This window comes from Paenibacillus arenilitoris (assembly GCF_014705655.1).
GTDB classification, from domain to species: domain Bacteria; phylum Bacillota; class Bacilli; order Paenibacillales; family Paenibacillaceae; genus Pristimantibacillus; species Pristimantibacillus arenilitoris.
On the sequence record NZ_JACXIY010000003.1, the window covers coordinates 113,970 to 201,376 of the forward strand.

74 protein-coding genes (1 of these 74 only partly in view) are annotated in these 87,407 nt (G+C 57.1%); 22 read left to right on the top strand and 52 right to left on the bottom strand.

Annotated features, from left to right (window positions below):
- Positions 1-412, bottom strand: the beginning of a protein-coding gene (locus IDH41_RS03590; protein ID WP_190858366.1) for an AGE family epimerase/isomerase. Its footprint begins 749 nt before the window's first position; only the first 412 of its 1,161 coding nucleotides appear in the window; it begins with the start codon at positions 410-412; its stop codon lies beyond the left edge, outside the window.
- Between the two features lie 1,219 nt (positions 413-1,631).
- Here IDH41_RS03590 and IDH41_RS03595 point away from each other — a divergent pair.
- Positions 1,632-2,846: an aspartate aminotransferase family protein gene (locus IDH41_RS03595; RefSeq protein WP_190858367.1), complete on the top strand. Its 1,215-nt coding sequence runs from the start codon at positions 1,632-1,634 to the stop codon at positions 2,844-2,846.
- Positions 2,847-2,991: 145 nt separating this feature from the next.
- Positions 2,992-3,246: a hypothetical protein gene (locus IDH41_RS03600; RefSeq protein ID WP_190858370.1), complete on the top strand. Its 255-nt coding sequence runs from the start codon at positions 2,992-2,994 to the stop codon at positions 3,244-3,246.
- Between the two features lie 32 nt (positions 3,247-3,278).
- Here the strand turns inward: IDH41_RS03600 and uxaC are convergent, their stop codons facing one another.
- Positions 3,279-4,685 (bottom strand): glucuronate isomerase, encoded by a 1,407-nt coding sequence (gene uxaC, locus IDH41_RS03605; RefSeq protein WP_190858373.1) that lies wholly within the window; start codon positions 4,683-4,685, stop codon positions 3,279-3,281.
- Positions 4,686-4,705: 20 nt separating this feature from the next.
- Positions 4,706-5,998 (bottom strand): Gfo/Idh/MocA family protein, encoded by a 1,293-nt coding sequence (locus tag IDH41_RS03610; protein WP_190858375.1) that lies wholly within the window; start codon positions 5,996-5,998, stop codon positions 4,706-4,708.
- A 131-nt stretch (positions 5,999-6,129) separates the two neighbouring features.
- Here IDH41_RS03610 and IDH41_RS03615 point away from each other — a divergent pair, with 131 nt between their 5' ends.
- The 4 genes from IDH41_RS03615 to IDH41_RS03630 all read left to right on the top strand — a co-directional run bounded on the left by IDH41_RS03615 (position 6,130) and on the right by IDH41_RS03630 (position 10,225).
- Positions 6,130-6,981, top strand: a complete 852-nt coding sequence (locus tag IDH41_RS03615; RefSeq protein ID WP_190858377.1) for an AraC family transcriptional regulator — start codon at positions 6,130-6,132, stop codon at positions 6,979-6,981.
- 150 nt (positions 6,982-7,131) lie between these two features.
- The gene (locus IDH41_RS03620; protein WP_190858379.1) at positions 7,132-8,136 is read left to right on the top strand and encodes a Gfo/Idh/MocA family protein; all 1,005 of its coding nucleotides are present in this window, start codon (positions 7,132-7,134) and stop codon (positions 8,134-8,136) included.
- A 38-nt stretch (positions 8,137-8,174) separates the two neighbouring features.
- Positions 8,175-9,125, top strand: coding sequence for an AraC family transcriptional regulator (locus IDH41_RS03625; RefSeq protein WP_190858381.1), 951 nt, complete (start codon positions 8,175-8,177; stop codon positions 9,123-9,125).
- Positions 9,126-9,145: 20 nt separating this feature from the next.
- Complete coding sequence (locus IDH41_RS03630; protein ID WP_190858383.1) at positions 9,146-10,225, top strand: Gfo/Idh/MocA family protein; 1,080 nt, start codon at positions 9,146-9,148, stop codon at positions 10,223-10,225.
- Positions 10,226-10,605: 380 nt separating this feature from the next.
- Here the strand turns inward: IDH41_RS03630 and IDH41_RS03635 are convergent, their stop codons facing one another.
- On the bottom strand, positions 10,606-11,442 hold the full coding sequence (locus IDH41_RS03635; RefSeq protein ID WP_190858384.1) for an AraC family transcriptional regulator: 837 nt from the start codon (positions 11,440-11,442) through the stop codon (positions 10,606-10,608).
- A 153-nt stretch (positions 11,443-11,595) separates the two neighbouring features.
- Here IDH41_RS03635 and IDH41_RS03640 point away from each other — a divergent pair, with 153 nt between their 5' ends.
- On the top strand, positions 11,596-12,729 hold the full coding sequence (locus IDH41_RS03640; protein WP_223829416.1) for a glycoside hydrolase family 88/105 protein: 1,134 nt from the start codon (positions 11,596-11,598) through the stop codon (positions 12,727-12,729).
- 55 nt (positions 12,730-12,784) lie between these two features.
- On the opposite strand, the gene IDH41_RS03645 is transcribed toward IDH41_RS03640, so the two are convergent.
- The 12 genes from IDH41_RS03645 to IDH41_RS03700 all read right to left on the bottom strand — a co-directional run bounded on the left by IDH41_RS03645 (position 12,785) and on the right by IDH41_RS03700 (position 31,028).
- Entirely contained in the window at positions 12,785-14,605 is a 1,821-nt protein-coding gene (locus tag IDH41_RS03645) for an SgrR family transcriptional regulator (protein ID WP_190858385.1), read from the bottom strand.
- Positions 14,606-14,696: 91 nt separating this feature from the next.
- Positions 14,697-20,702, bottom strand: a complete 6,006-nt coding sequence (locus IDH41_RS03650) for an RHS repeat-associated core domain-containing protein (protein WP_190858386.1) — start codon at positions 20,700-20,702, stop codon at positions 14,697-14,699.
- A 17-nt stretch (positions 20,703-20,719) separates the two neighbouring features.
- Entirely contained in the window at positions 20,720-22,219 is a 1,500-nt protein-coding gene (locus IDH41_RS03655) for a SurA N-terminal domain-containing protein (RefSeq protein WP_190858387.1), read from the bottom strand.
- Positions 22,220-22,418: 199 nt separating this feature from the next.
- Entirely contained in the window at positions 22,419-23,318 is a 900-nt protein-coding gene (locus IDH41_RS31175; protein ID WP_223829417.1) for a DUF4275 family protein, read from the bottom strand.
- Between the two features lie 138 nt (positions 23,319-23,456).
- Complete coding sequence (locus tag IDH41_RS03665; protein WP_190858388.1) at positions 23,457-24,416, bottom strand: NAD-dependent epimerase/dehydratase family protein; 960 nt, start codon at positions 24,414-24,416, stop codon at positions 23,457-23,459.
- Between the two features lie 67 nt (positions 24,417-24,483).
- Positions 24,484-25,005 (bottom strand): TetR/AcrR family transcriptional regulator, encoded by a 522-nt coding sequence (locus IDH41_RS03670; RefSeq protein ID WP_190858389.1) that lies wholly within the window; start codon positions 25,003-25,005, stop codon positions 24,484-24,486.
- A gap of 115 nt (positions 25,006-25,120) precedes the next feature.
- A complete protein-coding gene (locus tag IDH41_RS03675) occupies positions 25,121-25,621 on the bottom strand; it encodes an NUDIX domain-containing protein (RefSeq protein ID WP_190858391.1) in 501 nt (166 codons plus the stop codon).
- A gap of 442 nt (positions 25,622-26,063) precedes the next feature.
- Positions 26,064-26,765 (bottom strand): SDR family oxidoreductase, encoded by a 702-nt coding sequence (locus tag IDH41_RS03680; protein ID WP_190858392.1) that lies wholly within the window; start codon positions 26,763-26,765, stop codon positions 26,064-26,066.
- A gap of 68 nt (positions 26,766-26,833) precedes the next feature.
- The gene (locus IDH41_RS03685; RefSeq protein WP_190858393.1) at positions 26,834-27,292 is read right to left on the bottom strand and encodes a VOC family protein; all 459 of its coding nucleotides are present in this window, start codon (positions 27,290-27,292) and stop codon (positions 26,834-26,836) included.
- A gap of 135 nt (positions 27,293-27,427) precedes the next feature.
- Positions 27,428-28,474, bottom strand: a complete 1,047-nt coding sequence (locus tag IDH41_RS03690; protein WP_190858395.1) for a LacI family DNA-binding transcriptional regulator — start codon at positions 28,472-28,474, stop codon at positions 27,428-27,430.
- Between the two features lie 347 nt (positions 28,475-28,821).
- Complete coding sequence (locus tag IDH41_RS03695) at positions 28,822-29,895, bottom strand: Gfo/Idh/MocA family protein (protein ID WP_190858397.1); 1,074 nt, start codon at positions 29,893-29,895, stop codon at positions 28,822-28,824.
- Positions 29,892-31,028: a Gfo/Idh/MocA family protein gene (locus IDH41_RS03700; protein WP_190858398.1), complete on the bottom strand. Its 1,137-nt coding sequence runs from the start codon at positions 31,026-31,028 to the stop codon at positions 29,892-29,894. Before IDH41_RS03700 ends, IDH41_RS03695 begins: the two co-directional genes overlap by 4 nt.
- A 173-nt stretch (positions 31,029-31,201) precedes the next feature.
- On the opposite strand from IDH41_RS03700, the gene IDH41_RS03705 reads away from it, so the two are divergent.
- The 3 genes from IDH41_RS03705 to IDH41_RS03715 all read left to right on the top strand — a co-directional run bounded on the left by IDH41_RS03705 (position 31,202) and on the right by IDH41_RS03715 (position 33,861).
- Positions 31,202-32,059, top strand: coding sequence for a helix-turn-helix transcriptional regulator (locus tag IDH41_RS03705; RefSeq protein WP_190858399.1), 858 nt, complete (start codon positions 31,202-31,204; stop codon positions 32,057-32,059).
- Between the two features lie 98 nt (positions 32,060-32,157).
- Positions 32,158-32,586 carry a MarR family winged helix-turn-helix transcriptional regulator gene (locus IDH41_RS03710; RefSeq protein ID WP_190858401.1) on the top strand — a complete coding sequence of 143 codons (429 nt, stop codon included), beginning with the start codon at positions 32,158-32,160 and terminating at the stop codon, positions 32,584-32,586.
- Between the two features lie 48 nt (positions 32,587-32,634).
- Positions 32,635-33,861: an MFS transporter gene (locus IDH41_RS03715; protein WP_190858403.1), complete on the top strand. Its 1,227-nt coding sequence runs from the start codon at positions 32,635-32,637 to the stop codon at positions 33,859-33,861.
- Here IDH41_RS03715 and IDH41_RS03720 read toward each other — a convergent pair.
- The 4 genes from IDH41_RS03720 to IDH41_RS03735 form a co-directional block, all read right to left on the bottom strand.
- Positions 33,858-35,693, bottom strand: a complete 1,836-nt coding sequence (locus IDH41_RS03720) for a PAS domain-containing sensor histidine kinase (RefSeq protein ID WP_190858404.1) — start codon at positions 35,691-35,693, stop codon at positions 33,858-33,860. The two genes, IDH41_RS03715 and IDH41_RS03720, sit on opposite strands and share 4 nt — an antisense overlap.
- A 289-nt stretch (positions 35,694-35,982) precedes the next feature.
- Complete coding sequence (odhB, locus tag IDH41_RS03725) at positions 35,983-37,227, bottom strand: 2-oxoglutarate dehydrogenase complex dihydrolipoyllysine-residue succinyltransferase (RefSeq protein WP_190858406.1); 1,245 nt, start codon at positions 37,225-37,227, stop codon at positions 35,983-35,985.
- Between the two features lie 8 nt (positions 37,228-37,235).
- Positions 37,236-40,142 (bottom strand): 2-oxoglutarate dehydrogenase E1 component, encoded by a 2,907-nt coding sequence (locus tag IDH41_RS03730; protein ID WP_190858407.1) that lies wholly within the window; start codon positions 40,140-40,142, stop codon positions 37,236-37,238.
- A gap of 346 nt (positions 40,143-40,488) precedes the next feature.
- Entirely contained in the window at positions 40,489-41,454 is a 966-nt protein-coding gene (locus IDH41_RS03735; RefSeq protein ID WP_397327410.1) for an acetylxylan esterase, read from the bottom strand.
- A gap of 438 nt (positions 41,455-41,892) precedes the next feature.
- Between IDH41_RS03735 and IDH41_RS03740 the strand changes: the two genes are divergently transcribed.
- Complete coding sequence (locus tag IDH41_RS03740; RefSeq protein ID WP_190858410.1) at positions 41,893-42,759, top strand: methyltransferase domain-containing protein; 867 nt, start codon at positions 41,893-41,895, stop codon at positions 42,757-42,759.
- Positions 42,760-42,830: 71 nt separating this feature from the next.
- On the opposite strand, the gene IDH41_RS03745 is transcribed toward IDH41_RS03740, so the two are convergent.
- The 13 genes from IDH41_RS03745 to ilvB all read right to left on the bottom strand — a co-directional run bounded on the left by IDH41_RS03745 (position 42,831) and on the right by ilvB (position 57,972).
- Complete coding sequence (locus IDH41_RS03745; RefSeq protein WP_190858411.1) at positions 42,831-44,360, bottom strand: leucyl aminopeptidase; 1,530 nt, start codon at positions 44,358-44,360, stop codon at positions 42,831-42,833.
- A gap of 109 nt (positions 44,361-44,469) precedes the next feature.
- The gene (locus tag IDH41_RS03750; RefSeq protein ID WP_190858412.1) at positions 44,470-45,843 is read right to left on the bottom strand and encodes an ATP-binding protein; all 1,374 of its coding nucleotides are present in this window, start codon (positions 45,841-45,843) and stop codon (positions 44,470-44,472) included.
- A 222-nt stretch (positions 45,844-46,065) separates the two neighbouring features.
- Positions 46,066-47,439, bottom strand: coding sequence for an anti-sigma factor domain-containing protein (locus tag IDH41_RS03755; RefSeq protein WP_190858414.1), 1,374 nt, complete (start codon positions 47,437-47,439; stop codon positions 46,066-46,068).
- A complete protein-coding gene (gene sigI, locus IDH41_RS03760) occupies positions 47,436-48,251 on the bottom strand; it encodes an RNA polymerase sigma factor SigI (protein ID WP_190858415.1) in 816 nt (271 codons plus the stop codon). The genes IDH41_RS03755 and sigI overlap by 4 nt, the downstream gene beginning before the upstream one ends.
- Before the next feature lie 122 nt (positions 48,252-48,373).
- Positions 48,374-48,790 (bottom strand): hypothetical protein, encoded by a 417-nt coding sequence (locus IDH41_RS03765; protein WP_190858416.1) that lies wholly within the window; start codon positions 48,788-48,790, stop codon positions 48,374-48,376.
- Between the two features lie 215 nt (positions 48,791-49,005).
- Complete coding sequence (locus tag IDH41_RS03770; RefSeq protein WP_190858417.1) at positions 49,006-49,554, bottom strand: peroxiredoxin; 549 nt, start codon at positions 49,552-49,554, stop codon at positions 49,006-49,008.
- 146 nt (positions 49,555-49,700) lie between these two features.
- Positions 49,701-50,780 (bottom strand): 3-isopropylmalate dehydrogenase, encoded by a 1,080-nt coding sequence (leuB, locus tag IDH41_RS03775; protein WP_190858418.1) that lies wholly within the window; start codon positions 50,778-50,780, stop codon positions 49,701-49,703.
- Positions 50,781-51,046: 266 nt separating this feature from the next.
- Positions 51,047-51,259, bottom strand: a complete 213-nt coding sequence (locus IDH41_RS03780) for a hypothetical protein (RefSeq protein WP_190858419.1) — start codon at positions 51,257-51,259, stop codon at positions 51,047-51,049.
- A gap of 32 nt (positions 51,260-51,291) precedes the next feature.
- Positions 51,292-52,746 carry a multicopper oxidase family protein gene (locus IDH41_RS03785; protein ID WP_190858420.1) on the bottom strand — a complete coding sequence of 485 codons (1,455 nt, stop codon included), beginning with the start codon at positions 52,744-52,746 and terminating at the stop codon, positions 51,292-51,294.
- Positions 52,747-52,914: 168 nt separating this feature from the next.
- Positions 52,915-54,459, bottom strand: a complete 1,545-nt coding sequence (locus IDH41_RS03790) for a 2-isopropylmalate synthase (protein WP_190858421.1) — start codon at positions 54,457-54,459, stop codon at positions 52,915-52,917.
- 143 nt (positions 54,460-54,602) lie between these two features.
- Positions 54,603-55,595, bottom strand: coding sequence for a ketol-acid reductoisomerase (gene ilvC, locus IDH41_RS03795; RefSeq protein ID WP_190858423.1), 993 nt, complete (start codon positions 55,593-55,595; stop codon positions 54,603-54,605).
- A 149-nt stretch (positions 55,596-55,744) separates the two neighbouring features.
- Positions 55,745-56,230, bottom strand: a complete 486-nt coding sequence (ilvN, locus tag IDH41_RS03800) for an acetolactate synthase small subunit (protein ID WP_190858424.1) — start codon at positions 56,228-56,230, stop codon at positions 55,745-55,747.
- The gene (ilvB, locus tag IDH41_RS03805) at positions 56,227-57,972 is read right to left on the bottom strand and encodes a biosynthetic-type acetolactate synthase large subunit (RefSeq protein WP_190858426.1); all 1,746 of its coding nucleotides are present in this window, start codon (positions 57,970-57,972) and stop codon (positions 56,227-56,229) included. The genes ilvN and ilvB overlap by 4 nt, the downstream gene beginning before the upstream one ends.
- Positions 57,973-58,581: 609 nt before the next feature.
- Between ilvB and IDH41_RS03810 the strand changes: the two genes are divergently transcribed.
- Complete coding sequence (locus IDH41_RS03810) at positions 58,582-59,028, top strand: GNAT family N-acetyltransferase (RefSeq protein ID WP_190858427.1); 447 nt, start codon at positions 58,582-58,584, stop codon at positions 59,026-59,028.
- A gap of 21 nt (positions 59,029-59,049) precedes the next feature.
- On the opposite strand, the gene IDH41_RS03815 is transcribed toward IDH41_RS03810, so the two are convergent.
- The 5 genes from IDH41_RS03815 to IDH41_RS03835 form a co-directional block, all read right to left on the bottom strand.
- A complete protein-coding gene (locus tag IDH41_RS03815) occupies positions 59,050-59,382 on the bottom strand; it encodes a hypothetical protein (protein WP_190858429.1) in 333 nt (110 codons plus the stop codon).
- A gap of 157 nt (positions 59,383-59,539) precedes the next feature.
- Positions 59,540-59,899: a 50S ribosomal protein L20 gene (gene rplT, locus IDH41_RS03820; protein ID WP_190858430.1), complete on the bottom strand. Its 360-nt coding sequence runs from the start codon at positions 59,897-59,899 to the stop codon at positions 59,540-59,542.
- A 49-nt stretch (positions 59,900-59,948) separates the two neighbouring features.
- Complete coding sequence (gene rpmI, locus IDH41_RS03825) at positions 59,949-60,149, bottom strand: 50S ribosomal protein L35 (protein ID WP_068682086.1); 201 nt, start codon at positions 60,147-60,149, stop codon at positions 59,949-59,951.
- Positions 60,150-60,183: 34 nt separating this feature from the next.
- Entirely contained in the window at positions 60,184-60,681 is a 498-nt protein-coding gene (gene infC / locus IDH41_RS03830; RefSeq protein WP_190858494.1) for a translation initiation factor IF-3, read from the bottom strand.
- 325 nt (positions 60,682-61,006) lie between these two features.
- Positions 61,007-62,245, bottom strand: coding sequence for a glycosyltransferase family 2 protein (locus IDH41_RS03835; protein ID WP_190858432.1), 1,239 nt, complete (start codon positions 62,243-62,245; stop codon positions 61,007-61,009).
- A gap of 626 nt (positions 62,246-62,871) precedes the next feature.
- On the opposite strand from IDH41_RS03835, the gene IDH41_RS03840 reads away from it, so the two are divergent.
- Positions 62,872-63,444 (top strand): phosphatase PAP2 family protein, encoded by a 573-nt coding sequence (locus tag IDH41_RS03840; protein WP_190858434.1) that lies wholly within the window; start codon positions 62,872-62,874, stop codon positions 63,442-63,444.
- Here IDH41_RS03840 and trmB read toward each other — a convergent pair.
- On the bottom strand, positions 63,441-64,199 hold the full coding sequence (gene trmB / locus IDH41_RS03845) for a tRNA (guanosine(46)-N7)-methyltransferase TrmB (RefSeq protein ID WP_190858436.1): 759 nt from the start codon (positions 64,197-64,199) through the stop codon (positions 63,441-63,443). The two genes, IDH41_RS03840 and trmB, sit on opposite strands and share 4 nt — an antisense overlap.
- Before the next feature lie 140 nt (positions 64,200-64,339).
- Positions 64,340-64,546 (bottom strand): hypothetical protein, encoded by a 207-nt coding sequence (locus tag IDH41_RS03850; protein ID WP_190858438.1) that lies wholly within the window; start codon positions 64,544-64,546, stop codon positions 64,340-64,342.
- A 283-nt stretch (positions 64,547-64,829) separates the two neighbouring features.
- Here IDH41_RS03850 and IDH41_RS03855 point away from each other — a divergent pair, with 283 nt between their 5' ends.
- From IDH41_RS03855 to IDH41_RS03865, 3 genes are all read left to right on the top strand, one after another.
- Complete coding sequence (locus IDH41_RS03855; protein WP_190858440.1) at positions 64,830-65,792, top strand: TIGR01212 family radical SAM protein; 963 nt, start codon at positions 64,830-64,832, stop codon at positions 65,790-65,792.
- Positions 65,793-65,945: 153 nt separating this feature from the next.
- On the top strand, positions 65,946-66,545 hold the full coding sequence (locus tag IDH41_RS03860) for a class I SAM-dependent methyltransferase (protein ID WP_190858442.1): 600 nt from the start codon (positions 65,946-65,948) through the stop codon (positions 66,543-66,545).
- A 611-nt stretch (positions 66,546-67,156) separates the two neighbouring features.
- Entirely contained in the window at positions 67,157-68,131 is a 975-nt protein-coding gene (locus IDH41_RS03865) for a type I phosphomannose isomerase catalytic subunit (RefSeq protein WP_190858444.1), read from the top strand.
- A 76-nt stretch (positions 68,132-68,207) separates the two neighbouring features.
- Here the strand turns inward: IDH41_RS03865 and IDH41_RS03870 are convergent, their stop codons facing one another.
- From IDH41_RS03870 to IDH41_RS03880, 3 genes are all read right to left on the bottom strand, one after another.
- Complete coding sequence (locus tag IDH41_RS03870) at positions 68,208-68,423, bottom strand: hypothetical protein (protein ID WP_190858446.1); 216 nt, start codon at positions 68,421-68,423, stop codon at positions 68,208-68,210.
- A 193-nt stretch (positions 68,424-68,616) separates the two neighbouring features.
- Complete coding sequence (locus tag IDH41_RS03875) at positions 68,617-70,446, bottom strand: B12-binding domain-containing radical SAM protein (protein ID WP_190858448.1); 1,830 nt, start codon at positions 70,444-70,446, stop codon at positions 68,617-68,619.
- Positions 70,447-70,560: 114 nt separating this feature from the next.
- Positions 70,561-72,114, bottom strand: a complete 1,554-nt coding sequence (locus tag IDH41_RS03880; RefSeq protein ID WP_190858449.1) for a trypsin-like peptidase domain-containing protein — start codon at positions 72,112-72,114, stop codon at positions 70,561-70,563.
- 188 nt (positions 72,115-72,302) lie between these two features.
- On the opposite strand from IDH41_RS03880, the gene IDH41_RS03885 reads away from it, so the two are divergent.
- Together IDH41_RS03885 and IDH41_RS03890 are read left to right on the top strand one after the other, a co-directional pair.
- Positions 72,303-73,238 carry an RluA family pseudouridine synthase gene (locus tag IDH41_RS03885; protein WP_190858452.1) on the top strand — a complete coding sequence of 312 codons (936 nt, stop codon included), beginning with the start codon at positions 72,303-72,305 and terminating at the stop codon, positions 73,236-73,238.
- A 47-nt stretch (positions 73,239-73,285) separates the two neighbouring features.
- Entirely contained in the window at positions 73,286-73,615 is a 330-nt protein-coding gene (locus tag IDH41_RS03890; protein ID WP_190858454.1) for a DUF1904 family protein, read from the top strand.
- Between the two features lie 9 nt (positions 73,616-73,624).
- Here IDH41_RS03890 and IDH41_RS03895 read toward each other — a convergent pair whose 3' ends face one another.
- Positions 73,625-74,920, bottom strand: a complete 1,296-nt coding sequence (locus IDH41_RS03895; protein WP_223829419.1) for an MFS transporter — start codon at positions 74,918-74,920, stop codon at positions 73,625-73,627.
- A 239-nt stretch (positions 74,921-75,159) separates the two neighbouring features.
- Between IDH41_RS03895 and IDH41_RS03900 the strand changes: the two genes are divergently transcribed.
- From IDH41_RS03900 to murA, 3 genes are all read left to right on the top strand, one after another.
- On the top strand, positions 75,160-77,412 hold the full coding sequence (locus tag IDH41_RS03900; RefSeq protein WP_190858456.1) for a UvrD-helicase domain-containing protein: 2,253 nt from the start codon (positions 75,160-75,162) through the stop codon (positions 77,410-77,412).
- Positions 77,413-77,528: 116 nt separating this feature from the next.
- Positions 77,529-78,341, top strand: a complete 813-nt coding sequence (locus IDH41_RS03905) for a DeoR/GlpR family DNA-binding transcription regulator (protein WP_190858458.1) — start codon at positions 77,529-77,531, stop codon at positions 78,339-78,341.
- A complete protein-coding gene (murA, locus tag IDH41_RS03910) occupies positions 78,328-79,626 on the top strand; it encodes a UDP-N-acetylglucosamine 1-carboxyvinyltransferase (protein ID WP_190858461.1) in 1,299 nt (432 codons plus the stop codon). The genes IDH41_RS03905 and murA overlap by 14 nt, the downstream gene beginning before the upstream one ends.
- An 82-nt stretch (positions 79,627-79,708) precedes the next feature.
- Here the strand turns inward: murA and IDH41_RS03915 are convergent, their stop codons facing one another.
- The 3 genes from IDH41_RS03915 to IDH41_RS03925 form a co-directional block, all read right to left on the bottom strand.
- The gene (locus tag IDH41_RS03915; RefSeq protein WP_190858463.1) at positions 79,709-80,212 is read right to left on the bottom strand and encodes a ferritin; all 504 of its coding nucleotides are present in this window, start codon (positions 80,210-80,212) and stop codon (positions 79,709-79,711) included.
- Positions 80,213-80,309: 97 nt separating this feature from the next.
- Complete coding sequence (locus IDH41_RS03920; protein ID WP_190858465.1) at positions 80,310-80,531, bottom strand: DUF1450 domain-containing protein; 222 nt, start codon at positions 80,529-80,531, stop codon at positions 80,310-80,312.
- An 87-nt stretch (positions 80,532-80,618) separates the two neighbouring features.
- Positions 80,619-82,040: a S41 family peptidase gene (locus IDH41_RS03925; RefSeq protein ID WP_190858467.1), complete on the bottom strand. Its 1,422-nt coding sequence runs from the start codon at positions 82,038-82,040 to the stop codon at positions 80,619-80,621.
- Between the two features lie 122 nt (positions 82,041-82,162).
- Between IDH41_RS03925 and IDH41_RS03930 the strand changes: the two genes are divergently transcribed.
- Positions 82,163-82,972: a Cof-type HAD-IIB family hydrolase gene (locus IDH41_RS03930; RefSeq protein ID WP_190858469.1), complete on the top strand. Its 810-nt coding sequence runs from the start codon at positions 82,163-82,165 to the stop codon at positions 82,970-82,972.
- 74 nt (positions 82,973-83,046) lie between these two features.
- On the opposite strand, the gene IDH41_RS03935 is transcribed toward IDH41_RS03930, so the two are convergent.
- From IDH41_RS03935 to IDH41_RS03955, 5 genes are all read right to left on the bottom strand, one after another.
- Entirely contained in the window at positions 83,047-83,571 is a 525-nt protein-coding gene (locus IDH41_RS03935) for a phage tail protein (protein ID WP_190858471.1), read from the bottom strand.
- A 21-nt stretch (positions 83,572-83,592) separates the two neighbouring features.
- Entirely contained in the window at positions 83,593-84,096 is a 504-nt protein-coding gene (locus tag IDH41_RS03940) for a phage tail protein (RefSeq protein ID WP_190858473.1), read from the bottom strand.
- A gap of 13 nt (positions 84,097-84,109) precedes the next feature.
- A complete protein-coding gene (locus tag IDH41_RS03945; protein ID WP_223829420.1) occupies positions 84,110-84,628 on the bottom strand; it encodes a phage tail protein in 519 nt (172 codons plus the stop codon).
- A 109-nt stretch (positions 84,629-84,737) separates the two neighbouring features.
- Complete coding sequence (locus IDH41_RS03950; protein WP_190858475.1) at positions 84,738-85,211, bottom strand: GNAT family N-acetyltransferase; 474 nt, start codon at positions 85,209-85,211, stop codon at positions 84,738-84,740.
- Positions 85,212-85,223: 12 nt separating this feature from the next.
- The coding region (locus IDH41_RS03955) for an S-layer homology domain-containing protein (RefSeq protein WP_223829421.1) at positions 85,224-87,407 on the bottom strand (2,184 nt) is incomplete at its 5' end.

Here is an 87,407-nt window from a genome sequence, read left to right on the forward strand (position 1 = left end):
GATTCGCGGCATGCAGCGCCCGTTTGCGGGACTCGGCGTTCTTCGTTACTTTGTAGTTCGCCACGCTGGTCGGCAGCCACATGAATCCGACGTCGTGATGCAGCCCGTAAAATTGCTCGAAGCAGCGGTCCAGCAGCCCTTCGCTAATTTGGGCGATGTCCTTATATTTTTCGTTGCCGGTCTCGTGATGCATGAGCCACATCATGCCGCCCCAGAAGCCGTTCGTCCACCAGTTGATGCCGTCGGTATCCGTGCCGGTCGGGTTATCGGCGCCGCGGTCGTCGTGGGTCCCTTCCACCGTCGTGTACGGGATTTTGTTCCTTGATTTCTCGCTGACCCAATCCATCTTCGCCGTAATTTTCCCGATGACGCCGCTTAGCCATTCCTTGTCGTTCGCGTTCAAGCCGATCATTGTGCCATACCTTCTTTCTTTAAGACTTATTAAGACTTATCGGGCGATTCTGTGGTCATTATAGCGCTCATCCGTCCGGAAAAGTGTCGCATATCCATCGAAAAATGTTGTTTTGTTGCGCTCTTGCGTCCGGTCAATCGGTTAATGAGGCGCTGCTGACCGAATTCGTAGCGTTAGGGCGGGGGCTGGGCGGGGAATGGCGGGGCTGCAGGTTGATGGACTGATGGGGATGTGGGCTGATGGGTCTCTTGGGCTGGTTGGACTCGGGCTGGTGGGAAGGCGGGGGTGATGGGGTTGGTGGGTTGGTGGGTTGGTGGGTTGGTGGGTTGGTGGGTTGGTGGGTTGGTGGGTTGGTGGGTTGGTGGGTTGGTGGGTTGGTGGGGCTGGTTGGCTGATGGGCTGGCGGGGCTCGTGAACTAATCTCAATAAATAGTGAGGGAAGCTCACTATTTATTGAGCTAAAGCTCACTATTCCAGACATCTTCAGGCCTTCGCACCGAAATAGTGAGGGAAACCTCTTTCCCCATGAACCTGACCTCACAGCGAGTGAGCTTTGCCTCACTAATTCGATGAATCGCCCTCATGGAGGCGAGATTAGTGAGGCTAGCCTCACAAATTAATGAGGATACCTCATTAATCGGCGAAAAAAACGCCCGGACATGCCGGGCGATGCAAGATTTCGAGCAGGCCTGAAGAAGACGGCGACCTCCCCGATCACAGCGCTTCCGAGTGCTGCGGCCGGGACGCGAAAAATCAATTAGGAGCGGACGGCAGCCAAGCTCGGCTACAGCCCCTCGTAATGCAAGCGGGTAGTTTCATCACAGGTACGTACGCCGCCGAGCCACCGTATTTAACCGCCTCCACTTCCGCCAAGTGAAGCTGCTCCCGGTCGACTACGAGCTGACCGTCGAGCACATCTCCTTACGGCTTGGCTGCCGGGACGGCTCGCATTCCAGCATGCTGTTCATGCACAGGTTGCCTTTGTCCCTCTTCGATGCCTCGCCTCGTCGTCGACTACGAGCAAACGATACAAGGTACCCCCTCCTCCGTCTGAATTCATCCGATGTATGTCTAATGATAGTCGAATAGCCCGCTCACGGCTACATTCTAAAGTTTTACGCTTTGACCGTTCCTTTTTTCCAGGGACGATAAATAGGTTGAATTTTTATTCTTGAAGTTGTATATTTATACAAAACACTGAACAATCGGGAGGCTCGTCATGATTCAAACGGAAAATACGGTAACGAAGGATTTGCTTGCGAAGGCGGAGAAATCGGTGTTGTTCACGGCGCGCCGGCCCGAGGTCGTCATGGAGCGCGGCGAAGGCATGTATTTATGGGACACGGACGGCAAAGCCTACCTCGACTTCGTCGGCGGCTGGGCGGTCGCAAGCCTCGGGCACTCCCCCGCCGCGCTGCGGGAGGCGCTCGCGCGCCAGTCCTCGACGCTCGTCCACGCCAGCCCCGGCTACTACAATAAGCCGATGATCGAATTCGCCGAGCTGCTGACATCCGTCAGCGGCATGGATAAGGCGTTCTTCGCCAGCAGCGGCGCGGAAGCGAACGAGAGCGCGATCAAGCTGGCAAGAAAGCACGGCGCGGCGAACCTGAACGAGGCGTACAAAATCATTACGCTGACGAACGGCTTCCACGGCCGCACGCTCGCGACGATGTCCGCGACCGGCAAAGCGCACTGGGAGAAGCTGTTCGCGCCGAAGGTGGACGGCTTCGTACACGTGCCGCTCAACGATCTTGACGCCTGCTTCGCCGCGGTGACGAACGATACTTGCGCGATCATGCTGGAGCTCATACAAGGCGAAGGCGGCGTTCATGAGGTCGACGAAGCCTATTTGTACGGTCTTCGCAAAATTTGCGACATGTACGGCATGCTGCTTATTTTCGACGAAATTCAGACGGGACTCGGCAGAACGGGCAAGCTGTTCGCTTACGAGCATTACGGCATCAAGCCCGACGTGCTGACGATCGGCAAAGGGATCGGAGGCGGCTTCCCGCTGTCGGCGATGCTGACGATGGAGAAGTACGATCTGTTCGAGCCGGGGGATCAAGGCGGAACGTATTCCGGCGCGCCGCTCGCAATGGCGGCCGGACACGCGGTGCTGCAGGAGCTGCTGATGCTCGATTTGGCGGGCAACGCGATGCGGCAGGGCGGCTATCTGGCGGCAAAGCTCGCCGAGCTCGCCGGCAGCCATCCGATAACGAACATCCGCGGCAAAGGGCTGCTGCTGGCGTTCGACGTGCCGGAAGGCGCGGCCGCGGCGCTGTCGGCGATCTGCCTGCGCGAAGGGCTGCTCGTTAACGCGCCGGGACCTTCGACGATCCGGCTCGTGCCGCCCCTGATCGTCGCGCAGCGGCATATCGACGACATGGTGCGCATTTTGCAAGGCGCGTTCGAACAATTAAAGGCGGCCGCGTAAGGCAAGGCCGCTCCCTTCCCCTCCTGCCGATTCGGCGCGTTGCCCGCCGCGGTCGGCATACGGATTTTATGCGAATGTTGGATAAGCCGCTTCGCATACGTTAGTTACGGTTGTAATGCGCCGATACCGCGGGAGGGCTAACGAAGTGCGTTTGCGTGCTGCCAGAAATAATGCCAGAAACGGCCAATTTACCGTCTACGTCATTCCGGCCTGGAAATGGAAAGAATTCATCGCCTTCGAATTGATCGGCGGCACGGCCTTCTATTTGGTGTGCAGAACGATCGCCCATTCCGAGCTCTTCGGGATCGCCGCCAACATCGCGGGGCCCCAAATGCTCAAGTTTTTGACGAGCGCGTACCGGAACGACGCAAAAAACGTTCCGCGTCCCCCGTCAAGGTGACGGGCGCGCGGAACGTCTCGTGCAAGCGCCGCTTAGAAACCGAAATACGCTTTCGCGTTCCGGTAGGAAATGTTTTGAACCATGTCGCCGAGCAGCTCCATGTCGCTTGGAGCCTCGCCGTTCTCCACCCACTCGCCGAGCAGGTTGCATAGCAGCCTTCTGAAATATTCATGCCTCGTATACGAGAGGAAGCTGCGCGAGTCGGTCAGCATGCCGACGAAGCGGCTGAGCAGCCCGAGATTCGCGAGCGCGTTCATCTGGTCGAGCATGCCGTTCTTCGTATCGTTGAACCACCATGCCGAGCCGAGCTGGATTTTGCCAGGCACGCCGCCGCCCTGGAAGCTGCCGATGATCGAGCCGAGCACGTCGTTGTCCTTCGCGTTCAGCGAATACACGATCGTCTTCGGCAGCGAGTCGTCCAGATCGAGCGCGTCGAGCAGCCTGACGAGCGGATAAGCCACGGCGCTGTCGTTAATCGAGTCGAAGCCCGTATCGGGGCCGATCTTGCCGAACATGCGGGTGCTGTTGTTGCGCGCGGCGTTGATGTGGAACTGCATCGCCCAGCCATGCTTCGCGTACAGTCGTCCGAGGAACAGCAGCGTGTACGTCTTGTACTGCTTCTCTTCCTCCAGGCTGACGCGCTCGCCCTTCAGCGCTTTGGCGAAGATCGCCGCCGCTTCTTCCTTCGTCGACTCTGCGTAGGCCACGTAATCAAGCGCGTGATCGGACACCTTGCAGCCGACTTCGTTGAAGAAATCCACCCTCGCTTCAAGCGCCGCCAGAAGCGCGTCGTAGCTGCCGATCGGGCCGCCCGACGCTTCTTCGAGCTTGCCGAGCCATTCCAGGAACGTCGCGCGGTTAATTTCGAGCGCTTTATCCGGACGGAACGACGGCAGCACCTGTACGTTAAAGTCATCCAATTGCTTGATCGCGATATGGTATTCCAGCGAATCGGCCGGGTCGTCCGTCGTGCAGATGACTTCGACGTTCGACATCTTGATCAGGTCGCGCGCCTTGAAGCCGCCGCTTGCCAGCTTCGCGTTCACCTGCTCCCAGATCGCGGGCGCGTTCTTCTCGTTGATCAGCTCGTTCACGCCGAAGAAGCGGCGAAGCTCGAGATGCGACCATTGGTAGAGCGGATTGCCGATCGTCTGTGGCACCGTCCGCGCCCACGCCTCGAACCGCTCGTAATCGTCGACGCCTTCGCCTCCGGTGACGAACCGCTCCTCCTCGCCGTTCGCGCGCATCGCCCGCCACTTGTAGTGGTCGCCGTACAGCCACGCCTCGGTCAGGTTCGCGAAGCTCGTGTTCTCGTAAATTTGCTGCGGACTGAGGTGGCAGTGGTAATCGATAATCGGCATGCTCTTCGCAAAATCATGGTACAGCCGTACGGCCGTTTCGTTCGATAACAAAAAATTGTCGTCCATAAATGGCTTCATTCGCGCGTTCCTCCATCACCCTATTTGTAAAACTTCACCAGATCGTCGATGTTCACCGCCTGACCCGTTTGAATCGAGCGGTTCGCCGCGATGCCCGTCAGGATCGAGCGGGCGCCGTCGACATGGTTCGCCGCGCGGTTGAACGGGTCCTCCACCGGCGTTCCGAACAAATCGTTCAGCAGCACAGGGTCGCCCCCGCCGTGGCCGCCGACGCCTTCCTCGACCTCGACCGCGTAAGGCGCGCCGAACATCGGATACACGGTAATCGATTTCCCTTTCAGCGCGCCTTCCAGCGCCTTATCCCCGCCGGAATTGACGTACGACTGCTCGACGATGCTCATTTCGAGCCGTCCCTTCGTGCCGTTGAACGCGATTCGGTAGCCTTCCCATGGCAAGTAAGCGTTTAACGAGTACGTCAGGATCGCGTTGTTTTTGTAGCGGACGAGCACGCCCATCGTGTCCTCGATATTGATGCCGTCGCCGAACACGCTCTGGTCGCGGCGGTAGCCGTCCTCGTGCTCCGCGTCCAAATACATCGCTTTCAAATGCTCATTTTTATCCAAGTGTAGCGCAAAAGGGTCGTTCTCGGCAATCGGATTTCCCGTCGCGCGCTCGTAAAATTTCGTTTCGCCGCGCAGCTCCGCGTTCTCCCGGCCGTAGAACAGCAGGTCGCCGAACGCGAATACCGACTCCGGCTGCGAGCCGATCCAGAAGTTGACCAGATCGAAATGATGCGTCGATTTATGCACGAGCAGGCCGCCGCTGTTTTGCTTGTTCCGGTGCCATCTGCGGAAATAGTCCGCCCCGTGCTGCGTATTGAGCAGCCATTCGAAATGCACGGACGTAACCTTGCCGATGGCGCCGCCCGCGATCAGCTCCCTCGCCTTCGTATGATGCGGCGCGTAGCGGTAATTGAACGTCACGCGGACGTTTTTGCCGGTTCGCTCGACCGCGTCGAGAATTTGCTGGCACTTCTTCTCGTCCACCGTCATCGGCTTCTCCGTCACGACGTCGCAGCCCAGCTCGAGCGCGCGGATAATGTACGTATGGTGGGTCCGGTCCATGCTCGTCACGATGACCGCGTCCGGCTTCTCGGTCTCGATCATCCGGTCGAATTCGTTCGATTTGTACGTCCGAACCGGTTCATGCTTATATTTGCCCACGAGAATTTGGTTCGCGTAGTTCATTCTCGTCTGGTTAATGTCGCAGAAGGCAAGCAGCTCCGACGTTTCCTTGTAATCGGTTGCAAGCGCTTTGTAAAAAAATTCCGCCCTGCCGCCGCTTCCTACTAATACGTAACGTTTTTTCGACATTTCCGTTATTCCTCCTCAACGTTTAGCTTGCTTTTATCATAGCGCACCATAATGGTATAATTCTTGTCATATGATGCTCAATTTCGAAAATATCCCGCTTATCTTGCGTTAAAGGAAGGAGCATGCGACGGATGGACGAACAACCCGAAGCGTTCAGCTACGGCGAGGCGCCCGACCTGTACGTGGAATACCGCAGAAGATCGGAGCCGTTCACGATGGCCGAGGACCACTATCACGACTATTACGAAATTTACTATATGCTGTCCGGCCAGCGCGTTTATTTCATCCGTGACCGGTCGTACTCCGTGGAGCAGGGCGACCTGATCTTCATTAACAAGCACGAGCTGCACAAAACGATGCAAGCCGGCGATTCCGCCCACGAACGCGTCATCCTCCACTTCGACGACGCCGTGCTCGCCAGGCTGGCCGGGGACCGGGCCGACTTCCTGCTTGCGCCGTTCCGGCAGCAGAGCAACCTCATCCGCCTCCCGAGCCAAGCCTTGATGCCTGCCGAGCAGGCGATCAGGCGTCTCGTGTCGGAGATCGGCCAGCGGCAGGAGGGCTACGAGCTCGTACCCGGATGCGTCCTGATCGAGCTGCTGCTGACCGTCTCCAGGCATTTGATTCAGCACGGCCAGCCCCCTCTTCATATCGCGACGCCGATGCATGTCAAAATTTCCGAGGTGATCCGCTACATCAACGCGCACTATGAAGAGCCGCTTCGGCTCGGGACGCTCGCGGAACGATTTTTCATCAGTCCCTATTACCTCAGCCGCATGTTCAAGGAGATGAGCGGCTTCACCTTCTCCGATTACATCGTGCTTACCCGCGTGAAGGAAGCGCAGCGGCTGCTGCGGGAGACGGATCTCAGCATAACGGACGTCGCGGCGGCCGTCGGGTTCGACAACTTCTCCCATTTCGGCAAGACGTTCAAAAAAATCACCCATGTGTCCCCCCGCGAATATCGGAAGCAATACGGATAAGCACTTCGTAAGATGTCGCAATTTCATACAATAATCGTCCTTAAATTAAACTAACGAATAAGAAAACAAATATGTTAGATTATAAATAGTGTCATGAATTTATAGAACTTTGCGACTTTACTAAACGAAAGCGCTGGGAGAGATGGACCGATGATTCGAATTGGAAAAATCAGCTATTGGCACGTTCACGCATGGGATTATACGAAGCAGGCGCAGGAGCATCCGGGTACGGAAATCGTCGCGGTATGGGACGAGCTTCCGGAGCGCGGACAAGCTTCGGCGGAGAAGCTTGGCGCTGCGTTCCATGCGAATCTGGACGAAATGCTGCAGCGTAGCGATATCGACGCCGTTATCGTCGACGCCCCTACCAACATGCACCAAGAGGTTATGGTGGCCGCGGCGAGAGCAGGCAAACATATTTTCACCGAGAAGGTTGTTGCGGCGACGCTGAAGGAAGTTAACGTCATACTGGATGAAGTAGCCAAAAATAATGTAAAATTAACGGTATCGCTGCCTCGCTTGAACGACGGCTATACGCTTGCCGTCCGCGACATTCTGTCGCAGGGCCTGCTCGGCAAAGTAACGCTCGTCCGCGTTCGCCTGTCGCATAACGGCGCAACGGCGAACTGGCTGCCCGAACACTTCTACAGCCTGGAGCAATGCCTCGGCGGCGCGTTGATCGACCTTGGCTGCCATCCGATGTATTTGACCCGGCTGTTCCTCGGCGAAATGCCGACCGAAGTATCGGCGCATTTCGGCTACGTAACCGGTAAGGAAGTGGAAGACAACGCCGTTGCGGTATTGTCCACGGCGTCCGGCGCGATCGGCATCGTCGAAGCCGGCTTCGTCAACAATCATTCGCCTTTCACGATCGAGGTTCACGGCACGGAAGGCACGCTAATGTACGGCACGCCGGAAGGCAAGCTCCTTCTTCGTTCGTCCAAAGCCGGCGGGGAATGGACCGAGCAATGGGTGCCGCTGCCGATTCCGGGCGCGAGGGAAAGCGCGTTCCACCAGTGGGTCAGCCACATCGAGAACGGCACGAACGCCGACGAGAACGTCAGCCTGGCCGTCGATCTGACGAAGCTGATGGAAGCGTCGAACCTTTCCGCTCGCGAGCACCGCGCCGTGAGCATCGACGGGTTGAACGGGTAATCGCGCAGCTTCAAGCCATGCGCCCAGGAGGAAACGGCATGATCAACTTTCCTTATGAGGTGATGAGGGAACGTCAGGATGCGCTGGAGCGTCTGGAGCTTCGCGTCAGATGGGGGCAATACGACATTCACGTCCTTCGCTTCCATCTGACGCAATTTCCTCCGGGACGGGTCGTCGGCTTCCACAAGCATGCGGAGTACGAATTTCATTTCATTCCGCAGGGCAAGGGGAAGGTCATCCTCGCCGATCAGGAATATGCGCTCAGAGCCGGCATGTTTTATTTGACGGGACCGGAAGTGATGCACTACCAGGAGGCGGACGCCCATGAAGCGATGGACGAGCTCTGCCTTCACGTCGATATTATCGACCGGACGGAGAACGGGGACGAGGCGTCCGGCGACTCGGATCGCGACGATTGGGAAGCCGCCGAGGCGCGGGATTGCATGGAGAAGTTGAGAACGCTTCCTCAATTTCCCACGATGGACCTCCATCAGGCAATGCCCCGTTTCCTGGAGGCGTACGAGGCGTGCAGCGATAACTTCGTCGGCAGCTATACGACGATCAAGCAGGCGGTCGTGCAAATTTTGCTAAGAGCCGTTCGGGCTTACGACACGGCGAACGAACAGAAGCTTTTACCGACGAGAGACATGAAGGCGTACCGTTACCGGCTCGCGATGGAGTACATCCATGCGAATTACGACGGTCTCATCACGCTGGAGGATGTCGCGGACAAGCTGAATTTAAGCTCTCGCCATATCCAGCGGCTGTTCAAGGAGCTTCACGGCGGGCAAACCTTCAGCCGCATCCTGGAGGATATCCGGCTTGGCGTCGTCTGCCGGGAGCTTAAGAACAGCGAGCAATCGATCGAAAAGATCGCCAAGGTTGCGGGCTTTGCCGGTGGCAACTACCTGCATGCCGTATTCCGCAAGAAATTCGGCGTCACCCCTTCCGAATACCGGAGGAACGCGCGCCGCCAATTATCGAACTAACCTTTGGGGAGGAATTTTACATGTCCAAAATTTATCGCATCGCCGTCGTAGGCTGCGGCGGAATCGCAAATGGCAAGCATTTGCCGAGCTTATCCAAGCTGAAGAACGTATCGATCGTCGCCTTCTGCGATATCGTCGAAGAGCGCGCCGTGCAAGCTGCCGGCAAGTACGGCTCCGAAGACGCGAAAGTATATACGAACTACAAAGAGCTGCTGACGGACGCTTCCATCGACATCGTTCACGTCTGCACGCCGAACGACTCCCACGCGGACATCGCGATCGCTGCGCTCGAAGCCGGCAAGCACGTCATGAGCGAGAAGCCGATGGCCAAAACCGCAAGCGACGCTAAGCGCATGGTGGAAGCGGCGCGCCGCACCGGCAAGAAGCTTACGGTCGGCTACAACAACCGCTTCCGTCCGGACAGCCAGCAGTTGAAGAAAATTTGCGCGTCCGGCGAGCTCGGCGACATTTACTACGCGAAAGCGCATGCGATTCGCCGCCGCGCCGTACCGACTTGGGGCGTGTTCCTCGACGAGGAGAAGCAAGGCGGCGGCCCGCTTATCGATATCGGCACGCACGCGCTCGACTTGACGCTTTGGATGCTCGACAACTACAAGCCGAAGGTTGTTCTCGGCACGTCGTATCACAAGCTGTCGCAGCGCGAGAACGCGGCCAACGCTTGGGGCCCTTGGGACCCTGCGAAGTTCACGGTCGAAGATTCCGCGTTCGGCATGATCGTCATGGAGAACGGCGCGACGATCGTGCTGGAATCCAGCTGGGCGCTCAACACGCTTGAAGTCGACGAAGCGAAATGCACCCTGTCCGGCACCGAAGGCGGCGCGGACATGAAGGGCGGCCTGCGCATTAACGGCGAGCAGCACAGCCGCCTCTACACGAAAGAGGTTGACCTTAAGGCCGGCGGCGTAGCGTTCTACGACGGCAAGACGGAGAGCGACGCCGATCTCGAGATGAGAATGTGGCTGAAGGCAATCGACGAGGACACCGAGCCTGTCGTAACGCCGGAGCAAGCTTACGTCGTCTCGCAAATTCTCGAGGCGATCTACGAATCGTCCAAAACCGGCAAAGCGGTATATTTGTAAGCCGATGAAAGCAAGGCTGTCTCAAAGGTCATAGAGACCGGAGAGACAGCCTTGCTTTTTTGCGGCACCAATACGCATCACGCAGCAACGACGAGCCTATACTGGATTTCGTACAGTAACTTTCGTTCATGGCGTCCCATTTTTCGCCTATCCTGTATTTTCGCAGTAACTTTACGTGTTTGAAGCCTCATACCGGGATGCGTGGCCATCTCCGCTGGATGGAATCCACTATAGCCCCCCAATCAGACGAAAACCATCTCCTACAGTGGACGAAATCCAGCATAGAGACCTGCAGCAGCGAGCGACCTTTATCGGCTTAAACGGCGACCGTTGACTCAAGCTTAAAAAGGCGCGCAGGATCCCCCTGCACCGCCTAGAGCTTACTTTCTTTTCCTATAATGCAATGGCGCATGTCCGGTGATCGACTTGAACACCCGTCCGAAATGCGTCACGCTGCCGAAGCCGACCTTCCCGGCAATGAGGCTCGCCTTCATGGACGATTGCTCCAGAAGCTTCTTCGCCTCCTTGACCCTGACGCTGTTCAAATATTCGATGAACGTAAAGCCCGTCGCCTCTTTAAAAAAACGGCTCAGATAATAGGGACTGACGTAAAATTTCCGCGCCAGCAGCTGAAGCGACAGCTCCTGCATATAATGGCCGTTAATATAACGGACGACCTCCGATATTCGTTCATGCATCGGGCTTGGCGATTCCAACGGCTCCATGCTGCTTTGCCTCATATGCCGGCAGCAAATAAGGAGCAGCTGCTGGACCAACGTCTGCGCATACATCTCGAAGCCCGGCTTCTTCTCCCGCACCTCCTGCATAATCCGGCTCGAAAGCGCCTTGATCGAAAGGCGGTCGTCCGGAGCGCATTTGACGATGACGTACTCCTTCTTGATAAGCGGCTGCAAAATGTCCATATACGAATCGTTGGAGGCAGCCATGAAGGATTCATGAATGTTGACAACGAGCCGCTCATATTCGGGCCGCTCCGCGTTCGTTGTCCGATGCAATATATTCGGGGAGATAATGACGACGTCACCCTCGCCGATCGACATCGTCCGGTCTTTGATGAAAAACGCCCGTTTGCCGGACATCAAATAGAAAATTTCGTACGTTTCGTGAAAATGGCTGATCGGCATATGGTGGCTTAGCGCCCTCCGATAGGAGACCGAGAACGTCCCCGCGCCGTTATCGTATTGCAAATCGTCCATCCGGCTGCACGCCTCCCCATCGATTGGTCTCCTTATTTTATACGCCCCCGCCCGTTTCCGGCAAGATATAAGAAGAATTCGCGATTTGCCGCAAAAAATGTACATATTCGTGTGCTAATATGGGCTTAAGTACAAGTGGGAGGTAATTATGCGATGAATTATTCAGAGTCCGGTGCAAGGACGAAAATGCAAGAGGCATTGCCCCCTATCGGTTGGGCCGAGAAAGCGTGCGAGGCGTTGATGGCCAAATACGAGCCGGAGCAGCTTCCGCCTGACCGGTTCCACTATCATCAAGGCGTGTTTCTGTCCGGGATGGAGAAATGCTGGCGGGAAACCGGGAATCCTGCATACTTCGAGTACATCAAACGATGGGTGGACAGCCAGATTCTCGCCGACGGCAGCATCAAGAAGCACAAGCCCGACGAACTGGATGACATCCAGCCGGGCGTACTCCTCTTTAACCTCTATGAGCAAACGGGGGACGAGCGGTACAAGAAGGCGCTGTACAATCTGGTGCCTCTGTTAAAATCGTGGAAAACCAACCCGTCCGGCGGCTTCTGGCATAAGGAGCATTACCCGAATCAAATGTGGCTGGACGGGTTGTATATGGCCGGACCGATTGCGGTCCAGTTCGCGAAGACCTTCGGCGAAACCGAATATTATGACCTGCTGGCCTACCAGGCCATCTTGATGGAGAAGCACACCAAGGATCCTAGCACCGGCTTGCTGTACCACGGGTGGGACGAAACCAAAACCGCGGACTGGGCCGACCCCGTCACGGGCCTGGCGCCGGAGTTCTGGGGCCGCGCGATCGGCTGGTATCCCGTCGCCCTGCTGGAAATGTTCGAACACATGCCCGAGGAGCATAAGGATAAAGCGGCGCTGACCGCTATCCTTCAAGACCTGCTCGTCGCGCTGACGAAATACCAGGATGCCGCCTCCGGCTTATGGTATCAGGTCGTCGACAAGGCCGACCGTCCGGACAACTGGCCGGAAAATTCCTGTACCGCCCTATACGCGCATGCCATTGCCAAGGCCGTTCGGTTAGGCTATTTGGACGACGAGTATTTGCAGTATGCCTGGAAGGGCTATCAGGGCGTCATTGATACGCTGAGGTTCGATGACAACGGCCGCCTGGTCATCGGCCAAATCTGCATCGGCACGGGAATCGGCGACTATGCCCATTATATCGCCCGCCCGACGAGCGAGAACGACCTGCACGGCGCAGGCGCCTTTATTCTCATGTGCGTGGAAATGAGTCTGGCGAAGCGCAGCGGCCAACGATAAAACAAACAGGGGGAGGGCAGCCGAATGATTCGACTGCCCTCCCCTCGTTAATGAACTAACCGATCTGCTCGCGCGGCTTCTCCAGCCATACGTGCTGGAAGTCGATCCAACCGAGCGAGTTGATGCTAACCCCTTTGACATCCGGGTGAAAGTGCGTCGTCACCTTCTTATGGAGCAGAAACAGGACGCTGCACTCGTCCCGCAGCCGCTGCTCGATCCGAAGGAAGACCCGCCGGCGGTCATCCGGGTTTTCCGCCGCCATCGCCTCGTCGATCCGCCCCCTGACCCACTGCCGGAATTCGGGGTCCAGATGCTCCTTAATAAAGCTGCCTTCTTGCTCGTACAATTCGAGCTCGCATACTTCGTCTTCGGCGAATACGACCCCGTAGAGGATCCCGTCCACGGAAGCGACCAGCTCGGGGTCCCGAATCGTATGCCAATCCTCCAGTCTGAACTCGACGCTTATCCCGAATTCGGCGCAGCGATCCACGATCCACCGGGCATCCTGCTCATGAATCGAATAGGAGCTGATCGTGATCGGTTCGCCGGCGTAGCCCGCTTCCGCCAGCAGGCTGTTCACGCGCCGCTTATCCACGGCTTGTTCCGGCGGTTTAGAATTAGCCGCTTCATAACGGAAGCCCGAAGCGGCTAATTTCCGGTTCCCTCCCAGTACGCGGATCATTCCGCCGCGATCCGCAAGCAGATCGATCGCTTGCCGGAAGGAGCGATGCCGGTGCGGTCCCTCCTTCTTCATATTCCACGTCAGAAGCGTGCAGCCCTGATCCACTTCCTCGATCGTCTGCCATTCCAGCTCCGGCTTCTCCTCGGCGGATTCATGGTCGGTAACGAGCTGCTTCCAGTCTTTCGGCCGCGAGCCGGCGGGATGATCGTCCGGCATAAGAATGAGCTCGACCGTGTCCAGATGCGGTCTTCTCTCGAAATAATCCGTATACGCGGCCAAGACCACGTGATCCTCCGCCCATTTGACAAGCTTGAACGGTCCGGAGCCGACCGGGTGCCTGCCGAACGCTTCTGCGTCCTGCTGCACGAGATCCTTGGGCACGATCGACATCGAGCTCCCGCATAGGAAGCGGGGCAGCAAAGATTTCGGCTTGCTCAGCGTAAAGGTCACGATACGCGGCCCCTCGGCCGCGACGCTTTCGACGCCGTCGAGCATCCAGCTGTTCGGCAGCCCTCTCAGCTGGCGTTCGATCGTGAACACGACATCCTCCGCGTCAACCTCGCGGCCATGGTGAAACCGTACCCCTTTCCGCAAATGAAAGGTCCATACCAAACCGTCTTCGCTTCTCGTCCAATAATGGGCAATGCCGGGCACGATTCGTCCGGTTGCTTCGTCGAACCGCAGCAGGCGGTCGTACAGCTGCCGGATCATGTGCGAATCGAAACAATAATAGACCATCGCCGGATCGAGCGTCGTGATCGGTCGATACACCGGCAGGCGGAGCGTGTCCAAGCCGAAACCGTCGGTCTGCTCGTCCGCTTCCTGATGATAGCCGAATTGGTCGTTCAGCCATGCCATGAACCGCTCCCGCGCCGCCGTATTCCCTCCATAGCGCTCAAGCAGCTCGAACGCGTATTTGTACTCCCCGCTCCGCGCATGGCGGACCGCCAGCTCGAACAAGTACCGTTCCTTCTCTACGAGCAATGCAAGCCGGGAACGGTGGCCGCGCCCAAGACCCGCCTGCCAACCGATCAGCCCCTCGTCGACCAGCTTGCGGATAACGAATTTCACGTTGCGTCTCGTGCAATAGAATACTTCCATCAACTCGTCCAGCGTGACCTCGTATGCCTCGTCCGGCTGATGGCCTGCATGAAAGCGATCGTATAAAGCCAAATACCTTTCTTCGGCGGACATCCCCGCACCTCCCGCTTGTTTGCCGAGCAAACCTCGATTACTGGTCAGTATACCGCAGTTTGCCTAAAAGGGGAAAGAGAAAGAGGGATGCCTATAGTCCGAATTGCTTCTTGGCGATTCCGCTGACGGTCTGCGACATCAGCCGCTCTCCCGTTTCCGAAAGCCCATGCTGCGGCTTCGAGAAGTAAAACTTCGCCGAAGACGAGAACGCCGCGCCTTGCAGCGATTCGTTCGTCGAATCCTTCAGGCTCTTGCCTCCCGCCCATTTCGTGGACGTATAGGCGACGGTGTTAAAGCTGGCGCCGGCGACGTATTTGAATGCCGTACGAGCCGCGCCCGAACTATAGGCTTTCGTTGCAATGGTGGAGAATGCTCCGCCAACCCCGAAAGTAAAGGCGCCGAGCGCCCCGCCTGTTACGGTATCGTACGCGATTTGGCTCATGGACTTGCCCTGCATGATACCGAATGCGGCCGATGTGCCCGCACCGATCGCCATTCCCGCGAGCGCGCCCCACGACACGAGGGCGCCGACCCCGCCGGTGGCCACCGTGAACGCCGCCAGTCCGACGATCGCGACGGCCGTCAATATTTCTTTTTTATGATCCTTAGCCCAATTATAGGTTGCTTTGGCGGCGGTGGCTATCGCTTGTCCGGCCGCTTTGGCGGCGTTGCCGACCGCCTTCCGGGCATCGTCGATCGTTTTGCCGACATGCTGGACGGCTCGTTTTAGGATAGGTTTGACATCTTTCCATATCGCTCTGAAGTGAATGACCGGCACCCAGATCGAGAAGCTGATCGTTCGCTGGAATACGTACCATCCGGTTCGCACATGCCAAATCACTCTCACCGCGGGGATATAGAAGGTTGTCCGGATCGTTCGCCAGCCGAAAAACCAGATCGAGACGGACGTCGATACCTGCTTCCAATAAAACACGAAGGTCGGATAGATGATGATATACGGAATTTTGACCGTAATCCGTTTGTTAACGTTAATCTTCGACCAGGTCACATACCTCTTCATGCCCGCGAAAACCCGGATATGACCGGTAGGATCGGTATTGTTGACCGGATTGTTGGCCACGTAGCTATACGCGTTCAGGTCTTGCGGGCTCGTCTCCTCCTGGACCGCCGTATCGGCCGAGATGAACCGGGCCAATATCGGGTTGTAGTAGCGGGCGTTGTAATACATCAGTCCGGTCTCGGCGTCCTTGATTTGTCCGGTAAATCCGCGTTCGTTCGTCATCGTCCCGGAAGAGGAAGACACCTCGCCGAACGCGTAATAATCGTAATCTCTTACGTTCGCGCCGCTTTCGTTGGTCATCAGGCGGATGGAACCGAGCCGGTCGGCATGATACCAGGTCTTGGTTTCTGCCGCGTCCTTCTTGGCTACGAGAATGGACCCGGCATAGTAGTACTGGATGTCGCTCCCGTTCGCCTGTTCCGTCAATTTGCTGAAATACAGCGTTTCATTCGTTCCTTGCGTCTTGGTCAATCGTCTATCGCCGTCGGCGTAGGTAAAGGAGGTCGTCGACGTGCCGTCCGATACGGAGGTCAACCGGTTCATCGTATCCCAGGCGTACGTCTTGCCGTCCCCGGTTAGCATGTTGCCGCTCGCGTCATAGGTGTAAGTGGATTCCCCCGCCTCCGTTACCGCGTGCTTGTGCGCGCCGTCCTCATACTTATAAGCGCCTACCCGGGAATTGGTCATCATGTTGCCGATTGCGTCATAGGTAAAATATTGGCTCTGCGCGCCGGTAACCGAGGTCAGACGCCCAAGCTCGTCGTACGTGTAGTTGGTCGTCAGCGGATTCGGCGTTCCTTGCGTCATGCTGGTTACCAGCTGCAGGGCATTGTACGTATAAGATGCGGCGTAAAGCGTCGTATCGCCCATTTTAACGTTGGCCGTATTCAGCCAAAGCCGGTTAGGATCGTACGTATAGTCGGTCTCCGTTCCGTTGGCGTAAGCGATTTTGGTAAGCTCGCCGTTCGCTCCGTATTCCATGGCGTCTACATAGCCGCTTACGCTGTACAGGCTGCCGTCGGCCGAATAGCCGTACATTACGACCTCCCCGTCCGGGTAAGTTATGGCTTGCAGCCTGCCCAGGGAATCGTAGCTATTGCTTGTCGTTTTCGATACCGCGCCGATCGTCTGGGTTGCCGAGGATACCTGATCCGTATTGTTATAGGTGTAGGATTCGCTGCCGGCCGGGTATTCTACCCTGGTGACGTTGCCGATGCTCGCGCCATGCCCTTCTTCATCGTAATGCCATGTCGTCGTTTGGCCGTCGTAGGTCTTGGTCTTGATCCTCCCGAGCGCGTCGTATGAAGCCGTTACCGTTTGTCCGTTGGCGTCGGTTTGGCTTACCATCAGCCCGCCGTTGTCATACGCGTAAGTGACGGTCCCCAAATCCATGTCCGAGGTGGAGATCATCTGTTTAAGCGAATTATAACGGTGAGTCGTCACGTTGCCGCTCGCGTCTTCGAGCTCGGTTCGATTGCCCATGACGTCATACGAATAACGGGTGAAATAGAGGTCTGAACCGTGTTTTTCGGCGACCTGCGTCACTTTTTCGCTATGGTCCGCCCATACCGCCTTTTGATGCCCCATCTCGTCCGTCGTTAACGTATACGGCAAACTGTCGTCATCCACTTTGTAGGCAACCGTAGCAGAGGAACCGTCCGCATGGATCGTCTTGGTCAGGCGCCCGATGCCGTCATATTCAAACCTTTCCCATACCGGCGCTTCTCCCGTTGCATACCATAACGACGTTTTCTGCGGCGATTTGTCGGTGTCGTTATAGACGGTTTCCATCGTATAACGGACGCCGCCGACAGGTCCTTCCTTGACCTCCTTATACGTTCTGCCGATGCCGTCGGAATAGGTTTCCGTCCATAATCCGTCCGGGCTACCGTCCGACATCGTTTTGCGAACGCGCTGGCGGTTCGGATCCCCGGTGTCCAAATACTCGTACTTCATTACGTTTCCTTCGGCGTCGGTCTGGCTGATCTGGCGTCCCAAAGCGTCATACCCCATATGGGTCGTGTTGTTGTCGGCATCCGTTTTCGATACGGGCACGCCGAGCGTATAGTCCCACGCCGTCGTGGTCGTATGCCCCAGCGCATTGGTAACCGAAACCGGATACTTATGATAGACGGGATCGAATTCAGTCGTTTCCGTGGAGCCCCGGACATCGGTGCTTGACGTTTTGTTCCCGTAAGAATCGTACGTGCCGCTTGCGGATACATACGTCCCCGTTACGTTGTTCCAGCTATCCGAGCGGGTCAGATTGCCCCTCACCGGCGGCGTGCTTACGCTGGCCGCGTCATCGTAGTAATAAAGCGTCTCGTCTTCTTTATTCGCTTCGTCGACGCCGGTTCCGCTGTAGATCGCCTCGGACTGCACCGTTTCGACGATATAGGCATCGTCATTATAGTTGTAGGCAACCGCCTTGACGAACTCGTCGCCGGTTTGGCGCACGTCGCCTTCGTGCACGACCTGAACCTGGTTCCCGTAAGCATCGTAAGCGAAGGAAGAACGGGTCTCGCGGCATTTGGCGCTAAGGTTGCATTCGAATTCGCCAGTCTGCGATACCTGACTCGTGAACGGCGTTTTGACGCCGTCGCCTCCCTCTTCGTAGGCGTAGGTCATGTAGCCGAATATATTTCCCGCGCTGTCCTTCGTATAGATCGAGTCCGCTTGTCCGAACGATTGAACCGATTGCCGGTTATTCGTTTCGACGTATGTGCCTTGATCGTTGATGACGGCCTTCTGATAGGCGAAGCCCATAAACGCCCGATCCTCGATCGAAAATTTGGCGTCTTTGTAGCTATAGGAAGTAATCCCGGTATTTCCGCGGCCGTCGGATACCGTCACTTTGGATACGGTCTGGAACGTACCGCCGCGGGAAGTATGCTGGCTCGGCCAAGTCGTGGACGGGGTATAGGCGATCGTTGTCGTACCGCCCGTTCCGTTCGTCATGGACGTTAATAAATCCGGCATCGTCGAGCCGCCGTCAGCCATGTTGATTTGGGCATAGGCGTCGACATTGTTGCCGTTATAATTGTAGATTCGGATCAGGTCCGGCTTGCCGTCGCCGTTCACATCGGCAAAATAATCGCCGACGTTCGATTTCCAGCCGCCGATATGCTGATTGAAGGCTTGCGCCGGGTACCCGACTCCGTCGAATAAATTGATCTGGAGATAAGCGGCGCCGTTATTGTTCCAGATGACGACCAAATCGTCCTTGTTATCCCCGTTCACGTCCGTGAACACATACTTGTTGTCGGGATTGTAGCCGCCGATCGCCTTGTTCCAGCTTTGTTCCGGATAACCGAAACCGTTCGACAGGTTGATCTGGCAATAATAATCGGTGCCGTTGTTCCAAATCCGCGCAAAATCGACCTTGCCGTCGCCGTTCATGTCCGCGAAATTATCCTTATACTTGTCGCTCCAGGCGCCGACCTCTTGGCTGAAATGCCGGGTCGGGAAGCCTTTGCCGTCCGACAAGTTGACATCGATGGAGGAGTTGCCCTTCGCGTTTTTCCAGACCCTTACAAAATCGGCTTTGCCGTCGCCATTGACGTCGACAAAGTAATCGTGATGGGGAATCTTGGTGCCGTTGCCGCCGACGAACTGATTCCAGTTCTGGGTCGGAAAGCCGGTACCGTTCGATAGATTCACCTGGACGTAATCGCTGTTCGCGTCCTTCTGCCATACGCGCACGAAATCCGCTTTGCCGTCGCCGTTCACGTCGACGAAGTAATCCTCGGCGTGATCGCTCCAGCCGCCGACCTCTTGACTGAAGTGCCGGGTCGGAAATCCCGTGCCGTCCGACAGGTTCACGTCGATGGAGGAAGTGCCCTTGGCGTTTTTCCAGACGCGGATAAAATCGGACCTGCCGTCGCCGTTGACGTCGGCAAAGAAATCGCGGTGGGGAATTTTCACGCCGTTGCCGCCGACGAACTGATTCCAATGCTCGGTCGGATAGCCGGCGCCGTCCGATAATTTGACCTGGGCGAAATCGCTATTCGCGTCGCGTTGGTAGATTCGGATCAAATCTTCCTTGCCGTCACCGTTCACTTCGGCAAAATAATCGCGGAAATTGTCGTTCCAGCCGCCGATAAATTTGTTCCACTCGTTCGCGCGGGAATAGCCTATGCCAGTCGGGTTATAGTAGCTCATCGCGTTCGGAGGCAGGGAAGTCCCCCCCGTAATAGCGCCCGAATCGTCGATCGCGACGTCCGTTCCGTATTGCTGCACCGACTTCAAGATGGAGCGTTTGGAATTGTAGCTGACCGCATACGTGAGCTTATAGGCGCTTACGTGGCTGCCGCCGGCATTGATTTCAATCGACTTTAACCGGTAATTCGTGGCGCCGACGGACTTGCCGTTCGCGAAGCTGATCTTGTCGGGACGGCTCTCGCGCCAAAATTTAATCGTGTACCCATTGTAGGCGATGCTGTCCAAATAGCCGTTCTGGCCGGGATCCATCCAGTAGTTGTAAGTCGCTTTGTTGCCGTTCGGATCCTCGACGGTCGTAAGCGCCCAGCGGTAAATATTCGCGAAATCGCCGTCATTCGAATGAATGCTGTAAAGCGCGGTATAGGTTCGTTTCGTCCCGTCTTTTTCCCAGACGTACCATTTGTTGTTGGCGACATCCTGGGTAATCCGCAAATAGCTTTGGTTTTGCGAGACATGCGTTCCTCCGAGCGCCGCGCTCGGGATAAGCTTGGCCCCGTCCAGCACGAAGGTGTCGGAGGAATCGTACTTGGGCGAGCCGATTCCGCTTGAGGACACCCGTTCGAAGAACGAATCCGCTCCCGATAGGTTCCAGCCCACGCCGACGAAGCCGTTGCTGCCGCTTGAGCTGTAAGTCAGCTTCAATTCGGGCTCCAGATCGTAGTAATCCGGAACTTGAATCGGGATGGAGGCCCCGTACGAACCTAGAACCGGGCTTACGACCCCGTCCCCCGCGGCTCCCGGAATGGCGGCTTTCGCGAGATTCAAATCGGATAGGAAAAGCGACGCCGCCACGGCGATAAACGAAAATCCGATTAACCCTATTATTTTTCGCGACTTTCTGATAAAGTAAAGCACTTCGATTTCATCTCCTTTTACTTAAGCTTCTGCGCATGCGGCGCCTGTACCGATGTTGCGGGCGGCGTCGGCAGCAGTTCCATCCATACGGGGAACTGGGTAACGCGAGCTTGCTGATGATCCAGCCAATTTTGGAACGCATCCTCTCCTTTCTGTTTGCGCCTCTCCTCCGTTATCGTACGATTCTCATGTCCGAGCACCTCCGCGAGATACCAGCCGTTCGCAGCCTGCACCGGATTCGGAAAACACCCCCCCGTTGTCGTTTGAAAGGCCAGCGCGCTAAATGCCGGACTATAATCAACCGCCAGCTCCGACGCCGAACTCCAGTCCCGGGTCATTGCGGCGGCGGTCGCCACCTTCCCTTCGGAGGCTTGGTCGTATAACGCCGAGAAAGCGTTCGTCCCCCAATCGGACGAAACGGCCTCGCGGGCCTCCTCTTCCGATTCGAAGCGGATTAGCCTTAGCTTTACCTGCTCCTGCACGGCCGGGATATCCCCGATAAACGCTTCGCGCAGCTTCCGTCCCATAACTTCCAAGCGATGAACGTCCCGGAACTGTTCCTCGGTCAGCCCATGCCGCGGAACGGGCCGGGGCGTCTCCGACGGCTCCTTCAGCTCCTTCGGTTCCTTCGGCTCCTTCTGCGCCTTGCTGATCTGCCGGTCGATTTCCTCATCGCTTACCGTCAAATTCCGTTTGACGGCCTGCTCCCTGACGACGATCTCCTCCGTCATTCGTTCGAGAACGGTGCCGGCGAAGCCCAGCTTGTATTCCGATTTATCCGGGGAGGGGGCGATGTCGAGCTGCCTCTCCCGCTCGTAGCTCAATCGATGCAGAAATTCGCGGGCCGTAATCGTATGGGAACTCCCGTCTTCCAGCCGAACTTGGGCTACGGGCATCCGCGGCTCGAGCACCTGCGTATGGATCAAATAAATGCCTACGAAGACGTAAGGCGCGATCAGCAAGCAGGCAAACAGAATCCGTAAGCCCATTCGTTTGGCCGGCGACGTGATTTCATAGCGGTCGTATACGTATCGGATCATACGCTTCAATAAAACTGTAACGATAAAGTAACCGGCAATCAGTCCGAGGATCGCCAACAGGAAGAGCGATGGGGAAATCCGGGTGCTTTCGCTCGCCAGCACGATCTCCGCAGCATAGTTGGCGATGAAAGCCAACACCAAAAAGCCGCTAATCAGAGGATAAATCAGTCGTCTCGCCCGGTTTCCATTTTGGCGGCCATCGCTCTTGCCGTTCTGCGTTATTGCGGGAACTTCGCTGCTTGCCGGCGGTTCGGGCCGGAATCGATACCTTAGCGCTTCGGCCAAGTGCTGAGCGGCTGTAACGGTAAAGAAGAGTAGAAATATACCGAGAACAAGTCCGATGAGGATGGCGATCATTTTTTGCCCGGTTAAGTTCGTAATGACGGGAATGAGAAAATAGTTGGATGCGGTTGCTGCCATCAGGCCGGCAAGCCATCCGCTGATCCGAATGCCGGTTTTGAGAAATGCTTTATCCATCTCCGCTTCTCCTTAGGTTGAAATGTCGCGAGTCTGCAATCCATTGCACAATTTGTCGTTTCATCGGTTGCAAGGCTATTCTTCGATAAATTCTAGCATATCGCCCCCCCTTTACGGATCGATTTACTAATATTTAACATAGCCGCGCAAAAAGGCATTGCATCACCGCAGGTGATCCAATGCCTCGCTTCCGCCAGCCTTATCCCAAACAAAAATACGGGCCGCAATGCGATTCGTGCGTCTTCGCGTACGTCCATTTCCATTCGTGATCAACCACGTAGACGTCCTGCTCGTGCTCCAGATCGGCGGCCGTCAGCCCGGCCGCATTCGTAACGAACAGCGCAAATTCGGCATTTTGATAAAAAATATAGCATTTGTCCTTGGCCGCGCAGTCAAACGCCTTGACCGCTAGCTCGTTCTTCATGCAGGTTCTCTTGCCATAGCTGAATACATGCCATAAAAATTGGTCCAAATGGATCCGCTTCTTGTCCTCTTCGCTCAATTCCTTCGCAAAGCAGTACGCCCATCGCTCCCTGAGGCTGACGGCGCTCCCGGGCGCTTCGGCCGCTTCGATCTCCTTCGCCCGCAGCCGGCTTACCAACGCTTCATTCCTCCACTGCCGTACATCGGCGAATAAATACTGTTCGACTTCCCGCTTCGTCTCGCTGCTTGCATGCTCCAGCATCTGCTTCAGCACGCTCGCTTGGTAAGCGACGATCGAGGAATCGACCTGTGCGTTCTCCTCGAAGAAATGTTCGGGATAAAGCGTCTTGTCCTTCTCCGGAACGGAATCGAAATAATCGAAGACGAAGTCGAAGCCTTGGCCGTCCAGCAGTTCGTCAACGACTTCCTCGATGCGCCGGCGACTGATCCGGTCGACGAGAATCACCGGCTTGGAGGCGCACCAATAAGCTCCGTTCAGGCACGCTCCGGTCCTCCCGTAATCCCGGCGCATCGACTCCACGACCGCAAACGTGTAAAAATGGCAAATCCAACGCACGGCATCCGGGAAAGTAACGATTACCGTGACGTGACCGTCCTCTTCGTCCTCGTCCCAGCCTTCCGCATCGATGTGGATATGTCGCTTCTTAGCGTCCATCGTCAGCACCATCCTTTCGCCCTACGCACGATTCTTTCCAATTATTGTACGATTGCAAAGCGGTATTTGTTGCGCTGCGGCATGCGTAAATATTCATTTCATCTACTAAATTTACTTATTTTTGTAACTAATTGCTGATTACGCTTCGTTTTTGCTCATCAAGCTCCGGATCGTTGCCGCAATGGCTTCTTCATGCGGCGTCCACTCGATCGGTCCGATCTCGCGCTCGTACTTTTCTCCGCTAAGCACGAAGGGCTCCTCCGTTAGGTACAGCATCTCGACCACTTCCTTCATGACCGGATTGAACAAGCCTATCAGCGACAGACCGGCTCTTCCGAGCGGCACGACCGCCTTCCGCTTGCCGCTCGCCTCTCGGGCGATGCGCACGATATCCTTCCCCGCGATGACGCCGGAACCGGGAATATGCCAATTTTGTCCGTACGATTCGTCCCTCAGGGCGATATTCACGATCATCCTAACCGCATCGGGCAGGTAGACATACTCGCGCGGGACGGACATATTGCCGATGAAAGCGGTCGGTTTGCCGGCCGCGATCGCTTCCATCGTCACGTTCAAGTAAGAGGCTTGCGCGGACGGCCCATAGTAATCCGGAAGCCGAACGATCAGCGGCTTCGCCCCCGCCCATCGCTGGCTGAAGATCAGCTGCTCGTAGGCGAGCCGAACCTTCCCTTTCCGCGTATGCGGGTTCTTCGGATGCTCCTCGGTCGCCTTGTCCGTCGTCCTTCTGCCATACGGGTAAATGCCGTCCACGACGACGACCTTCGCTCCGATGCGGATGGCCGCTTCCATAACCGATTCCCCGAGCGGCAGCAGCTTCGCCTCCATTTCGTGATAAGGCATGTTTGCGCTGTGGAAGATAACGTCGGCCCCGGCAGCCGCCCTCACGATATCGTCCGGGTTAAAAGCATCGCCCGTAGCAAGCCGCAGCTGCGGCGGAGTGCCCAGCTCCTTCGTCAGGCTTCTCAGCTTGCCCTCCGACCGCCCGAAGGCGATCGTCTCGAACCCCCTTCCCGCCAATTCAGCCGTTAGCGGATTGCCTACTCCGCCCGTCGCGCCCAATACGATTGCCTTTTTCATATTCACCGTCTCCTCGTATTCTTATTATTTATTGATTGATCAATCACTAAATCTGAAAAAAAATAAGTTATCTCTTTATCATTAATTCCGGCATCTCCATCGCCATCGACACGTTGCATAGTTGGCCCCTGGCCAAAAAATCCGTTGTTTTCGCTTCCGCGTCCGGCATTCCGGCTTGGCGGAAAGCCTCCTCCACCAGCTGCTTCACCTGGCTCATCCCCTGCTGCATCGCGGCGCGGATCGGCTCCTCCCGGATCGTCTGCGCCTGCATTTGAAGCAGAATTTCGTTGCGGTGCGCATGCATGATCGCTTCATAAGCGCGGATTAGCCCGATCTCGAGCCCTTCGGGCTCCGTGGTGTCGATTACGCGGCGGAAAGCTTGAATGATGCGCTGCCAGGATACTTGCAAAGACTCCACCAGCAGCGACTCCTTGGTGAAGAATTTGTAGACGTAAGGCTGCGAGATGGCGGCGCGCTCCGCGACTTGGGCGGTCGTGGCCCGGTAGTAGCCGATTTCCGCGAATACGTCGATCGCGGCGGATACGATGTCGGTGCGGCGGTTGACCGAAGCCGAATTGCCTTTTGCCATTGCCTATACCACCTCCCTGATTAACGAATTCTATTATTGATTGACCAATCACTGATTTGAACACATTGTACGACAACCGGTTTTGATTTGCAACCTGCTTTTAACATTACACTTATCAAAAAACGCCAGGATCCGTCAAGACGGCCCACTGCATCATCGGCTTGCCGTCCGCCGTTCCGGTTATCGTCCCAACGAATGCATGCTCGGCGTCCGCGTGGTTCCTGTAGTGCATGTACATTTCCTTCACGATGGCCGAAGTCTTAAGCTCTCCGATTTTGTCTTCGTCGACCCAATGCAATTCGCCTTCGTCGGATTCGGTTAAAGCGGCCTTATCCGTGCTGCCGAAGAAGACGTATTGGATGCGGATTTCCCGATCCTTCCGCCTGATCAACACATACCGCAGAGCAAGCTCGTGAAGATCGGATTCTCGCAGCCCGCTCTCTTCGTAAATTTCCCTCAAGCAAGCTTCCCTCGGGTTTCCGATCTCATGCGGCTCCATATGTCCGCCAAGCGCGGCCCAGAACTCGAAATCCGCGAGCTTGCTCCGTTTCTTTTTTATCATGGCGTAGCAGCCGTCACGGCGTATCCAAGCGACGGCCATTTGTCTGAGCATCATCTTTTTCGCCCCTTCCATCACGCTAAAACTACTTTCGTCAATACTCCGCTTCCCTCCTCTTATCCTTATCGAACGGAGAAGAACCTGGCTAAGCTCGAGGCTTATTTGTATGACCTCTGAGAGAACCTCTCTTTTAATTTCAATAACTGAAACTAAATGCGAAAGAAGGAAGCCTCGCAGGCATATAGTTTCAAATTTTGAAACTACATTCGGCTACATCGGAAGGAGTAGTGCGGAAGATACCGTTTAATTTCAATTATTGAAACAAAATCTGGTGTGAGTGAGGTTTAGAGTGATTTAGTTTCATTTTTTGAAATTAGATCGCCATCTCGCAGCAAAAAATCATCGTCAAAGCCAAATAGAGCCGCCTCTCCGGTCGTTTCACGACCTTTAAGGCAGCCCCATTTAGTGCATGGCTTAACGCCATCGTACCCGCCGCCCCCTACAAGCTCATCGGATTGCCGTTATGATCGATGAATAAAGCCTGGTTCTTCGCTTCCGTCTTCCGCTCGATTAGATTCAGGATGCCTTCCGCGGATACGGCCGCATCGCCCGGCGCCTTCTCGCCGCCCATGTCCGTGCGGATCCAGCCCGGATGCAGCGCGTGCACGAGAATGCCCTGCGGCGCCAGCTCGCGGCGCAGCTGCGCCGAGAACATATTCAGCGCCGCCTTCGAGAGCGCATACGAATAATCGCCGCCGTACGCGCCGGCGAGACTGCCCGCTTCCGAGCTGATATTGATGACGGCCTGATTCTCTCCTCCGCGAAGCAGCGGCAAAAAATGCTTCATCACGATCATCGGGCCGAACAGGTTCGTCTGGAACGACTGCTCGACCTGTTCGAAGTCCAGCTGCTCCAGCTTCTGGTCGCGTCCGAGCAGGATCGCCGCGCTGTTAATGACGGCGTCGATGCCGCCCACGCGGGCGGATGCTTGCTCGCAGGCGTACCTTACCGAATTTTCGTCGGACACGTCGAGCGGCAGAATCGTAACCTGCTCCGGGAATGTTCGGGTCAGCTCCTGCAGCCCTTCCGCGGACGAGCCCGGCCCGCGCACCCCCGCCAGCACCTGATGGCCGCGCGCGCACGCTTCGGCGGCAAGCGCCAGTCCCAAGCCCCGGTTCGCGCCGGTAATTAATATTCGCATGAACGCTGCTCCTCCTGTCTCGCCATGCGCTTTGCCGCGCATTGGCCTATCCTTTTTTTTAGCGATCGCTATTTCTTGTCGTTCTCAAGCAGCTCCAGCATGACCTTTAACGTTGGGAACGTATCCATGTAGGCGTAGCGGCCGCCCGTGTACTCTCCTTTTTGCACGAGCGCCATGCCGTTCTTCTCCATGAGCGCGATTTTTTCCTTCATGCCGTCGATGACGAATGCGATGTGATGCGGACCCTCGCCGTATTGGTTCAGATGGTCCCTCCATGTGCTCGGATGCTCATCGGGCTCGATCAGCTCAAGCTGCAGCGAGCCCATGTCGAAGAACGCAAGCTTCGCCCGCGCGACGGATGCCTCGCCCTTGTATTCCGTTTGCGCCTTGTCCGCCGTATCCGTCCAGAACCAGTTCGGCTTCTCCACGCCGAAGAAATCGGCGTAAGCCTGCGATGTCGCCTCAATATCGTTTACGAGAAGTCCGACTTGCGTAATCGTCCTCGAATTAAGTATATTTTTGTCCATCGTACCTATCCCCTTAGTCGTTAATGGATGAATCCGATCGATTGACATTCCGATGCCAGAGCCTCGCAGTCCATCCTACATCCGCATTCCCCCCTTCAAGCTTCGACCGCCGATGACGGCATGAGCGCGCATCCGCTACTTCGCCTCCACCCTTCGGCAGGAAGCGCGAATGACGAGCTCCGTGCCGACCGCGACCGTGCCGATCGGCTCCGGGCCGTTCTCGATGCTTGAAATCAAGGCGTATGTCAGTTGATCCATCATAGCCGCGAAATCGACCCGGATCGTCGTTAATGCGGGGTTGTAATGGGCGCTGAGCGTATGATCGTCGAAGCCGACGACCGACAGGTCATCAGGTACGCGGATGCCGGCTTTCTGCAGGGCGCGAATCGCCCCGAACGCGACGCTGTCGTTCGCCGCGAAGATCGCCGTCGGCAGCTCCGTGCCCGAAGCGAGCAGCTCCTTCATCGCCTTGCAGCCGCTGGCCTCGTTGAAATCCCCGGGCAAAATCCATTTCGATACGACGGGGAGGCCGTTTCTTGCCATCGCCGCCTGGAACCCCTTCCACTTGGAGGGACCCGAATAGCGCTGCATATCCCCGTTGATCATGCCGATTTTCGTATGACCCAGCCTCGCCAAATAATCGATCGCCTGCCCGACGCCGGTTTCGTTGTCGAAATTGAACACGATCCGGTTCGGCTCGCGATGCCCGGGCCTATGCTGATCGACGATCGCTACGGTGAATCCTTCGGCAATGAGCTCCTCGATGATCGGCTCGTCATTGGCCGCCCCGATGAAGACGCCTCCGTCGATTCGGCGCTGATAGAAGCTTTCCTTCATCATTCGCGCCTCCTCCCCATCCCTCGGATCGCGCACGATATGGGTCAGCACGTAGTAGCCGCGTGAAGAAGCGCTTTCAATGATGCGCGCCAGAAGCATGCTCGAGATCATGTCGCCCGACACCCGGCCGGCATCGATCATGAACAAGCCGATCGTGCGGGCGCGCTTGCCCGCCAGCACCTGGGCGGACAAATTCGGATAGTAGTTGTGCCGCCGAATGACCGACATGACCTTTTCCTTCGTCTTCTCCGGGACATTGGCGTAATTGTTGATGACGCGGCTGACCGTGCTTCTCGACACGCCGGCAAGCCTCGCGATTTCCGTACTGTTGATCTCCTTGCCCAACCGGAGCCCCCTCTCCCGTGAACGCGCGTTTATGCGTAAATGTTACCAACGATCGAAGACCGTGTCAATTCACTTTCTTTCGGTCATGAAGACGATTTTCCATAAAAAAACCTCCTTGCCCCGCGCTCGCCATAAGGTTGGCGAAGCAGAGCAAGAAGGTTTGGCCCCCGGCGCGTCCGGGCGCCGCTCCGCCGCGGGCCGCCCGTCTCCGTGCATGCCAGCGTGACGGTTACTCTCACTTGCGATCACCTATAAAAGCAAAAGATGAATCGAAACTCGAGACGGAAATTTTGTATAATCTTGCATAAGTGATATAGCTTCTTCCGTTTCTCAAAACGTTGGACCGCCTATTCCACCTTCACGGCATGCTTCTGCGCGAGCAGCGACAGCTCGGCCGCCTTGAACGCATGCTCCTGCGTCATCGCGTTCTCGGTGCCGTTCAAGCAATCGAGAACGAGCTGGCCGAAATACGGGAATCCGACCTGGCCGCGCACCTTCAAATGCTGCTCCCCGTCGGCGTTCACCAGATAGAGCTGGTCGCCGTCCTTCTCCCTGGCGATATCGATGTATTTGCGCAGCTCGATATAGCCTTCCGTTCCGAGGATGAGCGTGCGCCCGTCTCCCCAAGTGCCGAGACCGCTCGGCGTAAGCCAGTCGACGCGGAAATAGCCGGTCGCCCCGTTCTCGCCCACGAATGTCATGTCGCCGAAGTCCTCGAGCTCGGGATAATCCTTATTCGCGTAGTTGGCGACCTTGCTGTTCGCGACGCTCGCGTTCCGGTTGCCGGTAAAGAACAGGAACTGCTCCACTTGATGCGAGCCGATGTCGCACAGGATGCCGCCGTACTTCTCCTTCTCGAAAAACCACGCCGGCCGCGAAGGGGCGTTCAGCCGGTGCGGCCCGAGTCCGATCACCTGCACGACCCGCCCGATGGCGCCCTGCTCGATCAGCTGACCGGCATACACGGCGCTCTCGACATGGAGGCGCTCGCTGTAATAGACGGCATACTTCTTGCCGGTTTCCGCATAAGCGGTCCGCGCTTCTTCCAGCTGCTCAAGCGTCGTGAACGGCGCTTTGTCCGTAAAATAATGCTTGCCGCTGCGCATCGCCCGCACGCCGAGCGGCCCGCGCTCGTTCGTGACGGCCGCGGCCGCCACGAGCTGCACCTCGGCATCCGCGAGCACCTGCTCCTCCGATTCCGCGGCGCGAGCCTGCGGATACGTCTTCAGGAACGCTTCGACCCGCTTCGGATCGGGGTCGTATACCCATTTCAACGTCGCGCCCGCTTCCACGAGCCCGTTGCACATGCCGTAAATATGGCCGTGATCCAGACGCATGGCCGCGAACACGAACTGCCCGTCCTCTACCACCTTGTTCGGCTTGCCTTTCGGCGCATATTTCATTCCGTCCGCTTTGCTCATTTCGTCTGCGCCTCCTTATTGTAAACCGAGCTTTCGATACGTTCCTGCAAATACTCGTAAAACAATTCTTCGTCAATCGGCAGGTCGACCCAGTTGTCCGTCCACGTGGACAGCAGCATCGCGTTGGACAGCATCAGCCCCTTGATGCCCTCCTCGCCCGGCGCGATAAGCGGCTCGTCATGCAGAATCGCGTTTACGAAATTTTGCGTAATGCCCTTATGGTCCGGATAGCTGCCTTTGACCGGAATTTCGCATTTCCAGCATTCCGGCTCGCCGAAGCCGCCTTTGAATTGCTTATTGAATTCGCGCTCGGACACGCGCAGGCGCCAGAACGTTAACGTATTGTTCTCGATGACGATTTTGCCGCGGTCGCCGCTGATCTCGAGCCGGTTCGTGCCCGGCGCCTCGCCCGTCGTCGTCACGAATACGCCGGTCGCGCCGTTCTCGTACTCCACGAACGCCGTCACGTCGTCCTCCACCTCGATGTCGCGGTGCTTGCCGAAGTAGCAGAACGCGCGAACCCGCTTCGGCATCATGCTGATCGTCCACTGCCACAGGTCCAGCTGATGCGGATCCTGATTCAGCAGCACGCCGCCGCCTTCGCCGGCCCACGTCGCGCGCCATGTGCCCGAATCATAGTAGCTTTGAGAACGGTACCAACTCGTAATGATCCAATTCGTCCTTCTTACTTCGCCAAGCTCGCCGGCGTCGATCAGCTCCTTCAGCTTCACGTACAGCGGATTCGTGCGCTGATTGTACATCATGCTGAACTTCACGTTCGCCTTGCCGCCCGCTTCGTTCATCTCGCGAACCTGCTTCGTATAGACGCCCGCCGGCTTCTCGCACAAGACGTGAAGTCCGCGCTCGAAGCATGCGATGGCCAGCTCCGGATGGGAGTAATGCGGCGTCGCGATCAGAACGGCGTCCACGAGTCCGGAATCCATCATTTGACGCGGATCCTCGAATACGCCGACCTGCCCGCCGAGCAGCTCCTTCGCCCATTGCAGGCGATCCGGCACGCTGTCGCTGACGGCGGTTACTTCCACGCCCTTCACTTCGCCTTTCGCTATATAGTTCAAATGACCTTTGCCCATGTTGCCGAGCCCGATGACGCCCAAACGAACAACCTTCATTTTTGCTTCGCTCCTTTAGATTGACAGGGATGGAATGGATTGATTTCGTTTCCCGCTTGCCTTAATGGTAGCACTTCATGATCGCGCCGGCTTCATCCGCGTTATCTTGTTTGCGCTTTTATTTGACTGTGATTGGTGTATAATGAGGGTATTTGAAGGGGGAATGACGGACCATGAGCACGCAGCACAAAATCAACTCGCCTTACACCATTACGTCAGCATCCGATTTCAACTTTAAGGTGCCGTACCATACCCACTCCCACTACGAAATTTATTACTTTCACAGCGGCAAAGCGAATTATCTCATTAACGACCGGATCTACGTGCTTGAGCCGGGCGATCTGCTCCTCATGCACGGTATGACGCTGCACCGCGCCCACATCGATCCGAACGTCGCCTACCATCGTACGACGCTTCACTTCGATCCCTACTACTTTCAACAATTCATTCAGTCTTCGTTCGCGGGCGACCTGCTTGCCCCCTTCCGTCAGCTGCAGAACGTTAGGCTCCGCCTCCGCGGCGAGGACCAAGCCGAGGCCGAAGCTTCGCTCGAGAAGCTCGTCCGGCTGTACGACCGCAAGGATTCTTTTTCGCAGCAGCGGTTCCAGGCGCATTTGCTCGACTTGCTTATCTTGATCAATCAGCTGTGCGAGCAGCCGCTTAAAGCGAAAATATCGTTTCCGACCTCCAAGGAACGCCATGTGCAGTCCGTCATTTCGTACTTGGAAGGTCATTACCAAGAGGACATAACGCTGGAGAGCCTTCAAGAGGAGCTTCATCTCAGCAAATATTATTTGGCCAAAACGTTTAAGGAAGTGACGGGCTCGACCATCTTCCAATTTCTGATGCAGCGGCGAATTTATCAGGCGAAGATCGCGCTGATCGGCGAAGACAAGCCGATTACCGACATCGGCTACGAGGTCGGCTTCAAGCATCCTTCCCATTTCAGCCGCGCCTTCAAGCTGCAAACGGCGCTTACCCCCGAGCAATACCGGAAGCAGAACCGGCTGCGTTCCCCGATCCCCCTCTAGCTGCCAATCGTTGCCGTTTCGATTCGGAACGGTTGACCCATTTAGTTGTCAAGCATATTATTGTTATAACAACTAAATTTGCAAAGCAGGTGTTCCCCGTGGAATTAAAGGATACCGTCGGCTATATGATCAGCAGCACGAGCCGAAGGCTGAACCAGCAGCTGCAGCAGCTTTTTCAGGACTACGACGTGTCGCCGGAGCAGTGGTCGCTTCTGATCAGCCTCGACGAGCAGGACGGCATTACCCACAAAGATTTGGCGCAGCGCACGGAGAAGGACCCCGCCAATCTTACCCGCCTCGTCGACCAATTGGAAGGCAAATCGCTCGTGAAGCGAGCGGCGAATCCGAACGACCGCCGTTCGCAGCTTGTTTGCATTACCGATCAAGGGAGGAAGACCGCCCGCACCCTTGCCCCGATCGAAGCCGCGTTCGTCGGACGTCTCCTGCAGGGCACGACGGACGAAGAGATCGAGTCGTTCAAAAGGTTTATGGCGAAAATCAATCATAACGCTAAGCAGCAAGCCTAATCGGCCTCTACCGCGAGCTCATGCATCCAAGAGAGGAAGGATTCACTCATGCAATCGGATAAATTATGGAGCGCCGGTTTCATTAGACTTTGTTTAAGCAGCTTCTTTTTGTTTTTTGGCTTCTATATGCTGGCGACCGCGCTATCGGACTTCGTCACGAACGGGCTCGGGGGCACATCCGCCGAGGCCGGCTTATCCATGACCGTCTTTATTATCGCCGCGGTGCTGCTCCGCCCTTTCGCCGGACGGCTGATGGGAAGATTCGGGGAAAATAAAGTCGTGACGGCTTCGCTGTTCCTGTTCCTCCTATGCTCCGTCGCCTACTTCGGCGTATTCGGCTTCGGCATGCTGCTGCTCGTCCGCTTCCTGCACGGCGGCGCCTTCGCCATTGCGACCACTTCCACAAATACGGCGGCGATCGACCTTATTCCCGAGCGACGCAAAGGGGAAGGCATCAGCTATTTCAGCTTGTTCATGAGCCTGGCGATGGTCATCGGGCCGTTCGTCGGCCTATCGATCACGGCTCATGGCGGCTTCGCGGCCATGTTCGCCACTTGCGCCGCATGCTCGCTTATCGCGTTCGCGCTCGGGGCGTCGTCGATGCGATCGCGCAAGCCGGAACGCGGCGATTCGGCTCCGCAGGAGCGGCGGACGGCGCCCGCCGGCAAGCTGACCTGGAGCGGCATTTTCGAGCGCAAGGCGATTCCGATCGGACTCAGCGGCTTCGTTATTGCCTTCGCCTACAGCGGCATCGTCACGTTCATGTCGGTCTACGCGCACGAGAGGGCGATCGACCAATACGCCAGCTATTTCTTCGTCTGCTTCGGCATCATGATCGTGCTGCCAAGGCCGCTAATCGGCAAGCTGCTCGACCGCGTCGGCGAGCATGTCATCGTATACCCGAGCATCGCGATCTTCGCCGCGGGCATGCTGCTTCTAAGTCTGGCAAGCACCCCGGCCATGCTGCTCGCCGCGGGCGCCGTTATCGGCCTCGGCTACGGCGCGCTGCTGCCCTGCTTCCAGACGATCGCGGTGCTCGCTTCGCCGGAGCACAGGCGCGGGCTTGCGATCGCGACGTTCTACGTGCTGTTCGACCTCGGCTACGGGATCGGCTCGTTCGCGCTCGGATCGATAGCTTCCGGCATCGGCTACAGCCGAATGTACATCGTATGCTCGGTCGTTATCGCCTTATCCGCCGTTCTCTACTTCGCGCTTCATCATAGACGGAAACGTGCGGCCGCGGCCGCGGGCGAGACGGCATACGCCTCCTCTTAAGGACGGCGCGACCGCTGTTCTTGAACGGGCAGCGTAATTTCGACGACCGTCCCTTCGCCGGCCTTGCTGCTAATGCCAAGCGTACCGCGATGCGCTTCGATAATGCGCGAGCTGATCATGAGGCCGAGTCCGGTTCCTTTCTCTTTCGTCGTGACGAACGGCTCTCCGATTTTTTTGATCAGCTCTTGCGAAATGCCGGGTCCCCCGTCCTTGATGCGAATCCGCACGCTGCCGTCCTTATGTACGCACGCGCTTATTTCGACGAGTCCTCCGCCCGGCATCGCCTCGATCGCGTTTTTGATCACGTTCAAGAACACCTGCTTCAGCTGATTCTCGCTGCAGTGCACCTGCGGCAGCGGCCGCTCCAGACTAACCGTGATTTCGACGTTCAGCAGAATGGCCTGCGTTTCCAATATCGCGATGACGCTTCTCAGGATCGGCTCGAGCTGTGCGGTCGTAAATTGCGTATAATGCGGCTTAGCCAGCGTCATGAACTCGTTCACGATCAGCGTAATCCGATCGATTTCATTGGCCATAATTTCGAAATAATGAGGCCGTTCCGGATATTTGGCGCTGAGCAGCTGCGTAAAGCCCTTAAGCGCGGTAAGCGGATTGCGGATTTCATGGGCAACGCCCGCCGCAAGCTGACCGATCGCCGACAGCTTCTCCGAGCGAACGAGCACTTCCTCCGATCGCTTGCGCTCGGTAAGATCTCGGATGACGCTGAGCATGACATCCTTGCCCATATAATCGCTAATGCGGATGCTGGACATCTCCACGTCGAGAAAGCGGCCGTTGGGGCATATGAGCACCAGCTCCTGATAAGGCGTCGGATCGTCCGACTGCATGACCTGCACCATCGCTTCGATCGTCTGCGCATGCTGGCTCGTATGGATAAAATCAAGCAGGCTCCGGCCGACGACCTGCGCTTCCTCGCACGCCCCGACCATCTGCATCGCCAGCTTGTTCGCGTAGACGATCAGCCCTTGATCGGTGACGATGATCGGCTCCGGCACGAACTTGATCATCTTCTGGTACAGCTTGGCGCTGTCGCGCAGCTTTCGTTCCTGCTCGTACTTGAACGTGACGTCCTGCAGCGTGCCGAGCAGCGACATCCGCCCGTCGAGCATAATTATGGAGCTGTTGCCCTCCATAAAAATCGTGCTTCCGTCCCTTTTTCTGCCACGGCATTTGATCGGGAACTGCTTCTGGCCGTGAACCAGTCCGTCTATAACTTTCGACTTGATCCGTTCGACGTCATCCGGCTCGATTAGATCTTGCGGCGTCAAAGCCAGTAATTCATCCACCGTATAGCCGTACATTTCCGCCAAATACGGATTGGCATAGACGATGTTGTCGTCCTGCCCGACGAATACGCCCGCCACGACGCTCTCCATCAAGCTTTTGTACAAATAATCCTTTTCATTCAGCGACTCCTCCATCCGCTTCCGATCGGATATGTCCCGGATAATAAGCTGTACAGCCGGCTTGCCGTCGTATTTGATTGCAACCGCTCTCAATTCAACATCGACGGCTGCATGATCGAGACGGAGCAGCTTCTTCTGCACGAAGTTCGTCGACCCGCCCTCCCGCACCAGATAGCGGATCTGAATCGGCAGCTCGTCCGAAAAATCCGGATGAATGAACCGTTGGATGCCGAGTCCGATCATATCCTCCGGCTTATCGGCATGTAGCAGCCTAAGCGCCGAAGCGTTGGCAAAAACGATACGGTCGTCTATGCATACGATTAGCGCGTCGGGCAGCACGTCGACGAGGTACTGATACCTCTCTTCGCTTTCTCTTAATTGGGCTTCGTTATACATGGTCGACATCCTGCTTCCCACCTCACCGTGATCAACACAACTCTTTTCTTATGTTCAACGTCCTAAGCGATCTTCCTGCAACAATTCAGCCTTTTTCGGCAAAAAACATGAAGTGTCATGGGCAATTCATCGTATATGCCTCATTATTTTGAATTAAATGTCAGAAATATCATAAACTGAGCGACGTAATTTCCCTTTGAAAGACCAAAGACCTGAGCCGATAAGGCCGGAAAATAAAAAAACTGCCCTTCCGGACCGATTGTCGGCGGAAGGACAGTGTAGGTATTTATGCGATTCGTTAGCCCTGCAGCAGCAGCTGCTCCGGATCTTCGAGAAGCTCTTTCACCGTAACGAGGAAGCGGACCGCTTCGCTGCCGTCTACGATACGATGGTCGTAAGACAGCGCAATGTACATCATTGGACGGTTCTCCATGCGCTCGTCGTCGATCGCGACCGGACGCACCTGGATTTTGTGCATGCCGAGGATGCCGACTTGAGGCGTGTTAAGAATCGGCGTCGATAGCAGGGAGCCGAATACGCCGCCGTTCGTGATCGTGAAGCTGCCGCCTTGAAGGTCGCCGATCGACAGCGTGTTCGCTCTCGCTTTGGTCGCGAGATCGACGATGCTTTTCTCGATTTCGGCGAAGCTGAGGCGGTCGGCGTCGCGGACGACCGGCACGACAAGCCCTTCCTTCGCGGATACGGCGATGCCGATATCGTAAAACTTTTTGACGATGATGTCTTCGCCTTCGATTTCCGCGTTAAGCAGAGGGAAAGCCTTCAACGCTCCGACGACCGCCTTCGTGAAGAAAGACATGAAGCCGAGGTTGACGTCGTTCTTCTCGAAGAACGACTGCTTGCGGCGCTTGCGAAGGTCCAGGATCGCGGTCATGTCGACTTCGTTGAACGTCGTCAGCATCGCTGCCGTACGCTGCGCCTCTACGAGGCGGTTCGCGATCGTTATGCGGCGGCGGGACATGCGCTTGCGCTCCGTCGGCTTCGCGTTAGGCGATGCGGCGGCCGGCTCGGCTTGCGTAAGCGGGGCCGAGGATACGGGCGTTGCGACCGCGGGCGCCGGTGCTGCGGCAGGCGCTTGTCCGGCTGCCTGCGCAAGATCGATGCCTTGCTCGCGGGCGCGCTTGCGCGCCGCGGGCGATGCGTTGATGACGGGCGCCGCAGCCGCGGCCGGCGCGGAAGGCGGCGCTGCGGGAGCAGCGGACGCAGGTGCAGGCGCCGGGTCTGCAGCCGGTGCGGGAGCTGCCGGCGCCGGGGATTCCGGCGCTGCAGGAGCGGACGCTCCGCCTGCCGGGGCGTCGCCGATCGAGCCGATCGCTTCGCCGACGAGCACGACCTCGCCGTCCTGCTTGGCAATGCGGGAGATTACGCCGCTGTTATCGGCGCTGATCTCGATATTGACTTTATCCGTTTCAAGCTCCAGCAGAACATCTCCTTGATTGACGGAGTCGCCTTCTTTTACAAACCATTTCGTAATCGTGCCTTCGGATATGGATTCGCCTAGTTCCGGTACGATAATTTCAGCCATGTTCGTCACTACCCCCTAATCAAAGTCGATTCGACCGGTTTGCCGTTCAAAGCGGTCGAAATAATCCATTTTTGTTCCGCGGCGTGCACTTCTTGATGGCCGCTCGCCGTACTCGAACGGTCGGGTCTGCCTACATAACGAACCGCCGCCTTCTTAGGCGCTAGCGCGCGAAGGCGCGGCTCCATGAAGAACCAGGAGCCCATGTTCTTCGGCTCTTCCTGTACCCATACGATCTCTTCCAGCTTGTCGAACTGCTTCACGATGCGCTCGACTTCGGCATGCGGGAACGGATACAGCTGCTCGACCCTCGCTACGCGGAGCCATTCGTAATCTTCCGCGTTCGAGGACGCCAGCGCCTCGTCGATATCGATCGCCATCTTGCCCGTAGCCAGGATCAGGCGCTTTACTTTATCCTTCCGCTCCTTCGGCTCGGTCAGGCTGAATTGCGGCAGCACGGGCTTGAAGGAGCCTTCGCTGAATTCTACGCCGTGCGAAGCGACGCGCGGATTGCGGATCAGGCTCTTAGGCGCCATCAGCACGAGCGGACGGGCATGCTCCGTGCCGAGGATCGACGCCTGCTTGCGGAGCAGGTGGAAATATTGCGCGGACGAGGTCAAGTTCGCGACCGTCCAGTTGTTGTCCGCCGATAGCTGCAGGAAGCGCTCCAATCTCGCGCTGGAATGCTCCGGCCCTTGGCCTTCGTACCCGTGCGGCAGCAGGATGACGATGCCCGACTTCTGCGACCACTTCGCGCGGCCGGCCGAAATGAACTGGTCGAAGATGACCTGCGCCACGTTGGCGAAATCGCCGTACTGCGCCTCCCAGATGACGAACGTCTCCGGCGCGAACACGTTGTAGCCGTATTCGAAGCCGAGAACGGCGGTCTCCGACAGCGGGCTGTTATGGACAGCGAAGGAGGCCTTCGCCTGCGGCAGCATGTGCAGCGGCGAAAATTTCTTGGCGTTGGCATAATCGTTCAGCATGATATGGCGATGCGCGAACGTGCCGCGCTCGGAATCCTGGCCGCTGAGCCTGATCGGGGTGCCGTCGGCCAGAATCGTCGCGAACGCCAGCGTCTCCGCATGCGCCCAGTCCACCTTCTCGCCGTCGCCAAGCGCCGTAGCCCTGCGCTGCAGAATGCGCTGCAGCTTGGAATATTCCGTGAAGCCTTCCGGACGGTTAAGCAGCTCGAGATTGATCTCGCGCAGCGTCTCGAGAGGAACCGCCGTGCGGGATTCCTCCGTCTCCGGAGCGATCTGCCCGTGCTCGGCGCGGACGTGCTGCTCGCCCTCCTTCGCTTTCATCGCGTCGTAAGCGGCTTGAAGCTTGCCGTTCGTGCGCTGGCGCAGCTCCTCGATCTGCTCGTCCGTAGCCGCCCTCGCTCCTTTAAGCTGCTCGGCGTAAAGCGTCGCCACCGTCGGATGATTGCGAACCTTCGCGTACATGAGCGGCTGCGTCACGTCCGGATCGTCCATTTCGTTGTGGCCGAAGCGGCGGTAGCCGATCAGGTCGATGACGAAGCCCTTGTTGAAGCGAAGCCGGTATTCGCAAGCGAGACGTACGGCCGCGAGACAAGCTTCCGGCTCGTCGGCGTTGACGTGGACGATCGGAAGGTCGAAGCCTTTGGCCAGGTCGCTCGCGTAGTGCGTCGAACGGGAATCGACGCTATTCGTCGTGAAGCCGAGACGGTTGTTGGCGATAATGTGAATCGTGCCGCCGTTGCGATAGCCCTGCAGCTTATTGAAGTTAAGCGTCTCGGCCACGATGCCTTCGCCGATGAACGCCGCGTCGCCGTGAATGCAGATCGTAACGGCTTTCGCCAAATCCTGCTCCGGCATGCCCGGCTTCGTCCGGTCCTCCTGCGCGGCGCGGGTGAAGCCCTCGACGACCGGATTGACGAATTCAAGATGGCTCGGGTTGTTCGCGAGCGTTAGGCGCGCGCGAACGGTTTCGCCTTCCTTCACGGCGCGGTCGGCGCCGAGGTGGTACTTCACGTCGCCCGTCCAGCCGTAGTTGATGCCCATGGAGCCTTCCGACGGGATCAGCTCTTTGTTCGGCGCGTGATGGAACTCGGAGAAAATTTTCTCGTACGGCTTGCCAAGAACATGCGTCAGCACGTTCAAACGGCCGCGATGCGCCATCCCCATGAGGATGTGGCTCGCCCCGTCATGCGCGACGGCGCGGACGATTTCGTCCAGTACCGGCACCAGCATGTCGACGCCTTCGATGGAGAAGCGCTTCTGCCCGACGAACGTGCGATGGAGGAAATTTTCGAAAAATTCGACTTCCATGAGCCGCTCAAGCAGCGCGGTGCGCTCCCTTGCCGACAGCGGCGCGGGGAAGGAGCCCGATTCCGCCTGCTTTTGCAGCCAGTTGCGTTCGTTCTCGTCATGGATATGGGTAAATTCATAAGCGGCGGAACGGGAATAAATTTCCCTCAGCCTTGCGATCGCGTCCCAGCCGTTGCTTACGGATGCAGGCGCGTTATCCCAAATAAGCGACGCCGGAATCGACGCCAGATCGGCCTGCGTAAGGCCGAAGGTTTCCGGTTCGAGCAGCTTCGTATCGGATGGCTGGCTTAAGCCGAGCGGATCGATATCCGCGGCTAAATGGCCGTATCTGCGAATGTTCAGCATAAGCTGATGCGCAGCCACGACCTTCTTCAACATATTCGAATCGATTGGACCCGGCGCGGCGGCTTCCGTCCTCCGCTCGCGCGATTGGACCGCCGTGCCTGCAGCCGCTCCAAGCTCCGCCGCAGGAGGTGCGCCGAACCGGACAAACAGTTCGCGCAGCGAAGTTTCGACCGATTCCGGCTCGGCCAGGAAACGTTCGTATTGCTCCTGCACATACCCAAGGTTGGGGCCGTAGTAGCTTTGCCAAGGCGAATAGTTTCGCTCATCATGGATGCTCATTGCAGAAAATTCCACCCTCTCTATTCATTGCAATCCTATTATTTTCTAAGGCGAACACGACCATACATGCCGCCGGCTTACATTTCCGCGATCGCAGGCGCTTCCGCTTGCTCCAGCCCGTGAAATATAAAAAATTATAATGAGAAACCGAATAATTTCTTATAGCGGAATGCAAAAAGAAGAAGCACAGCGCTGCGGAAATGGCACAGTTCTGTAACTTCTTCTTATTTTAGTACATCCAACGCTTGCCTTCCATAATCATCTTGGCATCGATTTCATCCATTTGAAGCATTGATTTCCGTTCTCGGGCGCAACTTCCGAGATCGATCGCGTTCCCTTCCTTCCTTTAAACAAGCCCGAACGCCTCCCGCAAAAACGCATACGCCTGAGACGTTTGGAATTCGCTAACCTCATGTCCCGAATACGGATAATCGTTGATCCGCTTCCCGGAACGAATCCGGTTATACACGGCGTACACGGTCTCTGGCAGGCAGACCGTATCCTTCCAGCCGACGGACATGAGGACGGGGGCCTCGATGCGCTCCGCCAGATTCAGCAGATCGAAATGCGCGATCGTTTCCATCACGGCGTTCAAGCGGTCCGGATAACGCTTGACGTAGGCTGCGATCTCGCTAAGCGAGCTGCCGGAATGAAGGACGCCGTGGTCCATGTGGCACATGTTCGGAATGTCGGCCACGACCGCGCCGACCTTCGGATTTAGCGCGGCCGCCAGCAAGGACAGCCCGCCTCCCTGGCTCGCGCCGACCGTCGCAATGCGCGAGGCGTCGATCTCCGGCTGCCGCGCCGCCGCATCGACGGCCCGCACGGCGTCCATCGTGATCGCCAGATAATAGCTGTTCTCGATGTCGGTAATGCCCCGCGATACCCAGCCCTTGACCGAGCCCGAAGACTCGGTCAGCAGGCTGCCGGTCTCGCCGCCTTGCCCGCGCGCGTCGACGGCGAGCACCGCGAAGCCTTGCAGCAGCCAGCCGGCATACCGCTCGGGATTTCCTCTGTCGCCGGTGTAGCCGGGGAACGTCACGACGCACGGCTTCTGACCCCCGTCCTCTCCGAAGAAATCGGGGATCAGCAGCCAGCAGCGGATCGGCGTATCGTCATGGCCGGCGAACGTCAGCCTCTCCGCGCGGACGGACTTGAACGGCGTCGCCGCGGGCTCCCTTCTCACGTCGAGCGGCTTGCGCCCGTGCTTCTCCAGCGCGCCGCTCCAAAACAGGTCCAGCTTGTCCTTGTCGATCGTCGCGGGCGGATTGCAGGCAAGCAATTCGTTTCTTCTTCGATCCGTTGCATACACGGTTTCCATTCCTCATTTCGTTTGGCTTCCTATTCCGATTTTCTTCGATAACGGCGTGACCGATTCCTGCTTGTCCGCGGCACGGGCGGAAGATTGTGTCAATCGTGCCCGTTCTTTCATTTGCGGACTGCCCGGTCCGAATGCTACAATAAGCAATGAATTTGCAAAGGTTTGGAGGATTAGAAAAAATGGTGTTTTTTATCAGACTTCGTTTCCCGGCTTTGAACAAGTAATTTCATACGTTCAAAGGCTCTGCTCGCGAATCGCGAAGTAAGGCAAACGGGATCGGTCTGCCCATTTTTCATCCTCTGGTTTTCGGCGATAGACGATTCTCGGCTTCATTCCGGCCCCTGAAGGGCCGCGGGATGGAGCTGTTTCCTTTTCCTTCGGATCGCGGGCAATCGGCCCGTGTTTTTTAAGTCCGAAGGGAGAAACGACATGTCCGATAAAAAAATGAACGAACGCCTTCCGCTGGAGCGCGCAACCTTCTACAAGTGCCCGCATTGCGGGGACGCGATGGAGGCGGCCGATGATTCCAGCCTGAAATGCGTCCGCAAACGCCATAGCTTCGACAAGGCGAAGCACGGCTACTACAACCTGATGCCTCGTCCTGCAAGCAGCCCCTACAAAAAACAATTGTTCGACGCCCGGCACCGCGCGATCGCCTGCGGCAGCCTGTACGCGCCCGTACACGCGGCGATCGCGGGCGCGATCGAGCGGCATGCCGGCTCCGATGCGGTTACGATCCTGGACGCCGGCTGCGGCGAAGGGTCGCATCTTCATCGAATCCGCGGCATGTGCAAGGGCAAGGAAATAACGGGAATCGGGCTCGATATCGCGAAGGATGGCATTGCCATGGCGGCCAAACGGTACAATAACGCGGCCTGGATCGTTGGCGATCTCGCCCAGGCGCCGTTGCAGGACAAGACGGCCGACGTCATCCTTACGATGCTGTCCCCTTCCAACTACGCGGAGTTCAAAAGGCTGTTAAAGGAGCGCGGCCTCGTCATTAAAGCAATACCCCGTCCCGGTTATTTGGTCGAGCTGCGGGAAGCGCTGTACGGCAATAGCGCGAACGAGCCCCCTGGAAACGATCGGGGGGCGGCGCTCTTCATGGAGCATTTCCGTTTGCTTGAGTCGTACCCGTTAACCTATGTTAACAAGCTAAGCGGGCAGATGCTTCGCGACGTTGCCGCGATGACGCCGCTGGCCTGGTCGGCGGACCGCGAGGCGATCGACGCGTTCGCGGACCGGGAATCCGCGGAGATCACGATCGACCTGGAAATCTTAGTCGGACGACAATAAGCGGACAGACGGCAGCTTCAAGATGCGTTTGCGTCCCGAAGCTGCCGATTTTCGCGTTTATACCGTTTTTCTCAGCCTTGCTTATCCCGTACGATCAGTTCGACCAGCGTCCGCACCATTACGCCGGTTGCCCCCTTCGGCTCCCAGCCTCTGCCCGACTCCAGCCAAGCCGTCCCTCCTATATCCAAATGCACCCAAGGCAGCCCCTCGGCAAAATGGCCGATAAACAGTCCGCCGGTAATCGCCCCGGCGTATCTCCCGCCTCCGTTCTTCAGATCGGCCGCGCCACTCCTCAGCTGCTTCTTGAACTCCGGATACGCCGGCAGCTGCCAGATCCGCTCGCCGGCCCGTTCCGAGGCGCTTAGCACCTGCCCGAGCAAGCCTTCGTCATTCGTAACCGCGCCCGTCGCCTCGGCACCGAGCGCCGCCATCACGTTGCCGGTCAGCGTGGCGACGTCGACCAGCTTCGTCGCGCCTCTCGTGATCGCCGTCGTCAATCCGTCCGCCAGGACAAGCCGGCCTTCCGCGTCCGTATTGACGATCTCGACCGTATGGCCGCTCATCATGCGGAGCACGTCGCCCGGCTTGAACGCACGGTCGGACGGCATATTTTCCGCGGTCGGCACGACCGCGATCACGTTGACGGACGGCTTCAGCTCGGCGATGACGCGGATCGCGCCAAGCACCGCCGCCGCGCCGCCCATATCCGAAATCATCTCCTCCATGCCGGCCGCCCGCTTCAGGGAGATGCCGCCGGTATCGAACGTTATCCCTTTGCCGATCAGTCCCCACGCTTCGTCGCTATTCTCGTCGCCTTTGTAATGGATGACGATCATCCGCGGCGGGTTAATGCTGCCTTGGCCAACGGCGAGCAGTCCCCCCATCCGCTGATCGGCGGCACTCCACTCGTCGATCACTTCGATCTCGAGATCGTGCTCGCGGGCAAGCTCCTCCGCGTGGAACGCGAGCCGCTCCGGCGTAAGGTCGTTGCCCGGCAGGTTCGTCAGATCGCGCGCGTAGCCCACGCCCTCCGCCCGCAGCTTGCCGGACGCGATTCCCCGCTCCCACAAGGCCGCGTCCGAAGCCGCTCCCGCAGCGCCCTGCGGAACGAACGCGACGTCCCGCAGCGCGAACCGCTCGCTCGGCTCGCGCTTCAGCGACTGACGCGTATGCAGCGCGAGCAGCATGCCTTCGGTCAGCGCAGCTGCTGCCCGCTCAACGCCGATCGCGGCGGCCGCCTCCAGCAGCGAATCGGGCAGCAGCACCTGGATGACGGCCGCCTTCAGCTTCTTCGCCGCATTCGCCGCCGATGCGGCCGCAAGGCGCAGCCCCGTCGCGCCGCCTTCCGCGTCGAAGCCGGCGAATACGATATGCGGCGCGGGGTAGAGACCGAGCGTCGGGATAATTTCGGTCTGCTCCGCCTCCGCCTTGAACAAGCCTTTGGCGTGCAACCCCCGGATCGCTTCGTCGATCTGGGGCTGCACGATCGGATTGGCTGCGCCTTCCCGCTTGGAGAGCTCCTCCTTGCCGATGAACCGGATAACCGCGTCGGCGGCCGCTTGATCGGCGCTTCTCGCGCCGTATGTGAATGTCGCACTCATAGGATTCAACCTCGCTTCCGATAGGGATGAACTTCAATTGGTGCGGATTGCTAATAAATAAAAGAGACTGCCAAAGCCGAATTGGCTTTGCAGTCTTAACGATGCGTATTCATTCGGCCAGAGGCAAATAAATGATAAACTCCGTCCCGATGCCCGCCTGGCTATCCACGCGAATCGTGCCGTTATGGTTGCGGACGATCCGGTAGCTGACGGACAAGCCGAGCCCCGTTCCCTCCTGCTTCGTCGTGAAGAACGGATCGAACAGCCGGTTCATCGTCGCCTTGTCCATGCCCTTGCCGTTATCCCGAATGACGATCTCGGCGAACAAGCCGTCGCTGCGCGTAATGATTTCGATCAGCCCTCTTCGGTCGCCCTGCACTTCCTCGATCGCGTCGAGCGAGTTCTTGACGATGTTCAGGATGACCTGCTTGACCTGCTTCACATCGATCGAGACGACGTTGTCCGAGCTGTAAAACTCCGCCTTGATCTCGCAATTGCGCATGAGCGCTTCACTCTCGGTAAGCAGAACGACTTCCTTGATCAGGTGGTCGATCGGGATCAACTGCTTCATCGGCGCCGACGGCTTCGACGAATTCAGAAATTCGTAGATGATATCGTTGGCCCGGTCGATCTCCGTCAAGATGATCCGCGCGTATTCCTCCTTGCCGACCTCGAGCAAATAAGGCCTGAGCAATTGAATAAAACCGCGAATGCTCGTGAGCGGATTGCGGATCTCGTGAGCAATGGCGGCAGCTATTTTGCCGAGCATCGCCAGCTTGTCGTTCTGCAGGGCGGTTTGCTCGATTTGTTTGTATTCCGATACGTCCTTCACGCTGAATAAAAAATCGCCGTCCAATTGATCGCCGTATGTAACCGTTACCAGAAGATGCTTGCCGTCTTTGTGCTGGAACTCATAGTACCGGCTGTGTCTTAAAAACATTTCCTTATAGAGGCGAAGAACGGTCCGTTTCGTGCTGCTTGCCAGCTGCGGATGTCTCAAAATTTCCCGAATGTTGCAGCCGATCAACGTTTTGCGGGGGATGTCCAGCAGCTTGGCCATCTGCACGTTAATAAACGATAATATTCCGTCGCTGTCAAACAAAGCGATACCGCTGTCCATGTGCTGCAATACATTTTCGTACTTATTTTTGACCATTTCGAAGGAGCGGTTGGAACGAAACAGCATTTCTCGCATTTCGGTGAACTTCTGCTCGGAGGACTGCTCGGGCTGCAGCCTGAACCTGCAGGCTACCATGATTTCCATCAGAAAAACGAAGGAGCGGTTATACAGCCGCAGCGCTTCGTCGGAATCGACATTCGCCACCAGGGACTGGATGCACTCCTCGTGTACCGCGATTATTTCTTCCGGATTAATACCGTAAAACTCCTTTCCCAGCTCGTTGGCATGGAACAAGGACGCTTCCTTTCCACTTCGAATATACTCGGCAAGCGCCGGGAAATAGCGCTTTCGAATGGCATGCATCATGTACTCCTCCCCGGCAACATCTATGAACATCGGTAACAGCTAATACTAATGATAGGGGGAGTTTACAATCGCTGTCAATCGGAAATACTGTCGAAATTTGTGCCGCGGATAGGCTTATAGACACCCCGGCGTCCAATCAGGACTACAGGCCCCCCGTTCAAAGATCGATTAGAATCCGCTTCTCTCTCCTATAGGCTAGAGTCCATCGGCCCTAATTTGTTAATCTCTCCAATCGTTCCGGCTGTCACGGTCGCGGTTGCGGACGGTATTCCTGTCATTATCTCTCTTATCGTCCCGATCGTCGTCGTTATCGTCGTCATCCCGGTCGTTGCTGCGACTATCGTTGCCCCGGCCTTCGCCGTCGTCGTCGTTCCGGTCTTTCCCGTTATCGCGATTGTCGTCGTCCTTCCGGTCGTTCCACTTATCGCGGCGATCGTCATCGTCATTGTTATCATCGTTATCGTCATTGTCGTCGTTGTCGTCGTCTTTCCTGCCATTCTTCTTATCGTCGTTCTTCTTATCGTCGTTCTTCTTATCGTCGTTCTTCTTATCGTCGTTCTTCTTATCGTCGTCCTTGTCGTCGTCCCACTTATCCCACTTGTTCCACCACGACGTTTTGCCGCCCTGGTTGCTCGGCTTCCCGGTCTTGTCCGGCTTCTCAGCGGGCTTGTCGGTCTTCTCCGGCTTCGAGACGCTCGCCGGCTTATTGCTCGGCTTCGGCGTCGCCGTCGGCTTTGCCTTGGCGGGTGCCTCCTGCGCTTTCGCCTCTTGCTCGATCGCAACGAGCTCCTTCAGCTTTTTCTTGCTCGTATCCTCGGCATTGGCAATGATGGCCCCGACTCCGCCGATCGGCTCGGTTACTTTGTCGATCGATTGATTTTTCATTTGCTCGAGCTCAAGCGCATAGCCTTCTTCCTTTGCCATAAGGTACAGCGCCATCTTTCCGGAGGAAATGCCATTCGCCGCCGCCGCGTCGCGAACCTCGTTCGGCACGGCAAGCGTCGTGACGCTCGCGCCGACCGCCTCCGCGATCATCGCGTCCAGCAGCTCGCGAAGCGCTTGATCGACTTTATCCGTCAACAACGACTCGAAATCGAGCTTAAGCTTCGACCGGTCTCCGACCAGCACGCTCGTCAAGATGATGTCCTTATTCGGGGTATCCAAATAATGAGAGCCGCGGGCCCGCTCCAATATCGCAGCGGCGATCGTTTCCGCGCCGACTCCTTTGAAGACTAAGCCTTCGATAATTTTTTTGCCGTCCTCGTTCAATGCGCGCAGCTCGCGCGTCTTCCCTTCGCCGTCCACGCCGATTTCGACGCTCGGGTTAATATCCATGCTCAAATAAGCGACGACGGGATGGACGTCGCGTACGGCAAACAGAAGCGCCGGAAGCAGCACAATGAGCAGCGCGGCGGCGGCAGCATAGCCGTATAGCGGCTTAAAGGCTCGCCTAGGAAGCTTATACTCCTCTTCAAAAACAATCTCTTCGCCAACTTTCGGCATATCGGAAATAGGAGCGCGCAAAAATTGGCCGTCCGCTGTCATGACGACAGCATGCTGCTTATGTATGCTCATAACGACTCCACTCTTCATTTGCTTGCCTCCCGGTTCATTTCAAATTGATCGGCGGATATGCTTAAATAATCGTGCATGAACGGGTAACTCCCCGATATGACCAGCGACATCGCGATAATGTATTTCCGGTTGCGCTCGATCGTCTTGCGGGATACGCCGCATAATTCGGTCAGCTCCTTCACCGACAGCTTCCCCGACAGCCTTAACGCTTCGAGCATGCCGGGATGGCAGACGAGCGTCCGCGCGATTCCGATCAGCAGCTTCCGGGAATCGGTATGCTTCGGCGAAAGCTCCACAAGCTCCGCGAACGTGATGCCGAACTTCTCAAGCTCCCGATTCAGCTCGCCGATCTCGCCCCGCCTCTCGTCCTCCGTCCGCCTGACGTCGTAAGCCGACATGGCCTGCTTCGTCTCTACGGAATTATACTGCGGCTGCTCCTCGTCCTCGGAGTCGAACATGCTGTAGGGCACGACCTGCGCATGCCTTTGCTCTTTTCGGACATGGTCAATAAGCCGACGGCGTATGACGGTTTCCGCAAATCCGAGGAAAGATTTGCCGGCGTGGCTGGCGAATTGGTTGATCGCCTCGTTAAAGGCCAGCAGCGCCACGCTGAATTCATCGTCCCTGGTCGGATCGATGTACCGTTTGCAAAATCGACTTGTTACTTTTAATATATAAGGCTTGTAGTCCGCTATGAATCGCTCTCGCAGCAATTCGTCGCCTTGACGTATTCGGGCAACCCATTGTTCGGGAGCAAGCGTCTGCCCGCTCTCCTCGGCTTCTGCGCTAACCGGTTTCCGCAGCAAGCGTTTGAACAATACAAGTAACAACCGCTCCACCTCACTACTAGTAGGATTCGTTATTGTCTAATCGGTTTAGGGGGTAGTCGAAAATAAAGATTAAAAAAATTAAAAGCCTCCGAAGAGGAGGCTCGCATTATCGTTTCCATGAATTAAACGGAAGTCCGGCGCTGCCGCAGCTTATTCCTTCTGCCGTTGAGCATGCCGAGACGTTTCTTCAATACCAGCTGCCATTCCGTATCCTCGATCCGCTTCGCGAAGCTGAGCAAATCAAGCGCCATGTCGATCTGACTGTGAACGACGTCCACAGGATCCTCACTCTCATGATTGACGCAATTTTCAAGCAGCGATTTTTCGTCGACCTCCACGAACTCCCGGAAATCCACCTCCGAGGCTCCGTCCCCATGCGCATATTCGGCTAATATTTCATATTCGTTCTCGATCTGATAATGAATGTCCACGCGATGGCATACCGGGCAAAATAAAATCGGCACGTTATGGATGTGCGTACGGAAATGCTTCAGCGTGCCGCTCGTTCCGATCATGCTAGCTCCACAGCAAAAACTCATTGGCGGACCCTCCTTAAAGTTTGCGAATGCAAACTTAACTTCGAAAGCATACGCTTGATGTTTGCAAATGCAAACTTGGCTTCGAAAGCAGGCTAAGTACACCTTATTCGACTCGAACGGCTAAAATTCCTGCTTGCGCGCCCGAATTCGGAAAGGTAAAAAAACCCGTGCCGCTGACCGGCACGGGTTTGTTATCGGATCGATCCGATAATGGCTTATTTCGCAACCAGGTGCTGTTGACCCGGTTTCCAGTTAATCGGGCAAAGTCCGCCGGATTGCAGAGCTTGCAATACGCGAAGCGTTTCTTCGACGCTGCGGCCGACGTTGTTGTGGTTAACGACTTGGTATTGGATTTCGCCTTCCGGATTGATGATGAACAGGCCGCGAAGCGCGATGCCTTCTTCTTCGATCAGGACGCCGTAGTCGCGCGCAACGCTCTTCGTGATGTCCGCGGCAAGAGGGAATTCCAGTTGGCCGAGGCCGTTGTCGTTCACAGGCGTGTTGATCCATGCGCGGTGGCTGTGCTTGCTGTCTACGCTGACGCCGAGAATTTCGGTATCCAGCTTCTTGAACTCCGCCGCAGCGGCGCTAAGTGCCGTAATTTCCGTAGGACATACGAAAGTGAAATCAAGCGGGTAGAAGAACAATACGAGCCATTTGCCTTTGTAATCGGAAAGGGAAGCCGTTCCGAAATCTTGACCGTTTCCTGTTGCTGTTTCCATTGTGAAATCCGGGGCCGGGCGGCCTACCAAACGTTCTGCCATAATCGAAAACCTCCTTGACCTATCCGTCAGATTTATTGTTTATGCCACTTCAATTATGTGTGACTTACCTAGTAAATAGTATCACTAGTCTATAATGAAGTCAATATTATAATCGATATTTTTTTGTAATTATTATAATCTGGAACTTATTTGCGGATAGCGGCCACGATCAGGTCGCCCATCGCCGTCGTTCCGATCGCCTTGCTCTTATCGACGGCGATGTCGCCTGTCCGGTGACCCGCGTCAAGCACTTCCTTGACCGCGGTCTCGATGGCGGCGGCTGCGTCGTGATAACCGAACGTAAGGCGGAACATGAGCGCGACCGACAAAATCGTCGCGATCGGGTTCGAGATGCCTTGGCCGGCGATGTCTGGCGCGGAGCCATGCACCGGCTCGTACAGGCCGAAGCTGCCTTCGCCCAGCGATGCGGAGGAGAGCATGCCGATCGATCCCGTGAGCATCGCGGCCTCGTCGCTCAGAATATCGCCGAACATATTCTCCGTCACGATGACGTCGAAGCTCGACGGACGGCGCAGCAATTGCATCGCGCAGTTGTCGACGAGCACGTGCTCCAGCTCGACCTCGGGGTATTCCGGCGCGATCCGGTTGACCACTTCTCGCCATAGGCGGGACGTTTCCAGCACGTTCGCTTTGTCGACGGAAGCGAGGCGCTTGCCGCGCGTCATCGCGATATCGAACGCTTGACGGACGATACGCTCCACTTCCTTGACGTTGTATACGCAAGTATCGACCGCTTCTTGTCCGTCCGCGCCTTCGCGGCGGAACTTCTCGCCGAAGTAGATGCCGCCCGTCAGCTCGCGGACGACGATCAGGTCGGTGCCTTCAAGCACTTCCGGCTTCAGCGTGGAAGCGTCCTTCAAGCAATCGAACACGGTAGCCGGACGGATGTTCGAGAACAGGCCGAGCTCCTTGCGAATGCCGAGCAAGCCCGTCTCCGGACGAAGCTCCTTCGGATTGTTGTCCCATTTCGGTCCGCCGACCGCTCCGAGCAGCACCGCGTCGGCGCGCTTGCACAGCTCGAGCGTCTCCTGCGGCAGCGGCGTTCCCTTCTCGTCGATGGCGATGCCGCCGAACAGGCCGTGCTCCGTTTCAAAGCGGTAGCCGAACACTTCTTCGGTTTTTTTAAGTACTTTAAGCGCTTCGCCTACAACTTCCGGACCGATTCCGTCGCCGGCGATTACTGCGATTTTTTTCACGTCTGACATAATAAACGTCACAACTCCTCTTCATTCTCAATCTATTATCATTTGTACCATAAAACCGCCTTGATTACAAAGATATAAAATCTATTGGCTCTATAGACGGCGTCTATAGAGCCGATAGATTTCAGCCAGGCTTTATTTATGCGAGGCGGCGATCAAGAAGCATATGAAGTCGATGCGTGCGAAGCTGGAAGCGTCGAACCGGACGCGTCTGCTGAAGAAGCTGCTAGCGTGAGCGCTGCTCGAGTAAGCCCGCAGGCGGCAGAGGTCTACGGACGGCGCTGCACGGGCCTGCGCTTCCGGGCGAGCAGCCCGCCGGCAATCGCGCCCCCGATCGGCAGCACGTTGGCCAAAATCGCGATAAAGGCGATCGGGACCTGATCGACAAGCTGCAAGGTGATTCTTACGATCAATTCGTATAGAACGAAGCCTCCGATCAAGCCTCCGATAATAGACAAAAGCATAACAAACGCTCTTTTCACTTTGGCATCCTCCCTGTCATTCGTTTCCCTTGCTAATCCGGCAAATTGCCCGACTTGGTGCCGACCCGGTACGGCGTCGTTACGCCTTCGTAATTGACCATCATCGTCATGCCGACGAAAGCATGGCCGAGGTTGTGACAGTGCTCCATCCATAGTCCCGGATTATCCGCCTTGAACGCGATCTCGTAGACGTCGCCTTCGAACAGCATGACGCTGTCCGCGTAGATCGGGCTGCCGGTCAGCGGCTTGTCGTTTTTGGACAAAATTTTGAACAGGTGACCGTGGAGATGCATCGGATGCTCATCCCCTCCCACCAGATGCTCGAACCGGACTTTGATCCATTCCCCTTCCTTGACGATGAGCGGCGGAACTTGATGGCCGCTATTTCCGTTAATGTTGACGGGGCCGAGCTTCAGCGTATAGGTACGGTCAAAGTTCATGTCGGGCGTGATTCCGTCGTCCTTCGGCTTGCCGTACGCAGTGAAATCGAAGACGGGGGCGTCCTTGGCAAGCTTCTCCGGCTCCACGCCTTCCCCGAGCGTCACGCTCCACTTCTCTTCTTGCTTGCTGTAAATCCGCACTTTGCCGGACGCCGGCATCGTGAAGAGCAGATCGTACCGCTGACCGCCCCCAATGCCGACCCACTGGCCTTCGAGCAGGCCTGGACGGTTCAAGTCCTGACCGTCCATCGAGACGACCCGGAACGGGGCGCCCGCAACGCCCATCCACTGCACGCGATTGTACGCGTTGATCAGCCTCAGCCGCACCGTCTCGCCCGGCTCGGCGTCAAGCGCAAGCCCCCCGGCCCTGCCGTTCGTCAGCACGTGCCTGTCTTCGAGCTTCTGAAGCGTAACCGCGTAATCGCGGTCATACGAGAAGGCGGAAGCTTTCGGCTCCACGATCAAGCGGCCCATCAGCCCCTTCTGCGCCTGCTGGGAGCTCCGCTGATGCGAATGGTACCAATACGTACCCGAATGCTTCGCGATGAATTCGTACGTAAACGATTCGCCCGGCCATACCGCATCCTGCGTCACGCCCGCAACGCCGTCCTGCGAGCAGGGAAGAACGACGCCGTGCCAATGGATCGTGACCCCTCGCAATACGTCCCGGTTCGTCAGCTTGACGACGACGCGGTCGCCTTCCTGCACGCGCAGCTCGGGTCCCGGCGTCAAGCCGTTGTACGTCCAAGCCTCCACCTTCTTGCCGTTGTTTAATTCGATCTCCGTGACGGCCGCCGTCAGCTCGAACCGCTTGACCGGCGCGTTCGAAGGCGCTTCGGTCATTTCCGCGCAGGACGCTGCGACCGCCGGCGAACCAGCGCCTGCCCCCTGCACATGCCCGGCATGGCCGCTCATGTCGGCCATATTTATTTCTTCCGGCTGCTTCATGCTGATCGTCGAGCCGCAAGCCGCGGCGACCGTCACAAGCAGCACGATGATGATAAGCACGGTTATGCTGTTGAACGCTTTGTTCGGATGATGAATCATCTCTCTCTTCCTTCCCTTGCCTCTCAGCTTCCGAAAGCTTACCATGCTCATGTTGCGAACTTGTGACGATCGTTTGCGGTTCGGATGAAGTTTCGGACGCACAAAAAAAAGGGCTGCTCCGCAAGTAGAATCAACTACTTTCGGAACAACCCTTATCGTGAGCCGTCGCTAGATCAAGCTCATTTTGTCGCGCCTGCTCGGCGACTTCCGCTTGTCGATCAAACGGTTAAGCGCGTCGATATAAGCGCGGGCGCTTGCTTCCAGGATATCCGTGCTTAGGCCGCGGCCTTGCGCGGACACTTCACCCTGCTTCAGCACCACGTGAACCTCGCCTTGCGCGTCCTTGCCCTGCGACACGGATTTGATCGAATAATCCTCGAGCTCCACGTTCTCCTGCGTCACCTTATCGACGGCGTTGTAGATCGCGTCGACGGAACCGTTGCCGATTGCCGCTTCCTGCGCGGTTCCGCCGTCCGCTTTGCGGATCCGGACAGACGCGCTCGGCGTCGACTGGTTGCCGTAATTCACCTGGATCGCCTCGAGCGTGAATACTTCCGGCGTATCGACCAGCTTCTCTTCGAGCATCGCGCGGAGATCCTCGTCGCTGACGTTTTTCTTGCGGTCCGCCAAATCCTTGAACTTCGCGAACGCTTCGTTCAGCGCTTCGTCCTCGAGCTCGTAGCCCAGATCGATCAGCTTCTCGCGGAAGGCGTGGCGGCCGGAATGCTTGCCGAGCACCAGCTTCGATTCCTTCAGGCCGATAACATCCGGCGAGATGATCTCGTACGTCGTCTTCTCCTTCAGCATGCCGTCCTGGTGAATGCCGGACTCGTGCGCGAACGCGTTCGCGCCGACGATCGCCTTGTTGCCCGGCACGACCATGCCCGTCAGCTTGCTGACGAGGCGGCTCGTCTTCGCGATTTCCTTCAGGTTCAGCGTCGTTTGAGCGCCGAAGTAGTCAGGGCGGGTCGCAAGCGCCATCGCCACTTCCTCGATCGCCGTGTTGCCCGCGCGCTCGCCGATTCCGTTGATCGTGCCTTCGACCTGATCGGCCCCGTTCAAAATCGCGGCCAGCGCGTTGGCCGTCGCCATGCCGAGATCGTCATGGCAATGCGCGCTCAGCTGAATCGTCTCGATGTTCGGCACGTTCTCCTTCAACGTCTTGAAGATATTGCCGAATTCCTGCGGATTCATATAGCCGACCGTGTCCGGAATATTGACGACCGTCGCGCCCGCTTTGATCGCCATGTCCGTTACCTGGCACAGGAAGTCCAGCTCCGTGCGTCCTGCGTCCTCGGGCGAAAATTCGATTTTGTCAAAATATTGCTTCGCGTATCGAATCGCGCGCTCCGCCGTCTCGAGCACCTGCTCCTTCTCCATCCGCAGCTTATGCTTGCGGTGGATCGGGCTCGTCGCCAGGAACAAATGAATGCACGGATCCTGCGCGCCTTGCAGCGCCTCGCGAACTGCGTCGATGTCCTGCTCGCGCGAGCGGGACAAGCCGATGATCGTCGCGTTCTTCACCGCGCGGGCCACCGCGTTGACCGCCGCTAAGTCGCCGGGCGACGCAGCCGGGAAGCCTGCCTCGATGCGGTCCACGCCAAGCTTCTCCAGCTGAAGGGCGATTTCCACCTTTTCCTTCGTGTTCAGGTTCACGCCCGGTGATTGCTCGCCGTCACGAAGCGTCGTGTCGAAAATGTAAATTTTCCGCATTTGTGCCATCCACCTCCGTGAACACAATCATCCCGGCACGCCATGGAGCGCAGCTTGCGGGCATTGCCGCCCTTAAGTCCTGCGTCCCCCGCGAACCGGGATCATCGTTCTTTTAGAAAACTATTACGCTGTCGGGATCTTTATTACTTCTTGATCCAGTGCATCAATTCGCGCAGCTGCGCGCCCGTTTGCTCGATCGGATGAGCGGCCTCGTTGCGGCGCGTTGCCGTCAGCATCGCGCGGTTCGATTGGTTCTCCAAGATGAAGTCGCGGGCAAAACGGCCGGATTGGATGTCTTCCAGAACGCGCTTCATCTCTTTCTTCGTTTCTTCGGTCACGATGCGCGGACCCGTTACGTAGTCGCCGTATTCCGCCGTGTTGGAAATGGAATCGCGCATCGTCGCAAGTCCGCCCTCGTACATCAGGTCGACGATCAGCTTCAGCTCGTGCAAGCACTCGAAGTAAGCCATTTCCGGGGCGTAGCCGGCTTCCACGAGCGTCTCGAAGCCCGCTTTGACCAGGGCGGAAGTACCGCCGCAAAGTACGGCTTGCTCGCCGAACAGGTCGGTTTCCGTTTCTTCCTTGAAGGACGTTTCGATGACGCCAGCGCGCGTGCAGCCGATTCCTTTGGCATAAGCAAGTCCGATTGCTTTCGCGTTGCCGGTAGCGTCTTGGTGAATCGCGATCAGGCCCGGTACGCCGAAGCCCTCTTGGTACGTACGGCGAACCATGTGGCCCGGGGACTTCGGAGCGACCAGGAATACGTCCATGTCGGCGCTAGGCACGATTTGACCGTAGTGAATGTTGAAGCCGTGGGAGAACATGAGCGCTGCGCCTTTTTTCAGGTTCGGCGCGATTTCTTCCGCGTATACTCTTGCTTGCGTTTCGTCGGGAAGCAAAATTTGAACGACGTCCGCCACTTTCGTCGCTTCCGCAACCGTAAGCACTTCGAAGCCGTCTTTTTTCGCTACGTCCGCGGATTTGCCGGGACGAAGGCCGATAACGACTTTCAGGCCGCTGTCGCGAAGGTTTTGCGCTTGCGCGTGACCTTGGCTGCCGTAACCGATAACCGCGATTGTTTTTCCTTGAAGCACGCTTTGGTCAGCGTCTTTTTCATAATACAGTGTAACTGCCATGATAATGATTGCCTCCTTTAATTTAACCCTTTTGAACGGGTGTTTAAGCAGAGAACGGCGCATAGGCTTGCGTTCGGTTCTCCCCTTAAACTCCCGCTCAAAGCGGGACGATATTAGGTATTGCCGGACAAAACGAAACCGGGCCGGCGTTACTTCGCGTTGCCTCGGATCATCGCGGTTACGCCGGTACGGGAAAGCTCGCGAATGCCGTACGGCTTCAGCAGCTCGACCATCGCGTCGATCTTCTCCGTGTCCCCGACGACTTGTACCATAAGCGAATGAGTGCCGATGTCGACGACGGCCGCGCGGAACGTCTCGACGACGCCGAGAATTTCCGGACGCGCGGAAGGCTCCGCGCTGACTTTGATCAGCGCGAGCTCGCGCGCGACCATCGGATTCGAGCTGAGATCGATGACTTTGATAACGTCGATCAGCTTGTACAGCTGCTTCGTGACCTGCTCGAGCGTATGGTCGTCGCCCGACGTAACGATGACCATACGCGACAAGCCGGCTTCCTCGCTCGTTCCAACGGTAATGCTCTCGATATTGAAGCCGCGGCGTCCGAACAAGCCGGATACGCGCTGCAGAACGCCGGGCTGATCGTTCACGATTACTGCGATCGTATGCTTTTTCATTCCGCATCCCCCATGATCATTTGGTCGATCGTGCTGCCCTGCGCTACCATCGGATACACGTTCTCGTCCCTGCGGACGACGAATTCGACGACGGCCGGACCCGGGTGGCGGAGCGCTTCTTCCCATACGGCGCGCGCGTCCTGCTTGTTCTCCGCGCGGAAGCCCTTCACGCCGTACGCTTCGGCGAGCTTGACGAAATCCGGGCTGCCGGCCAGGTCGATGTGGCTGAAACGGTTCTCATGGATGAGCTCCTGCCACTGGCGGACCATGCCGAGCACCTGGTTGTTCAGGATCACGACCTTGACCGGAATGTTGTTGATCGCGCAAATCGCAAGCTCCTGCGCGCACATTTGCATGCCGCCGTCGCCATTGATGGAGACGACCGTGCGGTCCGGGTTCGCCATCTGGGCGCCGATTGCCGACGGGAATCCGAAGCCCATCGTGCCGAGGCCGCCGGATGTAACCCAGGAGCGCGGCTTGTTGAATTTGTAATACTGCGCCGCCCACATCTGGTGCTGGCCGACGTCCGTCGTCACGATCGCGTCTCCGTTCGTCGTTTCGTGGATCATTTCCACAACCCACTGCGGCTTCAGCTCGACATCCGAATCGATGTAGCTGAACGGATATTGCGCCTTCGACGATTGAATGTGAGCTCTCCACGCATCGGCTTTGTCCGCGCGCTTCGCTTGCTTGTTCGCAAGCTGCAGCACCGTCTTGACGTCGCCCACGATCGGGATGTCCGTCGGGACGTTCTTGCCGATTTCCGCCGGATCGATGTCGATATGAACGATCTTCGCTAGCGGCGCGAAGCCGGACAGCTTGCCGGTTACGCGGTCGTCGAACCGGGCGCCGATGTTGATCAGAAGGTCGGCGGTTTGGATCGACCGGTTCGCCGTCACCGTACCGTGCATGCCCGGCATGCCGAGCCACAGGTCGTTGCCGCTCGGGAAGCCGCCGAGGCCCAGCAGCGTCGTCGTGATCGGAATCTCCGTCTTCGTAACGAATTCCAGCAGCTCTTCGTGGGCGCCGGAGTAGACAACGCCTCCGCCGGCCAGGATGATCGGACGCTCCGCTTCCTGGATCGCTTTGATCATCTTGTCGACCTGCAGCTTGTTAGGCGTCACGGTCGGGTTGTATCCGCGGAGGTTGACCTCGCTCACCGGCTTGAACAGCGTTTTGGCGGCGGATACGTCCTTCGGAATGTCGATCAGCACGGGTCCTTTCCGTCCGGAATTCGCGATGTGGAAAGCTTCGTGAATAATGCGCGGCAGATCCGCAACATCGCGCACCAAGTAGCTGTGCTTCGTGATCGGCATCGTAATGCCCGTAATGTCGGCCTCCTGGAAAGCGTCCGTTCCGATCAGGGACGACATGACGTTGCCCGTAATGACGACCAGCGGCACCGAATCCATATAGGCCGTCGCGATGCCCGTTACGAGATTGGTCGCACCGGGACCCGAAGTCGCGATGCATACCCCCACTTTGCCGCTGGCGCGCGCGTAGCCGTCGGCCGCGTGAATGGCGCCCTGCTCGTGGCGCGTAAGCAGGTGATTGAAATCGGGATTGCCGTGCATCGCGTCGTAAATGTACAATACCGCGCCGCCCGGATACCCGAATACGCAATCCACATCCTCAAGGAGCAGGCTGCGGAGCAAAATTTCCGAACCGGAGATCACTTCCGGCTTCGAGAGCTTTTCTTTTAATTCCTCTTTTGACTTTAACAGTGAACCTTGCGTTACCATCAGTCATCCTCCTCTCAAGCGTAAACGGCTGCCGCTTCGCGCGAACGTTCTTGAAATGCCGATATAAAACAAAAAACCTTCCGCCCCTCATGCTTCTGCCGAAGCTACGAGGGACGAAAGGTTGATCTTCCGTGGTACCACCCAAATTCGTTACGCATCTCTCGATGCATAACCTCCACAGGTAAGAACGCGTGCACAAGACGTTCTACCATTGGCACTGTAACGCTTGCCCTGCGATTCCCCCTAATACGCGGCGGCTTGCCGCTTTTCAAGGGAACAGCTCCGAGGTGAGCTCGTAGAAAAGGGATTTTGGCGACAGTTGCAGCTAATCTGTCCGCTCTCTGAGCAAAAGAGCCCTTAGCACTTCGTCCTCATCATTGCCGATTGTATATTTACCACATGCTACAATTACCGGTACGTGGTAGATAAGACTTTCTTTATTATATGCCGATAATCCACGTACGTCAAGAAGCATATCCGCCCCCAATTGCATTTTGTATTCCGGCGCATTTCGGCCCCGCGGCACATATACTAGTTTAGCCCCTGCCGGGGAATATCATGCGGCGCCGCGTCATTCGCGTGCGGGGCCGCCGGAACGGATGGATGCGCATGATTCGAACCTACGACCCCCGCCGGGACGAAGCCGAGCTTGTCCGCCTTATACGCACCGAGCTCATCCCCTTGTCGCACAGCGTTCATCAGCTCGATGCCCAAGTCGTCCGCGAGCTGCCGAGACGCTTCAGAAGCGGCGTTACTTATGTAGCCAGCTTGTCCTCAAAGAGCCCTCCGGTCGGCTTTATCCATTTTGAGATCATGGGCGACGTGTTGTATCTCGACATGATGGTCACGCATCCCGATCACCGCAATCGCGGCTGGGGAAAAAAGTTGATGGCTTGCAGCGAAGCCTACGGCAAAGCGCGGCTCTGCAGCGTCGCCCGGTTGTTCGTCGATCAAATAAATACCAAAGCTCATCACCTCTACGCTAAGCTTGGTTATGAAACCGTCCGCTATCATCCCGGGCTTCGCTGCTATGAGCTGCTTAAGCCGCTAACCTAACCGCCATGCGCCATGGCGCGGTCAATAAAAACCGTTATACCCTTTACCGTAGCCGTACGGTTGGCATCCGCAGCCGCCATAGCCCGGTCCCGGACCATAACCGCCGCCGAATCCCCCTCCGTAGCCGCCGCCCCAGAGCGGCAGCGTGCCGATCGCGAGAAGATCGAATAAAACAAGCGGCAGTATGGCTCTCGTTTGCACGAGCTTGCCATTGTCCTCTACAAGAGGAGCAACGATCAGTTTATCATCATGAACCCGTACAAGCTTGCCGGTTACGATCGATCCGTCCTCGCGTACCGCGTAAATGGATTTGCCGATTAGTTTCCTTACCTCCTGTTTGGAAACGTTACGCATGCGAAATCCCTCCTTTTCCCGTTGTTCTTCAGCATATTCGGGAAGAGCCGCGGCAGCCTGTTTGTTTGTCCTCTTCATGGCCGAAATGTGCGCAAAAAAAGGCTGCCGTCCGTCTTCATGGGAAGACGGAGCGGACAGCCCTTTATCGTCGTAACGCCTAGGCGTTAATTTTTTGTTTGGCGATGCCGGCCAGCGAGTTGAACGATGCGATATCGTTAACGGCCAGGTCGGCGAGCATCTTGCGGTTCACTTGCACGCCCGCAAGCTTGAGGCCGTGCATGAATTTGTTGTACGAAAGGCCGTTCGTGCGCGCGGCTGCGTTAATACGAACGATCCACAGTCTGCGGATGTCGCGTTTTTTGTTGCGGCGGTCGCGGTACGCATACATCAGGGACTTGCCTACTTGCTCCTTCGCCGTTTTAAATAAACGGTGTTTCGAACCGAAATAACCTTTTGCGAGTTTTAGAATTCTTTTGCGACGACGAGTGCGGACAAATCCGCCTTTGACTCTTGCCATGAGTGGAAACCTCCTGTAGGTTGAATTTGCTTATTTCAAATCGGGCTAATTATTTCAGGTTGGACAGACCTTGCTGCAAGCGGCGAACGTCGCCTGCCGCCATAAGCGGCTGTCCCGCGAGAACGCGTTTTTGACGGCCGGATTTGTGCGAAAGCAGGTGGTTGCGGTAAGCTTTGTAACGTTTTACTTTACCCGTTCCGGTAATTTTGAAGCGGTCTTTCAGACTGCTGTGAGTTTTCATCTTAGGCATAGCTGTTATCCTCCTTAGTAGTCGTTGTCAGCTTCTAGCTGCTCGATTTGGGTGCCAAAATCATAATCATGCTCCGGCCTTCCAGCTTCGGAGCGCGTTCTACGCTGCATATTTCGGCAACCTCGTTCGCAAGGCGCTCCAATATCTTCTGACCGATCGAAGCGTGCGTGATTTCGCGGCCGCGGAAGCGGACGGAAGCTTTCACCTTGTCGCCTTCGTTCAAGAACTTCACGACGTTGCGGAATTTCACCTGATAATCGTGCTCCTCGATGTTGGCGCGGAACCACACTTCCTTGAGATCGACGATCTTCTGGTTCTTGCGGGCTTCCTTCTCTTTCTTCTGCTGCTCGTAACGGAACTTTCCATAGTCCATGATGCGGCAAACCGGCGGCTTGGCCGTCGGAGCGACGTTCACCAGATCCAGATTAAGCTCTACCGCCAGCTGCAGCGCTTCGCGAATCGGCTTGATCCCGATCTGCTCGCCGTCCGCGCCGACGAGTCGTACTTCCCTGGCCCGGATTTCATCATTGATTTGATGTTCTCTGCTAATAACGTGCCACCTCCAAAATGGTCTGTATCATGTTCACACAATAAAAAAATGCGGGTTCTCGCGAACCCGCATCTCGTAACCGTACATGTATGCCAAAACATTATTTCAGCCGAAACAATGGAATGACCGATCGATTATCGCGAACCAGCCGGCACTAGCCGAAAGGTGAGAAGCGGGCGCTTCTTCTTGTGCGTCATGAAATTAAGTAAAAATGTTACCGTGCTACTATACCATAGCCCGCGAATCGGTGTCAACAGCCCGGGTCAATATTTTGCGGGCTGCGCGCAGGGCGCAGCCGCATCGTCCGCTACAGCTGTTTGCTCTGCACTTCCTCGAGCCGAATGACCCGCGTATGCTGGGTATGGCTCCACTTTTTGTTGTTTTGCGTAAAGAAAGCGTGGACAGTGATCGGCCACCAGGACAGCGTGAAGAGCAGGAACGTCGGAATGCGCAGGTACAGCTTCCACGATACTTTCGCCAGGAACATCGAAAGCGGGATTTGCACGAAGACGTATGCCATGTACGGGATGCTCAGCCATAGCGGCAGCAGGTTGTACACGGAAGTCACGTTCTCGCCGCCCGACAGGAAGATATCGCCCCAGATGATCGCCGCGATGAAGAAACCGGCGAGGTAGTTATAGGCGTTGAAAACGTATAGCGCGGCGTCGATCTTCGTCCAGCTGGCTTCCTTGATGCCCTGCCACAGCAGCGGCAGCATGTACTTGCGGGTCACGTCGAAATGCCCCTGCATCCAGCGCAGCCGCTGGCGCGCCGAAGCCTGGAACGTGATCGGCTTCTCGTCGAACACCTTCGCCTCGAAGTTGAATTTCGGATAGATGCCCTTCTGGATGCAGCGTACGGTAAACTCCAAATCCTCGACCAGGCTCGTCGCGCCCCAGCCCATGTCCTTCAGCAGCTTGGCGTCGAAGCACATGCCGGTGCCGCCGAGGAAGTTGGCCAGGCCGAGATTCGTGCGCGGTAGCTGCCACAGGCGGTTACAGAACCAGTAATTGATCGCATTGGCGGAGCTGACCCAAGAGTCGTTCGGATTTTTCGTATCCAAATAACCTTGAATGACCTGATGACCATTGCACAAATCGTTGTTCATGTACTGCAGGAAGTCGGTCGCCACGAGGTTGTCCGCGTCGAAGATCGCGACGCCGTCGTAGCTTTTCGGCATTTTCCACAGCTCTTTGAGCATCCATTCGACCGCGTAGCCTTTGCCGCGCTGGTTCGGATTCTCGCGTACGCAGGCGTACACGCCCTCGTAGCTTCTTACGACGTCAACGGTGCCGTCGGTGCAGTTGTCGCAGATGACGAAAATATCGTACAGCTCCCGAGGGTATTTCATTTTTTGCAGGTTTTCAATAAGCGCCCCGACGACCTGTTCCTCGTTGTGGGCCGCCACCAGTAAAGCGAATTTTTTCTTCGGTTTATGCGATAGATCTTCTTTTTTGCGGTGCCATCCGTAAAACGTCAAAAACAATTGATATACGCCCAGCAAGGCAAACACGATTTGAAACACGAACATAATTGAATTGAACATGCGGTACTGCCCCCTTAAGACCCCATTTTTTGCTTGCTCGAACGATGCCTTCAGGACAGGCCGGCAAGCTTTTTATTATATATTTCTCTCTGTTTGTATGGGCGCCGTTTGTAAACGCCTCGTGACCATAACTGATTCTCCACGGAAACAACTTCTTTGTCAAAAGGAATTTAAGACGCGAATGAGCGTAATCCCGTCAGAAAAACGCTTGCATATCGCACGAATGGATGCATTCCCTCCTTTTACGGCTACTTAGCCTTATTTTCAACCATTTTCTGAATTTTTAGCACTAACGTCCTTATTTACGAGCTGGGCTTCGACAATGTTTCTTAGAAATTTCTTAACATTTTGGATTAGAAATTTCTTATTATTATCGGGCGCGTCAGGGCTGATGGCTTGCGGATGCGGGCTTGTCCTTCTCCGCCGGTTCGATTCGACAAATATTCCGCCTGATTGTCCCTATCAGTTTTGCCATACGACCCGCCTCGTTAAACCAAACCGGCGACCGATATTTATAATGAAACCTTAATATCGGTACAAGAAATAGTTTACGCCGCGCGAACAAAAACATGTTAAACTTGATAAGCGAATAAAAGAAGCAAGCCACCGTGGGGGAGGAGACAGCGATGGATAGAATGATTGGCTGGCTGAAAACCAATGAGCAGAGAATGCTCATTTGGGCAAATCGGAGACCGTCGGGGGGAAGAAGTCACAGGCTGCTCGGCAGATGGTTCAGCACCATCACGCATATGGGCGGCGCAACCTTCACGCTCGCGACCGCCCTCTTGTACGCGCTGCTGGCGCCCGCGCCTTGGAACGTAACCGGGTGGCAATGCTTGACTGCCGTCATCATCAGCCATATACCCGTATTTATAGTAAAAAGAAAATTCAAAAGGCTGCGCCCTTACCAAGCGCTGCCCGAAGTTCATACTTGTCCGAAGCCGCTGGTCGACTCGTCGTTTCCGTCCGGCCACACGACCGCGATCTTCGCTTGGCTCGTGCCGATTCTGCTGACCGGCGGCATCTGGCTGTTCGCTCTTCTGCCAGCCGCGCTCGTTATCGGCTTGTCTGTCGGCTGGTCGAGGATGTACCTCGGTCTTCATTACCCGTCGGACGTGGCGGCCGGGGCGCTAATCGGGACCGCGACGGCCTTCGCGGTCCATTACTGGTGGGCCGCGTCGGCAGCGGGCTTACACTAATCGTCGTCCCCGTCGTCCGCATCCGCGGCGGCATCCGCATCCTCTTTCTTCGACTTCTCCAGCTTCGCGGCGCGATGGTTCCGGAGCGCTTCGTCGCCGAGCACGACCTCGACGCGGTAAATATTTTGGCCTTTCTCCATAAACTTCATTTCGTATTCGGTGAACACGAGGTCCTCGCGGGGACCTTCTTTGTGCAGGTGAAGCGATATATCGCGCATGACAAGCTCCATCTCCGCGAAGCTGTTCAGCGAAAACTCGAACAGCGACTGCGAATCGGTCTTGAAATGGATTTCGCCGCGTTCGTTCAGCAGCTCGATATATTTGGACACGAAGCGGGGATGCGTAAGCCTGCGCCGCGCGTGCTTGCTCTTCGGCCACGGATCGCTGAAGTTGAGATGGATGCGCTCGATCTCGCCCGGTGCGAACATGTTCTCGATGCCCTCGATGTTCGCCCGCAGCAGCGCAAGGTTCGGCGGGCTCTCCTCGCCCTTCTGCTCCCAAATCGCGCGCGCCTTCTCGCTGGCGCGGCGGATCAGCTCGTCGTACATGTCGACGCCGATAAAATTAATATGAGGGTAACGGGCGCTCATCTGGCTGATGAAGCGTCCTTTGCCCATGCCGAGCTCGACGTAGATCGGCCGATCGTTGCCGAAAAATTCGCGCCACTTTCCTTTGTGCGGCGCCGCATCGAGCACGACCAGCTCCGGCTGTCCCTCCAGACTCTCGCGGATCCCTTTTCTTCCTCTCAAACGCATATGCAGCAATTCCTCCAATTAATAAACTAGTCCTTATTGTGCCCAAGAATCGCGGCAAAGTAAAGGGGAGAGACGCAAAAAAAAGCCGCGGCCTGTCGGCTCGGCGGCTTGCTTGTCGCTTCATATGGAATCACGAAGGCTTAGGAAAGCAGGTGGTAGGAAATCGGTCCTTCCTCGCGCGATTCGCGCTCGTACGTTTCGACAAGCACCTCGTTCAGCTTCTTGCGGGCGGAGATTTCCACGCTGTGATTATTATGGAAACGGACGCCAGACAATGCCATCAATTCCTTAACCGTAAGCTCAACCGTCACTTTGTCGTCGCCATGCGGGATTTTTGTCGTACTCATCACTTATCACCTCATCGATTTTTTTATAACAGTATTTCCATTCAATCGACGTTTCATGAATACAAGCGCAAATGGTCTATGTCAGGTTTTTTCGTTGATCTGTCGCACTTTTAATATAACACTTCATGTAAGGTTACGCAAGCCTAAATTATCGGAATCCAAACATTTCTTCCAATTTAAGCGGTTTCCGAACATTCGAGGGCCGAGCGGACAACAAACATGGCTTTTCGCTTCGATTTTCGTTAGAATAAAGGGTGTATGTTCGGAAAGAAGGGGAAATAAAATGATCGAAACGCAAGCATCGCCGCGGCAGCCGCTGCTCTGGGGCGATAAAAGATTTCATACATGGAATTACGAAATGCGAGAGCAATTCGGCGGCAAGGTATTCAAGGTCATGCTCGACGCCGGCTTCACCTGCCCGAACCGGGACGGCTCCATCGCCAAGGGCGGCTGCACGTTCTGCAGCGCGCGCGGATCGGGCGACTTTGCCGGAAGCCGGCGCGACGACCTCGTCACCCAATTCAACGTCATTCGCGACCGCCAGCATCTGAAGTGGCCGGATGCGAAGTACATCGGCTACTTCCAGGCTTATACGAACACGTACGCGCCGGTCGAGGAACTGCGGGAATATTACGAGGTCATCCTGCAGCAGCCCGGAGTCGTCGGCCTGTCGATCGCAACGCGCCCGGACTGCTTGCCGGACGACGTCGTCGATTATTTGGCCGAGCTGAACGAGCGGACGTACCTGTGGGTGGAGATGGGTCTGCAGACGGTGCACGAATCGACGTCCGAGCTCATTAACCGGGCCCACGATACGGCGTGCTACCTGGACGCGGTCCGCCGGCTTAGGGAGCGCGGCATCCGCGTCTGCGCGCACATCATCTATGGGCTTCCGCAGGAGACGCACGAAATGATGCTGGATACCGCCCGCGCCGTCGCGAAGATGGACGTGCAGGGCATTAAGATCCACCTCCTCCACCTGATGCGCAAGACGCCGATGGTCCGCCAATACGAGGCCGGCCTCCTCCGGTTCCTGGAGCAGGACGAATACGTGAAGCTCGTCGTCGACACGCTCGAGTTTTTGCCGCCGGAGATGATCGTTCACCGCCTGACCGGCGACGCGCCGCGCGAGCTGCTGATCGGTCCGATGTGGAGCTTGAAGAAGTGGGAAGTGCTTAACGCCTTCGATGCCGAGCTGCGCCGCCGCGACACGTGGCAGGGCAAGCTTTGGCGGCCGGAGGTCTAGCATGGCGGGACGCGTTATGCGCGAATTCGGCGCAACCTGCGGCTCAGCATGCCGCGGCGGCCGATGGTTCAGGATAGCGGGACGCGTTATGTACGAAGTCGGAGCGGATCCGGCAGCGGGCTTAGTCGCGCGGGATTTGATTGGAGGTGCGCCATGGGCTTCCTCTCCGTTCTGAGCATGGCGCACAAGTGGATCGCCGAACACGCCTTCCCCGGCGATACGGTCATCGACGCGACGGCCGGCGGCGGCGTCGATACGCTGCTGCTCGCGAAGCTCGTCGGGCCTAAGGGGACGGTGTACGCCTTCGACATCCAGCAGGAAGCGCTCGATCGGACGAGCGAGCGGCTTACTGCTGCCGCGGAGGACGCCGCGCTGTCCGAGGTGAAGCTGATGCTGGAGAGCCACGCCAACATGGCAGAGGCGGTCGACCCCGGCGTCGCCGGCCGTGCGGCCGCGGTTACGTTCAACCTCGGCTACTTGCCCGGCGGCGGCGACCAGTCCGTCATCACCGAGCCCGCTTCCACGCTCGCCGCGCTGGATGCGGCGCTTGCGCTTCTTCGTCCCGGCGGAATCGTCACGTGCGTGCTGTACCCCGGCCATCCCGGCGGCGCGGAGGAAGCGTCCGCCGTCGAAGCCTGGGCGGCGGGACTGCCGCAGGGGCTCGGACAGGCGGTCGTCTACCGCCAGCCGCAGCGGCCCGAGGCGCCGTATTTGGTCGCGGTCGAGAAACGGCGGGAGAACGGCCGTGAATGAAATGAATTTATGTCGATGAAGCTTGGCGCGGTAATTGGATTCAGGGTTGTTTTTTAGGAAAGAAGTTTGCTGCGCAATGACATGTCCGCTTCATTGGGACGGACATTGACGCGCACGGTCACGAGGCTGCCTATTACGGACAATGCGACACACGGTCATGCAGCTGCCTTTTAGCGGACAAACGGCACACGATCATGCGCCTGCCTTTTAGCGGACAAAACGGCAATGAACAAGTCGGCGAATTTTGAATGGATTCTATCCAATCAAATGGCTCATTTTCATCTTGTGATCGAGTTTGACTGTAGTAAATCCAATTAAATTACTCAATAAGAGCCCGTTGCATAGGGCTGCAGCTCATTTGATTTGGAAAAACTCCACTCAAACGTGAAGCTGACCGAATGGAGCATCGATTTGACTGTATATAATACAATCAAGCCATGCCACATCTTGCCAAGCCCAAGCACTCCATCCGTATGATCTGCAACCTATTCAACCTATCTGCAACCTGTCTTTGCAGGCCTCTGCGTGCCTTCCGCTAAATTCGCGGCGACGACCAAGAGGCCGGCTTGGATAGATTACATATAAACTATAAAAGCATGGGAGAGAGACTAATGACTGTAAAACCGTACCCGCTTCAATTCAAACCGGAAATGAAGGAACGCATTTGGGGAGGACGCGCGCTCGAAGGCTTCGGCCTGGAGCTGCCGGAGGGCTCGATCGGGGAAGGCTGGATGATCGGCGACCACCCGAACGGAACGACGAAGGTCATGAACGGCGAGCTTGCGGGCAAAGGGCTCGACGAGATCCGCGAAGGCTACGGCCGCGAGTGGTTCGGCACGAAGGGCTTCTCCGAGATAAACGGACGCTTCCCGCTCCTGATCAAGCTGCTCGACTGCAATGACGACTTGTCCGTTCAGGTGCATCCGACCGATGCCTATGAAGGACTTCCCGCGGGCGAGCTCGGCAAAACGGAAATGTGGTACATCCTCGACGCGAAGCCGGGCGCCAAAATCATCTACGGCTTGAAGGACGGCGTCGACCGCGCGGCAATGGAAGCGGCGATCGCCGAAGGCCGCATCATGGATACGCTGCAGGAAGTGCCGGTCGAAGCCGGCGACGCTTTCTATATTCCGGCGGGAACCGTCCACGCGCTGTGCTCGGGCGTCGTCGTCGCCGAAATCCAGCAAAACTCCGATACCACCTACCGCCTGTACGATTACGACCGTCCGGGTCTCGACGGCAAGCTGCGCGAGCTTCACGTGGAGGACTCGCTGAACGTCATCGCGTACGAAGGCGCGGGCGCGCAGCGCATGAAGACCGACGGTGCGGTTGCCGGACAATGGCTGAACATCGCCACCTCCCCTTATTTCGTCGTGGAGAAGGGAATCGTAGCCGCTCCTTGGCAGCTGGCAACCTCGGCGGAAAGCTTCGTTATTCTCGTCGTTGCCGACGGCGAAGGCCGCTTGAAATGGGCGGACGGCGAGCAGCCGGTCAAAGCCGGCGAATGCTTCCTGCTCCCCGCGACGCTCGGCGATTACGAGCTGTCGGGCGGCATGACCGTGCTTCGCAGCGTCGTTCCGGCCTAATCGAAGGGCGGCAACGGCATACGCAAGAGGGGTGTCCCTTAAAGGTCGGTCGACCTTGGGACACCCCTTTTCTTTTTTATTTCGACGCGAACGGATTATGATGGCTGGCCGTCGAGCTCGAGCCGCCGGTCTTGTTCAGCTTCAGCTTGTCGTCGATCAGCTCGTCTGCGTCCGAACCCAGCAAATATTGCCCCTGCTCATGAAGCCGCTTGCGCACTTCGTCCGTGTCGACCTGGCGAGTCGTAACGCCTCTGGCCGCGGCGAGCGAGGCGGCCGTGCCCGCCCGCGGCAAAACAAGAGCTTCTCGATAAGCGGGATTTCGCGATTATTCGCCCAACACGCCCGTCGCATTCGCGAAACAAGAGCGATCCCGCGCTTATTCCAACGTCTCCCGCAGCTCCGACTAACAAAAAAACTGTTCTAACGCAGCGGCATCCGGCTTGCCACGCGTGAGAACAGTTTTCTATTGCCGTATTCCCGGCTCTCTACAATGAAAAAGCTTCGCTTTCCGCTTCGGCGGACAGCATGAACGGTCGCGGCTTCGGCTTGCCGCCGGTTGCTTCGACGGCATACAACACCGCCAGCAGCGTGTGCCGCTCCTTCCTCACGGCGCCGGTCGACAGATACGCGGCCAAATCGAACGGAAGCTTCTCGAGCACGGCATGCTTCTGCAGCTCCCGCTCGCCGAGACCAAGCGCGGCGAACTCCTCGGACACCTCGCCCGGGCGCTCGGCCAACCGCCGCATATGACCGCTCCACTCCGCCTTATCCATCGTGAAGTCCCACCACGTCTTGCGCGGCTTGTAATTGTGATTCAGGAAATAATCGTATTTCATGAGCCCGAACGCGACTTCCTTGTCGAGTCGGGCAGCCGTCCCGCCATCCGTTTCGGTCCGCTCGTCCGACAACTCGACGAGGAACATCCACAGCCGAGAGAACAGATCCTCCAGCTGATGGCCGATCTTCTGCCATCCCTTGCGCTCCCAGAAATCGCCGAATAATTGGAAGAAGTCGAACGGCGACGGAAAGACGCGGTCCACGAGGTAAAGCAGCGTATGATCCATCCGGTGAGCGTTCCAATATTTCTCCAGCACGTCCTCCACCCGCTTGATGCGGACGATGTCGGCGAACGGCATCAGGTCGTTCCCGAGCATTTCGTACGGCGACCGGTCCATGTAGATGTATCCCCATTTGGCGGCGTCGCGGCGCAGGCCGGTACCGCGCAGCATCTTAAGAAAGCCGAGCTGCAGCTCCTCGGGGCGAAGCGCGAACACGTCGTTGAACGTGCCGCGGAACGTTTCGTAATTTTCGAGCGGCAGGCCGGCGATCAAATCGAGATGCTGATCGATCTTGCCGGATTCCTTCACCTTCGTCACGGTGCGGACCAGCTTCGACCAGTTCTGCCTGCGCTGAACCGCCTCGTTCGTCGGATCGTTCGTCGACTGCACCCCGATCTCGAACCGGAAGATGCCCGGCGGCGCATGCTCCGCCAAGTAATCCAGCACCTCGGGACGCATGATGTCGGCCGTAATTTCGAACTGGAAGACGCAGCCCCGATGATTTTCGATCAAAAACCGGAAAATTTCAAGCGCGTAGTCGCGCTTAATATTGAACGTGCGGTCGACGAATTTGATCAGTTTGGCTCCCGAATCGATCAAATACAAAATATCCGCCTTCGTCCGCTCCATATCGAAATACCGAACGCCGACCTCGATGCTGGACAGGCAGAACTGGCAGCTGAACGGGCATCCGCGGCTCGTCTCGAAATATACGACGCGGCTCGCCAAATGCGGCAGATCTTCCTTGAACCGATGCGGCGAAGGCAGCTCGTTCAAATTCAGCTTCGGCCGGGGCGGCGTGATGACGACCTCCGGGAGCTCCTCGCGGAGCTTCCGGTACGCGATCCCGAACACCATATGATACTTGCCGTCTCCTTCGATTTCCGTGAGCAGGTGATGGAACGTCTCCTCCCCTTCGCCCACGACGATGAAATCGACCTCCTGCACGCGGTCCATCCAGTAGTCCGTATCGTAGCTGACTTCTGGGCCGCCGAGCACGATCTTCACTTCGGGCATGATTTTGCGAAGCATGTTAATGACAGTAATCGTCTCTTCGATGTTCCATATATAGCAGGAGAAGCCCACGACGTCCGGCCGGCGCGAGAAAATATCCGATACGATGTTCATTGCCGGATCCTTGATCGTATATTCCGCGATATCGATATCGAACCGCTCGCCGCTGTAGGCCTTCAGGCACCGAAGGGCGAGCGAGGTGTGAATGAACTTCGCGTTTAACGTGGATAGCACCACTTTCATCTTATAACCTCACTGTTCTGACGCAAGATGCCTTCTATTGTACCGAAAATCGGCGCAAAAAAGAAGAGGCGCCCCCTTCCGCGGCAAAGCGGAAGCGGATGCCTCTTGCTTAAGCTAGTCTCTTACTTCGATATGAAGCTGATCCTTCAGCTGCATGTCGATGACCGGATAGCGGACGCGCCACTTGCCCCCGCCGAGCGAGGTTACCTGGCCGGGCTCGAAGCCGCGCGGCTCGAAGCCGAAGTCCCGCTCGTACGAAACGACGACTTGAATTTTGTCGTCCGGCAGCATGTCATGCAGATCGTACCCCATGTTGATCGCCCACATGCGCAGCTCCTGCGCGGTCGCAGGACCGTAATACATGTAGAACAGCGGGTCGATGTCCGCCGTCAGGACGAGCCAGCCCGCCGCGTCGCGCTTCGCTTCCCACTTCGTGAACGCCGCCACCCCTTCGGTCGTCGAAAGCGAGGCGAATTGGTCGGCCATCACCTTCTGTATATCGGCCAACGGGGCTCCAGCGAGAGTAGATGGCAGCTTGGACGGCAGAAACTTCGCGTTCTCCACCATCTCCTCCGTCATTTCGTCGACGAGGACCGCCGCGTGGAATACCGATACGGCGAAATTCAAATCCGCGTTCGAGCCGGAATAGCCGAGCGTCGTAATGCCGATCAGCTCGCCGTGCTCGTTAAACAGGGCGCCGCCGGAGCTTCCGTGATCGATCGGCGCGCTCGTCTGGACGTAGCGGACGCCGCCTTCGAACGTAATATTGCTGATCAGGCCGTCGGATATCGTATTCTGCAAGCCTAGCGGGCTTCCGATCGCGACGACCTTGTCTCCTTTGCGGGAATCGAGCGCGTATGTAACCTCGACGGCAGGCAGATCGAGCGGCTCCTCCGTCTTGATGATAGCAAGGTCGGACTCGGCGTCGTAAGCGACGACGCCCGACACGGGCGCTTCGTCGCCGTACAGCGTCTGCACGGTAGCCGAAGCTGCGTCCGCGATGACATGATGGTTGGTCAAAATCAGGTTGTCCCCGATGACGACGCCGCTGCCCTGGGCACGGTTCGTCATGATGAGAACGACGCTTTCGTCATAGGTATCGACGATTTCCCCCGATGTCAGCACCGGCTTGTTCTGCTGCTCGTTCAGCCAATCCTCGTATTCTTCTTCGGCGGCCGCATCCCGGGTCGTGATCGTGATCGCCCCCGTGTTGCTATCCAAGCCGAGCGACGCCTGTAGCGCGCCAGCCACGAACCGCACGGGCACGAACGTAATGCCCTTCTTCACGACCGGCGCGGCCTCCAGCTTGACCGGCTTGCCGCTGACGATGCCGTCCTTCTTGCCGACCGTGACCGAGATTGTAATATTGCCCTTGCGGCCGATAATCGTCTGCGTCTTGCTCTCCCAGGTGAAGGACGCGCCCAGCGCTTTGAAAATATCGCGCGCAGGCACGAACGTCACGCCTTTCTCCACGTAGGCCGGCGCCGCCAGCGTCAGCTTCGCGCCGTCGACGATGACCTGCGGCTGCTGCGATGCCGCCGCGGCCGCGGCCTTCGCCTGGCCGGCAGCGGCCGAGACCGAATCGCCGCCCGGCGCGGGCAGCGGTGCCAGCAGCAGTCCCGCTACGAGCAGCGGACTGAGCAGCGACTGAATGAGTTTCGTTTTCACGCTAATGTTTCCCCCAAATTCTCCCATTTTCCCCATAAGGAATCTATCAGGAATATCGTACCATTCCGGGCGCCGCTTTGTCTATGAAAACAGGTTTCATAGAGCGCCGGATCGATCCGCGAGAAAGATTAGAACTGCAGCCTCGAGCATGGTATAGTAGGAGCATTGAAGCAAGGAGGATTAACCGCATGCCTAAAGGAAAAAAACGCCCGGCTCGCCGCGAGCCGGCGGTCAAAAACGATAAAAGTAAGTCCTATCCCGTAACGGAGGCGGCCGAGCTGCTGCCGTTTCTGATCCGAAACGTCGCCGGCGCGGGACGCAACGCCGTCAAATCGATGCTCGCCCGCGGACAGGTGGCGGTGGACGGCAAAGGAACGATCGCGTATAACCTGCAGCTAAGACCCGGTCAGACGGTGACGGTCAGCAAGGAAGGCCCGAAGGAGAAGCTTCCGTTCCAAGGCTTGTCCATTCTGTTCGAGGACGAGCATCTGCTCGTCGTGCGGAAGGATGCCGGCCTGCTGTCCATAGCCTCGGCCGCCGGCAAGGACGACGAGCTGACGGCATACCGCCAACTGATGGCCCACGTCAAGCTGGACAATCCGAACAACCGGGTCTTTATCGTGCACCGTCTTGACCGCGACACGTCGGGCGTCATGCTGTTCGCGAAGAGCGAAGCCGTGCAGCAGCTGCTGCAGAACAACTGGCGGGAAAGCATGCGGGAAAGAAGCTACGTGGCCCTCGTCGAAGGAACGGTCAAAAAAGAGCAGGGAACGATCGCGTCCTGGCTGAAGGAAAGCAAGACGCTCAAAATGTACTCGAGCCCCTACCCGAACGACGGCCAGCACGCCGTTACGCATTACAAGGTGCTACGCGCAAGCAAGAGCTTCTCGCTGCTTGAGGTCCGGCTCGAGACGGGGCGCAAAAACCAGATCCGCGTCCATATGGAGGATATCGGCCATCCGATCGTCGGCGACAAGAAGTACGGCGCCCGCACGAGATCCATCGGCCGGCTCGGCCTGCACGCCCGCGTGCTGGCGTTCGAGCACCCGATTACGGGCGAGCCGATGCGCTTCGAGACGGACGTTCCGAAGCCCTTCCTGCGTCCGTTCCAAGCGGAGGAATAAGGCCGCGCAAATCGAAATCAAACGAAGCATAGAAGGAGGAATCAGGAATGCCCCATTTATTGTTACGAGGCGTCCCGGCGGAGAAACTGCAGGCCGTCAGCGGGCCGCTCGCCGAGGAGTTGGCCGTCGTCTGCGGCTGCGGAGCCGATAATTTCACGATGTCGTGCATGCAGGCGGACAACGTATACGGATACGAGGGAGACGCGTCGTTCGCGTTCATCGAGGTCGGCTGGTTCGAGCGCGGGCAAGAGGCGCGCGGCCAGTTCGCCGAGACCGTGACGAACTGCGTTCGCCGGCTCGGCGTACGGGAAGTCGAAATCGTCTTCCACGCATACCGCGAGGACAGCTACTATATAAACGGGAAACCCGCCGGATAGGCTGCGCGGCTAGCCGCCGTGCCCCCTGCGGGATTCGCCGGCCTGTCGTATCGGATACAAATAAAAGAAAAGAAGCGCGATCAGCAGCGCCGCAATCGGGATGACGCTCAGCATCGAACGGATGCCCCATACCGCCGCTTCGGTCTGGACCGCATCCTTCACGTAGCCGCTCGCCTCCAAAATAACGCCGAGCACGAGCGCCTGCAGCGATACGCCCCATCGGACGACGAACCCGTTCATCCCGAAATACATCCCTTCCCGCCGCACGCCCGTTCTTCGTTCATCCTCGTCGATGATTTCCGACAGCAGCATGTCGAGCAGGACGAGCAAGCCGGCAAGGCCGATGCCGATCCCCGCGGCCGCGATCGCCGCTGCGGCAACCTTCGTCACGACCAGGAAGGGCAGCATGGCGAGCGCATACAGGCTGACCGCCGCCATAACCGTCGTCCTCGGCCCCCACTTCTGCACGAGCCTGCCCCAAATATAAACGCAAGGAATCGCGGCGATAAAGATCGCCCCCAACAATATCGAGTTGCTGTCCTCCGCGGCGCGAAGCACATATTTCGTGAAAAAAGGAATCGCGGCCGGCAGCACGGCGAACGTGAACTGCACGAATAAGCTGCCCAGCACGAAAAACACGAACGCTTTATTGGAAAACGTTAATTTGAGCGATTGCAGCAGGCCGGTCTCATCGCGCTTCACGGCGATGTTTTCTTTGCTGGCCATGACCATGACGACGAAGAAGACGAGCGCGACGCCCGCAAATATCGCCCCCATGGGCCCCCAGCCCAAATTGCCATACACGAGCGGAGGCAGCGCGACGCCGACGATCATGCCGACGATGCCGAACATTTGGCGCCATGACGATACGGAAGCCCGCTCCTTGATCGTCGTGAACATTTCCGGGAACAATGCCGAGTAATTGAGCACGACCATGACGAACAGCACGTCGTACAGCAGCACGATCGTCAGGAAGTACCAGAACAGCGCGGTCCCTTCGCCAACGGGAAACCAGATGGCCGTGAACAACGCCGCAAGCGGTACCATGCCAAAGAGCATGTACGGAATGCGTCTTCCCCAGCGCGAGCGGGTCCGGTCGGACAAATAGCCGAAGAACGGGTTCAGCACCGCGTTCACGATGCCGTGGACGATCATCGCGGCGCTGATCAGGCCTGGCCTGACGCCGAGCACGTCGACGTAGTAGAAGACGATGTACGAAGCAAAGGCCTGGGCGATCAAATTAACGGATAAATTGCCCGAGCTGTAAGCGATTTTCGATTTCAAGCTGGCAGTTGGCATGGACATGGACAACACGCTCCCGGTTTCGATAGACATCGACAACTTAAACGCTTGCAACAAGTTCATCTTACCTCACATATCCTTTTTATTCCATAAAAATGTATGCGGGAAGCGGCGGTCCGTGTGTGCCGGCTTATGAGGCGCGGACGGCGAAAATCGGAGCGGTATCCGACAACCCCGCCTCTCATTCCGCCGGATCTGCTATAATGGATGAACATTCGTTTCTGTAGGTGATTCCTTTGACAATGCAATATCATCCCTATCCGATCGGCGTCCGTCAAAATGAGGCGCCCGTCGCTCCCCCGGCGGAAGCGAAGACAAGCCGGCAGCTGGTCGGCGATCACGAACCGGACGCCGGCTTTTTTCGCGCGTTGGAGAAGCACGGCATCGCGCTTAACCGTCCGCAAATCGAAGCGGTGCGCCACGATACGGGCCCCGCGCTGACGCTGGCGGGCGCAGGCTCGGGCAAAACCTCGATGCTCGTCTGCCGGACCGCCTACTTGCTGACGGTGAGACAAGCGCAGCCTCAGCATATTTTGCTCATGACCTTCTCCAAGAAGGCGGCCGACGAGATGCAGAGCCGCATCCGCTCGCTTCCCGTGCTTGATGCCCGGGCGTCGAGCGGCGTTGAAGCGCGCACGTTCCATTCCTTCTGCCTGCAGCTGCTTCGTGGGCGCGGCTATCGCCAGTCCATCCTCGGCGAAACCGGGCAGAAGCATGTATTTTTCAAGCGGCTGACGCGCGAACTGATGCTTCAACACGACTACGAGCCCGAGACGCTGCTGGCCCGGCTCTCGGCGCTTAAGCTGAGGATGGCCGAGATCGAGAAGCTCCCGGAGACGACGACGGAGGAGAAGGAGCTCAAGCTTCTGTTCACGCGGTACGAGCAGTGGAAGAAAGATACCGGCAAGCTCGACTATGACGACCTGCTGCTTGAGGCTTACCGGCTGCTGCGCGACGATGCCGGCTTGCTCTCGTCGCTGCAACGGCGCTTCCAATATATAATGATCGACGAGTTTCAGGATACGAACCAGGTTCAGTACGTGCTCGTGCAAATGCTTGCCGACCGGCACCGCAACCTGATGGTCGTCGGGGACGACGATCAGACGATCTATTCGTTCAACGGCGCGCGGAACGATTACATTTTAAATTTCGAGCATCAGTACCCCGGCGCGGCAACCATCGTGCTGGATATCAATTACCGGTCGACGGCCTCGATCGTCGGGCTTGGCAATGCCATTATTCAACCTAACAAGCAGCGCAAGCCGAAAACGCTCCTGGCCGTTAAGCCGAAAGGCATTCAGCCTTTCTACTCGCGCCTCAAGTCGACGCAGGAGGAGGCCCAGCTGGTCGCGGATACGATACTTGCCCAGACCGGCGAAGGCCGGCGGGGCTTCGGCGACTTTGCCGTGCTGTACCGCACCGCGAGCAGCGGCAGGGCGCTTGTCGAGCTTCTGCTGACCAAGGAGCTTCCGTTCCATGATTACGGCGACGGCCAGCTGTTCTACGACCAGTGGGCGATCAAGCCGCTGCTCGCCCATTTGAGGCTTGCTCTCGACCGCCGAAATTTCGACGCGATGGAGTCGCTGCTGCCGACGCTGTACGTCAACCGCGAGCAAGCGATGGCGTTCATCTGGCATCAGGACAAGCAGCGGGCGAAGAAATGGCCGCTCATCCATCTGCTGGAGTATCCCCAGCTCAAGGACTTTCAGAAGGATAAGCTGAAAGAGCGGATCAAGCTGATCAAATCGCTGACCGAATGCAAGCCGGCCGACGCGATCCGGCAGCTCCGCCTCTCTTTCTACGATCAATACCTCGAGACGGGTAAGCGGACCGAGATGACCGAATACAAGGAAGGCCTCAAGGAAATGCTCGACGAGCTGCAAGCCGCCGCCGGCGCCTATGACACGATTGAAGCTTTCGTCGCCTACGTCGATGAAATTACCGAGAAGCATGCCGCCCTGCGGCTCCGAAACCATGGGGACGGCCGCGGCGTGATTAAGCTCATGTCGATTCACCGTTCGAAAGGCCTCGAATTCCCGGTCGTATTCGTTATCGGGGCGTCGGAAGGCATCCTGCCCCACAGCTCCGTGCTTGCCGCCGACAAGCACGGCGACCGCAGCTCCTTACAGGCCGGAAGCGACGCTTCCGCGGATGCATTGGAGGAAGAACGGCGGCTCGTTTACGTCGCCGTGACGAGGGCGAAGGAGGAGCTGTACGTCAGCTCGCCCGCCCTTTACCGCGGCAAGCCGGCCGAGCTGTCCCGGTTCATCCGCTCCGCGTTCGGAGCGGATGAGCAGGAGCAAGGCGGCGACGCGGAAACGGCGCTCGCCTGGCTTTGCACGGGCGATTCCTGTCAAGTGTGGCAGCGCATCGTCTCTTACGAGGAATCGCAGCTGGCAGAGCGGACATGCCCGCTCTGCGGCCGCCCCATGAAGCAGGGAGCGAAGGTGCTGCCGAAGAGAAAGCAGGCTGCCGGACGAATCCAACCGAAATAAGCCGGAGGAAAATGAAAGAAAATTAATAAACCTGAATAATTCGTTGACAACCATGAACAATACGGAATAGGATAGAAATAGTTTTGCGGGGATATCAAATGTGGAGGAATCGTTGCATGCTCGCAGAAGAACGCCGTCAGCGCATATTGGAGCTGCTCGCCAAGGATCGCAGAGTCGTCGCGAAGGATTTGGCCCATCTCTTTCGGCTTTCCATCGATTCGATTCGCCGGGACCTTACGATCATGGAAGATCAAGGACTGCTGCAGAAAACATACGGCGGAGCCATTCCGCTGACGCCGCCGCCCAAGGTGCGCACGCTCGCCCAACCCCGTTCCATACGGTACGGAGACGGAGCCCTGCACCAGAACGCCATATCGCAATTGGCGGCTTCTTACATTCATAAGAACGACACCGTCTTCATCGGCGGCGCCGGCATTCAATACGGAATGCTGAAGTATTTGCCGGAAGATATCCCGTTCACGGTCGTGACGAATTCGCTCGCCATCGCCGAGTCGATTCGAAACCTGCCGCATATCGACGCCTACCTTGTCGGCGGCAAGCTTCGCTCCGGCGGCGACAGCATCATCGATACGATCGCCTTCGAAATGGTCGGCAAATTCAACTTCGATATCGGCTTCGTTACCGGGGGCGGCATAGCCCTGAACGGCATCAGCACCGCCACGCCGGAGGGCGCGGCCTTGACCCGCGCCGTCGCCGAAGTTTCGCGGCAATGTATATGCCTCGCGCCGCACGAGAAGATCGGCGTGAAGATGTTCGCGACGTCGATCCCGCTGCAGCAAATCGATCTGCTGATTACCGACCAGGGCGCTCCGGAGAAGGCGATCCGCGAATTCGAGAGCCTTAGCGTCAACGTTATTTTTGCCGATGAAGAGTATCCAAGCGGAGGAATTTACGATGAAAGCAATTAAAGTGGAACAATCCGCGCCGCTGCACGGCTCCGTCAAAATTCCGGGGTCCAAGAACAGCTCGCTGGCGCTCATAGCGGCCGTATGCTTGGCGGACGAGGCGGTAACGCTTCAGGGCATTCCGAATATAGCCGACTTACGAGTCATTTACGAACTGGGCGGCGAGATCGGCCTGAAGGTTGAACGCGACTTGGCGGGTTCGATGACCGTCGACCCGAGAAATATACAAAGCACCAGCTTCGACCCTGCCAAATCGTCGGCGTTTCGAACGGCCTATTACTTCGTCGGTTCTTTATTGGCCAAGTTCGGAAAAGTCACGGTCGGGTATCCGGGCGGGGACGATTTCGTCAGTCGGCCGATGGACCAGCATATCAAAGCGCTCAAGATGATGGGCGCGACGTTTACGTTTTTCGACCGTCACTATACGGTAGAAGCCAAGGAGCTGCGCGGTGCGACCGTATATTTCGATACGATCACGAGCGGCGCTACGATCAATGCCATGATGGCAGCGGTTCGGGCCAAAGGCAGCACGTTGCTGCTCAATGCCGCGCGCGATCCCGAAGTGACGGACACGGCGAATCTGCTGAACCATTTGGGAGCCAAAATAACCGGGGCCGGCACGGATACGATCCGCATCGAAGGGGTTGCCACGCTTCATGGCGGCACGTATGCCGTTATTCCGGACAGGCTGATCGCCGGGGCCTTCCTGATGGCGGCGGGCGTTGCGGGAGGCTCGATTACCGTGCAGGACGTCATCCCCGAGCATCTGTCTTCCTGCGTGGCGAAGCTGAGGGAAATCGGCCTGGAGATCGAAGGCGACGATCATTCCCTGACCGCCCATTCGACAGGCATCCTGCGCGCGACGAGGGTCAGGACTGCGATGTACCCCGGCTTTGCGACCGATCTGCAGCAGCCGCTGACGGCGCTGCTGACGCAAGCGCAGGGCAAAAGCATCGTCGCCGACCGCATCTACCCGTCCCGGTTCAATCATGCGCACCAGCTCGTCCGGATGGGGGCGGATATTAAGCTGCGTTCGGGCGTCGCCTTCATCAAAGGCGGCAAGCCGCTGCACGGCGCCTTGGTGCACGCATCGGACGTACGCGCGGGCATCTGCCTCATCCTGGCCGGACTTCGCGCGGAAGGGACGACGACGATCGCCGGGGTGCAGCATATCGAGAGAGGCTACGAGGACGTCGTCGCCTCGTTCCGGTCGCTTGGCGCGAGCATCGGGATGTTCCATTCCGATTCCGATCGGATCGACAATAGGCGGAGGAGCTCGATAACGTAACCTTGCCGTCCAAAACAAGAAGACCGCCCTCGGCCGCAGAATGATCTGCGTGCCGGGGCGGTCTTCTTCGCTTGCGGGGGTCTTACAGCGCCGGCGGCGTGAAGGAGCGCGTCGCGAATTCTGCATCCAGCATATAGAAAGCGTTGCTGTCCTTATCGATCCGCTTCAGCTTCTGAATGATGCTGTCGAACAGCGCTTCCTCCTCGACCTGCTCGTCGATGAACCATTTCAGGAAATTGATCGTCGCGTGCTCGCGGTCGTTCATCGCAAGGTCGGACAGATGGTAGAACCGTCTCGTATTCTCCTGCTCGTGCTTGTAGCCGTGCTCGAAAGCATCCAAGATCGACGTGTACTCGTTGTTCGGCTCTCCGAGGGCGGACAGCGTCGCGCGGCGTCCCCGGTCGTTCAAGAACTTGTATATTTTCATCGCGTGAAAACGTTCTTCCTCGGCTTGTACGATAAAGAAATTCGCGAAGCCGTCGAGGCTCTCGCCCGAGCAATACGCTGCCATCGCCAAGTATACGTGGGCGGAATAAAATTCAAAATTCATCTGCTCGTTTAACGCTACTGCCAATCCGTCATTCATCGCTCAAGCACCTCAGCTTTCGTAGTATGTTGTTAATTTTACCATAAAAATAAGGAACGGCAAATGCCGCTCCTTACAGATATACCCATCTTGGTCGTTATCCAATCATTTTTTTCAACCGTTTGTACAGCTGGTCGGGGGACGGCGCGCTTACCGTCTTCGACTTGACCACGACGAAGCATTCAAGCTTGCAAGTCTTGCAATTGCCGAGACAGTCGGTCTTCTTCTGCTTAATGTCCGGGTAACGATCCTTCATCGCCTTGTATACCGGCTTAAGCCCGTTCTTCATATTCCGCTTGCAATATTTGATCTTCTTCATCCGGTCCACCCCGCAGCGCAACGAAGGATTTGCTTTCAAGTAAATGATAATGATTATCACCCTCGTTGTCAACCGCGAATTTTGCCGTTATCGCTGTTTGAGCACCTCAAGCCCTTTGAGCAGCTGGCTGTCCTCCTTCTTCAGCTTCTCGCGAAGCCGCTCAAGCAATTGGTAGCCCGTCTTATCGTTGAATGCGCCGGTCGCCTCCAGCTTCTCCGCCGTCTGGAAGCCGCGGATCGCCTCGGCCGTCTGCTCGTCGAACAAGCCGTCTCGCCCCGCGGGGCCGTAGCCGAGCTCCTCCAGCATCGTCTGCAGCGTCTTCACGTCCTCGCCGTAGCTGCCGACCTTAAGCTCCGTGCCGATCGCTAGCGGCCTCAGCTTCGTATAGGCCGGAAGCTCGACAGCATAATCCGGCGCAACGCCCTGCTTGTTGATCCAGGTGCCCGCCGGCGTCTTCCACTGCGCTTCGGTCAAGCTCAGCACCGAGCCGTCCTTGAATTGGTTGAACGCCTGCACGACGCCTTTGCCGTACGTCTTCTCCCCGATGACGGACGCCCCCGCCGATTCCTTCAGCGCGGCCGTCAGCACCTCGCTCGCGCTTGCCGACTGCCCGTTCACGAGCACCGCGACCGGAATCGTCCACTCCTTCGTCTGCTGCGATTTATACGTAACGGTTCTGCGCTCGTTTTTGTAGACGACGTTCAGGATCACTTTGCCCTTCGGAATCAACGTGTTCGCGATATGGATCGTCGGCTGCAGCAGCCCGCCAGGATTGGAGCGCATGTCGAGCAGCAAGCCCTTCAGCGGCTCCTTCGCCTGAAGCTCCTTAAGCGCGGCCTCGAATTCCTCGGCCGTCTTCTCGGCGAAGCGGGTTATCGTGACATGCCCGATCCCGCCTTCGAGCAGCTCGGAGGTCACCGTATGAATCGGGATGGCTTCCCGCTTCAAGGTCAGCTCGATCGGCTCCGCCTGACCCGGCCTATGAATCTGCAGCGATACGCTCGTTCCTTCCTCGCCCCTGACGAGCCCGAGCAAATTCTGGAACGTCTTGCCGCTCAGACTTTGTCCGTCCACCTTGACGATCGCGTCGCCTGGCAGCAGGCCTCCCCGTTCCGCCGGCGCGCCTTTCGTCAAGCCGGAAATGACGAACTGCCCTTCCTCTTCCCGCAGCTCGGCGCCGATGCCGTAAATTTGTCCTTCATACGATTCCGTGTACGCATTGCCCTTCTCCTCGGCCAAGTACCTCGAATAAGGATCTCCGAGCGAAGCAACCATCCCTTCTGCCGCGCCGTTGAGCAGCTTTTTCGGATCGGCCCCTTCCAGGTAATCGTTCATGATCTTGTTATAAGACACCGTAAATTGTTGAAACGTCGGTTCTCCCACCATCGGATAGCGGTACCCCATCCAAAGCATTCCTAACCCGATGCCGATTGCCGTAAATAAGACCGCGCCCAGCAGGCAGAGCATCAGAAAGCGCTGCTTGGCGGCCGGCGACGCGAATGTTTTCATCCAGTCATCCCCTTCGAAAGTTTGCGGAGCAACCATGCGCCGCATCTTGTATGTACCCACGATTTTCGCTACAATCAACCTAGCCATATGTAAAGAGAGAGACGGAGAGGAGCTTTAACGAAATGAATTACAAATTGATCGCCATCGACGTAGACGATACGTTGCTGACCGACGACCTGACGATGACGGAGGGCACGAAGCGCGCGATGGAAGCCGCGATCGCCAGAGGCGTGACGGTCACGCTCGCAACCGGCCGCATGTTCGCGTCCGCCCGGAAGATCGCCAAACAAATCGAGCTTAATGTTCCTATTATTACGTATCAGGGCGCGCTCGTCAAAACGCTGCTCGACGGGCAGGTGTTATACGAGCGGAGCGTGCCCATCGACGCGGCCAAGGAAATCCACGCTTTCGCGGAAGCGAACGGGCTTCATCTCCAGCTATACGTGGACGACGAGCTTTACGGGACCGAGGACAACAACAAGATCAAAGCCTATTCCAAGCTTTCCAATATCCCGTACAAAATAGAACCCGACTTTCACAAATTGCTCGATTACCCGATGAACAAAATGCTCATGATCGACGAGCCTGCCCGTCTCGACGAAATCGCGGAGCAGCTGCGGCCGCTCGTCGGCGACCGGGTGCACATTACGAAGTCGAAGGCGCATTACTTGGAGTTTATGCACAAGGAAGGAACGAAAGGACATGCGCTGCGCTTTATGGCCGAGCATCTCGGCTGCACGATGGAGCAGACGATCGCGCTCGGCGACGCGTGGAACGACAACGAGATGATCCGCGAGGCCGGCCTCGGCGTAGCTATGGGCAACGCGATTCAATCGCTGAAGGATATCGCGGATTACGTCACGTTGACGAACAACGAGGAAGGCGTCCGGCACGTCATCGAGAAGTTCGTGCTGAATGCCGCAACCGTTTAAGTGAATAAGATGCGAGAACAGCCCCTTCGCTTCGAGCGAAGGGGCTGCTTATTGGGATGGGACTGATTAAATAACTAGGGCCTTGGAGGGAAAATTCCTTCAAGGGCGATAATGAAATTGACCCCGAGGTACGGCTGCCTATTGTTATGCGGCTGACTGCCTCCGGTTACGCCTACAGCATTCGGGCTCATAGGCGTCGTCGGATTCGAAGCATATACGGTTGGAATGCCGCGGCCCTGCACAAGTCCTGCCCAAGTCGCGTTTGTCGGAGATAACGTGCTTCCGGCATTTACGGCTTGAGGGGCATGGGTATGCGCCGGTATTTCATTCGTTGTTAACGTAACCGATGGGCTTCCGCCAATTTCCCCGAGCGTCCTTGGCGTAAGACCGACGCCGGCACCTTGTTGCAGAGGCGCCTTGCCCATCAAGTCCGGGAGGGCGAAGTTGGTTTTGCCGTCGCCGCCGTAGGTAACGCCTAGAATGGAAAATAAGGCCGTATTGTGGCTAATGGGTAATAATTGCCCGTTGCACAACGCCCATCCTTTCGGAGCAAAGTTCCCAGCAAACGCGCGGATTTCGCCAATATAAGGTTCTGACATGCTAGTTCCTCCTCTTGTTCTCTATTCGCGGGTGGGGAAATATCCGTTAACGCAAATGCAATAATTCATCGCCAAGTACGGCTGCATATTCGAATGCGGCGCGCTGCCGCCGGCCTGCGCTATCGCGCCGGGGCTCATTGCCGAATCCGGCGATTGCGAATAGGAGTTCGTGCTGTTCCCCGGCGGTGCCCATGTGTTGCCGACAGGCGTATAGGACGTTGCGGATTGTTCGCTTGCCATCGCGGTATGCGTATGCGTCGGCATTTCATTTACGGTAAGCGTATGCTTCTCTTCACCGGCACTCTGGCCGAGCGTAACGCCGTTTCCGGTATGTACGGGAGCCCTTCCTCTCAGATCGGGCAATTTAAAGGTTGTAGCTCCGTCTCCTCCGTATGTGGCACCTATAATCGCGAATAAAGCCTGATTTTGCTGAATCGACAGCGTCTGTCCTTGACAAGGCGCCCACCCCCGCGGCGTGAAGCCAAAGCCGAATAAACGAATGTCTCCAATAAACGTTTCTGACATCTCTTAAGCCTCCTTAGTCTCGTGACGGATATGTGCCTTCGGTCGCGATAATGAAATTAATCGCCAGAAACGGCATCATGTTATCATGCGGCTGGTTGCCTCCGAAGGGCGAGAGCGATTGCGGGCTCATCTGGACGGTCGGCGGCTGCTGCGAGTATACGTTTTGCATCGTTTGTGCCGCCCATACGGCACCTGCAGGCGAAATCTGCGTTCCGGCCTGCGAAGATGCGACCGCGACGTGGGTATGAGCAGGCAGCTCGGTCTGCGTCAACGTAACGTTCTCCGTACCGCCCCGCTGGCCAATGACATAATTCGTCCCCGTCTGCGGGTTCGTTCCTTGGCCGACCGGGATGCGGCTTGCCAGATTCGGCACGGCGAAGGTCGTCTGGCCGTCGCCTCCGTACGTCGTACCAAGGAGGCTGAACAACAATTCATTTTCGGAAATCGACAGAAGTCTTCCGTCGCACAGCTCCCAGCCCAGCGGAGCGAAGGTGCCTCCGAACATCCGAATTTCTCCAACATATTGATCCAATTTCCAATCCCCTTTCAATTGGCGTCCCCTTCATCTATAAGCAATCGGCAGCCTAAAGTAGATAGTTACCGAGAACTTCGTCCTAATGATCTTGCAATCAATCGAGTACTCATCTATCAATTAGGCTCGTCCAGCGCATTCGCGCATGAAGCTCGTCCGTGCTTACGGTCCCGAAGCCTAGCCTTTCGTATAATCGCCGTGCTGGATTGTCGGTGCGAACCGACAGCCTGAGAGGCAGGCCCGCCGAGCGGGCCTCCTCTTGCAGCTGCCGGATAAGCGTCGTTCCGATTCCCATGCTGCGGAAATCCGGCAGAAGCGCGATATCGACTAAAATCTTCTCGTTTCCGTGAACCGCCGTATGCCATTTTCCCACTCGCCGCCCGTCCGCGATGACGATTTGCACGCGATGCTCGGGATACTGCATCCGGTACGATTGCTGCTGGAACCGAAACTGCATGGCAAGAAAGGCTTCCAGCTCCTCCGCGCCCCATCCCCAAGCCGCTACTTCGTCGGCTCTCGTTAGCGCGTAAAGCTCGAACAAAAACGGATTTTCAGGCTGCGCGTCCTCCAAGCGAATATCCATCGGTTTGCTCCTCTAGATGAATTGTCCCGTCTCAAGCAGCTTCACGATGACGGCCGCCAATTGCGCTCTTGTCATCGGCTCGCCCGGATTAAGCCGGTTGTCGCTGCCGTTCACAATGCCAAGCTTCACCGTCAGACCGACTGACGCTTCCGACCAGCCCTTCAGTTCGCCGTTATCCTCGAACGCGTTAAGCCCTTCCTCAAGCTCGGCATCCGTGAAGCCGGTCTCCACCTCCATGAGGCGAAGCGCGCGGGCGAGAATGACCATCGCTTCCTCCCGGGTAATTTGACCGCCCGGACGGAACGAGCCGTCCGCATATCCGCTGATTAGGCCGAAATCGGAAGCCGACGTTAGCGAAGCCGCGAACCATTGCTCCCCGTCGACGTCCGTAAACCCACTGCCGGAGGCTTCGTCGTAAAGGCCGAGCGCTCCGGTAATAATGGCTGCAAACTCGGCGCGCGTAACGCTCCGGTTCGGCTCGAATTGGTCCTCTCCGGTTCCCTGCACGATAAGGCGGGAAGCTAATTCGTCGACGTAAGCCTTGGACCAGCCGCTGACGTCGGAGAACGTTTTCTCGTAATCGATAAGCGTGAACACGCCGTTCGCGAAGCTGTGGACTTTAATTTCGAATTGTCCGTCCTTCTTCGCGATCTTGGTCGGAACGTGGACCAGCTTGCCGTCCGGCAGCAAGAGCACGGCCGTCTTCGGCTCCTTCCCTTTCAGCTCCTCGTCGCCGTAAGCGATCGTAATGTAACCTTTAATCTTGGTCAGATCGATTCTCGAATCGCCTTTTTGGAAATACAATTGGTAGCTCATCGGCGTAACGAGCAATTGGTAGCCTTTGTCTTCGGCAAGCTCTTCGAGCTGTCCCGTTGAAGTCTCGTCGGCTTTCTTGATCTCGATCTTTAAGGACATGCCGGCATCATCCCAGCTGCTCAATGCTTCGCGAATGGCCGAAAAGGACAGACCGTAGCCCGTTCCGTTCACGACGAGGCTGATCGTTTTGTTCCCGCTCTTCAGCTGGGTCAGTAGCTCGCGGTCCATGACCACTTCCGCGTTGCCCACCGCCGTGCCGACATCGATCGTAATTTCCTTGTCGTCCGAACCGTTAATGAGGTCCGTCAGTTGACCGCCGTCGATCGACACGACCACGACCTTTTGCCCATCTTTGGTGACGACTTCGGCCTTAATGCCGGAATGGTTGCCGATGCCTTCAATCGTCACCGGAGGGATCGTCGGAGGGACCCCGCCGCCGCTTGACGGTCTATTGTTCTTGATCGTCACCGTCGCAACATTTGAGTCTGTCAGTCCGTCATTGGTTTTATAAGTAAACGTCACATCCGTATAGTATCCGGACTCCGGCTCGAAGCTGAATTCGCCCGTCGCGGGATCCAGCGTGACGATCCCTTTGACCGGTTGATCGACGATGGTGTAGGTCAGCGCGTCCTGCTCGACATCGGCGGCGGCGAGTTCACCATCGATTTTGGCGCTTGCGGTCGTGCTGAACTGCAAATCCTCCGCCGTCGGAGCGTCATTCACGGCAGCTATCGAGATCGTCATGTCGGCGGATGCGGACGGCGCAATGCCGTCGGCTGCGGCGTTCCACTTGAAGGACGTCGTTCCATGCCAATTCGCCGCGGGTATGAATTGAAGCTTACTTATTTCATCAAAACCGATAGCCTGGTTTACGCCAGCGTCATTCCCGTCAAATTGCAGCGTGCCGTTCTCAGGCAAGGATACGATCGTCAACACATCCAGCGCTTCGGAATCCGCGTTGCTATACCCAAAGTCTGTTTCCGCAAACGTTAATGCCGTATCCTCCGTCCCTGCCGCGCTGCTATCCGTAATAACCGGCACCGAACGGTAATCGATCGAATCCGAGAAGGTCGCTGCATTGCCCGCTTCGTCGGTCACTTTTAAATAAACGGTTTTGGAACCGTAGCCGCTCGATAGTAGCCAGCTTTCGTCAGCCGGCTTCCAATCCGCGCCGTCGTTGGAAAGCTGCAATACAACATCATGAAGATCTGCACCGGTATAGGCTAGCGTTACGTTCTCGGACGTCGTAAAGTCTGCGTCGTTATTGATCGCTATGCTGCCGGTAGGTATTGTTTTATCGATCGTGAACGTTTTTGTCGTCGTATGACCGAGGTCGTCCGTTACAATAAGCACGTATACGCCATCTTCGGTCACGGTCGT

Coding starts and splice junctions, on each gene's coding strand:
- IDH41_RS03595 (WP_190858367.1), top strand. CDS start 1,632: ATGATTCAAACGGAAAATACGGTAACGAAGGATTTGCTTGCGAAGGCG.
- uxaC (WP_190858373.1), bottom strand. CDS start 4,685: ATGAAGCCATTTATGGACGACAATTTTTTGTTATCGAACGAAACGGCC.
- IDH41_RS03610 (WP_190858375.1), bottom strand. CDS start 5,998: ATGTCGAAAAAACGTTACGTATTAGTAGGAAGCGGCGGCAGGGCGGAA.
- IDH41_RS03615 (WP_190858377.1), top strand. CDS start 6,130: ATGGACGAACAACCCGAAGCGTTCAGCTACGGCGAGGCGCCCGACCTG.
- IDH41_RS03620 (WP_190858379.1), top strand. CDS start 7,132: ATGATTCGAATTGGAAAAATCAGCTATTGGCACGTTCACGCATGGGAT.
- IDH41_RS03625 (WP_190858381.1), top strand. CDS start 8,175: ATGATCAACTTTCCTTATGAGGTGATGAGGGAACGTCAGGATGCGCTG.
- IDH41_RS03630 (WP_190858383.1), top strand. CDS start 9,146: ATGTCCAAAATTTATCGCATCGCCGTCGTAGGCTGCGGCGGAATCGCA.
- IDH41_RS03635 (WP_190858384.1), bottom strand. CDS start 11,442: ATGGACGATTTGCAATACGATAACGGCGCGGGGACGTTCTCGGTCTCC.
- IDH41_RS03640 (WP_223829416.1), top strand. CDS start 11,596: ATGAATTATTCAGAGTCCGGTGCAAGGACGAAAATGCAAGAGGCATTG.
- IDH41_RS03645 (WP_190858385.1), bottom strand. CDS start 14,605: ATGTCCGCCGAAGAAAGGTATTTGGCTTTATACGATCGCTTTCATGCA.
- IDH41_RS03655 (WP_190858387.1), bottom strand. CDS start 22,219: ATGGATAAAGCATTTCTCAAAACCGGCATTCGGATCAGCGGATGGCTT.
- IDH41_RS31175 (WP_223829417.1), bottom strand. CDS start 23,318: ATGGACGCTAAGAAGCGACATATCCACATCGATGCGGAAGGCTGGGAC.
- IDH41_RS03665 (WP_190858388.1), bottom strand. CDS start 24,416: ATGAAAAAGGCAATCGTATTGGGCGCGACGGGCGGAGTAGGCAATCCG.
- IDH41_RS03670 (WP_190858389.1), bottom strand. CDS start 25,005: ATGGCAAAAGGCAATTCGGCTTCGGTCAACCGCCGCACCGACATCGTA.
- IDH41_RS03675 (WP_190858391.1), bottom strand. CDS start 25,621: ATGATGCTCAGACAAATGGCCGTCGCTTGGATACGCCGTGACGGCTGC.
- IDH41_RS03680 (WP_190858392.1), bottom strand. CDS start 26,765: ATGCGAATATTAATTACCGGCGCGAACCGGGGCTTGGGACTGGCGCTT.
- IDH41_RS03685 (WP_190858393.1), bottom strand. CDS start 27,292: ATGGACAAAAATATACTTAATTCGAGGACGATTACGCAAGTCGGACTT.
- IDH41_RS03695 (WP_190858397.1), bottom strand. CDS start 29,895: ATGAGCAAAGCGGACGGAATGAAATATGCGCCGAAAGGCAAGCCGAAC.
- IDH41_RS03700 (WP_190858398.1), bottom strand. CDS start 31,028: ATGAAGGTTGTTCGTTTGGGCGTCATCGGGCTCGGCAACATGGGCAAA.
- IDH41_RS03705 (WP_190858399.1), top strand. CDS start 31,202: ATGAGCACGCAGCACAAAATCAACTCGCCTTACACCATTACGTCAGCA.
- IDH41_RS03715 (WP_190858403.1), top strand. CDS start 32,635: ATGCAATCGGATAAATTATGGAGCGCCGGTTTCATTAGACTTTGTTTA.
- IDH41_RS03720 (WP_190858404.1), bottom strand. CDS start 35,693: ATGTCGACCATGTATAACGAAGCCCAATTAAGAGAAAGCGAAGAGAGG.
- odhB (WP_190858406.1), bottom strand. CDS start 37,227: ATGGCTGAAATTATCGTACCGGAACTAGGCGAATCCATATCCGAAGGC.
- IDH41_RS03730 (WP_190858407.1), bottom strand. CDS start 40,142: ATGAGCATCCATGATGAGCGAAACTATTCGCCTTGGCAAAGCTACTAC.
- IDH41_RS03740 (WP_190858410.1), top strand. CDS start 41,893: ATGTCCGATAAAAAAATGAACGAACGCCTTCCGCTGGAGCGCGCAACC.
- IDH41_RS03745 (WP_190858411.1), bottom strand. CDS start 44,360: ATGAGTGCGACATTCACATACGGCGCGAGAAGCGCCGATCAAGCGGCC.
- IDH41_RS03750 (WP_190858412.1), bottom strand. CDS start 45,843: ATGCATGCCATTCGAAAGCGCTATTTCCCGGCGCTTGCCGAGTATATT.
- IDH41_RS03755 (WP_190858414.1), bottom strand. CDS start 47,439: ATGAAGAGTGGAGTCGTTATGAGCATACATAAGCAGCATGCTGTCGTC.
- IDH41_RS03765 (WP_190858416.1), bottom strand. CDS start 48,790: ATGAGTTTTTGCTGTGGAGCTAGCATGATCGGAACGAGCGGCACGCTG.
- IDH41_RS03770 (WP_190858417.1), bottom strand. CDS start 49,554: ATGGCAGAACGTTTGGTAGGCCGCCCGGCCCCGGATTTCACAATGGAA.
- leuB (WP_190858418.1), bottom strand. CDS start 50,780: ATGTCAGACGTGAAAAAAATCGCAGTAATCGCCGGCGACGGAATCGGT.
- IDH41_RS03785 (WP_190858420.1), bottom strand. CDS start 52,746: ATGATTCATCATCCGAACAAAGCGTTCAACAGCATAACCGTGCTTATC.
- IDH41_RS03790 (WP_190858421.1), bottom strand. CDS start 54,459: ATGCGGAAAATTTACATTTTCGACACGACGCTTCGTGACGGCGAGCAA.
- ilvC (WP_190858423.1), bottom strand. CDS start 55,595: ATGGCAGTTACACTGTATTATGAAAAAGACGCTGACCAAAGCGTGCTT.
- ilvN (WP_190858424.1), bottom strand. CDS start 56,230: ATGAAAAAGCATACGATCGCAGTAATCGTGAACGATCAGCCCGGCGTT.
- ilvB (WP_190858426.1), bottom strand. CDS start 57,972: ATGGTAACGCAAGGTTCACTGTTAAAGTCAAAAGAGGAATTAAAAGAA.
- IDH41_RS03810 (WP_190858427.1), top strand. CDS start 58,582: ATGATTCGAACCTACGACCCCCGCCGGGACGAAGCCGAGCTTGTCCGC.
- IDH41_RS03815 (WP_190858429.1), bottom strand. CDS start 59,382: ATGCGTAACGTTTCCAAACAGGAGGTAAGGAAACTAATCGGCAAATCC.
- rplT (WP_190858430.1), bottom strand. CDS start 59,899: ATGGCAAGAGTCAAAGGCGGATTTGTCCGCACTCGTCGTCGCAAAAGA.
- rpmI (WP_068682086.1), bottom strand. CDS start 60,149: ATGCCTAAGATGAAAACTCACAGCAGTCTGAAAGACCGCTTCAAAATT.
- IDH41_RS03835 (WP_190858432.1), bottom strand. CDS start 62,245: ATGTTCAATTCAATTATGTTCGTGTTTCAAATCGTGTTTGCCTTGCTG.
- IDH41_RS03840 (WP_190858434.1), top strand. CDS start 62,872: ATGGATAGAATGATTGGCTGGCTGAAAACCAATGAGCAGAGAATGCTC.
- trmB (WP_190858436.1), bottom strand. CDS start 64,199: ATGCGTTTGAGAGGAAGAAAAGGGATCCGCGAGAGTCTGGAGGGACAG.
- IDH41_RS03850 (WP_190858438.1), bottom strand. CDS start 64,546: ATGAGTACGACAAAAATCCCGCATGGCGACGACAAAGTGACGGTTGAG.
- IDH41_RS03855 (WP_190858440.1), top strand. CDS start 64,830: ATGATCGAAACGCAAGCATCGCCGCGGCAGCCGCTGCTCTGGGGCGAT.
- IDH41_RS03860 (WP_190858442.1), top strand. CDS start 65,946: ATGGGCTTCCTCTCCGTTCTGAGCATGGCGCACAAGTGGATCGCCGAA.
- IDH41_RS03865 (WP_190858444.1), top strand. CDS start 67,157: ATGACTGTAAAACCGTACCCGCTTCAATTCAAACCGGAAATGAAGGAA.
- IDH41_RS03875 (WP_190858448.1), bottom strand. CDS start 70,446: ATGAAAGTGGTGCTATCCACGTTAAACGCGAAGTTCATTCACACCTCG.
- IDH41_RS03885 (WP_190858452.1), top strand. CDS start 72,303: ATGCCTAAAGGAAAAAAACGCCCGGCTCGCCGCGAGCCGGCGGTCAAA.
- IDH41_RS03890 (WP_190858454.1), top strand. CDS start 73,286: ATGCCCCATTTATTGTTACGAGGCGTCCCGGCGGAGAAACTGCAGGCC.
- IDH41_RS03895 (WP_223829419.1), bottom strand. CDS start 74,920: ATGTCCATGCCAACTGCCAGCTTGAAATCGAAAATCGCTTACAGCTCG.
- IDH41_RS03900 (WP_190858456.1), top strand. CDS start 75,160: ATGCAATATCATCCCTATCCGATCGGCGTCCGTCAAAATGAGGCGCCC.
- IDH41_RS03905 (WP_190858458.1), top strand. CDS start 77,529: ATGCTCGCAGAAGAACGCCGTCAGCGCATATTGGAGCTGCTCGCCAAG.
- murA (WP_190858461.1), top strand. CDS start 78,328: ATGAAAGCAATTAAAGTGGAACAATCCGCGCCGCTGCACGGCTCCGTC.
- IDH41_RS03915 (WP_190858463.1), bottom strand. CDS start 80,212: ATGAATGACGGATTGGCAGTAGCGTTAAACGAGCAGATGAATTTTGAA.
- IDH41_RS03920 (WP_190858465.1), bottom strand. CDS start 80,531: ATGAAGAAGATCAAATATTGCAAGCGGAATATGAAGAACGGGCTTAAG.
- IDH41_RS03925 (WP_190858467.1), bottom strand. CDS start 82,040: ATGAAAACATTCGCGTCGCCGGCCGCCAAGCAGCGCTTTCTGATGCTC.
- IDH41_RS03930 (WP_190858469.1), top strand. CDS start 82,163: ATGAATTACAAATTGATCGCCATCGACGTAGACGATACGTTGCTGACC.
- IDH41_RS03935 (WP_190858471.1), bottom strand. CDS start 83,571: ATGTCAGAACCTTATATTGGCGAAATCCGCGCGTTTGCTGGGAACTTT.
- IDH41_RS03940 (WP_190858473.1), bottom strand. CDS start 84,096: ATGTCAGAAACGTTTATTGGAGACATTCGTTTATTCGGCTTTGGCTTC.
- IDH41_RS03950 (WP_190858475.1), bottom strand. CDS start 85,211: ATGGATATTCGCTTGGAGGACGCGCAGCCTGAAAATCCGTTTTTGTTC.